Genomic DNA, 108,532 nt, shown 5'->3' on the forward strand with positions numbered 1-108,532 from the left:
GCCGACGAACAGACCCAGCGTATCCGGTGGAATCATCCGTTGTCGAAGGTTCCGCTAACGGCGTGGAAAACGGTTGTTAATACCGAATCGAGGGGCACATCATACCGGGGACTCTTCAGCCGAGCGCGAGAACCACCTCCCATGCGAACGAGTTTCAATATCCCGGACGCGGTCGTCGAAGAGTTCGATCAGGTCTGGCAAGATGAAGGACTCGACAATCGGTCACGAGCGGTTCGTGAAGCCATGCAGGAGTACATCGAGTCCCATTCCCGGCTCGAGGACCTCAGCGAGGACGTTATTGCGCTCGTCGCCTTTGACTACCGCCATCACGAGGTGATCGAGGAACTGCACGGTGTCCAGCACGACTATCAGGACGTGATTCTCAACACGAGTCACACTCATCAGGGAGAGTGGTGTCTCGAGTCTTTGTTCTGTCAGGGGACAGGTGAACGCGTTCGGGAATTGACCTACCGACTTCGTGACTTCGACGGCGTAAACCGAGTGAAAATCATGGTGATTCGAGATAATTGAGCGGGGGATATGCCTGCGAATTCGCTGATTCAGTTCGCTGGTGTTGCCGTGTTTCCGCTCGACTCCGACGGCGTGTTCAGATAGAGATAGAGCAATACGAGGATCAAGACGACTTGGACCGCCTTGTCGACGTAGTCGATCATCCCGTATTCTGACTTGGCCACGATCCAGAGGGGGAATTGCACGGCAGTATACGGAACCCCGATCAGGTAGAGCAGCCGCCGCCGGTAGTCGAGGAGAAAGAGTACAAGTGCACCGGCGTAGCCGACACCAGCGAGTGCAACGGGAATCCGCCCCTCGACGATACCAGCATAGACGTGGAGGACGCCAGTGACGACGACTAACGCAACTGCTAGCCACTGGACCTGAGTGAGCGAACCGATCCGACCTCCCGAGCTATTTTGTCCATTCATCACAATACTATTTCGTTAGCGCTTTTAGATAAGGACTGTTATTATCCAGCTCCAGATTCCATCATACGACGCAATTCAACTCGCGAGCGAGTAGTGGGCAGTTCGGTCAGAGTTTCGACGTGAAAAAATACAGCTCTAATGCTGACCACATCCTCTGTATGCAGCACCTGTTATCTGATAGCTATTGATGGGATCGTTCTGAACTGCTGAATAGACAGCGCGTGTCTTGCACTCACCGCTCTCTGATTACAGTGAATCGAATCGGTCTGTACAGAAGTGCTACTTTTTTTGCTTCGAATCCATCAGGCGCTAATTGATAGCTCCACGATAGATTGGTTCGGTATGCGAGATAGAAGGCACGTATTTGAGACAAGGTCTCAGATGGGTGCTGTCCAAACAACCACTAAACAGCACCCCTAACTGTGCTGTGTGGTGTCTTGATACTGGTAGCTACCGAACCCGAGAACCGGGTAGAAAATGAACGAGAGAAACATAAGTCCGAGGCCGAACAGGACCCCCCTATTGAACTTCTCAGCGATGTTGATGCTGATTTTGGCCAAGGCGAAGAAGTTGATTACGGGAACGAAAAACAGGAGAAACCACCACCATGCGTTTCCGCTTATTCTGTTCAGTACGTATAGGTTGTATATCGGGATGATTCCAGCCCATCCCGGTTCACCGGCCTTCTCAAACGTTTTCCAGAACCCGGCGAAAATCACGATAGTGACGGCCAACACAGCGAGCGGTTCGATGTTGGCGTTACCATTGGTCTGCAACGGAACAATCGCGTTCATCACTGATAGCATCGATTGGAACATTCAGCCCCGGTATTGAAGAGGTCAGGCCGCTGTTTCCGAGGGAGAAACCCTACGAGTGTGTCTATACCAGTGTAGAAAGAGAGACCGACTGTGTGTCCCAATGGCCCTCCAACAGCATAGGTTAGTAGTGTTGACACTCCCGATGGTCGTTCTTGCAGGGTGTTCCGGCGCTCCAACTCAGTACTCACAAGATGCCTCGGGACCGACGCGGGGCAGTACCGTGTCCAGGCAACCATGGTAAATGGCACTGGTACGTTTAATCGCACGTTCCAGATCTCTCCCTCACAGAGCGATGAAGTGGGCGACGACCTCCAACTTGTGGCCTCCTCCGATGGGTTCGACTCCGCCGTTGACCCGGAAGGAGCAATTAGTGATGCGACACCTACCCGTGCTCCTGAAGATCACCCTGAGGGACCCATCTGGACGAGGGTGTTCACGACCCACGTCGCACCAGACAGACCGTACCAAAAAGCCCCAGAACTGTCAGTAGCACCCCGAATCCGGGACCAGAACCTGAACTCGTGACAGTCGCTCCGGTCCGGGGGTCACCTGTCGTCTGTGGGGTACCTTCGGTCTCTACAGCTACCGGTGGTCTGTCTCGATCAGTCGTCTCCGTACTCGACGGGGGTGACGCGGTGCGTGACTGGCTGTCGGCTCGTTCCGTCGTCGGAGCCACGGTGGCGATCGGTGACACCGTTTCACCGGTCTCTGGCGTCGCCGTGTCATCGGTGACCCCGGTCTCGGGAGCGTTCGTTTTCGAGTCTGTCTCGGTGACCGTGACGACCACGGTGTCGGTATCAGTGTTGAAGCTTCCGTCGGTCACCGACAGTTCGACTGTGTACTCGCCGGGGCCGTCGAAGGTCCACGAGACGGTCTCACCAGTCCTGTAGCCGAATTCCCCGGCCAGAGACCACTGGTAGTGATCGATCTCCTCGTCGTCCGAGGAGCCACTGCCGTCGAGGGTAACGGGTTCACCGACGGTTACGGTTCTGTTCGGGCCGGCGTCGGCCGTCGGGGGTGTGGTGTCGGCGTCTCGGCCGCCCCCACTCGGGCGAGTCGCGGGGTCCTCGAGATCGACCGCGTGGCTCCCACTTGGCAGTCCGGTGACCGCGACGGCACCGCTCGCGTCGACGGTGGCGGTGGTCAGTGTGGCTCCCGAATCGGTGTCGATGGCTTCGACAGTCGCTCCCTCGGGGAGCCCCGTTTCCTGTATCGTCAGGCCGACCGTGCTCCCGGCCTCGTACGTGAGGTCGACGCCCTCGTTCGTGGCGTCGAAGTCCACGCTCGCGAAATCGAGCGCGGTCGAGTCGCGCTGGAGCACGACCGGCTGTTTGTCGGCGGGATCGACGGTGATGTCGGTGCTGGCGTCGATAGCCGTGAGGTTCGTGTAGTCACCAGTGCGCTGGTCGACGGTGACTCCGGTGTCACTCGCTGCCGACAGCGTCAGGTCCACGAGATCCAGCGTCTCGCCGTCGTCGAACGGATTGTCGGCGACGTCCGCACCCGTCGTGTCGGTCACCGTCAGCCCGGAATCCGTCTCGTATACCACATCGCCGGTGATCACCGCGTCGTTGCCCGCCGCGGCCGCACTTCCGGTTGCGGATGCAGGCAGGACCGCGACCACCAGCAACAGTGTAACTGCCAGTGCGGCGAGTTTCGGCACGACGGACTCTGTTGGTCGCTGCGCTCGCCCGGTCGCCGTGTCGTTTTCAGTCATCGGCCACTCCTTGCTGGTCTGCCCCATCAACGCCGTGCTGAGCCTCGATACGGTCGAGTCGCGATTCTAGCTCGGCGCTGCGCTCGCGTAGTCGGCCGTTCTCCCCGCGGCGCGGCTCGGTTTCTGCTTCGAGTTCCACACGGCGTTCGCGCCGTTTCTCGATGGCCTCTCGCTGTCGTTCGACCAGCGATTCGAGTCGGTCGAGTCTGTCGTCGATGTCACTCATCGTGACCTCCCCCATTCAGATCCGAACGGGTCGTCCCGACGACCCCCTGTCTTTCCACGGTCGCTGAGTACTCCGCAGCCATCGGTTCACTCCTCCCTCGTGTTCAGTCGGCTTTCGAGTTCCTCGACCCGGTCTCGAAGCCGTTCCTGTTCCTCGGCGAGTTCCTGAATAGCATCGACGGTGACGGGTATCACGCCTGTGTAGTTGACCCCATAATACCCATCCGAGTCCGCAGGTTCGTTGACGGCCTCGGGGATGCCGTCTTCGAGTTCCTGCGCGATGAATCCGAGTTTCGTCTCTGGATCGTCCCGGTCTTTGAGCTCGTAACTGACCGGTCGAATACTCTGTAACCGATCGAGCCCTCCGTCGATCGCTCGTACGTTCTCTTTCAACCGTCCGTCGGATTCTTCATTCAGGCCGCCACTCTGGTAATAAATATTCTCCCAAGCGTTCATACTATCCAGGTCCGACGGGGAACCCAGCGCAGAACTGGTTCCGGTCGGAACGATGTCGCCCCCGGAGAAAATTCCGGATCCGACCTCAAGGTTGGTGTTTTCCAGCACCCACTGTTCTGTATTACTACCGAAGTCCGAGGTGTTGATCTGTTCAATATCGACAGCGCCACTCGCGATTTTACCGGATCCGACGGCACCACTCGCTATCGTCGCGGTTCCGACAGCACCGCTCGCCAACTCATCAGTATCGACAGCACTGCTCGCCAACTCATCAGTATCGACAGCACCGCTCGCGATCTCGCCAGAACCAACGGCATCACTCGCGAGTTGTCCCGTATCGATTCCCCCGTCCTCGACGGCCAACGTTTCTGCATCGATTCCGATACCCGTTCCTCGAAGGTCGGTCAGGGCCGCGCCCCCGGTGAGACCACCGTTCACCTCCTCGGTGAACAACGCCCGAATCGGTCGGTTCTGCGTTCCGACCTGCCCCGTGGGATTCGATGCCGAGGCCGTACTTGCTCCCAGTCCCAGCAGCGCCAGCAGTCCGCCGGCCGTCAGCGCTGACCGACGGCTGACCGGCAGGTCCTCACGAGCCCCAGTCTCGTCGCCGGTCGCCAGTGCATCGAGACGGTCACGCTGGGCCTCGATGAGCTCACGTTGCTCTTCGATCGTCCGCTGCTGTTTTTTCGAGTTGCGATTCGAGTCGGTCGAGTCTGTCGTCGATGTCACTCATGCTGAGATCCTCCGTCTGGAGTGGAACCAGTTGCTTCCCGAGAACCTGCTGCCACGTTCTCCCACCGGCGCCGGGCGGTCGACCCCGTCAGACCGACTTTCTCCCCTCTCATATCCACACGACTGATTGGTCAGGGATCGAACGTCGGCCGTTCCAGCGGCGCCAGTTCAACAGAGTCGCGGAACCGACTAATTGCGACTCTGCCAGCGCGACTCCGAGTCCGTCTCGAAACGTCCCGGACAGCCACCGCTGGATCCCCCTTTGCCAGGTTCCGGCAAACACTCGCGTTCACTCTCGCCTGCTACGTCCTTCTCGGAGGAGGGACAAGGACTCTATCCCTACACTAGTAGGGACTCGACCGCCGCGTCCGTCCGGCCCGCAGTGGAACTTCGCTACTCCCCGTCGAACAGTTCCGAAAGGAGATTGCGCTGGGCAGCCCTGAGTATCTCGTCGTAGGTCGGTCGGGCGATGTCGAGCGTCTCGGCGACCGCGGTCGCGTCGTTAGGTCGCGGTTTCTCGAAGTATCCCGAGCGAAAGGCGACTTCGAGTACCTCCCGCTGGCGGTCCGTCAGCCTCCCGAGCGGCTCGCTGTCGTCGTCGGTGTCAGCCGCTGCTGTCGTGAAATCGGCGATCCCAACGTCGTCGAATCGCTGTGCGAGAGCATCGAGAACCGGATCGAAGGCCTCTCCGTCGGGAAATCGGACTACCACCGTCGAACTCGTCGACTCGATGTGTGCTTGCCTGATCGTCCCGCCGTGGCTCGTGACGACGTTGCAGGGTATCGGCTCCGTAACGACCGCCTGCACCCGCTCATCACCAGCGCGACGCACCTGTTCGATCCCGGTCGTTTCGCTGGCTGCCGACGCGAACGCCGACGGCTTCTCCGGCGACAGATAGCACAGCGCCTCGTCGTCCCCGTGTGGGACGAGGGCCGTCATCGTCACGGGGCCACCGACTTCGTCGACGGCACGCGATAGCGGCGACGCTGCCGAGTCGACCGTAACGGTGAACTGAACCCAGCGTTCGGCTGCCAGCGCTCGCCGACGCTCGTCGTCTCCGATCGCGTGCCCGAGGAGCTCTGCGCATTCCTCGACTAGCTCCCGAACCCGTTCACAGTTATCGACGGACGCGGTCGCCCGTGCGTAGAGTGTCCCACGAGTGATGCCGTCGTACGAGACCGGGACTGAAAGCACCTCGACTTCAGAACTGTCATCACACTGTGGCGACCCGCTCGAACGTGCGAACGTTTCTGCACTGTCTTCGGGTGGTCCCAGAGTGACTTTCGCGGACGCGACGGCGTCAATGGCGGCCAACTCCTCACAGACGGTGGTTGCAAACTCCGAAATCGAGGTCGGACTGGCCAGTGCGTCCTGCAACGCAGTACGGATGTCCCGCTCGTCTATCAGGTCACGTATCTTCCGTTTCCTGTCGGTGATGTCCCGGACAGCCAGCAAGATTCCCCCGATCGACGGATTATCGAGGTAGTTTCGACCCTGGGCTTCCACCCATCGATAACTCCCATCGCTCGCGCGAACGCGGTACGTGACGTCGGTCTCGACGCCGGGGTTTTCGAGCTTCGTCTCGAAGTCGTCCCGGACCTGCTCCGTGTCGGCCTGATGAACGTACTCGAAAGCGTCCGTCCCGAGCAACTCGCCGGGAGTGTACCCCAGCACCCGCTCGACGACCGGTGAGACGTAGTCGATAGTCCCCGACGCAGTGACGACCACCACGTAATCCGGAGCACAGTCCAGAATCCGTCGACACCGCCTTTCTCTACTGGATCTATGTCGCGGCGAACGCATTGAAACAGATCAACAGATGGTGATTCATATTATTTCGTTCTGTCGGACAGTTCGAGTCGACGAATCCACGCTCGATGTCGACCGCACCGATACGCCGCCAGCCGACGGGTCTTAATCTATAGATCGACGAACTCGAAGCCGAAGACAGCGATCACCACGCCCGCTACCGGGCCGTCAGCGACGACGCCGCAGTGTGTGACTTCTGTGCCAGTGCCTTCGGCGGCGAGCGACCGGAGCAAACAGTGTGTCCGTGGGTACGTCGAGTCGCAGTTGGCCCAGTGCCGGTCAGGTGGCCAGTCGACCGTCGACGCCGGTGATCTCGAACTGCGCACCGCCCGAGGACGCACGCTGTTCGGCCTCCGAGCCACCGCTCTCGGTGATCGTCACGTCCCAGCCGTGGGCGTCGACGATCTCCCGGACGATGGCCAGGCCGAGCCCGGTGCCGTCCTCGGCGTCGCTGTATCCGGGCTCGAAGACCTTCTCGCGCTCCCCCGGCGGGATGCCGGGGCCGTCGTCCTCGACGTAGAAGCCGTCGATAGCCGTCGAATCGGTCCCGTCGCCGTCGCTTCTCGACGCCGCTTCGAGCGGACCGACCGTGACAGTGGCCGTCTCGCCGCCGTGTTCCACCGAATTCCTGAAGAGGTTCTCGAAGACGTGGCGGAGGCGTTCCTCGTCGGCTTCGACGACCGCGTCGGCCGTGACAGAGAGCGTCGCGTCGGCCGTGTCGACGGTGGCCCAGCACCGCTCGGCGAGCGACGCGAGGTGAATCGGCTCCGTCTCGGTGACTGCCTCTCCCTCCCGGGCCAGCGTGAGCGTGTCTTCGATGATCTCCTCCATCCGCTCGTGGGCGTCTTCGATCTTGGGGAGATGGCTGTCGTCGTCACAGGTGTCGGCCAGCATATCGGTGTGTAACTCGGCGACGTTCAGCGGGTTCCGGAGGTCGTGGGAGACGATGCTGGCGAACCGATCGAGGCGCTCGTTCTCCCGTTCGAGTTGCTCGTACTGCTCTCGCTGGCGACGTTCCACGTCGAGGCGGTACAGCGCATGGGCCACAGCGTCGCTCAGGTCTTCGAGCACCCTCTCTTCACGATCCGTGAACGCCTCTGGTCGGTCCGAGTAGACGTTGAGGACGCCGTATCGAGTGGCCGCGAGGTGAATCGGGATGGCCGCACTCGATCGGAAGCCGTATTCCAGCGCCGGTTTCCGCCAGGGTTCGTACTCCGGATCGGTCCGGATGTACTGGACCACCTGAATCTCTCCCGTCTCGACCGCGGTCGCCGTCGGTCCCTGCGCGAGGTCGTCGTCCGCCAACGAGATCTCGATCTCGTCGAGGTACGACTCGCTGACGCCGGCCGCGGCGACGGGCCGGATCTCTTCGCCGTGATCGGTGCCGACCCACGCGAAGACGTACGGGTCCGAGGCCGCGAACTCGGTGCAGATCGCGTCGAACAGTTCGTCGCGGCTCTCGGCCTCGACGACGCGCTGGTTGACACGCCGGATCGTGTCTACCACCTGCTCGCTGGTCCGGTGCTGTTCGAGCCATCGCTTGCGCTGCCCGTCGTAGTACCCGATCAGTAACCCGGCGGCGGCCCCACCCGACATCGAGTTGACGACCACGTGTGTCGCGTGGACGACGATCGCCCCGTGCGCCCGTTCGTAGCCGACGAACAGCGCCGCCATCCCTCCCGTCACGACGACGCCGAACACGAGCCAGATCACCATCCGCGGCGCGTACTCGGCCGGAAGCCGGTCGACGTAGAGTAACCACCCCACGACCAGGATCGAGACCGAGAGACCGAACGGGAGCGCAACACCTGTCAGAATCCCGATCACAGGTTCACCACGCAGGTGCCAGACGTTGATCGAACCGAACACCAGCCCGGAGAAAAGAATCGCGAGCGACCAGACCGATCGCGGCGATCCGTCACCCCGGGTGGTCGATGGTACCGAAATAGTTCTCGGTACAAATGACCGGAGCGTGGTCAAAAAAGCAACCGATCCCTCGTCGCCGGTCGCCGGACCAGCGTCGAGGACGCGATCGCAGGGACTCACAGCGCCTATCGAAAATGTTGCCGCATTCTGAGTCGCCGCCGAACCGGGGAGTTCACGTCTCGAAGAGGTCCAGCGCGGCCAGCGGTGCCGTTTCGGCCGCGACGGCGGCTCTCGGATCGGTACCCGTTCTTACTGGCAAGTGCAGGTCCAAGAGGGTGTGTCGATTAGGGCGGACAACCGACGAGTCGGTCTCGCTCGTCAGTCTTCCATGGGTACGAGCAACACGAATCTCGACGTGGCACAGTTCCTCACGAATCTGCGGGACTTCCGGTATCGGGAGGTGATGATGGTCTTCGCGACCGCGATGGTCGTCGCCGGGTCGATCGTCTTCTTCCCGGGGATGGACAACGTCACGAGAGGGATCCAGTCGGACGTGTCGGCTGGCCTGCTCGCCGCGTTCGTCCTCGTCGCGGTCGTCGCGGGCGCGGTCAAGGGGATGATCGGCTTCGGCTACGCACTCATTACGACGCCGATCTTCGCGACGGTCATCGACCCGACGCTGGCGGTCGTCGTCCTCGCGATCCCGCCCTGGATGCTCAATATGTTCCAGATCGGGGAGACGGACACCGGGCTGGAGTTTATCAAGACGGAGTGGGCGCTACTGGCGCTGGCCGTGGTGGGATCGGTCGTCGGCGTGGTCTTTCTCGCCGAGTTCAGCGCTGGCCCCATCGTCCCGTTCCTGATCGGCCTGGTCATCTTCGGGTACGTCGTCTTCCAGGTCGTCCAGAACTTCGTGACCGTCCGGGAAGCCCACCATCCGCTCGCGCTCGGCACAGCCGGGTTTCTGGAAGGGTTCCTGCTGGCAGTGGCCAACCTCGGGCCGCTCCTGCCGGCGTACTTCCACACCTTCGAGCGCGACGTAGAGCGGTACATCGGCGGACTCTCGATGGTACTGGCGACGATCTTCACCGTCCGGATCGTCCAGATGACCCTCTTTACGGACCTCATGACGACCTACCGGCTGTGGCTCGGGTCGGTCATCGCCGTCGTCACCGTCGTCGGCCTGCTCATCGGGACTTACCTCCGGCGACTGGAGATCGACGAGGCGAAGTTCAACTGGTTCGTCGTCGCCCTGCTGTTCGTGATCTCGCTCAACATCTTCCGGAACACGATTCCGGCGCTGTTCCTCTGAGCCCGGCGACTCACTCGTTGCGCGTCGCCAGCCACTCCTCGATGCGCTCGTCCAGCGCACCGACCACATCGTTGAGGTGAGCCGTCCCCCAGGTCGCGACGACCACCGCGCCCACCGAATCGAACACCAGATCCAGCATCGTGTCCTCCAGCCCGTACTGGGTGAGGAAAGTGCCGATTCCGAACACGGCGGTGATCTCGGTGAGCAAAAACTCCAGCACTTCCCACAGGACGCCGAAGGCCAGCACGAAAAGCAGGATGAACACGAACATGAACTTCGGCGGCAGGACGACGCCCTCGGCGTGTTCGTCGAACGAGCGCGCGGTGGCGTAGCCGACGGCGGCCACGACCGAGGCCGACAGACCGTGGGTGAGGTGGTCCCACCACCAGATCGACTGGTAAAAGGAGAGGTCGGACCAGGGCAGGCCGAGCGTCCCCAGCGCGTGCAGGAAGACGGCCGTCGTGATCCACAGCGTCAGCGCCGGATCCATCGGAAGTTCGAAGTCCCGTTCGAGCAGGGGCGGCAACTGGGTGACCGCCAGGGCGATGAGGGTGTTGACGACCACGCCCGGGCCCCCGCGGTAGAGCCCGAGCAACAGGATGCCGACCAGCAGCACTTCCATCGCCCACGAGAGGCGGGCTTGTGTCCGCCTCGAGATGCCCGCGATATCACGCAGTCTCACGACGAATGCACCTCGACGGGGACGCGCTTGTCGGGTCGAATCCGCCGCCGCAGATAGAAGACGTACACCAGACCGGCGGCGACCCCGGCGGTCGTCGAGCCGACGAATTCGAGCATCAGCGCGTGTTCGGAGGCGAGAAAGCCGGTTCCCAGGAGGCCGTCGGCGGTCCAGCGGGCGACCGCCCAGACCCCGGCGGTCGCCAGCGTCGTGACGACGACGAACAGCGCGCCGAACCCCTCGGTCATCTCGACGGCGGTGAACCCGTCGAGGTCGACGGCGACGAGCAGGGAAAGCGCCGCGACCGAGACGTAGCGGGCGGTGTTCTGTGCCTGTCCGGTCAGCAACTCGACCGCGAACAGGTGGCCCAGAACCGGCGCGGTCGCCAGCAGGACGACCTCCCACGGTGGCATCACCCAGACCGAGCGTAACTGCAGGGCCGGCAGCAGCGCGATGACGGCCACTGTGCCCGAAAAGGCCGTCCAGAGCAGGTTCCCCGTCACCGCACTCGCAAGGCTCGCGACCAGTACCAGACCGACGAACGCCCACGCCAACACCGCGTTCCCCCGACGACTCCGGAGAAGTCGGCTCAGTCCCGCCTCGTCCATACCACCGGTGTACGGCGTCCTGGTGTGAAACGTTATCGGCTCAAACCAGGAGGTAGGCGAGCGTGTAGCCCGCGGCAGCCAGTGTCACGGCGGCCAGCCCGGTCGCCAGCGCGGTCGGCCAGTCCGAGAGGGTGGGCCGGTATCGTCGGAACGGGGAACGCCCCATCCGTCCGCGCGCGGCCCCCACGACGCCGACGGAGGCCAGCGGCAGGATCGAGAACACGAACGGGTACGACGTAGAGAGGGTGGGGGCCGGGATCGCCAGTGCCGCCGCGGCGTACCCCGTCCCGAGACCGGCCCGGGGGCTGAGGTAGTCGCGGAACCGCCGATCAGTGAGAGCAAAGAGTGCGTACGCGGCGAGCCAGATGGTCGCCAGCTCGATCGCGAACGCACCCAGCAGGTGCAGCGTCGGGTCGGGGTGGAGCGTCACGCGCTCGGCGAAGACGGTCACGTCGAGCGGGTAGAGCATCGCCGGTGGCTCGCCGGTGAACAGGTCGCCGAACGGGTGGGTTCCGAGTCCGATCAGCGCCGTCGCGCCGACGAGGTGGGCGTCGACGCCGCGTCTGGCCGCGACGACCGCCACCGCGAGGCCGGCGAGACAGAACAGGGCGACGACGACGGCCGCGAGCCCGCCGCTGACGACGGCCGCAACCCCGACGAGCGCGACGAGCAGCCCTCCGCCGGCGGTCACGGCGGCCAGGCGGTAGCGAGCCGGGACCGTCGAGCGGTACCGCACGGCGAGCAGGCCGTACGCGAGCGCCGCGGCCACACCGAGGACGAGCGAGTGGGTCACCGTCCGGTGGACGACGGCGCTGGCGTTCCAGAACGCCTCGGAGGCGTCGAGGAGACCGTTCGCCCCGCCGAGTAAGCCGATGGGAGCGTACAGCATATCTACGTCGGGGACGGTCGCGAACGCGCCGGCGAGGACACCGAGCCACAGCGCACGCTCGCGAGACCACCCGACGGCGTGGCCGCCGAGGGCGACGAGGGCGAACGCGAACAGTCCGTGCCCCAGAAACATCAACCGAGCTTCGTGACGAGCGTATTTAAGCGACACGTGGGACACGCTCACTCGGCGCTCTCTCCCGATCGGTGGGCACCGCCTACTCGATGGTGGGGTACTGACCCATGCCAACAGTTCTCTCACACTACTTTTGGTGGTGTCTCTCACAACGAACAGGTATGGACAGACCGAGGGTTGGGGAACTGTCGCCGCCCGATAGACTGTTGATGGGTCCCGGGCCCAGTGACGTGCATCCCCGCGTATTGCGGTCGATGAGTACGCCGCTCGTGGGCCATCTCGACCCCTCGTTCGTCGAGATCATGGACGACGTGCAGGAGCTGTTGCGGTACGTCTTCCGGACGGACAACCAGTGGACCATCCCGGTGAGCGGGACCGGCTCCGCGTCGATGGAGGCCGCGGTCGCCAACCTCACCGAACCCGGCGACACGGTTCTGGTCCCGGGCAACGGCTACTTCGGCGAGCGGATGGCCGCGATGGTCGAACGCGCCGGCGGCGAGGCCGTCTTCGTCGAGGCTCCGTGGGGCGACCCGCTCGACCCGGCCGCCGTCGAGGCCGCCTTCGACCGCCACCAGCCCGACATCTTCGGGTTCGTCCACGCCGAGACGAGTACCGGCACCCTCCAGCCGAACGTGCCCGAACTGACGAGTATCGCTCACGAGCACGACGCGCTGGTGATCGCCGACACCGTCACCTCGCTGGGCGGCGTCGAGTTGCGCGTCGACGAGTGGGGGATCGACGTGGCCTACTCCGCCGACCAGAAGTGTCTCTCCTGTCCGCCGGGTGCCAGCCCGCTCACGCTCAACGACCGGGCCATGGACAAGGTACTGGCCCGCGAGACGCCGGTGCGGTCGTGGTATCTCGACCTCTCCTTGCTTCAGGAGTACTGGGGCGACGAGCGGGCCTACCACCACACCGCGCCCATCACGAACGTCTACGCGCTCCGGGAGGCGCTCAGACTGGTCGCCGAGGAGGGCATCGAGAACCGCTGGGCGCGCCACCGCCGTGTGGCCGGCGCACTCAAGGCCGGCGTGGATGCGATGGGGCTGGCACTCAACCCCGAGGAGGACTGGTGGCTCCCGAGCCTGAACGCCGTTCGCCTGCCCGCCGGCGTCGACGACGGGACGGTCATCGACGCCCTCCTCGAGGAGTACGGGATCGAGATCGCCGGCGGCCTCGGCGATCTCTCCGGGGAGATCCTCCGCATCGGCTGTATGGGACACAGCGCTCGTCCAGAGAACGTGCTGGCGCTCGTGAGCGCGCTCGGCAACACACTCGAAGCGCTGGACGCGGACGTCGACGCGGATGCGGGCGCGAGCGCCGCCCGCCGCGCGCTCAAGCGCTGACGTTCGCGTCCGGGGCGTGACAGACTTCGTACTCGCCGTTCTCTTCGATCCCGATAACCGCCCACTCGTAGTCGGGGTCACGCCGTTGTAATCGTTCGCGGACTTCCGTCGCTTGCTCCTGCCAGGTGACGAGACACTGGAACTCGCCGGATCCCCGCGGCGTCACCGGCTCGTCGGCCGGTGTCACGTTTACGATCCGCCACTTTCGCTGCGCGCGCAACTCCCGTCCATCGCGTTCGACGACGTATCCAAGGTCGGTGAAAATGGCCTCTGCCTTCTCGGCTAGTGGCGTGGTAACAGTCGCCATCCGACTTGACATACGACTCGCGCTTGCTTAAGTGTATTCAATTGATAGAAAACCGATAGATACTCCCCCGGACCGGCGCCATCGGGGGGTTGCGTGACGCGGGTGTCGGTTCTGACGCGGGGTCACTCGTGGGCAGCGTCCCACTCGTCGGCTTTGCGGATGTTACTGCAGACGTTACACTGGATGCGCCCCATCGCGTCCATCGCGTTGTCGAAGCTCTCGCAGTTCGAACAGAAGTAGCCCCAGCGGTTCTCGCGGTCGGGGTCGGCGTAGACGACGAAGAAGGGACCTTTCGAGCCGCGCTCGGCCTCGTCGCGGGCGACGTACAGCTGTTCTCCGTCCTCGGTCGTCCGGGCTTCCATGCGGTGTACTGGTGGCTCCGCCCCTAAATGCCTCTCTACTCCCGGAGGCCGAAGACGGTCAGGGACGTGCCGACGACGGCGATGAAGAAGGACAGGGGGCTGAGCGGCGAGGCCTGTCCGAAGTAGACGACCAGAAAGACCGCGAAAACCGTCATCTGGATTCCGGCCAGCGCCATGCGGGGGTCGAACGACGACGTGTCCATACGTTCGCTGTGGCAGGGACGGACATAGTGGTTCGGAGGAGATGACCCGAAGGGGATTTGCCGACCGACGGCGTATGCGAGACCGAATGCCGCCCCGCTTGCTCCACTACTCGGACGTGGAGAACGCCTACGACGACCCCAGCCGGATCGGCCGCCTCGCCGGACTCGTCCGGTCGCTGCGGGCCGACGACACGCTGGTCCTCGGGACCGGTGACAACACCGCGCCGGGCGTCCTCTCGATGGTCTCCACGGGCCGCCAGGCGCTGGACTTCTTCGGGGCCGTCGCGCCCGACGCCGACACCTTCGGCAACCACGACTTCGACTACGGACCCGACGCGATCACCGAGATCGTGCGCGAGTCGCCACAGACCTGGGTGAGCGCCAACGTAGAGTGGGCGGACGACGGGCCCGAGGGCGCGGAAAGCGCCGGCGAGCGCTTCGGCCACGAGGCCGGCGTCGTCCCCTCGACGGTCGTCGCGGTCGACGGATCGACCGTCGGCCTGACCGGCGTCACCGAACCGAAGACCGGGTCGATGTGTCCCGGCGCGACTGGACTGACTTTCACCGATCCGGTCGCCGCGGTCCGCCGGGAGACCGCCCGGCTCCGCGAGCGAGAGGTCGACGCCGTGGTCGTTCTCTCGCACCTGGGCAGTGGGGACGACGAACTCGCCCGCGAGACAGACGTGAACGTGATCCTCGGCGGGCACGTTCACTCGAGCCGGAGCGACCGCGTTGCGGACACACTGCTCACTCGGCCCGGTGCAAACGCTCGCGGTCTGCTGGAGATCGACCTCGAACTTGCCCCCTCGACCGACGCCGTGACCGTCCACGAAGTCGGGGACGGGCCGCTGGACGAGTCCGTCGCCGACGCGATGCGAACGCGTCGCTCGGCGGCCGGTCTGGACGCAGTGGTCGGTCACGTCGACGACCCGATCACCCGGGATCGGGCGGTGAAACACACCGGCGAGTGCCGGATCGGCAACTTCATCGCCGACGCCTACCGATGGGCCGCCGACGCGGACGTGGGCCTGCAGAACTCCGGCGGCATCCGGGAGGGTCCACCCCTTGCCGGCGAGGTGACAGTCGCGGATCTCGTGAGTGTGGTCCCGTTCGACGAACCGGTGACCGTCGCCGAACTCACGGGTCGGGAACTCCGCCAGCTCTGTCGGGAGGCCGACGGCGAACACGTGCAGGCGGTGGCCGACCGCTGGCACGCTCACGTCAGCAGCGGTCTCACAATCGAACGGAACGGAAGCGGCGTCGAGGCGGTCCGTCTCGACGGGGCACCACTCTCGGACGACGTGACCTACACCCTTGCGACGACGGACTACCTCTTTCACACCGACCACGAGTTCCCGGTGCTGGACGAGCACCACAGGGTCGAGCGCCTGTCGACCCAGTACGAGGTACTGGCCACGTACGCCCGCGAGCAGGGGATCGACCCGGCCGTCGAGGATCGGATTCGACACGTCAGTGAGTGAGTGTCTCGCTCGGGAACGACCGTCACGACGGGTACCCTTGCAACGGAGAGGGAAAGGTTGACACTCCGGGCGGGCGTCGTCCCCGACGATGACGCAGGTCGTGGTGCCGGTGCGCTATCCACTCACCGAGCACTCCAGAGCCACGCTCAGCCGGGCGATCGAGATCACACGGGAGGAAGCCGCCAGTCTGACTGTTCTCCACGTCAACCTCTATCACAACACCCGGCGGATCTCCCGGAGCGAACTCAAACACGCCGTCGAGAACGCCTTCGACGACCTGCCGGACGTGCGCTACGTGGTGCGGACGGGGATGCTGGTCGAAGAGACGATCCTCGAAGAGGTGGCCGATTCGCGGGCCGACATCGTGGTTATCGGCCGCAAACAGGCCAGTCGCTGGCGGAAAATGATCCGACGCATCACCGACGATCCCGACATCGAGCGGTTCCTCCAGACCGAACTCGACGCGAAGATCGTCACGGTCTAACCGGTCGGCCCGGACCCGCCGGGCTCGTCGGTGTCCGTGCCCTCGCCGTTCCGAACGTCCCCGTCGGGGCTCCGGGGGTGGCCACCGGGCCCCGTCCGTCGGCGTGGCGGACTGACCGACACGTCCATCTGCCCGCTGGTCTCGTCGAAGATAACGTGCTGGTGGGGATAGGCGATCTCCACGTCGGCGTCTTCGAGACGCCGCCACACGTTCGTCTGGACCTTCGATTTGGTCGCCAGCAGTTTGTACGGTTCCGAGAGCCAGTAGCGCAGTCGCAGGTGAACGCCGTGGTCGCCGAACGTCTCGATGTAACACTTCGGCGCGGCCGGGTACCGGGCGCTCCCCACGCGAATGTCCGGCCCGCCCTCGATCACGCGATCGACTTCCTTCGCGGCCCGCTCGATCAGGTCCCGCGCCTCGGGAAGGTCGCTCTCGTAGGTGACGACGACGTCCAGCGTCTGGCGTGTCCGGGGGTCCTCCGCCGAGTAGTTGATCACGTCTCGGGACCGGATCTCGCCGTTTGGCACCACTACGAAGGTGTTGTCGAGCGTCATGATCTTGGTGTACCGGAGCGTGATGTCGTCGACGAATCCCCGCTGTTGGGTGTCGACGATCTCCACCATGTCACCGATTTCGTAGGGCTGGTCGGCGAGCAAGAACATTCCGCTGATGATGCTGCCGACGATGGGGGCCAGGACCACACCGATCGCCGCCGAGAACACGGCCACGGACAGCGTGATGTCGCCGAGGCTCACGCCGTAGATCGGGAGGATGGCCAGGATCGCAAAGAGGAAGATCCCGACGCGAATCGCCCGCAGAATCATCCGCGTGATGCTCGGCCGCCGGAACCGCTGAGAGATGCGGCGGCCGAACACCGCCACGACCAGCCGTGAGGCGGCCCAGGCAAGCCCCAGAATCAGCAGCGTCGCGAAGATGTCGACCGCCCAGGACGGCACCGGAAACGGGAGCCACGACGTGGGGAGCAAATTCTCGACCGACTCGCCCACCGCTGTCGTGGCGTTCGCGGTGGCCTGTCCCGCGTCCGCCCCACCCCCAACGTCCGTCGTTTCCGACCCCGCTGGAGCCGGCGTGGACACCTGGGCCACCGCGTCTCCACCCGCCGCACCAGGATCCGGAGGCCCGCTCATATCACCAAATCCCGTCCCGCTGACTTAAACACCGGGTTGTGGTTGCCACTCGAAAACGTGGAGCAACGATCGACAACGTGGCCGCTGTATGTCACTATTATCCAGTATGCCAACAGGACTTTAGCCGTCGGGCGCGTACTACCGACGATGAGCTCTCCCGACCTTCGTGGGTCGCAGTTACCGGCAGACGGCGGCCGGACGCCCGGTCGCAGAAAGGACGTGTTGTTCTGCTCGAGCTGTGGCCACGAGAGCCTCGTTGGCGGCGACTGGATCGCCACCGACGATTATCTGACACGCACGCGACACCTGCGTTGTCCGGAGTGCTCGACCACCATCACGGACCGCCCGCTTCCGACCGACAGCGCCGCCGGCGAGGCCCCGCGTGCCGACGTGGTGCTGGCCGATCCGTTCAGTCGGACGGCCGAGACCGTCGCTCGCCTCTGGCAACACTCGATGCGACACTGGATGGAGTGGTCTCGCCGCGCCGACGCCTAGAACTCCCGCACGCCCTCGTCGGTGACGACCGTATCGAGGAGTCGCGTCGGCGTCGCGTCGTAGGCCGGGTTCTCGACGGTGAACCCTTCGGCGGGTTCCCGCATCACTTCGCTCGGCGACCGGATCTCGTTCTCGAAGGCGAACCCGCCCTCGATGATCTTCGCGCCGGACCCGACGACGGTCATCGGTACACCCACGTCACCGGCGGCCGCCGCGATGGGGTAGGTGCCGACCCGGTTGTACAGCGTGTCCTCGACGATGCAGGACATCCCGGTGACGACGCGGTCACACTCGGCGAGGAAGTGGCCGGCCGCGCCGTCGACGATCAGGTGCGGTTCGACGCGGTCGACACCCGCGAGGACGCGCGCCGTCTTCCGACCGAGGTACCGCGGTCGGGCTTCCGTGACGTACACGTCGAGGTGCTTGCCCTCCTGTGCGGCGAGTTCGATGGCTTCGAGCACCGTCGAGGAGTAGTCGTGCGTGAGGACGGTCATGCCGTCCTCGAAGACTTCAGCGCCGTTTTTCGCCGCCTCGCTCTTGGCGTTCTCGATGCGGTCGACCACGCGGTCGATGGCGTCGGCGAGGATGTCCTGTGCCTCGGTGACCGAGTCGGTGTCGGCGTCTTTGACTGCCGCCACGATGTCGCGCTGTGCGTTCTGGAGCGAGGCGTGGGACGGGTTGGCTCGCTTGAGCGCGTTCGCGTTGCGCTCCAGGGTCACGACGAACTCCTCGACCGTCGGGTACTCACCCTCGGTCAACTCCCGGAGGGCGGCGGCGGCCTTGACGGCCACGACCGACGAGGAGTGGGTTTGCATCTGCTCGATCTCCTCGACCGTCTCGTCTATCATACTGCATCCGTCGGTGCCTCGGGGCAAGTACCTTTGCCATCGGGCACGTCTTCGCGCCCAGCGCGGCCGTCCGCAACGATCCGGACTCTTTTGCCCGCCCCGTGTCTGGGCGTGACCGATGCCAACTCGACGGAGTGTACTGGTCTCGACCGGTGCGTTGGTGACTGCGGGCTGTTCGTCCCGAAACGACACCGATTCCGACGGGTCCGATTCGAGCGATGGCGAGGCGTTCGACAACACGATCCTCGACGAACGTGGCGGGACGAAACTGCAACCTGGCACTCACGCCGCGTTCGATTTCACCTACGAAGGCACGAAGAGTGTGCAGATCGCCTACGACCTGACGGTCGTCGACGACTGGGACATCGACGTGCTGGTTCTCGACGGCGAAAACTACGACCGATATCCCGACGGCGGCCACCTCTCTTACTCCGCGGAACTGTCGGCGATCGAGACCGACGAGGTCCAAAACGAGGGCTACGTCTCCGCGGGCCGGTACGCGATCGTGTTCGACAACACCGACCGGTTCACCGAACCGACCGACATCCCGGTCCCCATCGAGTTCGACGTGGAAGTCGCGACGAACTGAGTTCGACCGCGAGTCAGCTAAGTTCTCCCAGCCCGTACCCCCGGTATGGTCGAAGTGACGTATCACTGCCCGTACTGTGGGGCGGTGACTGGCGTCGAGCGCGAGGGGTATCTCGACGACGACTGTGTGACCCGGGAACCCCTCGACGGCTGGGAGTACGCAAGTACGACCGACGACGTGGCCGACCGGGAGGCCGCCGACGGCATCGAGTTCGTCTGTCTGGGCGACGCGGGGGACGGCACGGCGGTCGGGCCGGGGGGCCCTGCGAGGACAGCGAGTGGGGGCTCGTCGGACCGCAGGTCCGACGGCGGTGCGAACGATCCCGACCCGGAGAAGGACGGCTGTGGCCGAACCTTCTACCTCAGCTTTCGCAAGTCCGAGGACGGCGAGCGCGTCGAACACCGGACGCCAGATATCGACCGACCGCGGTTCGACTTCCGGCCCTGATCTGCCCGAGTCGACGAACCGATCGCTGATCCGTCGATGCGGAACCACACCGTGTGCTGGCCTGGCTGCCCGGCCGGGCCGCGAGCCGCCGGACTGAAACCCGGTGGCCCAGTACCGTTGGGTATGACCGACGACACCGACGACTGGGCCCAGCAACTCCGGGACAACCGCGAAGAGAAAGACCGCTTTTTCGCCGAACACCGCCAGTCACCGATCCCGCCCGGCGAGCGCGACAGCTTCGACGGCCTCGACTACTTCCCACCCGACCCCGAGTACCGGGTCACGGCGTCCGTCACCGTCCACGACGAACCCGAACCGATCGAGATGGACACGACCGAAGGTCGGACCGTCCGGTACCTGCGGATCGTTACCTTCGAGTTCGAACTCGACGGCGAGTCACACGAACTCCACGGCTACCGACAGGAGAACGACGACGGGAGCATCTTCGTCCCGATCCGCGACAAGACGACCGGACAGGAGACCTACGAGCACGGCCGGTACATGGAACTGGAGCCCGACCGCGAGTTGACCGACGGGGACGAGGTCACGCTCGATTTCAACCTCGCGTACTCTCCGTTTTGCGCGTTCAGCGACACCTTCGACTGCCCGCTACCGCCGGAAGAAAACTGGTTGGAGACGACCGTCGAGGCCGGCGAGCGTACGCCCTGAGCTACTCTTCGACAGTCATCTCCTCCTCTTCGAAGTGATACCGGAAAATCTCCACCCGCTGTGCGGCTTCCCTGATGTGATACTTGGCGCACTCCTCGTCCGCCTCCGAGAGGGCTTCACCCAGTGATTCTTTGATACGTTCGAGTTCCCGCGAGCCTGATACCATCGTGCCATCCGAAATTACTCTCAACTAACACATAACAGCACCGTTTCCTGCAGTTTATTGCATCGACTGTAGCGATCAGCGACGCGTGCGCTCGTTCGATCGAACGGCTCGAACCGGTCGACGTTTCGGTCCGCTTCCACAGTTATCTAAATTTGATTTTGGCGAATCACTGTTTTGCTCCCTAATGGACCGACTAAACCCCTATAATTCGATATAGTTCTCAGATCCGATAATTTACGGATAGGTTGGGCGTGAATTGTTACCATGGATTAATATTCGGGAACCACACAATCCCGACTCGATGGCAACGCCCCTCCGTGTCCTCGCCGTCGACGACGATCCGGACTTCTGTGCGACCCTCTCGGACTCTCTCCAGCGGGAGGGTGACCAGTTCACGGTCGTGACGGCGACGCGTGCGAGTGACGCACTCGATCGACTCGACGACGGGGCGTTCGACTGTGTCGTCAGCGACTACGAGATGCCCGGGATGGACGGGTTGGACTTTCTGGAGGCCGTCCGCGACCGGGACGAACGGTTACCCTTTATCCTGTTGACCGGGTCGGGCTCGGAATCGCTTGCGAGCAGGGCGCTCTCACGGGGGGTGACGGACTATCTGCCGAAATCGGGGTCCCGAGAGCAGTTCGAGATTCTCGCCAACCGCATCGAGACGGCCGTCGACTCCTATCAGACCCGGGAGTTGCTCGAACGCGAGCGCGAGCGATACCGGGCGTTCCTGGAGCAGTCGACCGACCTGATCGCCGTCGTCGACGCGACCGGCGAGTTCCAGTACGTCAGCCAGGCCTGGAACCGACACATGGGGTACGAACCCGCCGCTCTGGAGGGCCGCAACGCCTTCGACCTGATGGACGACGACCACGCCGACGCCGTCTGGAGCGAGTTCGTCGAGGCGGTCACGAACCCCAACCAGGCCCACACGGCCGTGTTCAAGTTCAGACACGCCGACGGCTCCTGGCGCTGGCTCGAAGCCGTCGGGAACAACCAGTTCCACAACCCACGGATCGAGGGGTTCGTCGTCAACGTCCGGGACGTGACTGGCCGGAAAGAGCGAGAGCGCAAACTCGAACAGCAAAACGAGCGCCTCGCACAGTTCGCCAGTGTCGTCTCCCACGACCTCCGGAACCCACTGAACGTACTCTCGGGTCGGCTCGAACTGGCCGCCGAGACCGGCGACGAGGACCACTTCGAGGTGGCACAGGACACGCTGGACCGGATGGAGGCGATGATCGAGGACCTTCTCGGACTCGCACGCGACGGGCAGTTCGTCGAGGAGACCGAACCGGTGGCGCTCCCGGACCTGCTGGCCCGCTGTCGCGAGACCGTCGACGCAGACGGATTCTCGCTGTCCGTCGAGACGGACGCGACGGTCGTCGCCGATCCCAGTCGCCTCCGACGGCTGTTCGAGAACCTCGTCCGAAATTCTGTGGAGCACGGCGATCCGAGCGTGACCGTCAGCGTGGGCTCGTTGCCCGACGGGTTCTACGTCGAAGACGACGGCCCCGGCATTCCCCAGAACGACCACGACCGCGTGTTCGAGATCGGCTACACGACCGCCCCGGAGGGGACCGGTCTCGGCCTGGCCATCGTCGAGAGTATCGCCGAGGCCCACGGCTGGTCGATCCACGTCACGGACGGCGCGTCCGGTGGCACTCGCTTCGAGGTGACCGGCGTCGAAACCGCCCAGTCCCCCGACGTTCGACGCTGTCGGTGACTACCCCTTGATGTTACAGACCGGGTAGGTCCGGGCGACCTTGTCGCCGATGCCCAGCGCGTCCGAGACCCGGACGACCTCGTCTACGTCCTTGTAGACGCCGGGGGCTTCCTCGGCGATGGTTGCACCCGACTGGGCCTTGACGTAGATCTCGTTCTGTTCGCGGAGGTCGTCGCGCACGTCCTCGCCCCAGAACTCGTTTTTGGCCTGCGTGCGGCTCATCAGGCGGCCCGCCCCGTGAGCCGTCGAGCCGAACGTCTCCGCCAGTGACCGCTCGCCGCCCCGGAGGACGTAACTCCCCGCGCCCATGCTTCCGGGGATGATGATGGGCTGGCCCACGTCCTGATAGGCCGCCGGAACCTCGGGCCGACCGGCCGGGAACGCCCGCGTCGCGCCCTTCCGGTGGACGAACAACTCGCGTTCTTCGCCACCGTCCACCGTGTGGACCTCCTTCTTTCCGATGTTGTGGGCCACGTCGTACAGCAGGTCCATCTCCATCTCTCGCCAGTCGCGGTCGAACACGCGCTCGAACACCTGCCGCGTGCGGTGCATGATGAGCTGGCGGTTGACCCACGCGAAGTTGATCGCCGCACACATCGCCTCGTAGTAGTCCTCGGCCAGTTGCGAGCCCGCCGGCGCGGCCGCGAGTTCCTTGTCCGGAAGCTGGTTCAGCAGTCCCTGATGGGCCTGCTCGATGTCGCGCAGGTAGTCCGTACAGATCTGGTGACCCAGCCCGCGCGAGCCACAGTGGATCAGGACGACGATCTGGTCCTCCTGTAGGCCGAAGGCCTCGCCCACGTCCTCGCGGAACACGTCGGTGACCCGCTGGACTTCGAGGAAGTGGTTGCCCGACCCCAGCGACCCGACCTGGTTGGCCCCGCGGTCCTTGGCCTTCTTCGAGACCTTGTCGGCGTTGGCTTCCGATCTGACCCCCTCGTCCTCGCAGTGAGTCAGGTCGTCCTCGACGGCCCACCCCTCTTCGAGCGCCCAGTCCATCCCGCGTTCGAGGATCGCCTCGATGCCGTCGCCGTCGGTCTGGACCACGCCCCCCCCGCCCAGCCCCGACGGGATGTTGCTGAACAGGTTCTCGACGAGTTCCTCCTCACGGCCCTGCAGGTCGTCGTAGGTCAGGTTCGTCCGCATCATCCGGACGCCGCAGTTGGAGACGACGAACTGGTCGGCCAGGAAGTTGTGTGCCTCGTGTTCGACGCCGAGGTCGTAGACTGGTTTTTCGCCGACCTCTGTGATCGATTCGATCTCGGTGGTGATGGTGAGATCGTCGCCGGTATCGACCGACTCACAGAACTCGTCGAAGCCCGGGAAGTCCTTTCCTGGCCTCGGTCGTCCGTCCCGTCCGCTCCAGATACTACGTTCGATGAAGCGGCCGTTTATGTCGAATTTCGATTTGACTTTCTCAACGGATGTACCGCCGTCGGCGAGTGTCTTCGCCTCGTCGGCGATGCGTGCTCGGTGTTCACGTTCGCGCTCTTTCGTTTTCAGGTACTGGATCGCCTTCACCGCCCGTCGTCGCTTCTCGTAGTTGTACGTGTATCCGACTCGTGAGTAAAATCGGATGAGGTTCTTCGAGTCGTTCTTGACACCGAGGCGGAGACGGACAGTGTCGTGGTCCGCATTGGACTCGGTCTCGAACTCTTCGAGTCCGTTCGTCTCGATTCCGAGACGTGAGAGGAACGCACGCAGATCCTCGAAGAACTCGCGTCCGGCCTCGACAGTCTCTGTGGTCCGAGTCTGAGAGACCTTCGGACAGTAGAGGTTCTTGTCGTGTTGGGCGGCCGGGGCGTTCATCTCCGCACCGAAGTACGCACGGAAGTAGAGCGCCTGCTGCCAGTCGGTGAGCCGGTCGAAGTAGTCCGGCGTCGCAAATCCGGCGGAGACTTTCGGCCCGTCGGGAACGCCGAGTTCGATCAGCAGGCGTCGAAACGCTTTCGACGTGGTCTTGAAACTGTACTCGGTCGTCTCGAACTCGTTCCCACCGACATCGTGGTTCCGGTCTCGAGTGTAGATTTTCGACGGCTTGAACCCGACTTTCTCGATGTCTTCGCGGATCCGTTCGAGGTCGTCCGGTTCTCCGTAGAACCACATCTGCCCCTCACCGCCGAGCGAGCCGTCACCAACGTGATAGCCGATGATCTTGAGCAGTCGGTGAAACGTCTCGTCGGTCGATTTCAGGGGTAGCACGTCGCGTTTTTCGAGGACACGCCGGAGTTGCGGGTTTGCGTCGGCGAAGTCATCCTCTGAGAGGACGACGAACTCGTCCGGCGTCTCGTATTCGATGCCCCGGAACGGCTGGACCTCAACCTCGCCACCGACTTCGAGATCGGCCAGATCGACCATCCCGCCAGGCGTCCGGAACGGATGATCGGCCGTCGCTTGGATCTTTTCGCCTGTTGTTGTTTCGACTTCGTAGACCGTTTTCTCTCCCGATTCGGTGAACAACTGGATAGCGGAGTCCGTCAATTCCTCGCCAGCGACCATCGCTCGTTCGGTCTCGAACTTGTCTTCCAGCGATCCAATTTCCGTTCGCCGACCGAACGAGAGTCTAACCTCGGAATCGCCCGGAATACAGTTGATGTCGTAGCCGATCGCGCCGGGCGAGATACAGCCCTCCTCTGCGTCGATGCCGGCGACGCCGCCGACGGGGAAGCCGTAGCCCTGGTGGCCGTCCGGCATACAGATGGCGTGTTTCCGGACGCCGGGGAGATGCGCCGAGTTCTTGAGTTGCTGGAGGGTCTTGTCCTGCTGGATCTCCTCCAGCAAGGCCTCGCTGGCCAGCACGCGAGCGGGAGCGTTCATCCCGCCTTCCTGTGGGATCTCCCAGACGTAGTCCCGTACCTTTTCGAGGGTGATGCCGTCGGCGTCGAAGGTGGTCATACAAGACGGTGCGACGCCGAGGGCGGAATATATTTCGACTGTCCGGCGTCGATCAGTCCTCCGCGACCTTCCGCTCGCCCAACGAGGGGCGGCCGGCTTCCGAGTCGGCATCGGCCAGGGCGCGGTCGAGCGCGAGCGGGCCGCTCCCCATCACGAACACGGCCGAGGCCAGTCCGAACATCGTGATGTGGGCGAGGATCGGGTCGTCAGGGATGCCAAAGAGCGTGAGGGTGAAGACGACGAACGCGGCGGCCGCGACGCCGCGGGTCAACAGGCCGGCGATCAGGAGGACACCGAGGGCGATCTCGGCCAGGCCAGCCCCGAGGACCCACGCGCCCGGATCGACCGGGATCACGGCCGTCAGGTCGTACTTCGCGACGACGCCGAGGGTCCGGCCCGGCTGGAGGAGTTTCTCGACGAGTCCCAGGTAGACGAACACGACGCCGAGGCCGATCCGGATGACCGTCGGCGCGTAGCGCGTGTACGGTTCGATCAGGGCCCGGAACCGCTCGGCGACCCGGTGGACTGGATCGACGCGGCCGTAGTAGGTCCCCGGCGCGCTCGCGATGGCACCGAGCAGATGGTCGGCACTGGGTCGCCCGCCACCGAGGAGGACGACGGCCAGCAGTCCCGGGACGTACTCCATCGCCAGCAGGAGTTCCGGCCAGCGGGCCAGGCCAGCGAGGTAGGCCACGAGCGCGACGGCCGCCACCGCCCGCGTCGCCAGCCCGAACAGCAACAGAAAGCCCAGGCCGAGCAGGAGGAGCCTCGGTTGGCCGTCGACGGCCGGGCTGAAGTAGTACCCCGCAAAGCCCGCACCGACCAGCGGCAGGCCCATGCTGAGCCGGAGCATCCACGGGACCAGGACGTCGTACTCGGCGAGGGTCTCCCGGAGAACGTCCAGATCGGGGATCGTCGGTCGTACCCAGACGTAGCCCAGCAAGCCCACCGCGCCGAGCAGTGCCGTTCCGCCGAACAGGACGGCGTTGGTCGGTTCCGAGAGGACCTGCGCCGCGAACTCGATGGGATCGGTCGGCGTTCCGTCACCATCGGCGACGTACTTGACGTGTGCTCGCGTGGGGCGGCTCCCCAGGACTGCCACACAGAGCGCGCCACAGAACGCGAGTGCGCCTGCGAGCAGCGACGAGCGTGTTCCGGAGGTCACAGCCGAGCTAGTGGACCGAACGGGGTAAACCTCGCCATCCCATCAGACGTCGAAGACGACGTAGGCGCGCCAGCCCTCGTCGGTCGGTTCCAGCGCCATCTCGGAGTAGGTGACGGCCTTCACGTCCCGGGCGTCGACCGCCGACAGCGGGACGCCCCGGGCTGTGGCCTCGCAGAGCCATTCCCCGTCTCCGTCGTCGGCTTCGGAGACCGACGCCTCGTGGTCGACCGGGAGGACGCCGCGCACGTCGCGCTCGTAGATCAGTTCGTCCAGATAGTCGAACAGTAACGCTTCCCGGTTCTCGGCGCGGACGTCGAGGTCGAATCGGTCGCCCTCTCCCGCCGGGACCTCGTCACACATCGCGGCCGTGAGGCCGTCGGCGACGGCCGCGAACACAGCATCGAGGGTCCCGCCGGACGCCTCGACGGCCACGTCGGCCGTGTGCTCCCGAAGCTGGTATCCCATCACTCGCCCTCCGTCGCGGTGCCGACACTATCGGCCACAGCGGCATCCTCGGTCTCGTCGACGGCGACGCCGCTGGTCACGATGGACTGCACGCCTTCCTCGACGCTCATGTCGACGTCACAGACCCGCTCGATCGGGACGTGGATGACGTGCCCGCCCATCACCGGGTTGGGGGCCATCGGCAGGTACAGTGTCGTCATCTCCCCGTTGCCGGTCGCGGTTTCGATGACTTCGGGCGTGTCGGCCGTGACGAACGCCAGTGCATAAGAGTTCTCGTCGGGAAACTCCACGAGTTTCACGTCCTGGAAGCTCTCGGTGTCGCTGTTCATCAGCAGTTCGCTCATCTCGTCGACGCTCCGGTACAGTGATCCCACGCCGGGGATGCGGGAGATGACCTGCGTGACCGACCGATCGATGGTGCCGTTGGCTGGACTCAGTTCGGCGACGAGCCCGACGAACAGGATCGAAACCAGCGCGACCGCCAGCACGAACCCTTCGATAACTAACTCGGGGAGTTGCTCGGTTCCGAACGTCGCGTTGACCACTCCCACGAACGGGTTGACCGTGTTGGTGAGGAAGTTCACCGCGAATCCCAGCACCAGCAGTGTCACGATCAGCGGAATCGTCACAGCGAAGCCGGTGAGGAAGGCGCTCCTGAGACGCTGGCGCGGCGACACCCGCTCGATCCCGTCGACCTCTGGAGACAGCCGCATATCAGGGACGACGACACTGTGCCGAAAAACCGTTGTGGCCTGCGGTCGGCCCCCTCGTCGCACCTCTCTGCCGGTGGAATTATAGTGGTCTACACGCTACACGGGGGTAGTGAGCGCCACAGTCGAGAGTCGGGTCGTGGACGCCGGGGAGGACGCCTACGTAGACGATGCCTGGGCGCTGAAAGAGTCTATCCGCCAGGAGGAGGGCGTCCTCCGCCAGCGTCGCGGCTTCTTCAGGGACGCCTACCGGCGGTCGACGGTCTATCTCTTCCTGGAGAGCGGCCCCGTCGACACCGAACGGTTGGTCGGCTTCGCCGCCGTCCGCCGCGACGGCTACATCCTGTTTCTGGCCGTCGCCGACGGCTACCGCGGCGAAGGCTTCGGCGAACGCCTGATCGCCCGCGTCGCCGACGACCACTCCTCGGTCACCTGTCACGCCCGCACCACCAACGAACCCGCCATTGGCTTCTACCGCCACCTGGGTTTCGAGGTCAAACGCCGCATCGACAACTACTACGAGGACGGCGGCGACGCCTACTACCTCAAACTCGGCACCGGCGGGGGAATCACCGAACGCCTGCAGCAACTGCTCTCCTGATGGGTCCCTGGCAGGGGACGCCGGTTTTGCAAACCCTTTTGCACTGCTCCCCGCAACGGGAGTGATAGCATGGAGGAGCGAACCCGCGCGTATCTCCGGGGCCGGTTCGGCGACTACTACCGCCGGGCCGAGATCACGCCGCCGCCCGACGCCAACGAGCGCGAGTGGGGGTACATCCCCTGGACCTCGGGGCCCGGGACGACGATGGTCCGGCACAAGTCGCTGCTGGACCTGGGCGACATCGAGGGCTTCCTCGAACGCGAGCGCCCGCGCCACGTCTACTTCTCGGCGGGCCGCTACGACGACCCCAGCGCGGGGTCGATGAGCGAGAAGACCTGGCGTTCCTCCGATCTCGTCTTCGACCTGGACGCCGACCACCTCCCCTCGGTGACGCTCGGCGAGGACTCCTACGCCGAGATGCTGGCAAAGTGCAAGGACGCCCTGTTGCGCCTGCTGGACTTTCTGGAGGACGACTTCGGCTTCGGGGACCTGACCGTCGCCTTCTCGGGTGGCCGAGGCTACCACGTTCACGTCCGCGATCCGGGGGTTCGGGACCTCGAACGGGAGGCCCGGCGGGAAGTGGTGGACTACGTGCGCGGGATCGGGATGGAATTCGACGCCCTGATCGACGAGGAAGCGGTCGGCGGCGATGTCGGACGGAAGAGCCCGGCCCACAACGAGTATCTACCGACCGACGGCGGCTGGGGCCGGCGAATCCACGAGCGCCTGCTCGCCGAGTTCGAGGAGATCCGAGAGATGGACGAGGACGCGGCCATCGAGCGCCTCCAGGAGTACGACGGCGTGGGCGAGAAGAAGGCTCGCGCGGCCTGGACGATTGCACAGGAGCGGTTCGTCGAGATCGAGCGGGGGAACCTCTCGGCCCATCCCGTCGTCAAGAACTTCGCCGAGCGGATCGCCGCGTCGGTCGTGGAGGAAGACGACGCACCCATCGACGAACCGGTCACGACGGACACGAACCGGTTGATCCGCCTGCCCGGGACGCTCCACGGCGGGAGCGGACTGGAAGTCAAACGGATCGACCGCGATGCGGTCGCGGAGTTCGATCCGCTGGTCGACGCGGTGCCCGAGACTTTCGTCGGTCACGAGATCACGGTGGAAGTGACAGAGGGCGGGCTGGTCGAGCTCCTGGGCGATAGTTTTACACTCTCGGAGGGAGAGCATTCCGTACCAGAGCACGTCGGCGTGTTCCTCATGGCCCGGGGGCGCGCCGAGAAGGGGCCGGAATAGCATGAACCTCGACGAACTCCAGTCGGTCAGGGACCGCGAGCGCCAGAGCGACAGCCTCCAACAGCTGCGCGATTCCTTCTACGCGGACGCGGGCGAGTTGATCCAGGAGTTGCGCGCGGAGCGGGACCAGGCCGCCCAGCGGGCCGACGACCCCTTCGACGATCCGGAGGTCAACCGGATCACGAACAACATCAACACGGCCGAGCAAACGGTCGAAGCCATCTACGAGCGGCGCGTCGGCAAGCTCGTCAAGATGGCCTCCTTCGCCGCGGCGGATATGCCCACCGAGGACGAGGGGCTGACCGCCGAGGAACGCGAGCTGTTCGAGAGCATGGTCGCGTCTATCGAGAACAACCGCGACCGCGTGTTCGCGATCCTCGACGGCGAGGATCCCGAGGCCGTCGACACGCCGGACGTGACCCACGATGCACCTGTGGATGGCGGCGGGTCACCTGCGCCCGATCCGTCGGGGGCCGACGCGCCCGAGCCTGCCGCGCCGTCCGGGGAATCGGAACAGTCGACGGGCGTCGACGCCGCTGATCTGATGGGGAGTAACGAGGACACGCCGACTGGCGACTCACTGGCCCCCGACGCGTCGGCGGACTCCTCGGACTCGGATCGGCCGGTGCCGCCCCAGGAACCGGCAGCGGCGGGCGACACGGTGGAGCCGGATGGCATCGAGGCCGGATCGACGGAGACCGCCACTCCGGAGCCATCGAGCGTCGCGGGCCCATCGGACGCGGACGGCGCGGCCGACCCGACGCCAGGCGATGCCGCCGACCCGGCGCCCGATCCGCGTTCGGACGGCGGGGCGACAGCTTCGTCGGGTGGCGAGGATACGGGCGTCGACCGTCGAACGGTCCGGATCACGCGTGACGTGGGCGAGATACTTGGAGTCGACGAACGAGCCTACGACCTCGCCAGCGAAGACGTGGTAACGCTCCCGGCCGCCAACGCCGAGCCGCTGGTCGAACGCGACGCCGCGGAACCGCTGGACAGGTGACCGGAGCCGATGGGTCGTATCGACGTGGTGTGGTCGCCGGACGATTGATACCGCTGGAGGCTATCAGTGACGGGCAATGCCCGCCGCCATCGAGACGGAGGCGCTGACGAAGACTTACGGTGACGTGACGGCACTCGCGGGGCTCGACCTCTCGATCCCGCAGGGCACGGTCTACGGATTTCTCGGCCCGAACGGCGCGGGCAAGACCACCACGATGCGGATTCTGACGACGCTGACCGACCCCAGCGGCGGCGACGCCTGGATCGAGGGCGACCACGTCGCCGACCGGGACGCCGTCGTCGAGCACGTTGGCTATCTGCCCGAGCAACCGCCGGTCTACGACGAGTTGACCGCCCGCGAACAGCTCTCCTATCTTGCCGATCTGCGCGACCTCGGCGCGTCCGAGCGCGACCGGATCGACTCGCTTCTGGAACGGTTCGGACTGCTCGCCGATGCCGACGACCCGATCCGGACGTACTCGAAGGGGATGCGCCAGAAGACGGCGCTCGCGGGCACGGTGCTGGGCGACCCCGACGTACTCTTTCTGGACGAACCGACCAGCGGGCTCGATCCGCGGGCCGCCCGAACGGTCAGGGACCTCCTCGCGGAACTGGCCGAGCAGGGGCGGACGGTCTTTCTCTCGACGCACGTCCTCCCGGTCGTCGAGGAACTGGCCGACAGCGTCGGCGTCCTCAACGAGGGCCGACTCGTGGCCGAGGGGTCGCCCACGGAACTGCAACACCGTGCCGAGGCTGGCACCGAGCGGGGACTGGAGGACGCGTTCCTCGATCTGACGGCCGAACTCGGCCACCCCGGCGAGGCCGTGCTGGAGGACTGAGATGGCGGGGCAACTGGCGACCGACCTGCGACACGGGGTCCGGATCGCGACCGTCGAGGTCCGCCGGAGCGTCCGGGCCGTCCTCACCAGCCGCCGGCAACTCATGGGTATCGCACTCCTGCTCGTGTTGTTCTCACCGGTCCTGTTCTCGCTGCTCTCGGGCGGATACGCGCTTGGCCTGCGGTTCCGGGCCGGGACGGACCTGCCCGTCGTCGAACTGCTCCGCCCGCAGGTCGTCGCCTGGATCGGGTCGCTCGCGGTCGTGTTCGGCCTCCGGGCGCTGGAACGGGCCGGCGACGCCGACCACGCCGACCTGCTGTTGACGCTCGTGCGACCCCGGGCGGTCGTCACCGGTCTCGTCCTGGCGGAGTACGCCCGCGTCGTCGTCGTGTTCGGGAGCCCGCTGGTCGCCGCCGTCGCGGCCTTCGCGCTGGGCGCGGGCACGCCCCTCATGATCCCCGCCGCCGCCGTCGGTGTCCTCCCCCTGCTCGCGCTCGGGCTGACCGGCGGGTTCACACTCGGGTATCTCGTTCGCCTGGGGTACCGACGACTGGGCTGGTCGAACCCGTCCGGCGCGTGGACGAGCCTCCTCGTCGCCGGTGCGATCATCGTCGGCGTGAACGTGTTCGCACCGTCGAACCCTGTCAGATTGCTGGAGGCGCTCGCACCGCTCGGAGCCCTCCCGGTCGGCCCGTACGCCGACCTGTTGCTCGTCGCCTCGCCGGTCGCCGTCAGCGTCGGCACGCCGTCGGTGATCGCGGCCGGTATCGTCCTGGCATCGATCCCGCTCCTGCTCGTGGCCACCTGGCACCTGGCACCGGCCGTCTGGTACGCCGATCCGGTCACGGTCGACGGAGCCAGCGTCCGGGCACGCCTCTCCCGCGCGGCGATGCCCGCCGCCCTCGCGCGCCGGCGGGTCACGCGACTCGTCTGGTGGCAGTGGGTTCGGGGTATCAGGGCCCCCGCCCAGTTCGTCCATCTGACCTACTTCCTGTTTATGGCCTTCCCCATCGCGCAACTGGCGATCTCCAACCCACAGTCGTCGATCCTGCCCGTGTTCGTCGCCGTTCTCGGCGCGTTCCTCACCGGCGGGACCTTCGGCCTGAACCCACTCGGTGCCGAGGGGTCGATGCTTCCGGCCGTCCTCACGACGCCCTCGCCCGGACGGACGCTCACCCACGCCCGGATCCTCGCCGGCACGCTCCTGTGGCTCCCGCTCACCCTGCTGGCCGTCGTCCTGACGGGCTGGTACAGCGTCCTCGACCCGGTGAGCCTCGCGTACGTCCTCGCGTACACGGTCGTCCTCGCGGCCTTCAGCAGTCTGCTGGCGCTGGGCCTGGGTGCGTTCGCGCCGCGGTTCGAGGCCGTCCGCGCGTTCGGGGGCGCGGAGGCCCCGACGCCGACGACCGCCGCCCTGCTGGGGCACTCCTTTGTGACGACCGTCGTCGCCGTCGCCGGCATCGCCGCCGTCTTCGTGCCAGTCCTGATCGACGCGCCCCCCTTCGTCGGCGGATCGGCACACTTGCTCCGTGCGGTGGGCTTCCTGGCGTGGGCCACCCTGCTCGCGCTCGTGGCCTCGGGCTGTTACCGCTACGCCGTCGCCCGCCTGGACGGGTACACCTACGAGTGATCGTGTCAGCGGAACGGAATCGTTTTGCCCGATCCGGTGGACTCGCCGGACACGGATGTCCGCCCTCCCTCTCACGCCAGCACGGCGGGACGCGCTCACGTGTGCGTTCGCGCTCGTGCTGTTGGCGGCCCCGCTCTGGAGCCTTCCACTGGGCTTGGGCGAACGGGTCCACGAGTACGAGCGCGCCGCGGTGACGGTCAACGGGAGTACCATCGAGTACGCGACTGAAATCGACGACACGCCGGATCACACGCCGATCAGCGACGAGATCGGTTGTTCCGGGGACTTCGACACCCGTATCTGTGCGTTCGAGTCGCATCTCGCCGCGAACCACTCGATCCCGACCGAGTGGCAGTCGCGTCCGGACTCGTCGAACTACACGTCGCTCCCGGGTCGCCAACGGTATCGGTACGTCAGAGTCGACGGTCGCATCTACGAGGCGACCTACACCACGGGCGACCCGACGGCCTCGGGCGACGAAACGCACAACGGACTCGTGCGAATCTACCTCGCGCAGAAACCCGTCAGTCCCTGGGAGACGCTGGAGGACGTCTCGATCGACGCCGACGATGTTTCGCCGACGGTCCGAACGGCTGCCCGGACTGGCTCGGCCAACCACACCGCGGCAGTCGAGGTCCCCGAGACGCCGGTCCGGATCGACGGCGGCTACTACCGCGTGTACGAATCGAGTGTGCGCGAACGATCAGCACTCGCCGGCTTCTTCCGCGTCCTGTTGTGCATTGTCGCGCCAGCCGTCGGTCTCGGACTGCTCGTTTCGCTCCGTGGACGATTCCGCCTGACACACGTCTCACAGGCCGGCGAGCAAGAAGAGTAGCGGGATCTGATCTCAGTTCGCCGCGACCAGCGGTTCGGCGATCTCGGCGAGTCGATCCTGCCCGAGCGACCCGGCGACGCCGTAGGTCCGGCCGTCGGCCTCCCAGAACAGCACCGTCGTGTCACCGCGCTCGACGACCGTGACGGTCTCGTTCCCGACCGTCAGGGACTCCCCGTCCGTGTCGAACCGGGCGAGCGGGTTCTGCTCGGACTGGACGACCAGGAACTCGGCCGTGCCGTTCCCGTAGACGCCGGTCACGGTCGCGCGGTCGCCCTGCGTGCCGACGACGGCGCTCTGGAGTTCGAAGCCGGCTGGCACCGCGGGCTCGGAGACAGCGAAGTCCACGGCCGCGTCAGCGTCGGCGAGCGTGTCGTAGCTCGTCCGGTCGAACGCGCCGGAGACGACCCGGCGGTCGGATGGCGGTCGGAAGGTACTCTCGTCGATCGCCACGTCGAACCGGAACGACTCGAAGCGCATCGTCGTCGTCGCCGTCCCCTCGGCCCCGGTCACGACGGTTTCGACCTTGTGGAGCCGGTAGTCGTCGGTGTCGACCCAGACCGTGAGGTTCGTGTCTTCGATCTCGTCGAGTTTCTCACTGACGTTCGCGTAGCGCTCGTCGTCGGGCAACTCCGTCGCGCCCGTGTACGCCACGTCGAGGACGTACGTCTCTTCGCCGTCGACGGTGGCCGTGCCGCGGTTGGTCACCGAGGTATTCGCGTCGAGTTTCTCGACGGCCGCGGAGACGTTCAGTGCATCGAGCCGCTCGGACTGGCTGGCGTTGGGCGAGCGGACGACGGGCGGGCCGGTCGGCCCGTCGAGCCACGCCACCGAGCCGTTCGTGGCGACGGTCGTGTTCGCCACGCGGTCGGGTGCGAGTACGTCGATCCGGTAGCCGTCCGGCGCGAGGTACTGGACCTGCGCGCGGGCCGACCGCTCGTATCGGTCGGTCTCGTTCTCGACGGTCACGTCGAGGGTGACGGTGCCGACGAAGCTGTCGGCGTCGGCGTACCGCTCTGCGGTGCGATCGAGGGCGTCCTCGCCGCTGGGCCCGGTCGTCCCGTCGGGTTGGACGGCCATGCCGACGACGACGCCGGCCCCCAGCAGTACCGCGACGATGGCGGCCAGCCGCAGGGACAGTACCCCTCGGTCCGTGTCACTGGTGGGAGGTGTCACTGGCCTGCCTAGGGGCGAGACTTGCTTAACCCTTCGGCTGGTGCGCGTAGCGTTCAATTGTCTGGGGCTCCTGGCTCGGGTAATGACAGGCGACGTGGCCAGCGGCGAGCCGCCGGCGGTCGAGCTCGACGCCGTGTCTCGCACGTACACCCGTGGCGAACCGGTCTACGCCCTCGACGACGTGTCGGTGACGCTCGCCCGGGGCTCCTACACCGCCGTCATGGGGCCCAGCGGGTCGGGCAAGAGCACACTCCTCAATCTGGTCGGCTGTCTCGACACGCCAACCGCTGGGACCGTCAGCGTCGCCGGCGAGGACGTGACGGCGCTATCGAGCCGTCAGCGCGCCCGCGTCCGCGGGGAGGAGGTGGGGTTCGTCTTCCAGACGTTCAACCTCATGCCGCGGCTGACCGCCGAGGAGAACGTCGCGCTCCCGCTGGTCTTTCAGGGTGTCGCGCGCGCCGAGCGCCTGGGGCGAGCCCGCGACCTCCTCGACCGGGTGGGCCTGGGTGATCGGACCGACCACCGCCCGTCGGAACTCAGCGGGGGCCAGCGTCAGCGCGTCGCCATCGCCCGCGCGCTGGTGACTGACCCGGCCATCGTCCTCGCGGACGAACCGACCGGCAACGTCGACACGGAGACCGGTGACCGGATCATGGCCCTGCTCGACGATCTCCACGCGGCCGGCAACACGATCCTGCTGGTCACCCACCAACGAGCCATCGCCGACCGGGCCGAGCGCATCGTACGCCTCCGGGACGGCGAGATCGAAGGTATCGACGCGGTCGACACGGGGGGAGCGGCCCGATGAACCTCGCCGAGAGCCTGCGGCTCGCGGTGCGGTCGATCCGGGGCCACAAACTTCGGGCGGCCCTGACCGCGCTCGGAATCGTCATCGGCATCGCGGCCGTCATCACCTTCGTCACCCTCGGAGCCAGCGTCAAAGCGGAAGTCGTCGGACAGTTCGACGACTCGCCGGCCAACCGCGTGTTCCTGGTCGCCTCGCCCGACGACGACGGCGGTCCCCCGGCCGCGCTCTCCCAACCCGTGTTCACCGAGTACGACGTGGGCCGGATCGAGGACATCGAGGGCGTGGATCGAGTCGTCCCGCGGGGGACCATCGCCACCTCGGCGCTCTCTCACGGGGGTGAGACCGTCGCGAGGGATCAGGTGACTGCGACCACACCTGCGCTGTTCGAGAGTGTCACGTTCCGCGCTGGCGGCCCCTTCGCCGATGCCGAGTCGGGTGACGCCTGCCCAGCCGAGATGGTCGTGACCCCATCGGCGGCCGCACTCTTCCCCGGCAATCTCTCGGTCGGTGATCGGGTGTCGGTCACCCAGCGCGGCAACCGGACGCGCAACGTCACGGTCGTGGGCATCCTCGACGGTGACGCCGGCCTGAACCCGCTGGCTGGCTTCGGCTCCCAGCCCCGGTTTTACCTGCCGAGCTGTGCCTACGACACCGTCGTCACGAGTCCGACCACCGGCACGCGACAGAACGTCTATCCGCAGGTGACCGTCGTCGCCGAGAACCCCGGCGACACCGCAGCCGTTCAGGACCGCGTGCAGGACTACCTCGACGCCGAGTCCGACGCCGCACAGCTAGCCCCCGAGAGTTACGCGGTGAGCGCACAGACGAACGACGACATCGTCCAGCGCATCGAGACCGTCGTCGACCGGCTCACCCAGTTCGTCACCGGGATCGCCGTCATCTCCCTGCTCGTGGGGGCCATCGGCATCGCCAACATCATGCTCGTCTCGGTCCGCGAGCGAACGAAGGAGATCGGGATCATGAAAGCCGTCGGCGCGACCAACCGCGACGTGTTACAGTTGTTCCTCGTCGAGGCCCTGTTGCTGGGCGTCGGCGGCGCACTGCTGGGTGTCCCCGTCGGCGTGGCGGGTGGCTGGATCGCCGTCACATATGCCGAACTCCCCCTGACGCTCCCGCTGGGCTGGGTCGGCGCGGCCATCGGCATCGGGCTCCTCGTGGGCGTCGTCTCCGGGCTCTACCCCGCCTGGAGCGCGGCCCGCGTCGATCCCATCGACGCGCTCCGCTACGAGTGATTGGTCGCGCTCGCTGTTCGAACACCGACACGTTTTCCACGGTGACGGGCGAGACAGGGCTCGTGCCCTCCACAGTCACAGTCGGTCGGACACTCGACGAGCACGGCGAGCCGGTCCCCGACACCGGTATCGAGATCGACCCCGACGGTCCCATCGCCGACCGTCTCGCCGACCGCACCGGCCCCCTGGTATCGAACCCGATCACCGGCGAGTGGGTGACGACGCTCGTCCCGTCCGAGGAGACTGGCGGCGAGTACGCCACCGGCCTCGGCGTCTTTGCCGCCGGGAACGACGGCCCGCCCGAACACTACCACGTCGGCTACGAGGAGTCCTTCGAGGTCCTCCGCGGCGAGTTCCGCTTCGAGGTCGGCGACGAGGTTCGACACGCCACGGCCGGCGACGAGCTCGCGGTCCCGGCCGGCGTCCCCCACAGCTTCCGGAACGTCGGGGACGAACTGGGCGCGACGGTGACGACGACCCGCCCGGCAGGCCAGACACAGGACGTAATCACGACGCTGTACGGCCTTGCCCACGAAGGCGAGCTCGACGAGGACGCCCAGCCCGGGCTCCTGCAGGGGCTGGCGATGACAGCCGCGACGAGCGACGACACCGTGTTTACCTCGCCGCCGCCGTCGGTCACGATCCCCATGGCGAAAGTCCTCGGGCCCGTCGCGAACGCGCTCGGCTACCGGGCGACCTATCCGAAGTACCAGTCCGAGTCGTTCTGGGCGTCCCACGTCGAACAACCGTCGCTGTGAGCTGTCGACTACCGACTCGCGAACTCGGGAAACTCCAGGTCGAGTCGTCCGGAGAGGGTGTAGTCGCTCGCCAGCACGCCCCCGCCGCCGAGTTCGATCTCGGTGTCGATCGAGAGCGTCCCCGTGGCCTCGGGATGGGGCTCGACGAGCAGGGTCAGCGTGCTGATCGTCTCGTCGGCCAGGTCGTCCAGATCCGAGATCTCGATCAACTGGCCCTGTTTCCGATCCGGCGTCGAGAGCGTGAGTTCGGGCGGCGGCGAACTGTCGCCGGACACCGGTGACTCCACGGCCACGGTCGCGGGAGCGTCCCGTGGCGGCATCCACACCCCGAGCGTGATCGCGTCCACGGTGGTTCCATCCCGGTGGTAGATCTCGATTGGGAGGTCGATCATCCCGTCGTCGACGCGTCCGTCCACGCCGAACGTCGCGATTTCCTCGCCGTCGGCGGTGAAACTGAGATGCTTCCGCTGGCTCGACTCCCCCGCGACCGAGGGATTCGAGAGCGGCTCCGCTCTCCCCGGCGCGCTACACCCTGCCGTCGCGATCGCGCAGGCACTCCCCGTGAGCCTGAGAAACGCGCGTCTGTTCACAGCGGCCCATCACGGTCGCGCACAAAACGACCAGCGATATGTCAAGCGGGCGTTTGAGTATCAGGTCTCTGTCCAACAGGTGCGGTTCGGAGTCGCTCAGGAGCGGACGACGGCCGTGCCGCCGACCCGGTCACCGAGCCGTCGCTGGCCGTCCGAGAGGGCGATCGCGACGATCCCGACGAGGTAGAACAGGGGCAACCAGTCGACGAGTCGGAGGACGTTGCGACCGAGGACGGCCCCGAACGACGGCGCGGTCCCGTCGGCGGCGACCACCCGGATGCTCACGAGGTACTTGCCGAGGGTCTTGCCGGTCCGCCACTCGGCGAGGGTGTGGTAGCCGATGGCGAGCGCGAGCCAGAGGCCCAGTCCGATCGCGGCGGGCGTGCCGGTGAGATCCGTCTCGACGCCGCTCGCAGTGGTCACCGTCTGACCGGTGATCGCACCCACGGCGGAGACGGCGATCATGAAGAGCGCGAGCCAGACGATCGAGTCGATAGCCATCGCGACGCCGCGGATACCGACGCCGCACCGGTCCGAGTCGAGTGCTTCCATACCTGACCCGTCGAGCGGGGCGTCCAATAATCCAAAGGTGGTGTTTCTCGCCTGGAAACACCGGCGGGCCGCCGGGTCGGTCAGGGATACTCCCGCCGGGCGATCACGCCGGTCTCGCCGTCGACGGTCGCTGTGACGACCACCTCGTCCCCCTCGGGATCGATGTAGACGTAGAAGTAGAGTCCCTTCTGGGGTGTCGTCGTCGAGCCTTCCCACTCCGATTCGAGCGCCCGCATCGTCACCTTGTCCACCGCCATGTCGGCGGTGAGTCCGACCTTGACCTTGCGGCCGCCGTCGTAGCTGAACTCGACCGCGTCTCCGGGCACGGCCTCGGCGACTACGGGCGGAGGATCGCCCGACGGTACTTCGTTTTCCGGAGGTGTGGGCGTCTTCGGAGGCTGGCTGAAATCGACATCGAACACGTCCCCGGTGTACGACCCGGTCGCGGAGAGTCGTCTCCCACTGCCCGTGAACGACGTGTCGCCGCTCGACGTACCCAGTTCGGACTTGAGACGGTCTCTCCCCGATCCGTCGAGTCCGCCGTCCTGAACGGCCAGTTCCGCAGTGACCTCGTTCTCGTCCGGCGCGAAGTCCACGGTGCCGAGTACGTGATCACGGTCGGTCAGCAAGTCCTTCGCGATCAGGTCGTCCGTGTCACCGAACATATATTCGCCCGGGTCGGCCGTTCCCTTCCACCCGGCAACGAGGTCGCCCCGCCCCCCTTCGTCGACCAGCCACTCGAAGGTCCCGTCCTCGTCGACAGCGAGACTCCCGTCGCCGCGCTGGGCGTCGACGGCCGCTTCCAATTCCTCGCGCGTGTCGGCGACCACGACCGCTGACCCACTGAGGCCTGTGACGCCGTCGAAACCGGGTGTGGTCGGCCTATAGATCGTGAACCCACGATAGTCGCCGCTGGACTCGAACGCGATCTGGCCGATGAGGTCGTCGGTCCCCTCCCGGAGCCTTCTGTTGGCCTCGTCCTCGTCGATCTCGCCGAGGCCCACTGCGACCCCGTCGGCCACGAACAGTTCGTCGACGATACGCGCCGGCTTCTCCCGGTCGACGAGGTAGCCGAGGCCGCCGGCGGCGATCCCGATAGCGGCTCCGGCGATCAGTCGGCCCCCGACCTGGAGCGGCCAGCCGAGCAGAGGATCGTCGATCTCGTCCAGCCCCGAGAAGTTCGGAACGAACTCGGCGGCTTCGCCGCCGTCTCGCGACGGGAGCATGAGTGGGAGCAGTCGGTCGGCTCGCGGGGAGTCCCGCGTGATGCGAAAGTCGAGATACCCGACCAGGAGTCCGTCCCCGCTCGGGGGAATCCAGTCGGTGTAGTTCGGATAGTCTCCGCCGCCGAGGCCGAAACAGCCGCCGAGCGCGGCCGTCGCTGCTGTGGCACCGAGGCCCAGGAACCGGCGACGATCACACGACGATGCGACTGACGGGGCGTCGGAGGGGTGAGTCATGTTGTCGGGAGGGCGCGCAACTGTATCATCATTGGTCAGGAGAGTGTTAAAACGTATCATTCGGGTTCGTGTTCGGCTCCGAGATCTGGGAGGTGGACGGTGACGGTGCTGTCGTCGGACGCACGGTCTCCGAAGGACAGCCGGCCGCCGAGGCGGGTCACACCCCAGGCGACGAGCCAGAGGCCGACGCCCGTGCCGTGCATCCCCGCGGTCTCCTCGCCTTCGAGCAGAACGGCCTGCTCGTGTTCGGGGATTCCGGGGCCGGAATCACGCACGTCGAGCGTGCCGCCCGCCTCGCTCTGCCGGACGGCGACGACTACCGGCTCGTCCCCGTCGATGTGTTCCATCGAGTTCTCGACCAGCTCTTCGAGGACGAGCCGGACGATCTCCGGGTCGGACCGTATCTCGACGGGGTCGGCTGGACTGTCGACGGTGATTCGCTCGCCGTCGGTTCGGTCAGCGACCGTCTCGGCGACTGCGGTCAGATCACACTGCTTCTGGTTCGGCGTCGGATCGGTCAAGAGCCGTTCGGAGCGCTCGATCGCCGACGAGAGGTCGACGAGGCCGTGCGCGAGCGTCTCGATCCGGTCGAAGTACTCCTCCGTCTCGGCGTCGCCGAGTTCCTCCTCCCGGATCGTCTCGGCGAACCCGCGGATCGCGTCGAGGTCGTTGCGCAGGTTGTGGCGCGTGATCCGGTTGAGCACCTGGAGTCGTTGTTCGCGGGTCTTCCGGTCGGTCACGTCACGGAATCGGTATGCGTACCCGAGGACGGACCCGGTACCGTCGCCGATGGCGCTGCGGTCGACGACGAACTCCCGGCGACCGTCGGCGGTCCGGATCGTGAGCGGGGCCGACAGGTCGGTCTCCTCGTCGACGCCCGCGACCGCGTCCAGCGAGCGCTCCCGTAGTCGGGTCCGGTCGATCGCGAACACCTCGGCGGCGGCCTCGTTCAGGTCGAGCAGGCGATTCTCTCGGTCGACCACGGCCACGGGCGAGGCCACCGTGTCCAGCACCGTCTCCCGCGCGAGGTGGCCGGCGGTCGGTCCCGTCTCGAACAGGCCGTCCCCGAGTTCCATCGCCGCGAAGAGGCCGACCACGAGACAGAGTTGCAGGAACGCCGTCCGCAGTGTCGCCCCCGGTGTGAACAACCGACTGAAGCCCACCGTCAGCGGCAGGAACGTGATACCCAGGCCCGCGACGGTGAGGACGCTCGCACGCGGGAGCGACAGATCGTCGTAGGCGATCGCCGACCGGACGATCAGGACGATCCCGAGCAGCCCGAGCGAGAACACCGCGATCTGCAGGATGAAGGTCGTCAGGTACGAGACGCGTCCGACCGTTCCCAGTGGGACCCGCCCGATCTCGTGGAGCCACGTGACGGCCGTGCTACCGATAGCGAGACAGCCGAGCGCGATCAGCCCTGCCCAGCGTCCAGCGGTCAGTACAGGCCCCCGACCGGTGTACTCGAAGACGAACCCGATCCAGAGCACGGACGTGAACGCGTAGCCACCGAGCAGGAGTGCCTCGACGGTTACCGCCGACCCGACCGGCGCGAGCCCGGCCTGCCACAGCGACACTGCGACTGCCAGCCCACTCAGGAGCGAGACCAGTAGCGCGAACGGGATGGCTCCGGGTCTGTCACGGTGCCTGTTCGTCCGGACGACCGTCGCGACGCAGGCGCATCCGACTGCGACAGCGCCCAGCGTCCAGCCGACGGCTACCATCGGTCACCCCCGTCCGATGGCGGGAACTCGACCGTCACTCGCCGTCGGTCCCCGTCCCGCGTCACCGAGACCGTGCCACCGATCTGTTCGACTGCGAGCCGGACGACGGGAATCGTCACGTCGTCGGTCCGGCCGGTCCCCGACCGATCAGTCGATGCTGTCGGCTCGGCGCTGACCCGGATCGTCGGCGGCTCCGCAGTGGCGTCGACCGTCACACGGTCCGTGGCTCGCTCGGCGGTGTCCTCGACGACGAGTTTCACCACGGTCTCGAAGAGCGTGGCGGAGAGATCGGCCGACAGCGATGTCTCCGGAGGGTCGACGACGCGTTCGACGGCGTCACCGTCCGCTCCGTCGGCGGCTTGCTCGACGGCCTCGTGTATCCGAGGTCGCAGGTCCGTTCCGGCGGTGGCCCCCTCGCCGTCGGCGATGGCCTGTTCGATTTCACGGGCGTGCGCGACCAGGGTCGTGAGTTCGGTCGTTCGACTCCAGACGCGGTCGGCCACTGCGGTCTCGTCGGCTGTCGCGGTTCCGTCGGTGACCGCGGCGGCGTCCGCGGCCACGTCGGCCATCCGGTCGTCGACGACGTCCGCGACGAACCGGGAGAGCAGAGTCAGTTGCTCCTCTCTGGTCCGGCGTTCGGTCACGTCGGTACAGAGCAGGACCGTCCCGAACGACCGGTCACGTCGGTCGGTTACCGGCGACCCGGTCACCTCGACGGTCCTGCCGCCGGTCTCGACCCGGATCGGCTCCTGTGAGGCGACCACCTCGTCCGGATCGATCCGCTGATCCAGGACTGCAGTCACCGGGCGGCCGGTGGCCGCCTCGGCGGCGACGCCGAACAGGCGTGTCGCGGCCGGGTTCAGGTCCTGGACGGTCCCCAGCCGGTCGCCGACGACCACGCCGTCGGCCAACTCGTCCACGACGCGGTCGCGGCCAGCGACGCGCGCGGCCGGGAGTGTCTCGAAGATCGGATACCGCCGTACCGGGAGGAGAAAGGCGCCGCCGGCGAGCGCGATCGAGGCGGGGTACAGCACGGGACGGCCGAACACCTGCGCGACGTGGACGCCCGACAGGAGGACGACGACCCCACCCGACAGCAACAGTGGCTCCCGAACGGGGAAGGCGTTCGTGCCGACCGACGCCCACAGTAACAGGAAGACCCCGACCGTCGCCAGGAATCCCACGAGGAGATACCCGACGGTGAGCGCGTCGACGAGTGCGACCGAGGGTCCGGCGGTCGCGGCCCGGACCGAGACGACGATGCTCCCCAGCGAGAGCAGTCCCACACCCGCCGCGACGGCCCGGATCGACCGGCGGTCGCGGCCAGTGTACCGGAAGGCAAACAGCGACCAGAGGCCCCCAGCGACGACGCTGGTCGCAGCACCGAGGACGACCCAGAGCAGGTCGGGCGACTCCCGACCGATCAGGTCGCGGACGACTGCCGCCCCGTTCGGACCGGCCACGAGGAGGTAGAGGAGACTTCCGAGGAGGAGAGCCAGCGCGACGCCCAGAAGCGAGCGCGCGGTCGCCTCGTCGCGTCGCGGCCACAGCGAGGCCGCGAGCGCGCCGGCGACCACGACTGCCAGAATCCCGATCGCGAGGTGACCGACGGGGGCGACACTCATCGTCCTCGCCGCCCCTGTCGCGTCCGTCGAATGCAGTCCCGGTTCCCTGGCAACGTGGTAATCCTCCCGTCGTCAATCGTTCGCCGGCGCACGAGCGGGTACTCGCCCCTGGGCGTGTGTGCCGTCGGTGTCGACGGCCAGCTCGAATCCCTCTTCCCCGAACGTGACGGAAAAAGTATCGATCACCGCGCGGTAGCGCTTGTGGTGGTGGCCGTCGTCGGGATCGATGTGATATTCGGTCTCCACGAGACCCAGTTCGGCCAGTTCGTTGAGGCGACGGAACGCCGTCGCCCGGGAGACGCCGGCCTCGTCCGCGACCGCCCCGCCGCTGCGCGGCCGGTCGAGGATCGCCTCCAGCACCGCCCGAGTGTACTCGTCGCCGAGGAGTTCGAGCAGTTCGTCGGGGGTCGTGCCGACCGTTCCTTTGGTGTTCGCATCGTCGGGTTCCCGGTCGCGCCGTACGCCACCGGTCGTTCCGTATCGCCGCGTGTCTCCGGTCATCGTATATCGACCGAAACACGCCATCGTGCTATGGATCGATGCTAGCTATACAGACGACCGATCCCCGAACTATCTAGTAATACAGACCTGGTCGCCGGCGAGACGAACGACAGGCGTTATCACCGTGACCGAACAATACCGAGACCGAGATGGGTGCCGGGACCGACGAAGCCGACGAGGACCGCCCGCGGGCGCTGGTCGTCGACGACGAGCGAGAGGTGGCCGACGCGTACGCGCTCCGGTTGCGGGGCCTCTGTGAGGTCGAGACGGCCTACGGAGGCGAGGACGCACTGCGAGCCGTCGAGGACCACGAGTTCGACGTGGTGCTTTTGGATCGCCATATGCCGGGGCTGTCCGGCGACGAGGTCCTCGAACGCCTCGACGAGGGTGACTTCGACGGGCGGGTGATCATGGTCACCGCGATCGATCCGGGGTTCGACGTCCTCGATATGCCCTTCGACGACTACCTCTGCAAGCCGGTCGACCGCGAGGACGTGCGGGCGGCAGTCACCCACCAGTGTACGGTGCTGGGCTACGAGGTCCTCGGCGACTACTTCGGCGTCGAGTCCAAGCGGCGGGTCGTCGAGGCCGAACTCTCGACCGAGGAACGGGCGTCCCACGAGGAGTTCGGGGAACTGCAAGCGACCGCCGAGCGGCTGGAGCGGCGCGCCAGACGCCTGCTCGGCGACGCGGCGGACGCGCTCGACGACTTCGATGCCATCGGCCGCGAGAGCGAGTGAGCGACCCCGTCCGGGCCTCGTTTCTCGTCCGGAAACGCCGCCCCCTGTTTATTAGTCTCGCGGCGGCGAGGTGACACCATGGACGTCGACCAGTTCAAATCCGAACACGCACCGACCGAGTCCGAGGAACGGTTCCAGCTCGAGAACAGCTACACGCTCGACGCGGCCGTCGACGGATCGTTGCTGGCCAAGGCCGGCGCGATGATCGCCTACACGGGCGATCTCTCCTTCACTGGCCAGGCCTCGGCCGAGGGCGGCATCACCGGCTTCCTCAAGGAGGCCGCGACCGGCGAGGGGACACCCGTGATGACCGTCGAGGGCCAGGGCCACGTCTACCTGGCCGACCGTGAGAAGAAAGTCCAGATCCTCGAACTCGACGCCGACGAGTCGGTCACGGTCAACGGCGAGGACGTACTGGCGTTCGATCCAGAACTCGACTACGAGATCAGCACCATCGACAGCCTCGCCGGTTCGTTCGCGGGTGGTTTCACGAACGTCTACCTCGAGGGGCCCGGCTACGTGGCGCTGACGACCCACGGCGACCCGCTGGTGATGGAGCCACCGGTCACGACCGACCCGAGCGCGACCGTCGCCTGGAGCGGAACCACGCCCGACGTGTCGGTCAACACCAACCTCTCGGACATGATCGGCCAGGAGTCCGGCGAGCGCTTCCAGATGGAGTTCACCGGTACCGGCGGCTTCGTCGTCGTTCAGCCGTACGAGGAACACGTCTGACAGCTCCGGGGGACACTCCCCGCCAGTCCGCGTTCACCCAGCGTCCCCGTCACCTCTGTATACCTAGCGACACCGACTAAAACGACCCAGCTTGTACACAGCACAACGCCAATGCTCACCGAGACATCGACCGCCGCGTCGTCGTCCGCGACGAGGGACGCGAACGCATGACCGGGGACGGAGCGGACGCGGACCCGATCCGGATCGAGCGGTGGCCCGATCCCGCCTGCCGGTTCGGTTTCGAGGACGGCACGGCGCTCGTCCGCGCCGTGAACGACCCGTTCGAGGCGGTCTTCGGGCCGGCGACGGTCGGCGAACCGGTGGCCACCGCGATGGCCGACCTCGGCGTCACCACCGTGTCGCCCGACGGCTTCGAGGCGGTTCTGTCCGGCGGTGGCTCCGTCCGGGTCCGGACCGACGGGGATGCCGCCGCGACCGGCGGAGCGGAGCGATACCTCGCGCGAACCGTCCCGCCGGAGCCGGACGGCGAGGCCGTTCTCGCGTTCGTTCCGCTCCCCGAGGAGGGAGCCAACGGATCGGTGACCATCGACGTGGACCAAGTGGCGAGCGTGGTCAGCCACGACCTCCGGAACCCGCTCGACGTGGCGACGGCCCGGCTCCGGGCCGGTCGCGAGACGGGTGACGACGGCCACTTCGAGCGGGTCGCCGCCGCCCACGATCGCATGGAACGGATCATCCGGGACGTGCTGACGCTGGCCCGCGGACGGGACGTGGTCGATCCCGACGAGACGGTCGCCCTCGACGCGGTCGCCGAGGCCGCGTGGGAGACCGTCGAGACCGCCGACGCGACGCTCGCCGTCGACGGCCCACTCCCGACGACGACCGCCGACGCCGACCGGGTCGGCCGCCTGTTCGAGAACCTGTTCCGGAATGCGGTCGAACACGGGTCGATGGGTCCCGACATGGGCACCGAACCGACCGATGGCGTCACCGTGACGATCGGGCCTCTCGACGGCGACCGGACCGGCTTCTACGTCGCGGACGACGGCCCCGGGATCCCCGAGGCCGACCGCGAGCGCGTCTTCGAGCCGGGATACAGCACCGACGACCACGGCACTGGGCTGGGGCTGGCCATCGTCGCCCGCATCGCCGCCCTGCACGGCTGGTCGATCGAAGCCGGCGAGTCCGCGTCGGGTGGCGTCCGATTCGAGGTGACCGGGATCGAACCGGACACGCCGTGAGTCTCAAGTATCACTGCCCGGAACCCACGAGGCGAGCGAGATGAACGACCCAGCCCGGAACGCACCGATCGGGATGCTCGACGTCGCGCCCGACGGGACCGTCCGGGATCTGAACCCGGCCGCCCGCGAGTTGCTGGACTTCGGTGGGGCCGACCCGACCGACGAGCCCATCGACGCGGTGTTCCCCCAGTCCGTCGAGGCACGGGTCCCGCGGTTTTTCGAGACCTCGACCGATCGCGAGCGGTCCTTCGACGCGTACTACCCGGATCTCGACCGCTGGCTCGACGTATCGCTGGTTCCCGACGGGAACACTGTCTACCTCTACCTGCGCGACCGGACCGAGGAACGGCGGACGGAACGGCAGTTGGCGGACGCACGCGGGGACGTGGACCGGCTGACGGTCACGAGCGAACTGATCGCGGACGTGCTGGGGGAGCTGGTGGCGGCCTCGACCCGCGCGGAGATCGCGGAGACGATCTGTGCGCAACTGGGCGAGACCGACCTCTACGAGTTCGCCTGGGTCGGGGAGCGCGCGGTCGGGAGCGCCGACCTCGTGATGCGCGCGGCGGCTGGGGCTGACAACCGGACGCTCGACCGCATCGCGGACGAACTCGACGGCGACGGGCGCGTCCCCGAACGGCGCGCCATCGAGAGTGGCGAGCCCGAGACTGTCCAGTCGCTCGGCGAGGCCGACGCCGTTCCCGAACCGATCCGGCGGGCGGCCTTCGCCGACGGCGTCCAGTCGCTGCTCGCGGTCCCACTGACCGACGGCGAGAGCGTCCACGGCGTGGTCGGCGTCTACGCCTCCGACCGGGACGCCTTCTCCGAGCGCGAGCGACGCAACTTCGGTATCGTCGGCGAGATGGCCGGGTTCGCGGTGACCGCCGCCCGAAACCGCTCGCTCTTGTCGGCCGACACCGTCGTCGAACTCACCTTCTCCCTGACCGACGCCGACGCACCGCTGGTCGCGGCCGCCGCCGAGACGGAGACGTCGCTGTCGGTGACGGGGCTGGTTCCCGACGGTGACCGTCTGGTCTGCTATCTCGACGCCGAGGGTGACGCGCCCGGCGCTGTCGAGCGCGCACTCGACGGCGAGACGGTCCTCGGGACCCGGACCGTCGCGGACCACGACGACGGCGGGTCGTTCGAGGTGCTCCTCGACGAGTCGACGCCGCTCGGCCAGCTCGTCGGGCAGGGCGCGACGCTCCGCTCGGCGACTTACGACGCGGGCGAGGGACGGATCGTCGTCGAGTTACCGCCCGAGGCCGAGGTCCGGCGGATCGCGGACGCCTTCTCGCGGGCCCACGACGCGACCGTCGTCGCGAAACGCGAGCGCCGGCGCGAGGCGACGACCGTCGGCGAGTTCCGGGACGCGCTCGGCGACCGACTCACCGACCGCCAGGAGAACGCCCTCCGGACCGCCTTCTTCGCCGACTACTTCGAGTCGCCCCGCGGGAGTACTGCCGAGGAAGTCGCCGAGGCACTGGGGATCACCGGCCCCACACTCCTGCACCACCTCCGGGCCGGTCAGCGAAAGCTCCTCGACGAGTTCTTCGAGACGACCGACTGATTTTCTGACTCCGGTTGTCGAAGCCGGATGGCCCGATGCGGATGGTGTGAACGCGCGATATGACCGATGCGCTCACCGTGCGCGGACCCTGCCCGTTCGCAGGCCTCAGAACGCGACGACGAGGACGACGAAAAACGCCAGCCCGACGAGCAGCGAGACGAGACCGTAACCCGCCCAGATGAGCCGTCTTGTCCGTGTTTGCTCGACGGAGACGAGTCCCAGATCGGCACCCCAGTTCACCGGCGGGCGAAGCTCCTCGTGTGACCCGGTGCGTGCCAGCCAGAGCAAAACCAGCCCGATGAACGATGCAGCGGTGCCGAGTGCTGCCGTAACGAGCCAGCCGGTCGAGACCATGCGGTGACTCGACAGCGCACCGACAAAAACAGAACGCTCCAGACGCCCGGTATACCGAGCACCACCATCCGGCGGCGAAGCGTGCACCGGCATCCGGCGGCGAAGCCGCCGGTTCACGCGACTCGCGCCTTTTTGCCCAAGTTTTTGCGATGGGGGGTCGCCAACGGCGACCCCCGAGGTAAAAAGTGGGGCCCTATTGGAAGGTCCGGCTGACCGTGTCTTCGTCGACGGCGGGTTCGGCCGTGTCGAACTGCTCTTCGATCTCGTCGTAGCGCTCGCGGGTCTCGTCGTCGACGCTGGGGCCGACTTCGTCGAGTGCGTTCTCGAAGTGCTCCATGGTCACGCGGACGTTGCCCACGCTCTCGCCGACTTCCTCGGGCGAGACGCTGTTGATGAACTCCCGGCTGGCGGCCATGGAGGCCTCGCGGGTCAGTGCCTCGATGTCGGCACCGACGTAGCCCTCCGTTTTGCGGGCCAGTTTGTCGAGGTCCACGTCGTCGGCCAGGGGCTTGTTCCGGGTGTGGACTTCGAGGATCTTCCGGCGGCCGTCCTCGTCGGGGACGGGGACGTGGACGTGGCGGTCCAGCCGTCCGGGGCGGAGCAGCGCCGAGTCGATCAGGTCCGGCCGGTTGGAGGTCGCGATGACGACCACGTCCTCCAGGGCCTCGATGCCGTCGAGTTCGGTCAGCAACTGGGAGACGACGCGCTCGCCGACACCGGAGTCGCTGGCGTTGCGGCCGCGTTCGCCCGCGATGGAGTCGATCTCGTCGAAGAAGATCACGGTCGGTGCGTTCGACCGCGCCTTCTCGAAGATCTCGCGGACGCCCTTCTCGGACTCGCCGACGAACTTGTTCAGCAGTTCGGGGCCCTTCACCGAGATGAAGTTCGACTGGGCCTCGTTGGCGACGGCCTTGGCGAGCAGGGTCTTCCCCGTGCCCGGCGGGCCGTACATGAGGACGCCTTTGGCGGCCTGCATATCCATCGTGTCGAACACTTCGGGGTACTCCAGGGGCCACTGGATGGTCTCCCGGAGCCGCTCTTTTGTGTCGCCGAGGCCGCCAACGTCCTCCCACGTGGTGTCGGGGACCTCGACGAACACTTCACGGAGCGCGGAGGGTTCGATCCCCTTCAGCGCGTCTTTGAAGTCGTTCTCGGTGACCTGCAAGCGGTCGAGGACCTCGGCGTCGATCTGATCGGACTCCAGATCGAGTTCCGGACGGATGCGCCGGAGCGCGTTCATCGCGGACTCCTTGGTCAGCGATTCCAGATCCGCGCCGACGAACCCGTGGGTGTTCTCGGCGTACTCGTCGAGGTCGATCCCGTCGGTCAGGGGCATCCCGCGGGTGTGAACCTGCAGGATCTCCTTGCGGCCGTCCTTGTCCGGGACGCCGATCTCGATCTCGCGGTCGAATCGGCCGCCACGGCGCAGGGCGGGATCGATGCTGTCGACCCGGTTGGTCGCCCCGATGACGACCACTTCGTTGCGCTCGTCCAGCCCGTCCATCAGGCTCAGGAGCTGGGCGACGACCCGGCGCTCTACGTCGCCGGAGGTCTCGCCTCGCTTTGGTGCGATGGAGTCGATCTCGTCGATGAAGACGATGGCCGGCGCGTTCTCCTCGGCCTCCTCGAACACCTCGCGCAGTTGCTCCTCACTTTCCCCGTAGTATTTCGACATGATCTCGGGGCCCGAGATGTTGGTGAAGTAGGCGTCGATCTCGTTGGCGACGGCCTTCGCCATCAGGGTCTTCCCGGTCCCCGGCGGGCCGTGGAGGAGGACGCCCTTCGGGGGTTCGATGCCGAGCTGCTGGAACAGCTCGGGGTGGCGCATCGGGAGTTCGATCATCTCCCGGACCTGTTCGAGCTCGTCGTCGAGGCCACCGATGTCCTCGTAGGTGACGTTGGGCGTCTCCTGGCTGGCGGCACCGCCGGCCCCGCCCTCCCCGGCGATCTGCTCTGCGGGCTTCTCGCTCACCTGGATGTCCGTCGAGTCGGTGACGACGACCGTCCCGGACGGTTCGGTTTCGGCGATCTTCAGCGGGATCTTCTGGCCGGACATCGAGGACAGCGGGCCCAGGCCGAGCGAGAACGGGACCGTCTGCCCGGTCGTGACGGCCTGCCCGGAGAGCTTGTTCCGGATGTGGGGGCCGACGTTGCCCCGAACCCGGAGGTTCTGGGGGAGTGCGACCGTGATGGAGGTCGCGGGCTGGACGTCGGCGTCCTCGACTTCGACGGAGTCGTCGATGCCGACGTTGGCCTCCTGGCGGAGCTGGCCGTCGATCCGCACGACGCCCTTGCCCTCGTCCTCGGGGTAGCCGGGCCAGACGCGGGCGACCGCGCGGCCGCCGTTTTGCCCTTCGATGACGATGTAATCGCCGTTCTCGACGCCCATCTCGGACATTGCCGCGCGGTCGATGGCCGCGAGGCCGCGACCAGCGTCTTTCTGCTTCAGGGGCTTGACGGTGAGTCTCATGCGTTCACCTCGACAGTGAGGACGCCGTTTTTCATAAACGCTTGCGCGTCCTCGCCGTTCTCGACGTCGAACTCGTACTGCTCGCCGTCGGCGACGACGATGGCCGTGTCACCGACCAGATCGACGCTGGTGTCCCGACCGACGCCAACGTCCGCGACGAACACGACTGCACCGTCGTCGTACTCCCGACGACCCACGGGGCCTTCCTCCGCTCTGAACTGCTCTTGACCAGTCATACTAACTCTAAGTTAGCTCCTTTAGTATATAAATCTGTTGGCGACAAACCGGCAAAGGGCGTCGGGGTCGGTTCCGAGAGGCTGTTTTGCGGTTCGGGGCAGACGACGAGCCGGTTGTCTCGTCGGGATTTAAACCCCTGTCGGGACAAGGGGTGGTCATGGCGACGGTGACACACGACGGTCGCGAGACGGCGTACTGGGTCGACGAGTCGACGGAGGAACCGGTCGTCCTGTTCGTCCACGGGAGCGGGCAACGCCACGACGTGTGGCGCGAGCAGACAGACAGGGACGGCTACACCGCAGTCACCGTGGACCTCAGCGGACACGGCGAGTCCGAGGACGTGGACACCGAGGCCGGCCCCGACACCATGGCTGTCTACGTCGCGGACGTGGTCGCGGTCGCACGCGAGGTCGACGCCGACGTGATCGCCGGCCACTCGCTGGGTGGTGCGGTCGTCCAGACGCTCGTCCTCGAAGATGCCTACGACCCCGAGGCTGTCGTCCTCGCGGGCACCGGCGCGAAACTCGGCATCGGCGAGGACGTGGGCGCGTTGCTCGGCGACGACGTGGAACCGATCCTCCAGTTCATGCGCAACGCGAACGTCCTCTTCGAGGACACGGACCACCCCGCTGCGGGGCCGACCGACGACCTGATGCGGGAGGTCGGCATCGGGATGCTATCGCGGGACCTCTCGACCTGTGACACCTTCGACGTGCGCGACCGACTGGACGAGATCACCGTCCCCGCGCTCTGTATCGTCGGCGACAACGACTCGCTGACGCCGCCGACGTTCTCGGAGTATCTGGTGGATAATCTCCCGAACGCCGAGTACGCCGAGGTACCCGGCACGAGTCACATGGCGATGCTCGAAAATGCCGAGGCGTTCAACGAGGGACTGGACGCGTTCCTGTCAAATCGGGTCCGTTGAAAACGGCGAATAGTCGCGATCTCGCCCGGCGAAACGGTGGAATTCGGCATACGGGGCCAGTGCCGACCGGTGGCCTGACGACTCGGCCGGAACAAATTTGTTGCTCGCTGGCGGACGCTGTACTAATGCGGCTCGTTGCCCATCGCGGTTTCGACGAGCAATACTCCGCGAACACGGTCGCGGCCGTCGAAGGTGCGATTCAACACGCGGATATGGTCGAACTCGATATTCGCCGGTGTGCGTCGGGTGAACTCGTCGTCGCACACAACGCTCTCGTGGACATCGGCCTCGACGGCGTCGATCAGGTGGACGAGTTGACCGCGTCCGAACTCGCCGCGCTCGACGCCCACAATGGCGAAGGTATCCAGACCCTCGATGCTGTCCTCGACTCCATCCCCGCCGACGTGGGCGTCAATCTCGAACTGAAGGACCCAGCAATCACCGAGCAGGCCCTCTCGATGGCCGAATCGACACCACACGAGGTCGTCATCTCCTCGTTCGACCCCGAGGCACTCCGCGGTGTCCACCCAGGAGGGAGTACGAACGTCGACCTGGCCTACGTCCTCGGGCTGACACCGAACGACGACCTCGCGGTCGCGAGGGACCTCGACTGTACGTTCGTACATCCGAACGCGTGGCTGTGTCTGCTGACCGGCGTCGTCGCCGAGGCCCACGACGCGGGACTGGAGGTCAACGCGTGGACCGTTGACTCCAGCCCCGGTGCCTGGGCGCTTGCACGGCGCGGCGTCGACGGACTCATCGCGAGTTCGCCCCACGTGACGGGCTGGATCGAATGAGGCAGGGACGACACCTGATCGACGCCGCAGGCGGCGCTGGCCGGAGTTCTCCGCAGAAACCTGTATTCAGCACGACTCCAGGGGCCGATCACCACGTGAAATACCGGGACCGATCCGTGATCGGTCTCAGTACACGTCGTCCAGATCTTCCTCGTAGTGGCTGTGTTCCGCGGCCGGGAACTCGCCGGACTCGACGGCTTCCTTGTAGCCCGCGATGGCGTCGCGCATCTCGGAGCGCACGTCACCAAAAGCCTTCGAGAACGGAGCCACGCCCTCGCTCAGTCCGATCACTTCGTCGACGGTGAGGACCTGCCCGTCACACTCCGGGCCCGCGCCGATGCCGATGGTGGGGATGTCGAGAGCCTCGGTGACGGCCGCGCCGACGTTGGCTGGGACGTGTTCGAGGACGAGCGAGAACGCCCCAGCGTCCTCGTGGCGCTCGGCCAGGTCGACGATTCGCCGGGCGGCCTCCTCGTCGGTCCCCTGCCGGAAGAGGCCGGTCTCGTTCTCGCGTTGTGGTGTCAGCCCGAGGTGGGCCTGGACGGGGACGCCGATCTGTGTGAGCCGGCGGGTCAACTCGACGGTGTGGGGACCACACTCGAGTTTCACGGCGTCGGCGTCGGCGTCCTTGCACATTCGGCCGCAGTTCTCGACGGCCTCGGCCTCGTCCGCGCCGAACGAGAGGAACGGCATATCGGCGATCACCATGGCGTCCTCGGTCGCGCGCGCGACGGCGGCGGTCGCGCTCTCGATTTCCTCGACGGTGACCGGGAGCGTCGACTCGTACCCCAGCCGCAGGTTCCCGATGGAGTCGCCCACGAGGATCATGTCGACGTCGGCCGAATCGACCAGTTCGGCCGTCGGGGCGTCGTAGGCGGTCAGCATCGTGATCGGCTCCGCGCCGGCTTTCTCCCGGATGTCCTTCGCTCGCATACCTACGAGTCGGTCGGCCGGGCCACTAAACGTGTCCGATACTGGCAACGCGGGACCGACAGAGGCATATTTGGACCGTCCCCAGCGGGTGGTGTGGCACCTATCGACCGCGAACCGGCCGAGACGACCGATCCCGACGGGGTCGACTACGGCTGGGTGATGCAGGTCACGTTCGTCACGACCATCGTCGTCGGCGCGCCGCTGGTCGCCCTGCTCGCGGTCGTCGTCGAACTCGAGACCTGGGCGGCGCGTGCGAACTTCGCGATCCGCGTCGGTGCTGTCGTCTGGTTCTGTACCGCCGTCGCGGTCTACCTCTACGCGCGCCGCGAGCAAACCTAGCGGTCCATCGGACGTAGCCGACCGATCGCCCGGCAGTCGACCGGGTCCCGTATCGAGATCGGTCCTGGACCAGCCGAACGGATGCCACCGATCAATTCCGCGTCCCTACACGCTGTCGGACGAATCGTCCGTCTCGCGTTCGTGGACCCGGACCGTCGAAATTCGGGTTCCGTCGACGCTCGTCACCTCGACGACGTGCCCGTCGACCTCGATGCTATCCCCGCGTTCCGGAGCCCGGTTGAGTTGTTCGAGTACCAGTCCACCGATGGTTTCGACCTCGTCACTGCTGAACTCTCTCTCGATCACGTCGTTGATTTTCGACAGCGGGACGCCGCCGTCGATGTCGTACCCGTCACCGTCACGGCGGCGAATCGAGGGTTCACGCTCGTCCACGTCGAACTCGTCCCGGAGGTCGCCGACGAGCGCCTCGACCACGTCTTCGACCGTCGCGATTCCCTCGAACGCCCCCCACTCGTCGATGACCGCGACCATCTGCTGGTGATCCTCTCGGAACTGTCGCAGGAGATCGCTCAGGGCCATCGTCTCGGGAGTGATGACGATATCGCGGGCGATGTCGCCGACCGACTTGTCGTCCCCGCCGTCCGCGTCGGCCCGCAGCACGTCCTTGACGTCGACGAATCCGACCACCTGATCGCCGTCGTCGGCATCGAGGACCGGATAGCGCGTATGTCCGGCCTCGAGGACGGTCGACTTGAGCTCGGAGAGCGAAGCATCCGCCGGAACGCTCACCACGTCCGGTCGGGGAACCATGACTTCCCGCACCACGATGTCGTCGAGATCGAAGACCCGCTCGATCATCTGCACTTCCGTCGTGTCGATGTCCCCTTCCTCGCCGGATCGAGTCAGGACCCGAAGGAGCTCCCGCTCGCCGAGCGTCTCGTCGGTCTCGGACGCGGGTGGCACGCCGAGCGCTCGGGTGAACGCGTTGGCGGCCCCGTTGAACACGACGATTCCCGGGTAGAGGATGTAGTAGAAGAACTTCATCGGCGGGGCGAGAAACAGGGAGAGTCGCTCGGTCTGGGAGATCGCGATCGTCTTCGGCGCGAGTTCACCGAAGACGACGTGGAGGAACGTGATGAGCGTGAAGCCGATCGCGAAGGCGACCAGATGGATGAGGTTCGACGGGAGAATCGACGCCAGCACGGGCTCGATGAGCGACGCCACGGCCGGTTCCCCGACCCACCCCAGGCCGAGCGAGGCGATGGTGATGCCGAGTTGCGTCGTCGCGAGATAGTCGTCGAGATTCGTCATCACTTCCTGGAGGGTCCCCGAACCGGTGGCTCCCTCCTCGACGAGCTGTTCGACCGACGTCCCCCGTATCCGGACGAAGGCGAACTCCGCGGCGACGAAGAAGCCGTTGAGTATCACGAGCGCCAGCGCAACGACGACCTGCGCCAGCGAGAGCGCGACGTTTACCATCGGTGGGGCCCGAAGTGGCGGTTGCTCGATTGTCGTGTGTCCATATCACCGCGTCTCGTTCCACCTACTAAAGTTATGTAATGCGACGACGGACCACGCTTCGCCGACCGTCCGCTGGACTCCCGCCGTATCACCCATCCTAATTCCAGCAGCCAGCGACGATGCCTCGATCGGCGGGTGTCGGTTAGCGCTCTAGCTCACGCACGTACACGTAGTCCGTGCCCGCCCGTCGAGCCGTCTCCTCGTCGCGTTCGGAGTCGCCGACGAACAGCGTTCGCTCGGGCGCTGCACCGAGTCCCTCGACGGTCGTCAGTAGCGGTTCCGGATGGGGTTTCTCGGTCGTCACGGAGTCACGGCCGACGATCACGTCGACGGTCCCGTCGAGGCCGTACGTCTCCAGGGCGATTCGGCAGGCCGATTCGGCGTTCAGCGAACAGACGCCGACCGGCTGGTCGGCGGGCACCGTTCGCGCGGTCGGGAGCCGTCGCGACCTGCGCGCCCCTTCACGCTCGAACTCCGCGATGGTCTCGTCGACCAGCCGTCGATAGCCGGCCTCCTCGGACAGTTCGAGCATCGACCAGAGGTCCGCACCGTCCACGTCGACGCCGCGGGGGCGCAGGACCGCGGCGACCGCGTGACGCACTTCCTCCCAGTCCACGTCCAGATGGACCAGCGTCCCGTCGAGATCGTAGACCAGCGCGTCGTACTCCTGTATCACGGCCATCGGTAAGGCAGGCCAGAAAATAGCCCCTTCGGTGCCCCGTCAACACTGTCGCCCCGGTCACCTGTCGGACCCGAATGCTTTCGGTCCGACCCGACGAACCGACGGACCGAACGGGATGAACGAGTCCGACGCACAGGTCCTCCGGATCTTTCTGGTGTGGGAGTTAGGAGCCCTCCTCGTGCTGTTCGGGGTCGTCGCCGGCACGTTCGTCGGGATCGAGACGCCGGCCTCGCCGTACGACCGCTCGCTTCGGCTCGCGGCTGTGGCCTTCTTCGCCGTCGAACTGTTGATCCCGCTGGCGGTGTACCTCGACGCACGCGGTCGCGAGGGCGTCGACGAGATCTGGGTGCACGTCTCGGCGATGCCCATCGTCAATATCTTCGGCCTGCTGGGATACCTGGACGCTCGCAAGCGCGCCGGGGACTAGCGCAACTCGCGGGCGATCACGTCCTTCTGGATCTCGGTGGTCCCCTCGTAGATCGTCGTCACCTTCGCGTCGCGGTAGAACCGCTCCACGTCGAAGTCCGTCGTGTAGCCGTAACCGCCGTGGATCTGGACGGCCTCGTTGGTCACGTCGACGGCCCCCTCGCTGGCGAAGTACTTGGCCATACTCGCCGCGCCGCGAACGTCCTCGCCCGCGTCCGCACGCCGCGCGGCGTCGCGCGTCAACAGCCGACCCGCGCGAACGGTGGTCTGCATCTCCGCGAGTTTGTGCCGGATCGCCTGGAAGTCGCCGATCGGTTGATCGAACTGCTCGCGCTCGTCGGCATACTCGACCGCGGCGTCCAGCGCGGCCTGTGCGAGCCCGACCGACTGCGCGGCGATGCCGATGCGACCACCCGTGAGGATAGACAGCGCGGCCGACAGCCCCCGACCTTCCTCGGTCAGCCGGTACTCGGCCGGGATCCGCGCGCCGTCGAACTCCAGTGTCGTCGTGTCGCTCGCTCGCAGTCCGAGTTTGTCCTCTTTCTTCCCGACTTCCAGGCCGTCGGTGTCTTTCGGCACGAGAAACTGCGTGACACTCGACGGGTCCTCGCGGTCGGTCTTGGCGAACAGGACGACCACGCCCGAGCGCTCGCCGTTGGTGATCCACTGCTTGGTGCCGTCGATCACGTACTCGTCGCCGTCACGGCGCGCCTCGGTCGTCATCTCCGCGGGGTTCGAGCCGGCGTCGGGTTCCGAGAGCGCGAACGCGCCGACGGGCCGCCCCTCGACCATCTCCGGTAACCAGTCTTCGCGCAGGGACTCGCTGCCGAATTTGCGGATGCAGGAGGTCGCCAGACAGTGGACCGAGAGCGCGGTGGCGACCGCCAGCGCGCCGTGGGCGACGGCTTCGTTGACGACGGCGTAGGTCACGCGGTCGGCGTCGTAGCCGCCGAACTCCTCGGGCACTGTGAGCCCCGTCAGGTCGAGGTCGGCCAGCCCGTCCCAGACGTCCTCCGGGAACTCGCCGGTTTCGTCGGCCTCGCGAGCGACCGGTCGGATCTCTTCGGCGGCGAACTCCTGAACCGTGTCACGGATCGCTTCCTGTTCGGGCGAGAGGTGCATGGCGCTATCTGGTGGGCACGGCACAAAAACGAACGGGACACCACCGTGGGTCGGTCAGGCCTCGGCGAGTTCCACGTCGAGGCGGTCTTCGAGCTTGGAGATGACGGAGCCGCCGACGCCGGCCTGGGTGGCACGGCCCTGTTCGACGGCCAGCAGGTCGGCCTGATCGATGCCGAGTTCGTCGGCGAGTTCTTCGAGCTGGAGGCCGGCGTCCTGGCGGGCGGTGGTGAGTCGCTTGCCGTAGTCGGTGACCAGGTAGGGCAACTGGTCGTCCTCGTAGTCGGTGCCTTCTTCCTCCCAGTGGCTCGGGTCGCCTTTGCGTGCGTCGTCGATGCGAGCGGTGTTCTGGGCCGCGCGGCGCTTGCGGTCGCTGTCGCTTCTGCTGTCGTCGTCGGAACTGTCGCTCGTGTCGTCACCGTGCTGTGCGCAGTCCGCGCAGACTTCGAGTTGGGCCCCGGCGACGTTCGCCGTGCGGAGGTCGTCGTCCTCCGCTCCGCAGAGTTCGCAGCTCCCGCCGGCGTTTCCGCCCGCGCCGCCGGTCGAGTATTTGGCCATACGGGCGGTAATAGCTGCCCCGTATTTGAAAGGTCCGTTTCCGACACCGCCCGTGCTCACGCACTGCCCCGACTCGGTGAGCCGACCGGGCCGGCTCGCCGTCGGCAAACGAAAGCCCTTTTATCCGGCCACGGATACCGATGGAGTGCAGACAGACTCACAGTGCGTGGGTAGCCAAGCCAGGCCAACGGCGCAGCGTTGAGGGCGCTGTCCCGTAGGGGTCCGCCGGTTCAAATCCGGTCCCACGCACTCAACTGCGGGCGTTGCCCGCGACCAGAGTGCGGGTGCACTCCCCTTGGGACTGCATCCACGCATCATTCCTTTCGGAACAAATCGGTGAGCGACAGCGACGTACCATTCGTGAGTGTCCGAACCAGGCCAACGGCCCATCGTTGCGGGCGCTGTCCCGTAGGGGTCCGCCGGTGAGCGGTGCGAGGTCGAACACAGTGAGACCTCGGTACGCGAGCGGGGAACGAAGTGACCCGCGAGCATCGGTTTGCCGACCGCGAACGCCGTGACGAGCGAAGCGACGTGACGGAAGTTCAAATTTCGGTCCCGCGCATGAGCGAACGAAGTGAGCGAAGGGCAAGACCGATTTGAACCCTGGAAGTCGCAGCGGCCGAACGCAGTGAGGCCGACCGTCTTCCACCGGTTCAAATCCAGTCCCACGCACTCAACTGCGGGTGTTGCCCGCGACGAGAGTGCGGGTGCACTCCCCTTGGGACTGCATCCACGCATCATTCCTTTCGGAACAAATCGGTGAGCGACAGCGACGAGTCCCTCGAAAAAGCACTTGCCGGGCGCCGACACAGGTTGGCAATGGATCGCCCAACGGCCCTCCTTGCACTCTCAGTTACTGTGCTCCTCCTTTCGGGGTGTACTAGCGCTCCAAGTGGGGACCAACCGCCACGGACGACGGTCGCGCCAGCACAGCTTCCGGACAGTGCGGCGACGGACCGAGCACTGGCTGCGGAGACGGAGTCCGTTTCGAGTCAGTTGTGGAACGCGAGTTGTCTCGACTACTGGGAGATCGGCCAGTTCACAGCCGAAGCGGAGGCGACAGTCACGAACCGAACGAAGCACGGCGTCGTCGTCGACGTTCAGCGGCCCTACTCGTGGGCGAAAGACGGCGGCGTCGCCGATGCGGTCGCGAACGCGCGTTACCTCGTGACCGAAAACGAGACGATTCGCCGCTCCGGGCCGTCGATCGACCCCTGCTAGATTCCCGTCTCGATCGACCGATTCGGCTCGATCGCTGCGGGACGGTAACGGGGGTCTACTCCTCGGCCTCGTCCTCGTCGATGCCCGGGATGTCCGGCACGTCCCGGTCGTCCGACGCGCTCATCTCGGTCACCTTGATCGTTCCCGACACGTCGGAGAAACTCTCTTCGAGGTCGGACATATCGACGCCGACTTGGTCGCGTCGGTCGTCGAGGCGTTGTTTGATCTTCGCGTACTCGTCGCTGGCCTCGAGTTCCGCGCTGGATTTTTCCTTCTCGAGTGTCGCCTTCTTCGAGACCAGCGCGAGGAACCGACGGAAGTCGTCGTCGTAGGTCGCCCGCTCTAACATCTCGCTGACGACCTCGTTGAGTTCCTCGCGTTCGATGGGCTTGACGAGGTACTCGTCGAATCCCATGTCGATGATGTCGAAGTCCGGGTCGACCGCGGTTAGCATGACGACCCGACAGTCGAGCTGGCGGGACTCGATCTCTTCGAGGACGGCGTCGCCGGATACCTCCGGCATCCGCCGGTCGAGCAGCACCACGTCGACGGTCTCGTCGAGTTCCTCGAGCGCCTCTTTCCCGTTGTAGGCGGTCCGGACGTCGTACTCGTCCGACAGAAACGCCGTATACGTGTTCGCGATAGCCCTGTTGTCGTCCACGACGAGGACGACCGGAGATCCCTGACTCATCTGTCAATCACGCCGTACTGGCAGGCACCCAACAACACCACGGATTCGCGAACCATTCTTATTCCTCGTATGACCGCAAGTCAAGAAATAGATTGGGGGAAATACGGGGTCCGAATGAGGTTCCACTCGGTATAGCGGTAATTTTCACTGAATTATCCCTGATGTTTCCGGACCCACGACCGCCAGTGACCGACTGCTGACCGGTGCCGGGACGACCCAGTCTGTTATCAGATTAGATAATCGCACGAGTATCTTTATTACTGGCCTCCCAAGATATACACGTGCTGGCACAGTGGTGATGTACTGACTCACCACCAACCCACCCCACCCACCCCCACACCCACCCTACGTTTACCCCCCTTGTCCCCACCCACCCACCCCACACATCCTCCCTCACTCTTTCAGTACCACCAAGTCGCTACGCTATCGTAGGCGATTGGACCGCCGGTCTTTATCCACCGCGCTCCTAACGGCTGTGTATGGGTACCGAGCAGTTGACACGGCGGCGATTGCTGGCAGCGGCCACCGGCGTCGCCGCCGGTGTTGCTGGTTGTAACACCCCGAGATCGGGGACGTCGGATTCGGGTAACGTCTCGAACCCGAACGCGACGGAGTTGCTCAACTCGTCGCCCGAGTCACAGTCAGTCTACACGGACGTGTACAGACAGACCATCGATTCGGTCGTCCTGATCCGTGTCTACGCGGACTCACGGGGTCGCGTGGGTGAGGGATCCGGATTCGTCTACGACGACGGCCGGTACATCGTCACGAACGAACACGTCGTGACCGACACGAGAGGTGCCATCCTCGAACCAGGAACCATCTTCGACGATATTCGCGTCCAGTTCACCGACGGGCAGTGGCGCACCGCCGGGGTCGTCGGCACCGATGCCTACAGCGACCTCGCCGTCCTCGAGGTACCAGACGTCCCGGACTCGGCGACACCGCTCTCGCTCATCGGCGGCGAAGTCGCCATCGGGCAGCCAGTTATCGCGATTGGAAATCCGCTCGGCTACACCGGATCGATGACCACGGGTGTGGTCAGCGGTGTCGACCGGTCCCTGCCCGCACGCAACAACTTCCGCATCCCGGACGCGATCCAGACGGACGCGCCGGTCAACCCAGGTAACAGCGGCGGACCGCTGGTGACGCTCGACGGCGACGTCGCGGGCGTCATCAACTCCGGCGGCGGCGACAACATCGGCTTCGCCATCTCTGCCGCGCTAACGAACCGTGTCGCCCCGTCACTGATCGAGACCGGCGACTATCAACACTCGTTCATGGGTGTCAGCCTCACCAGCGTCACACCGCTGATCGCCCAGGCCGAAGGGCTCTCCGACGCCGACGGCGTCTACATCGCCGACGTTCGCCCGAACGGGCCCGCCAGCGGCGTCCTCCAGGGATCGACCGAAACCACGACCATCGACGGCGTTGGCGTACCGACCGGCGGCGACGTGGTCGTCGGGATGGGTGGACAAACGATCCGGAGCCAGGAAGAACTCTCGACCTATCTCGCGCTGGTCACCAGTCCGGGTGACACGATCCCCGTCGAAGTCATCCGCGACGGGCGTCGCACCACCGTCCAGCTTACACTCGGTGAGCGTCCCGAACCCTACGCCTGAGTTGCGGCCGGGGTCGATCGCCCGGTGCGAACGGAAACGCACATTCCTGTTCGGGACCTGGGTTCGATCATGGAACTGCGCGCGCGAGACCGTGTCCCCGAGTTGACCGGCCTGTTGACCGTCGTCGCGCTCGCGCTGGTGTTCGGTGCCGTTCTGGGCTGGATCCCCGAGCGAGCGCTCCCCCGGGCCCCGGAGTGGGTCCTCGCCGCCATCCCCCACGTCAACGCCGTCGTGAGCGTCCTCGCCATCGCCATCATCCTCGCCGGCTGGCGTGCGATCCGGAACGGGAACGTCGCCCGCCACCGCACCGCGATGATCGCCGGCCTCGTCCTGTTCGCCACCTTCCTCGCCCTCTATCTCTACCGGGTGAGCCTCGAGGGCCCCTCCGGCTTCCCGGGACCGGCCGCCGTCGAACAGTTCGTCTACTTCCCGATCCTCGGTATCCATATGCTCCTGGCTATCGTCTGTATCCCCTTGCTGTTTTACGTCCTCCTGCTGGCGCTGACCCGGCCCGCTGGCGAACTCTCGGGGACGAACCATCCACGGGTCGGCCGCGTGGCCGCGACGCTATGGCTCGTCTCCTTTGCTCTCGGGACCGTCGTCTACCTGCTGTTGTACGTGCTGTACTAGCTGGAACCACCTCGTCGATCCCGCGAACGGGAACCAACCGGCGATCGACTACTGATCGAGCGGATAGACGAGAATCCCCTGTCCGACGGGATCACGAGGCCGGCCGAGACGGACGGCGACGAGGGCGATACACGGTCGGCCCGCGTCGAATTGTATCACGTTCACCCGCCCAGACTCGAAGCGGACGGTCTCATCGAGTGGCGTCAGGGCACCTCAGAGATCGTCAAGGAACCCCGGTTCGAGGAAGCCCGCCCCATCGTCGAACTCGCGGCCGATCACGCGAGCGACTGACTCGACAGCTCCGCCCCAGCTCACACAGTCGGAGACTCTCCTTGCCGGTCGAGTCTCCCGACTCACGGTTCCCGCTGGTCACCGTTCGTGCAGTCGGCGGCTCTCTCCCGAGGGGTCGAGCCGCCCGTCAATCGTCCGCACTCGCAGCCGTCCCGATGGCGGGTCGGTCGACGTCGCGGTCTTTGGCCTCGCCCTCGATGTCGTAGGGGTACTCCCCCGTGACACAGCCGAGACAGAGATCGGCTTTGGACTTCGAGAGCGCGTCGGCGACCGAGTCGATCGAGAGGTAGGAAAGCGAGTCCGCGCCGATCTCGTCGCGGATGTCCGCGACGGACTGGTCGGCCGCGATCAACTCCTCGCGGGAGGCCATGTCGATCCCCATGTAACACGGGGCGACGATGGGTGGCGCGCCGATCCGGACGTGAACCTCCTCCGCGCCAGCGTCGTACAGCAACTGTACCAGTTGATTCGAGGTCGTCCCCCGGACGATGGAGTCGTCGATCAGTGTCACGGTCTTGCCCTCGACCGTCGACTTGATCGGGTTGAGCTTCAGCCGGACCGCCCGCTCGCGCTCGTCCTGGGTCGGCATGATGAAGGTTCGGCCGACGTAGCGGTTCTTCATCAGCCCCTCCGCGAACTCGACGCCGTCGGCGTCCGCGTCTTCGTTGGCCGCCTCGGCGTAGCCGGAAGCGAAGGCGCGCCCGGAGTCGGGCACCGGCATCACCACGTCGGAGTCGATGCCGCTCTCGTCCCAGAGCGCGCGCCCGAGGTCGCGACGCACCTCGTAGACGAGTTCGTCGTCGATCACCGAGTCCGGTCGCGCGAAGTAGACGTGCTCGAAGAAGCAATGGGCCGTGTTCTCGGGTTCGACGAGCTGGTAGGTGTCGTAGCCCGTCCCGTCGGCGTGGAGGACGACGAGTTCGCCCGGCCGCACGTCCCGGATCAACTCGCCGTCCAGCGTGTCGATGGCCGCCGACTCGGAGGCCAGCACGTAGCCGTCTTCGAGTTCGCCGATACAGAGCGGGCGGTTGCCTTCGGGGTCGCGCACGCCGAGCACGGTGTCGTCGTGCATGATCGTCAGCGAGTACGAGCCGTGGATCCGGCTCATCGTCCGCTTGACCGCGCGAACGAGATCCTCTTCGAGGAGGTTGCGCGCCAGATCGTGCGCGATGACCTCGGTGTCGCCGTCGGAGGTGAAGGCGTGGCCGAGTTCGGCCAGCTGGTCGCCCACCTCGTCGGCGTTGACGAGGTTGCCGTTGTGGCTCAGGCCGAGCGAGCCGCTCTTGAACGAGACGGAGAACGGCTGGGCACAGGAGGCGTTGACACTGCCGGCGGTCGGATACCGGACGTGACCGATCCCCTGTGACCCGTTCAGATCTTCGAGATCACCCTGCTCGAAGGCGTCGCCGACGAGTCCCATCTCGACGTGGGAGTGCTGTTGAAACCCGTCGTGGGTGACGATGCCGGCCGACTCCTGGCCGCGATGCTGGAGGGCGTACAGAGAGTAGTAGAGCGGGCGGGCGGCGTCCCGGTCTTCTAGCGATACGCCGACGACGCCGCACTTCTCGTGCATGGTGGGTGGTGGGGTGTCCGTCCGTTACTCGCCCGACTTCTCCTGCCAGGCGTAGTCGCGGCGCTTGGCGGATTTGCCGAACCCGCAGGACGAACAGACTTTCTTTTTCGTGTGATACGACTTCTCGCCACACCGGCGACACTTCGTGTGTGTCGTGGTGTTTTTCTTCCCCTGACTCGGGGTTCCTGCACCAGTCATGGGTTGATCGAAACCACGTTATCGCCGCGTATAATCGTTGTGTCTTCACCTTCCTCGATGACCAGGTTCATGTGCTGGTCGTAGCCGGTGAGTTCACCCTCGTACATCTCGCCCCCTTTCAGTTGGACCGTTACACTCGAACCGAGTGCCGCTTCGAGGACATCCAGCGGTCGTCCACTCATACCGAAACCGGGTGCAGACGCACGTATAAACGTACCGCTATTCTAACGCCCGGAACACTGATCTGTCGGGCTTTGCAGGATCTCAGGGACCTCTCGCTACGGCTCGACGGAAAACGGCGCGAACTCGTCGGTCCGCTCGACGAGCGCCGCGATCACGTCCACGGCACCGGTCAGGTCCGCCGTATCGATTACCTCGACGGGCGTGTGCATATACCGGGTCGGGATCCCGACGTTCACCGACGGGATGCCCCCGCGCTGGACGAAGATCGAATTCGCGTCGGTCTTGGTCGTGTTGCTCGCCGCCTCCAGCTGGATCGGTACGTCCGCGTCGTCGGCCACTGTCCGCAACGCGTCGACCAGTTTCGGGTGGTCCGGGAGCCCGCGACGGATCGACGGCCCCTCGCCCAGCGCCACGTCCACGTCCCGCTTGGCGGCCAGCCCGGGCGTGTCCGTCGCGTGGGTCACGTCCACCACGACGGCGGCGTCGGGGTCGAGATCGAAGCCGATCATCTGTGCGCCGTTGCCACCGACCTCTTCTTGCACCGTGCTGACGGCCTTCACTGTCGCGTCTACGTCGTTCTCGACGGCGGTCCGGAGGACTTCCGCGGCGCTCCACGTGCCCACGCGGTTGTCCATTGCCCGGCCAGTGAGCCGGGTGCCCTGCAGCTCCTCCACGCCGGAAGCCACGGTCAGGGGATCGCCCACGTCGACGAGGTCGCGTGCTTCCTCCTCGTCCGCGGCTCCGATATCGACGTACTGCTCGGTGATCTCCGCAACCTCGTCGTCGTCGCCATCGCGCAGGTGGATCGCCGTCTGGCCGATCACGCCCGAGACCGACCCGTCGTCGGTGCGGATCGTGACGTGTTGTCCGCGGGAGACGGTCTTGTCCGTCCCGCCGACCCGAGAGAGGTGGAGGAAGCCGTCGTCGTCGATCCGGCGGACGACGAACCCGATCTCGTCGCCGTGCCCCGTCACGACGACGGTCGGGCCGTCGCCGCTTCCCTCGTGGACCGCGACGGCGTTGCCGTAAGCGTCGGTTCGTACCTCGTCGGCCACGTCCGAGCAGTGGTCGATCCAGACCCGCTGGGCCGCGGTCTCGAAGCCGGTCGGTGCGCCGGTTTCCAGCAGCGCCGTGAGGAATTCGCGTCGTCGTCCGTCCATACTGTCCCCTGCACCGGGCCGACCAAGAACCCGGCGACCGACCAGTCCGAGTCTGGCGGGCGGGGTCGGCCTGGGTAGGTTCGCCGCCTCCCCAAACCGTAAGCCCGCTCGCGTGGAACGCTCACTATGGCCGACATCACACTGTTCGAGCTCCACCTCGACGACGCGACGTTCTCCAACTCCGCGCCCTTCGTCGGCGGCGAGGACGACGCCGAGGGGGCCGAGGCCGAGGCGGCCGACGAGTCCGGCAGCGGTGCCGCGGGGAAGCTGTACATCCTGCTGGCGCTGGGTGCCATCGTGGGGCTGGCCTGGCTGGTCTCCCGGAGCGAGGTCGGTGAGGGGATCGAGATCGACGAGGAGATCGAACTGACCAGCTGAGTGGAGAAGAGCTTTTTACCGGTCACCTCTTGACCGGAGTATGGGTCTCTTTCGTAGCGTCCAGGCGGTCACGGGAGCATCGGGGACGGGTCCCGTCGACTGGAACGCGGTCGCCGAGGCGGCCAAAGCGTCGACCGAGCCTGGCTCTATCGCACTCTCGACGGAACAACAGGAGGGGTACGCCGACGACGTACGCGAGGCGCGCGCTCGCATCCGGGAAGTCGCCGCCATCGACTTCGACGTGCCCGACTCCATCGAAATCCAGAACCGCCACCACTGGATCGACGCCAACATCGACACCTTCCAGCGCGTGATGGCACCGCTGGGCGAGCAGGTCGGGCTGATCCCGGGGCTGGCCCGCGTGGTCAACACCGGGACGATGTCCATCGCACTCGGTTTCCTCGGCAACAACGTCCTCGGACAGTACGACCCGCTCTTGCTCGCCGAGAGCGACGCCCACTCGCTGTACTTCGTCCACCCCAACATCAGCAAGGTGGCGACGATGCTCGACGTGTCCGAGCCGCGGTTCCGCCGCTGGATCGCGTTCCACGAGGTCTCCCACGCCGCTGAGTTCGGGGCCGCCCCGTGGCTCGCCGACCAGCTCGAGGCCGACCTCGAACGCGCGGTCGACGCCCTCGGCGAGGGGAGTCTCGACCGGGAGGCGCTGGGGAGTCTCGACACCACCATGACCGCCGTCGAGGGCTACGCGGAACTCGTGATGGATCGCGCCTTCGACGGGGAGTACGCCGACCTCCGACGGAAACTCGACGAACGCCGGCAGGGTCGGGGCCCGGTCTCCCAACTCGTCCGCAGACTGCTGGGGCTGGGCATGAAGCGTCGGCAGTACGAACGTGGCAAGCAGTTCTTCGAGACCGTCGCCGACGAGCGGGGCATCGAGGGCGCGTCTGCGGTCTGGGAGCGACCGGAGAACCTGCCGACCGACACCGAACTCGACGACCCGAACGCCTGGCTCGACCGCGTCCGCTGACTAGCGGTTACGCTGTTCCTGGGGCCGTTCGTCGCGGTCCGCGCTCTCGAACCGCCGCTCCAGGTGCCCATCCGACTCCGACGCCCGCTCCGGCGTCTCCTGATCGCGGAAGCCGTCCGCGCTGGGGATGGCGAACCGCATCAGGAGCACACCGAGCAGGAGGCCACCCGCCACTGCCCCGACCACGACGGTCGGACTCGGATTCCCCTGGAGGGTTATGAGCCCCGACGACACGCCGACGAGGAGGACGAATCCGAGCTGGAGCCGTCGCGTGAAAGCCTCGCGTTCGTCGTTCGACACCGGTCCGACCATCAGACCTCACCCGCCGTGCTGACGTGCATCCCGACGAACTGCCAGTTTGTCTCCGTATCGGCGGGCCCCCCAGCCGCGTCACGGCGTTCGAGCGTCCCGCTCCAGCGCGTGTCGAACTCGTAACGAATCCCCCGCTGGGTGTCGGTCCAGCCCATGTCCACCGTGTCGCTGAACCAGGCGTGGCGCTCCCGCTCGGTCGTTCGGAGGGCGTTGCTCTCGACGGCCCAGTCGACAGTCGTCGCGGTCTGCTCCCGCAATCTCTCCCGGATCGATTCGGTCCCGACCAATCGCTCGGAGATACCGAACTTGACGACCGCATCCTCGCCCGACCGCTCGTCGGCGAAAAATGGGCCCAGCGGCGCACCGGCCCGGAGCGCGTCGTAGTACGACCGGATCGTGTCGGCGGCGTCCATGACAGTGTGGTAGACGTGGGCGGACTTCAGTTGCAGGATTCGGGTTGGCCCCATCCAGAGTCGACACAACACGACATCCCCTCGACTGCCCAGTCTTCGAACACGAGACTCAGCGAGTGAGTCCACTCGGCGTCCCGCGAAACGCAGCCATCCTGCCCGGCAGGGATCTCGCAATTTTCTGCCAGGCGATAGATTTAATTTAATCAAGTTGGTACAACGATTTGTGTACGATCTGACTGGATTCCAGCGCGATCTGCTGTACGTCATCGCCGGGTACGACGAACCGCACGGGCTCGCGATCAAGGACGCCCTCGAAGAGTACTACGAGGGCGAGATCCACCACGGCCGGCTCTACCCGAACCTCGACACCCTCGTCGAGAAGGGTCTCGTCGAGAAAGGGAAGAAAGACCGCCGGACGAACGTCTACAACGTCACCAAACGGGGTCGCCGCGAACTCGAAGCACGTCGGGAGTGGGAGGACCAGTACCTCGAAGAGAGTACGATCCTGGCGTAATCTCACCAGCCAGCGGTACGGACACACTGTCCTGCGTCGCCTGGTCGCGCCAGCGGCCATTGGCTTAATTACCTTCGTTTGCGCGCCGAAATCTTTTATCCGGTCCGGTATCTGGTATCAGTCGGTTTCCAATGGACAGACGGACGTATCTGGGGGCGCTCGGGGGAGCGTCCGTGTTCGGAGCAGGGAGCGGCATCGGCAGCGCGAATGCGACCTGGTGGTTCTCGGACCCTGAGGTCGAGATCGAGAGCGGTACCGTCGAGGGCGACGAGGAGGGCGACGTGAACGCCTTCCGGGGGATTCCCTACGCTCACCAGCCGGTGGGTGAGCGTCGGTTCCGGCCGCCGGAGACGCCCGCGCCGTCGTGGGACGGTACACGCGGTGCCCACGACTACGGGCCGCGCGCACCGCAACCGATTCTCGCGACGGGGTTTCTCGGCCTCGACGTGGGCAAGTTCGTCGGGAGCGAGGACGGCTGTCTCAACCTCAACGTCTGGGCTCCAGCGGACGCAGACCCCGGCGAGAAGCCCGTGATGTACTGGATCCACGGCGGCGCGTACAACTTCGGGAGCAACCGGTTCCCCGGCGGGGCGCTCGCCGAAGCCGGCGACGTGGTCGTCGTCGCCGTCAACTATCGCCTCAACGCGCTGGGCTTTTTCGCCCACCCCGAGGTGACGGCGGCGTCCCCGTCGGCCCCGACCAACTTCGGCTACCTCGACATCCGCGCCGGCCTGGAGTGGGTCCAGCGGAACGTCGCGGCTTTCGGTGGCGACCCGGACAACGTGACCATCTTCGGCGAGTCCGCGGGTGGCCACGCCGTCCTGACGCTACTGACCGACCCCGAAGCGAAGGGGCTGTTCCACCGCGCGATCAGCCAGAGCGGTCCGATCAACGACCCGCTCTATCCGCTGGCGGAGCTGGAGGACCGCGGGACCGAGGCGGCCCGTGAACTCGACTGCGCGAGCGGTGACACGCTCGCCTGTCTCCGGGACGCGAAGCCGGCGGAACTGGCCGAGGCCTACGGGGTTGCGGGCGCGCTCGCGAGCGAGGCCACCGACGGGGGGACGCCCCGGGTGGAACTACCGGGACTGATCTTCGGCGTCGACGGCGAAGTCGTCCGGGCCCACCCCGCGACGCTGATCGAGGACGGCGAGTTCCACGACGTGCCGGTCCTGCTGGGCGGTAACGCCGAGGAGTACCAGTTCTTCCTCGAATTCGCCGACGATACCGTGCCGGAATCGGAGGCGGCCTACCGCGACCGCCTACAGCGCGTGTATGGGGACTTCGGTGACCGAGTCGTCGACGCCTACCCGGTGAGCGACTACGACTCCATCGAGGCGGCGTACATCGACGTGAACACGGACGACTTCTTCCTGTGTTCGGACGTGGCGGTCACCGACGCCATCACCCGACAGGGCGGGACCGCCTACCGCTACCTGTTCGACGACACGCCGACCATCCCGGTGACCCTGCTCTCCGATGACCCCGGTGCGTACCACACCGCCGAACTCGCCTACGTCTTCGGCGAGACGGTCACCCAGCAGGGGCTCCCGACGGGGATCATAGGCCCGGGCGACTGGGTGCTCCGGGACCGGATGCAGGGCTACTGGACGAACTTCGCGGCCAGCGGCGACCCCAACGGCGACGGCCTGCCGGAGTGGCGCGAGGCCACCCGGAACCAGCGCCGGGTCCGCCTCCAGGAGGACTCGGTGACCGTCGAGACGGGGACCAGCGACGGCTGTGCGGTGATGCAGGATATTTACAGCTACCTCCGCTCGACCGGCCGCTGACTACTCGAACCCGCGGCTGACGGTGTCCTCGACCAGGTCGTCCAGTTCCGCGTCGAGCAGTTCCTCGGCCTCCTCGAAGGTGGACGAGAGGTCGTCGAGTTCGTCGGGTCGGTCGTCGAACTCGATGTCCGCGGGCCCGAAGGCGGGGCTGTCCAGCGTCTCCATCACGTCGTCGAACAGCGCGTCCGGCGTCGTCGGGGCGTCGGCGTGGGCCTTGAGGACCTCCTCCATTTCGCTGGCCGTGTCCTCGGCGTCGTCTTCCTCGATGGGTTGCTGGACGCCGAACCGGCCAGAATCCTCGCTGGGGAACAGGTCGTCGAGGTCCTCGTCGATGCGCCGGGCGACCCGTGTGCCGACGCCCTGGACCTCGAAGGGGTTTTTCGCGTACGTCTTGAGCTGGTAGACGGCGGCGTCAGGGTGTCCGACGTACAGGTCCTCGCCGATACCGCTCGTGCGGTCGCCACCCACGGCCCGCCAGCCACCGGGGTCCGCGTCGCTCTCCACGACGTCTTCGAGGATGTCCTGCCAGTCTCTGACGCGCATAGCTATCCCGCGAATAGGATTCCGACGCCGAAGAACGTGTCGATAGCGGGCGAATCGTGGCCCTCGACGGCCCGGAACGTGACTCCCAGATCCGCCCGGGACGGACCGTCTCACCGTCGATGCCCCTTCGAAGCGGCGGAGCGCTTCCGACTGGAAGTCGCGACTACAGGAACCGAATACGCTCGCTTCTAGGTGGCGACTTTCGTCTCCAGATCCGGACCGACGAACAGGTCGGTCACCCGCTGGGTCGCGGCCGTCGTCTCCGCGGTGTTTTCGAGCAGCACCGTCTCGCTGGGGAACAGCCGCTCGCCCAGTTCCAGTCCGTACTCGTGGGCCGTCGACCCCGTCACCGTCAGGTACACGCCCAGGCCAGCCTCCGCGATAGCCGCCTCCTCGACGGCCCTCTCTTCGGGATAGGTGAACTCCACGTTCTCGATGGCGTCGGTCCCCAGAACGGCCTCGACGAGGCGCTCGTATCGGGGCGAGATACACATCTTTCCTTCGTAGGCACCCACGAACGACCGGTCGAGATCAGCGTCGAGTTGTCGGCGGGTCTCCGGTGTCGCGAGCAGGGTGTGCCAGACGGTGTCGCCGAGCCCGGAGACGATCCGAACGTCGGTGTCGTGGGGGTCGATCCGGTCGTTGACTTCGTCAAGCCCCGTCAGGGGTTCGGGATCGAGGCTGACCACCTCTTCGAGGACGAGGTCAGCGCTGTCGAACCCGAGCGCGAACTCGTGGGTTCGGAGCGCGCGGAACGGTTCCTCGCGGCCGACGAGCTGGAGATCGTACCCGTCGAGATCGAGGGTGAGGCTGTCGAAGACGATCCGACGGGGCATTCCGGCACGGTCGTCGCGCAGGAGTGTGTACTCCGGGGCCGTCGGGTCGTCGGTGTCCGAGTAGGCCGCCAGTCGGTCGTACACGTCCCGCTCGGCGGTCTGGTTGTCCTTGGTGATCGCTTTCTCGTACTGGAGCGTCGAGATGACGTCGTCGGCGAGGTCGGTCGTGCCCGTCCGGGCCGCGAGCCGTTCGAGGACGGCCTCCAGCGGCCGTCCCTTGCGTGGGACGGCAACGCGGACAGTAGTCATTATCGAACAGGTCGCGAGCCGAGAGTAAAACGCGTCCGGTTTCTAGTCGTCGGCTGCGCCCAGCACGTTGCTGAGCTGTTCGCGCCACTCTTTGAGTTCCACGATGTCTGCCTCGATGTCGTCGACGCGGTCGTCGACCTCGTCGATGTCGTCCAGTTCGTCCTCGAGATCGTCGATGGAGCCCTGGATGGCGTCGATATCGTCGTCGACGTCTTTCACGTCGCCTTTCAGTGACTGGAGATCACCCTGGATGCCCTCGACGCTGTCTTCGAGCGAGGCGACCTGCTGGCTGTTGTCCTCGATGTCGTCTTCCAGCCCCCCGAGCTGGTCTTCGAGGGTCGCCACGTCGTCCTGCAGGCCCTCGATGAGATCCTGTCCGGTCCCGTTCTCTTCGAGGAACTCCTCGAGCGCGTCGACGTACGCGTCGAGTTCCGTCACGTCACTCTGGAGTTTCTCGATGCGAGCCTCGACGGCACCGCCGGTCCCGCCGCCGCTCTCGATTTCGAGTTCGGAACGGAGGACTTCGAGATCGTCGTCGTCGACCTCGCCTTCCTCGATTTCCGTGGCGAGCGCCGACGCCACGCTCTCGACGTCAAGTGAACCACCGGTGTCGGACTCGACCTCTGTGGCCTCCTCGGCGTCTTCAGTTTCCGCCTCGGTGTCGGCTTCCTGTTCTTCGGCCTCCGTCTCGTCTACCTCCTCGGCCTCGTCCTCGTCGTCGGTGTCTTCGGCTTCCGTCTCGTCTTCCTCCTCGGTCTCGTCCTCGTCGTCGCCCTCGTCGACGAGATCGACCGCCTCGGGATCAGCCTCGGCCTCCTCCGCGTTGGGATCGGTGAGGTCCAGCGTGCCGATGTCCTCGTCCTCCTCTTCGTCGTCGAGGCCAGGGACCGAGTCCGCGTTCCCGGAGATCACGTCACGCACGACATCGCTGCCGCTTCCCCCGACGACACCGTCTTCGTCCTCCAGTGGCGGGTCGACCTCGGCAATCTCGGGTTCGGTGAGGAACTGTTCGACGTTGTCCGTCCCCGTGGCCCGGATGCCGTAGACCGTCGTGTACTGCTCTTCGGCTTCGATCTCTCGCTCGAAGGTGATCTCGTCGTCTTCGATCGTCCAGTACTCACTCCCGTACTCCGGATGGAACCCCAGGTCCTCCACAGCGACGTTTTCGGGCACGTCGTCGACGAGTCTGACCGTCACCGCTTCGGTCCTGTCCGAGTTGATCCGAAACGCAATCGCGGGGACAGGAAACGCGTCGGCCTCGAACGTCTTGATCACGGTAACCCCGTTCGAGGTGACGGTCACCTCCTCGTAATTTTGCGATTCGCTCATGCTTACACTTCGAGTAACCAACGGTATTAAAGCTACGTACCGTTTCTCCCCGCGTGGTAGGGACTCACAACCGCGTTCCGCCGTCGCCCGTCGCCCCGCAGTAACGACCGGTTACAGGTCCGTTCGGTCGCCGATCTCTGTGATTTCGAGCCGGCGGGGGAACTCGTGGCTTCGGACGTGGTCGTGCAGTGCCGTCGGGTCCGCAGTCAGTCCCTTCCACATATCCCAGTGGGTCGGGCAGAGCCGGTCTAACTGGAGCTGGCGGGCGGCCTCGCTGATCTCGTTCTCGTCGCTGTACCACTTCGTGTACTTCGGCTCTCGGGTCTCCTTGTCGGGAATCTGGCCGTCCGACCCGAACGCGAGGACGCCGAGGTCGATGTCGTAGGTCTCGCCGATGGCCTCGAAGGACTCGCCGGGCCGGGCGTCGCCGCCGTGGAAGAAGGTCCCGGCGTCGTGTTCGAAGACGTAGGACACGGGGTGAGTGGCGTCGGGGTCGTTTGCCGGTTCGACGTGTACGCGGAGGCTCCCGATCTCGAAGGTGTCGCCGTCGCTCACCTCGTGAAACTGTGTGTCGTCGACGGCCCACTCGTCGGTCCAGCCCTCCGACTCGGCGACGGCCAGCGAGTCGTCGGGCCCCACGTAGTCGGCCCCGGTTTCGGCGAGGATCGGTGCCTGACTCGGGCCGTGCACGTGGTCGGAGTGTTCGTGCGTGGCGAGGACGGCGTCGGCCTCACGCACGTCGGTCGGGTCGAACGGCACCGGGATCATTCGAACTGTCCGGGGCGGATCGCCCGTGCCGAGATACGGGTCGATAAAGAGCGTGGTCCCGTCGTCGGCCTTCAGGACGAAGCCGTTACAGCCGAGATACCAGATCGCCAGTCCGTCGGGATCCGCGTCGGCGACGGCCGCGGGCAACCAGTCGCCCCAGTCGCTGTGAACCATGACCGTGGATCCGCCGGGCCGCCCAAAGAGAATTTCGACACGGGCGACGCTCGGCGCCCTGGCGTCGGCGAGAAAACGAACGGCGTCGTGAGCCTCAGTCTTCGCAACAGCCGCCGGCCTTCTGGCCGAAGTCGATCCGGAGGGGGTCCGAGATGGTCTCGTTGATCTCCTGGAGGTGGAGTTCGAGTTCGTTCTGTGCCTGCAGGAACTCGGCCATCACGGGGATGTCGTGGAGCGCTTCCTGTTTGGACTGCAGTTCGCGGAGGTCTTCCTGGGTCGCATCACCGGTCTGGCGGGCGAGCATGAACTCCTCGCGGAACTGCTCGAACTCCTGAATTTTCTCCTGAGCGTCCTCGTCGTTCTCGACGGCCTCTTTGGCCTCCTCGAATCGCTGGTAGGCCGGGAGATCGGCGATCGCCTCGCCGAGGTCGCGGCTGAGCTGGTCGACTGTCGACTGGGCGGACTCGCCGGATTCCGTTTCGATGCTCATCGCCGTGGCCTATGTCCTTCAGCGGTTTCAACCTGCCGAACCGTTCGGACCAGCGGCTTGCGGAGGTGCCTGTGGGACACGACGGTACCAGCACACCCGTCGGTGTCTCTAGTATCAGTATCGATATTTTGAAAGTTACTGCTTTAGTCCGGTAACGAAATCGTTGCGAAAGAGGGTATCTCTATGGCTACTGTCGTCTCTTCGCGCGCCGTCGTTGGCATTTTATTGTTGATTCTGGGACTCACCTACGTCGCGACCGGGAGTGCAGTCGCCAGCCCCGTCGACGGCGGGTCGAACGTGACCACCGTGGCCGGACCGACGGTCACGACGACCACCGAGCGAGTGGGCGGGTCCGGGATACTTCGATACGAACTGACGCTCACGGGTTTGTCCGAGTACGAGCGTGTCAAACTCGTCGTCGGGCGTGACTCGACGGTCGTCGCGGCCGACGGGATGACGACCACTCAGCGTGACGGTCGGACCTGGTTGCAGGTGGCCGGCGATGGTGACGATGCGAGCGTTCGCATCCGGACGACGACCGCGGCGGCCGAAGGGCCCAGCGATGGGGGCGAGTACTTCGCGACCGAGTCGTGGCTGCTGGGTCGAGTGCCGCTGGTCGAACTCCGCTGGACCGCGCCCGGAGAGGGCGTCGAGCGCCGTCGGCTGTTCGACGACCTTCGGGGTACCTCCGAGGATGAGACGGCCGGAGACCGGTACGCGCTGGTCGGTGCCCAGCGTCGCACGACCGTCGCCGCGGTCGACGGGACCATCCGGATCGTCAGCCCCGCCGGAACGGAGTTCGGGCCGGGCGAGGACGCCCTCGCTTCGGCCCTCGGTGACGCCGCCGACCGACTGGACGTAGGTGACCGCGGCGACGAGGTGGTGCTGTTCGCGCTGGGGAGTCCGGCCAGGCGTGGCGGCGAGTCGTTCCCGGTCCACGACGAGGGGTGGGTCAACGCCGACGCGCGGCTCGACGACCCCAACAGCGTCTGGCTCCACGAGTACGTCCACACGCGTCAGGACTTCCGGCTTGCCGCGGATATGCGGTGGTTCCGGGAAGCCAGCGCCGAGTACTACGCCGCACGGCTGGCCTACGAACAGGACCGGATCGACAGGGCCGCGATGGAAGCCCACATCGACGGGGCCCCGACGACGGCCGCGCTGACCAAACCAGGCTCCTGGGACGACCCGACGGTCCCGTACACGAAGGGCGCGCGCGTTCTCGCACTGGTCGATCGAAAGGTCAGGCTCTCGACCGACGGCGCGCGCTCGCTGGAGGACGTGTTCCGGCGGTTGAACGAACATGACGGGGCAGTTACATACGCGGATTTCAAAGACGCCGTCGCCGCCGTCGCCGACCACCGGATGGACGGCTGGCTCGACCGCTACGTCGACGGGACCGCACCGGTTTCGAGTTTCTATCCGGGCGGTCCCAAACGGCAAGGGGTGCTCGCGCCACTCGTGCAGGCGGTCGACGAAATGGGTACAGGCGCGGTGTTTCTCGTGGTGTCGGTTTTCCTGAGCGGAATCTGCTCGGTGCCGCTGTATCGGTACCTCGACCGGATCGAACGGGACGGCCGGGACGAGCGACCGGGGCGGCCGGTTTGAATCCTGGCTAGCGACCACGGGGTCCGAAAGCGTCGGCGTTTTACGCGCCCGGCAGTTACGGAGGTGCAATGAGCCAGGATTCGTCGGAGAGCTACTCCGAGGGGGATCTCCGGGGGACAGGAATGTCCCTGAAACACGACCGTGAGTGGGACTACGAACTCGACCGGATCACCGAGGCCGTCGCCGAGCGCGACGCCGAGACCGTCGGGTTGCAGTTCCCCGAGGGGCTGAAGCGGCGCGCCAGCGCCGTCACCGACGACCTCCGGGCGGAACTCCCCGAGGACGTGACCGTCATGACCTCGGGCCAGCCCTGCTACGGGGCCTGCGATCTGGACACCTACATGATGCGCCGGACGGACGTGTTCGTCCACTTCGGCCACAGCCCGATGAAGGAGTCCGAGAAGATCATCTACGTGCCACTCTTCTCGAACGTCGAGGTCACGCCGATCATGGCCGAGTCGCTGGACGAACTGGCCGATCCGGACGAGGACCCCGACGTGGGCCTGGTGACGACGGCCCAGCACATGAACAAGTTCGAGGAGATGCGCGAGTGGCTCGAAGACCGCGACTACGAGGTCCACACCCGCCGCGGGGACGACCGCCTGACCCACGAGGGCCAGGTGCTGGGCTGTAACTACGCCAGCGCGGACGTGGACGCCGACCAGATCCTCTACGTCGGCGGCGGGAAGTTCCACCCGCTCGGGCTGGCGATGGAACACCCCGACAAACACGTCGTCATCGCGGACCCGGTCAACAACGCCATCACCGTCGCCGATCCCGAGAAGTTCCTGAAACAACGTTACGCCGCGGTCCACAAGGCGATGGACGCCGAGGAGTGGGGCGTCATCTTCTGCACCAAGATCGGCCAGGGTCGCTGGGACCAGGCCGAGGAGATCGTCGAGGAGAACGACAACGCCTACCTCATCACGATGGACGAGGTGACGCCCGACCGGCTGACGAACTTCGGGTTCGACGCCTACGTCAACACTGGCTGTCCGCGGATCACGACCGACGACGGCCCGCAGTTCAAGAAGCCGATGCTCACGCCCGGCGAGTACGAGATCGCCATCGGCGAAAAACCGCTCGACGAACTCTCCTTCGACACCTTCCACGGGACCTGGTGAGGTGCGCACGGTCGACGAGGCATTCGGTACCGATACTGCAACAACCCGACCGCCACGGATCACCGTCGTGTGTCGAAACTGCAAGCATTCGACAGGGAGGCAGTGACCGACCCGCAGAATGTCATTCAACCCCCTGGGTTCTGTTTTCGAACGTGTCACGCTCGCCACTCGTCACGGTCGGAATCGTCGTGTCCGTCGCCTTCGGCGTTGCGGTGGTCCTGACGGCCGGGACCGCCCTCGTGGCCGCGGCCGGTCACATCGCCGGCGACATCGCTCTCGATTCCGGTCCGCCAGCCGACCCGTCAGATGACTTCGCCGACACCGGGAACACGTCCGTGCCCGGGCTCTCCGCCAACGGAACCGCCAACATCTCCACGGTCCTCGAATCACATCGCAGTGCCCTCTCGAACCGCGGCTACGTCGCGGTGACAAACGCGACCCAGCGGGCGGACGGGTCGGTAGTGTCTGCACGAAACCGGACGTTCCGGGCGACACCGAATGGGTCACACTTCCTCGTCGTCGAGCGGGGGACCGACGATCAGGGGGCGACCAGCGGGGCGACCGTCTGGGCCAACGATAGCTACCGGTTCACCCGGCAGGCGACCGCCGAGACCGAACAGTACGCTGTCACCGGGCGTGTCCCGGGCACGCCGATCCCGCCGACGACGGAGTCGTTCGCCGCGGCTTTCAGTCGCGCCGACGGCGAGTTCGTGGTCACGGACTCGGAGACGGTCGACGGCCACCGGGTCGTCACCTTCGCGGCACCGCTCGAACGATCCGCCGACCGGAACGGGAATCCGGGGACGTTGACTCTCCTGGTCGACGACCAGGGTGTCGTCTGGAACGCGACCGCGACCCGACCCACCGCCGACGGGACCGAGCGGGTGACCTACCGGCTCGTCGACCTCGGCGTCGAGAGCGTGCCCGAGCCCGACTGGCTGTCGGAAGCCCGGGACGAAGCGACGACACCCGGGCCAGGGCCCGGCGGCCCGTAGCGCTGCCCGCTCAGAACGCGTCGTCGAGGTCGGCGGCGACACTCTCGATGGCCTCGTCGGCGGCATCGACGACGCCAACCATGCTGGCGAAGCCGTGGATCATGTCCTCGTAGTGGTCGTGGGTCACGTCGACGCCCTCGGCTTCGAGGCGGTCGGCGTAGACGCGCCCCTCGTCCCGGAGCGGATCGAACTCGGCGGTGAGGACCGTCGCGGACGGGACGCCCGAGAGGTCGTCGGCGAGCAGCGGCGCGAAGTACTCGTTGCGCAGGTGGATCTCGTCTTGCACGTACTGCTCGACGAACCACTCCATGCTCTCGGTTTCGAGGAAGTAGCCCTCGGCGTTCTCCGCGTAGGAGTCGAAGTCCGCGTCGAGGACGGGTGAGCTCACGGCCGGGTAGATCAGCACCTGGTGGGCGAGGTCGGGGCCGCCCCGGTCCTGAACCGCGAGCGTGGTCGCGGCCGAGAGGTTCGCGCCGGCGGAGTCGCCGCCGACCGCGATCCGGTCGGTGTCCACGTCGATGTGGTCGCCGTGTTCGGCCACCCACTCGACGGCCGCGTAGGCGTCCTCGACGGCCGCGGGGAAGGGATTCTCGGGTGCGAGCCGGTAATCGATCGACAGCACCGCGCAGTCGGCGGCGTTGGTGAGCGACCGGCACAGGGCGTCGTGTGTCTCCAGGCTCCCGATGACGAACCCGCCGCCGTGGAAGTACACGAGTACGGGATGAGGGCCGTCGCCGTCGGGCTGGTAGAGGCGGACCGGGAGCGCCCCGCCAGGCCCCTGAATCTCGAAGTTCTCGACGTTGGCCACGTCCTCCCCGTCACCCCGCATGGCGGCCATCGCTTCCAGTTGATTGCGAGCCTCCCCGACCGACACCGCGTACGTCGGCGGCACCGGCTGGTCCTCGATCATCTGCAACACGGCCTGTACCTGCGGATGTGGTTGGTCTGCCATACCGTGCCCACGGAACGCGACACTGTTAATCCTATCCCACGATGAACTTACGACGTAAACCTAGACGGTGGCTCCGTCCGCCACTGTTTCTACACGGACCGAATAGGAATTATTACCACTCATACACCAAACTTTTTCAATGAATACAGCGTATCTCAGAGTAGCGATGAGCACAGGTGTCCGCCGGGCTGGCTGTCGGGGTGAGCCGGTATGAGTACGAAAAGCGGGCTCGCACAGCGGTTGGCGATCGTCGCCGGGTTCGAGAACCCGTCGGCGTCGCTGGAGCAGTATCGGACGCCGCCGGAGTTGGCGGCCCATCTGGTTCACAGGGCCGACCTGCAGGGCGACATCGAGGACCGGACCGTCGTCGACCTCGGGTGTGGGACCGGGATGCTGGCGCTGGGGGCCGCACTAAGGGGGCCGACGCGAGTCGTCGGGATCGACGTGGACCCTGCACCGCTCGCGACGGCGACGGAGAACGAGCGGAAAGTCGCCTCCGCGTCGGCCGTCGACTGGCTCCGGGCGGACGCCACGCGGGCCCCGCTCTGCCCCGACGGACCGACGACGGTCGTGATGAACCCGCCGTTCGGCGCACAGGCCGGCAACGAACACGCCGACCGCGCCTTCCTCGAAACGGCCGCTGACATCGCCGACGTGTCCTACTCGATCCACAACGAGAACAGCGACGCGTTCGTCGAGGCCTTCGCCGCGGACGAGGGCGGCGAGGTCACCCACGCGTTCCGGGCCACCTTCGAGTTGCCCAACCAGTTCGATCACCACACCGAAGACGCCCGCACCATCGACGCGGAAGTGTTCCGTATCGAGTGGCGCTAGCCCCGGCCCGCGATCCGGACTCGCGTGTCGTTCGTGAACGCGAACAGGCTTCCGGACGCCGTCCGGTTGAACCGCAATCCGCCCGCGGAGACGTTCGTTCCCACGCTCGGTACCCGTGTCTCGCCGAGGGTCTCGTTGCTGGTGACGACCGCGAGTTCGAACTGTCGGTCGGCAGGTGCGAGGACGATCCGCCGACCCGCGATCCGTGGCTCTACCGTCGAGGGGTTCGAGGTGAACGCCAGGCGGCGCGTGTCATCGTGGGAGAGCGAGACCGTGTAGACCGAATCGTTACCGACCGGATTCCAGGCTGTGCGGTTCGCCACGACCCGCTCGTACCGGCCGGGGCTCCCGAGAACCATCGTCACTGAACCTCTGGCCGCGAGTTCGCGCTTGCCGACGGTCGTGTAGAATATCTCGCGGGACTCGCTCGTGACGACGACGCCGCTCGTGTTGATCCGACCGCCATCGCCGAAGGGCCCGACGGCGAACGAGGAGGCGTACTCGTCGGTGATCCCCTCGGCGTACGTGACCTCGTACCCGTCGACGCTGATCTCGCCGTCGACGCCGTCGTCGAGGACGAACAACCCAGTCCAGACGGCCGTCAGGGAGAACGCGACGACGATGGCCCCGAGGACGATCCCGGCGAGTTCCCTGGTTCGCAGGTCCGCGGTGATCGACCGCTCGGTCAGCGGGAGGGCGATGCTCGACAGCAACATTCGGTCCCCGTATTCGCCGATGCCGCTCGCCACCAGCGCGGCGAGCAGGAAGATCACGGCGACCCCGACGGCCCGATAGAGGACGAAACGACCGCCCGCGACTGGCGTGTACAGCTGCCAGAGCCCCTGTAAAACGGCGAATATCAGGACCGCCAGCCACAGACGGGCCGGGCTGGGCAACCGATCCCGGCGTACAGCCAGATATCCACCGAGCGCGATCCCGACGAGAAAGCCGTAGAGATGTCCCTGGATCGCGATGTTGGCCCAGCCCGGCGTGACGAACACTTCCCGGGCCTGTGAGACGGTGAACGGGTCGGTCGCTGCCCGAACCGCGAGGTCGACGATTCGCGCGCCGAGAAAGACGAGGATCGACGTGATCGGGTACGAGACGAGCGCGAACCCGGCGATGGCGAACACGACACCGGAGAAGCCGATCGTCGGGCCGAAGGAGAACACGCCCGAGATCAGTCCGACCGCGATGGCGGTCGCCGGGACCGCGAGGATACGGACGAACGGATTGTCCCGGAGTCTCGCGAACGATTGACTGCCCCGTTGCCGGGGGAAGTGTCCCCACGCGTACTCGGCCACGGGCATGAACGTCAGCGTCCCGACCAGATTCGAGGAGACGTGGTCGAGCCCGGAGTGAGCGAACGGCGACGTGACGATCCCGAGCGGGTAGAAGTACGACCAGCTGACGAAGGGGATCATCAGCGGCTTCCGCGGGTGTTCGTACCCGGCCTGGACGACGAGATAGAACGCGGCCACGGCGGCGACCGTCAGCAGCGTGCCCCACGGGATACCGAGGACGAACCGCCGCCGGAGCGTGTGCGCCCAGCGCCCCTGCGGGCGCTCGAACCGGAGTGTGATACCCAGCGAGACCAGCACGGACACCAGTACCACGGCGGCCCAGAGCCACCACGGAATCGACCGCAACAACCCGATCTGTAACACGCCGGCTCCCATACCCGGTGGCTCGGCCGCGGCTCCATTCAACCTACCGGACCCGTCAGAATCGCGGCAGGTTCGTCAACTCGCCCTCGGGGACGTTCTCGTCCTCGAAGGCCTCGCGCGCGATCGATCGCTTGTGGACCTCGTCGGCCCCGTCGATGATGCGGAACGCTCGCACCGACTCGTAGAAGTCCGCCAGCGGGAGGTGTCGGGAGATACCGGCGCCGCCACAGGCCTGCAGCGCCAGGTCGATGGTCTCCTGGACGACGTTTGCGGTGTAGTACTTGCTCATGGCGACCTCGATGCGTGCCTGCTCGCCGCGGGCGATCTTCTCGGCGGCGTGGCGCACCATCGTCCGCGCCGCGTGGAGCTGGGTCTCCTGCTCGGCGATGGCGAATCGCTGGGCCTGCTTCTCACTCAACTGGTCGCCGAACGCTGCCCGCTCCTGCATATACTCCTTGGCGATGCCCAGCGCTCGCTCGGCCATACCCGAAAAGCGCATACAGTGGGTCAGCCGGGCCGGCCCCAGTCGTTCCTGGGAGATGGCGAAGCCCTCGTTCTCCGGGCCGAGCAGGTTCTCTTCCGGGACGCGCACGTCGTCGTAGCGGATCTCGGCGTGGCTCTCGTGGACCACGGACGGCCCGAGGTGGGGCGTCGGCTCGACGATCTCGACCCCGTCGGCGTCGACGGGAACGAGGATGATCGACGTGCCCGAGTAGGGATGGGCGTCCATGTCGGTCCGAGCCATCACGAGCAAGAGATCGGCCTCGTCGCCCTGTGTCGTCCACCACTTGTGGCCGTTGATGACCCACTCGTCGCCGTCTTTCTCGGCCGTGGTCTGCATCATCTTCGGGTCCGAACCCGCGCCCTGCATCGGCTCGGTCATCGAGAAACCCGAATTGATCTCGCCGGCGACGAGCGGCTTCAGCCACTCTTCTTGCTGTTCGTCGCTCCCGAACATCTCCAGGGTGTGCATATTCCCCTCGTCGGGCGCGTCGACGCGCATCGCGGCCTGTCCGAGCAGGCTCTTGCCCGCCTCCTCGAACAGTGGCAACACGTCCCGGAAGTCGTACCCGCCGCCGCCGAACTCCTCGTCGATCTGGGGACAGTAGATCCCTCGCTCCTGAGCGATCTCGCGCAGGTCCTCGATCTCCGCGTGGGGCACCGGCCCGTCGCCGAGGTACTCGCGCTCGACCGGAATCACCTCGTTCTGGACGAACTCGTGGGCTTTCTCCCGCAACTCGGCGGCCGTGTCGGAATCCTCGTATTCGACTACCATACCACACCTTACGAACACAACATTGTAAAACATCCCCCACCCGTGACAGCACGACGCACGGACGCCCACCCCGAATACTCCTCTCGCTGGCGGTAGGTCCGCCCGGCAACCCCCACTTATTCATACGTGGACCGCAATCGGGCTAACAATGTTAGCAGACACTGGTATCGCGTCCGGGGTGACAGTCCTGTGACCGACGACAGCGAGGCGTACTTCGACCGCATCGTCGACGAGGAAAAACTGGCCGACTACCTCGAAGGCGAACTCGGCCCCGTCGAGGAGTACGACGTGGCCCACCACCAGGAGGGCCACTCCAACGAGACGCTGTTCGTCACCTGGGGCGAGCAGGAACTGGTCATCCGGCGGCCGCCGCCGGGCGAGACCGCCGACAAGGCCCACGACGTGCTCCGCGAGTACAAAGTGGTCGACGCGTTGCAAGACACCGACGTTCGCGTGCCGAGGACGGTCGCGGCGACCGACGACCACGACATCATCGGGTCGGACTTCTACGTGATGGAGCGCGAGGAGGGGACCGTCCTGCGATCCGAGGAGCCCGAGCGGTTCCGGAACCCCGAGGCGCGCCGGCAGATCGGCGCGGAACTGGTCGACCGACTGGCCGAGATCCACGCGGTCGATTACGAAGCTGTGGGCCTCGCCGAGTTCGGCTACCCCGAAGGGTTCGCCCAGCGACAGGTGAAACGCTGGAGCGAGCAGTTCGAGTGGGCTTTCCAGGTCACGACCGAGGAACGGGAGGTCCCGGTCGTCCACGACGTGATGGAGTGGCTGAAGGACAACGCCCCCGAGGACCACCCGGAGACGCTCGTCCACGGCGACTACAAGCTCGACAACGTGATGTACGCGCCCGCGGCCGACCCCGAGATCGCGAGCATCTTCGACTGGGAGATGTCCACGCTGGGCGACCCACTCACCGATCTGGGGTGGATGCTGTCGTACTGGTGGGACGCGAAAGACCCCGACCCGCCCGAGTCGACGGACACCCTGTCGACGACGTTCATGGCGAATCCGGACTACATGACCCGGCAGGAACTGGTCGAACGCTACGAGGACGCGACCGGCTTCGAGTTCGAACACGAGCGATTCTACCGGGCGCTTGCGGTCTACAAGCTCGCCGCGCTGGGCGAGATGTTCTTCCGACGGTTCCTGGAGGGCAACAGCGACGACCCGATGTACCCGAAGATGCGCGAGGGCGTCCCCGCGCTGGCCGACCGCGCCCAGCGGATCATCGACGGCGAGGAACCGCTGTAGTCACGGCCGCCCGTTCTCCCGACCCTCACTCCAGCGCGAGGAGCGCGTACTCATCGGACTCGACTTCCGCCACGACGTACAGCGTCCCGTCGTCGATGACCGGCCCGGGACCGACGCGACCGGCGAACTCCCGCTCGAACCTGAGCGCCGGCCCGCCGTCGGGGCTGTCGCCGGGCGTCGGGTCGAACGCGCGGAGTCGGTCGCCGCCGACGAACACGGTATCCCGGCCGAACGCCGGCGCGGTGTGTCGCCAGTCGCCGATCTCGGCTTCCCAGTGGCGGTCGCCCGATGCCGCGTCGACGGCGTGGAGGCGGTTGCCGCCGGCCGCCAGGACCAGATCGTCGACGACGGCGAGTCCGCGCTCCGCCCAGCCGGTGTCGGCTTCCCACTGGACGTCGTTCCCGTCGTTCTGTTCGCCAAACAGCGCGTAGGTCCTCCCGTCCCGACAGGGGACGTAGATCGAGTCGGTCCCTGCGCTCGGCGGCGCAGTATGCGGGGCCGGTAACTGCCACCGCCACCCGCCGACGCCCTCGTCGTCGAAGAGATAGACCATCCCGGCCTCCGTCGCGACCACGCTCCAGTAGCCCTCGAAGAACGCCGCGTGGTCGAGGACCTGCCCGAACACGTCGCGGTGCCACTGCACGTCGCCGGACGCGGGGTCGAGCGAGAGAACGCGCTCGCCGGCCCCACAGACGAGCGCGTCCCCGGCGTAGGTCGCTGGTTGTGTCACTCGGCCCGACGTGTCCGGCCGGTGTTCCCAGAGCCGATCCCCCGTCTCGGCATCGAGCGCGCGGACCGCATCCCCCGTCGTGACGTAGGCCACGCCTTCCCGGACCAGCGGCACGGCGTCGACCTCAGGAGCGGTCCACAGCGTCGTCCCGTCCGTCGCGTCCAGTACGCGCAACTCGGCGGGATCGAGCAGGAACACGCGACCGCCGGCGACGACCGGTGCGCGGTACGCGGTCTGTGCCACCGACACCCGCCAGCGCTCGGACACGCCGTCGACCGGCGCGTCCCCGTCCCCGACTTCACGGGTATTCGCGGCGTTACACCCGAAGCTCGACCACTCACCGTTCGCTCCGGCGATGTGATCGTCGGGGTCGGGCATCTCGGCCACACCCGATTCCGGCGGTTCGTCGGGGTCCGGTGAACCGAGGATCGTCGAGCAACCCGCGACCGAAGCGGCACCGGCCACGGAACTGGACAGGAGGGCACGACGTGTCGTGTCCATCGTATCGAGTGGTCGAAACGCGAGTGACAAAAAGTCACTGTGCCGACGGGAGTGTCGTGGCCGCTCAGTCCGGTCGTTCGATCCGGAACCGGTCGTCGGTACTCGCGTAGTAGTTGCCCGCCAGCCGACCGACCGCGTCGATCTTGCGCACGTCGACTTTCCCGTCGGTGGTCACCGCGTCGTCCACGTGGACCAGGACGATCTCACCGAGGATCATCGTCCCGACACCCACGTCGACCACGTCGTACAGTTCACACTCGAAGGCGACGTCGGCCTCGGCCACCCGCGGCGGTGTGACCTTCTCGCTCTCGACGCGCTCCAGGCCGGTGTGATCGAACTCGCTTTCCTCGGGGGGCAGCATCGCGCTGGTCTCGTTCATCGACTCGGTCAGCGGTCGGGTGACGACGTTGTGGACGAACTCGCCGGTGTCGACGACGTTGCGGGCGGAGTCTTTCAGTTCGTCGGGGCCCTTGTCGGCGGGCGAGAACATCACCACCGGCGGGTCGACGCTGACGACGTTGAAGTAGCTGTACGGGGCGAGGTTGTCGACGCCGTCCTCGCTCGTCGTCGAGATCCAGCCGATGGGCCGGGGAACGACTGCGCCCGTCATCGTGCGATACAGCGACCGGTCGTGCGTGTCGGGATCGATCTGCATGATCGGGTGGGTGGAACGTGCGAGTGAAGGGGGCGACCCCCTCTAAACCTGCCTGTTCAGAACAGTCCGACGCCGACGGCGTAGGGCCACTCGACGCCGCCCAGCGCGAGGAAGACGAGCGCGCCGCCCAGCATGGCGGTGTTTTTGAGGAAGCTGTTCATCTCGCTCTGTTTCTCCTCGCCGCTGGCGGCCCAGAAGTCGTGCATCACGGGCGTCGTGACCAGCAAGAACAGCGCGATGGCCCCCGCCCCGAGGACAGGATAGACCCCGAGAGCGACGGCGAGCCCGCCGGAAAGCAACATCCCGGCGGTGATCGGTACCAACAGTCCGGCCGCGGGGACGCCCTTCGCATCGGCGTAGGGCACCATCGCGTCGAGGTTCAGGAGCTGGTTCAGCCCCGTAAACGCCAGGATCGCACCGAACAGGACGCGCCCGAGCAGGAACGCGACGCCGGCACCCCCGGTATCGAACACCATCAGATCAGCACCTCCGCAGCCGCAGGCAGTTCCGTTTCGATATCCAGTTTCACGATGATATCTGCTTTCATCACGATATCTGGTTACAATGCGAACCTATATATTCGTTCCCGGACACGAGGGATAGTAGGTGACATCGATGACAGCCGAAGACAATCCCGGCGCCTGCCCGATCGTGCGGTCGATCGAGCAGATCGGGTCACAGTGGCGGCTGGTGGTCCTGCACGACCTCCGGGAGGAGGAAAAGCGGTTCAACGAACTCAAGCGGTCGACCGGCGCGAGTTCGCGGACGCTCTCGCGGGTGCTGGACGACCTGCAGGAGATGGGCTTTGTCTCCCGGCGGCTCGAAGAGGACGCGCCGGTCGCGACCTATTACACGCTGACCGACAAGGGTGCATCGCTGTGTCCCGTCTTCGACGAGATCGAGACCTGGGCCGACGAGTGGCTCGCGCCCGAAGTCGAGGGCGAGGCCGAACCGGCGACCGCGGACTAACTCCGCCAAGAATGAGCGAGAATCCGAGCGACGACCGCGACATCGAGATGGTCGTGGCGTACATCCGACCGAGCCGACTCGACGCGGTCAAGGAGGCTCTCGCCGAGGCCGGCGCGCCCTCGCTGACGGTCTCGAACGTGCGTGGGCGCGGGAGCCAGCCCGCAAAGACGGGGCAGTGGCGCGGCGAAGAGTACGTCGTCGACCTCCACGAGAAGGTCAAGATCGAATGCGTCGTCGCGGACGTGCCGGGTTCGACGGTCGCCGAGGCGATCCGTGACGCGGCCTACACCGGCGAGGCGGGCGACGGGAAGGTGTTCGTCCTCGACGTGGCCGAGGCCTACCGGATCCGGACGGGCGAGCGCGGCCCCGACGCGGTCTGAGCGGCCGGCAGCCAGTCACTCGTAGTTCTCGGGGTAGGCCTCAGCCAGCAGGTCCGGGCGGTCGGTGAGGCGCTCGCGGATCGGGGCGATGACCTCGTCGATGTAGCCGGCGGCGGCGTTCTTGAGGTCCGCCGGGTGGAGGTCACCCTCGACGTAGGTCGCTTCGAGCGCGTCGTAGTCCTCGAAGACGAGGTCGCCGCCGTACTCGTCGGGGCGTTCGACGACGAACTCCTCGCCACGCTGTTCGAGGATCGGGAAGACGAGGAAGCGAACGTACTCCAGCACGCCGTTGTCCTCGACGTCGCCCTGCGGACAGTACGCGCCGTTGATCTTCTCTTCGACCTGTTCGGGGTCGTCGGTGAGGTTGATCTTCGAGCCGGCTTCCGACGCGCTCATCTTCCCGCCGGAGAGGCCCGACAGGAGCGGGGCGAACAGACAGACGGGGGCCTCGCCGCCGTGGTCGGGGAGGATCTCGCGGCCGAGCATATAGATGCCGCGCTGGTCGATCCCGCCGTAGGCGATGTCGGCGTCGAGTGCCTTCACGTCGAGGTTCTGCATGAGCGAGTAGATGAGGCCCCCGAGGTTCGGGCTCTCGCTCTCGCGGACGACCTCGCTACCGGCCCGTTGCGCGCGGGAAACGGTCGTCTCCGCGGCCATGCGGTACATCTCGATGGTGTACTCCTCGTCGAGTTGGAAGTCGGTGCCCCGAACGAAGTCGATAGACTCGGGGTCGCCGCCGGCCGAGTCGAGCATCGCGCGGATCGACTCCTCGTAGTACTCGCTGCGGGCGTCGAGCAGGTCCCACGGGCTCTTCTCGCTGTCGAGGTGGGCGTGCAGGTCGGCGATCAGGACGGTGACGTCGACGCCGGCCCGCTGGAAGTCCGCGAGTTTGCGGATCGTGGTGAAGTGGCCGATGTGCATCTCGCCGGTGGGGGCGTAGCCGATGTACGCCGTCGGCTCCCCGTCGAGCAGTTCCTCCAGTTCGTCCTCGGTGACGACCTCCTCCGTGTAGCGCGTCAGGAGGTCCAGCCGGTCGGCCGTGTTCATACCTCCGAGTCCCGGTGCCGGCGATTAAAACCTTGTCAGTCGCGCCGCGCACGCGAGGGTTTCATACGCAGGGCGTCCGTAGACGGCCCTATGTACACGGGGAAGACGGAGAAACCCTGTTGCCTGTGTGGGAACCCCGACACCGAGTCGCGGCTGGACCTGCCGCCCCGCGCCGTCCAGCAACTGGACAACAGCGGTCCCATCGCCTGGCAGGACATCGTCGGCGAGGTCTCGATCTACTTCTGTGAGAGCGACTGGGAGACGGTGGTCGACCTCGTCCTCGACGCCGGTATGAGCCCGCTCTCGCGGTGCAACGCCGCCCGTGCGGACTTCGACCTCCGCGAGGACTTCGAGGCGCTGCTCAACGACGTGCGCGACGAACCGGATCAGCGACCGCTGGAGCGGGAGATGCGCGAGGAGAGTCGCCGCGTGATCGAGGAGTACGAGGAGGACGACCACGTCGACGTGCGCGATCTCGTCGAGGCCCGCGTCGTCACCTGGGCGCTCGAAGACCTCTCGGCCGAGGGGGACGCAGCGGCCGCAGACGACTGAGCGGGTGCAATCGAAGTATCTAAGTGGTTTTGTCAACGCAGGGGAATAGATCGTTCGCCCTGGCGGTCCAGCTCCACGATGCTCTCGAACCAGACGAGCCGAGTGTCACTCGGTCTGGCCGCGGTACTCGTACTGCTCGCAGCCCAGCCGGCCGTCGCGGGGGCGGAGCCGACGGCGACCCCGAGCGACAGCGACAGTGAACCGACCGGCGCGGGTGCGTTCGGCTTCATCCTCGTACTGTTCGGTCTCCCGGGGACCGTCCGTCCGTACGGCACGGCCCGGTTCAGTGAACGACTCGACGCCATCGGAAGCGACAGGCGTCTCGAAGAAGTCGAACCCAGCGACTGGATGGTCCTGCTCACAAGGATCGTCAGCGTCGCGATGGTGCTTTTCGGCGGGTTCCTGATCCTCCTCGCGGCTCTCGGGTAGACGCCGTTCCCGCCCCAGCCGCCGCTCAGTGCGCGTGGTCGTGATCGTGGTCGTGCTCCGGCGTCGAGCGCTCGATGGAGAGGCCGCGCCGGTGGACGACTCCCTGCATATCGGCGGCTTCGGCGGCGAACTCCCGGAGGGCCTCGCCGGTCTCCGACTCGTCGTCCAGCACGACGGGCTTGCCGTCGTCGCCGCCCTCTCGGACGCGGGGATCGAGCGGGATCGATCCCAGGAAGGGCATCTCGGACTCGTCGGCGAACTCGCGGCCGCCGCCCTCGCCGAAGATGTGGTGTTCCGACCCGCAGTCGGGACACTGGAAGGAGGCCATGTTCTCGACGATGCCGAGCACGGGCGTGTCGTGTTTGCCGAACATCTCCAGACCCTTGCGTGCGTCGTCGACGGCGACTTCCTGGGGGGTGGTGACGATCACCGCGCCCGTGACGGGCACCGTTTGAAGCATCGACAGCTGGGTGTCGCCGGTTCCGGGGGGCAGGTCGATCACCATGTAATCGAGCGCGCCCCACTCCACGTCCTCCCAGAGCTGGGTGAGGACCTTGTGGACCATCGGTCCCCGCCAGATGACGGGGTCGTCCTCGCCGACGAGGAAGTCCATGCTCATCAGCTTCATCCCGAACTTCTCGACCGGGACGAGCTTCTCGTCTTTGGTGGCTTTGGGGCGTTCCTCGGCGGCGACCATCCGCGGGACGTTCGGGCCGTACACGTCGGCGTCGAACAGGCCGACACGAGCACCCATCTGGGAGAGGCCGGCCGCGAGGTTGACGGCGACGGTACTCTTGCCGACCCCGCCCTTGCCCGAGGCGACCGCGATGATGTTCTCGACGTTGGGCAGGATCTGTTCGGCGGGGTCGACGCCGCTGTCCACGTCCGCGGAGAGATCGATGTCGAGACCGCTGCCGGCGAGTTCCTCGCGCACGTCGTTGGCGATAGCCGTCTCTGTCGGGGAGTAGGGTGCGCCGAGCGCCAGCGAGATGTGAACCGTGTCGCCGTCGACGGTGATGTCGTTGACCAGCTCGAGTGAGACGATGTCGTCGCCCAGATCGGGGTCGGTCACGTTCCGGAGCCGGTCCCGAACGTCGCTTTCGTTCATACCACGAGGAGGGGTCGGCGCGGCGATAAGGATTGTGAACTCGTGCATCTGCACCGACCACGACGTAACTGTTTAGGGTTACACTAGCCCGGTTTTCGTCAGCGGATTTAAGCACGCGGCAGTCCGATCAGTGGATATGTTGGTCGACCAGTTCGGGCGGGAAGTGTCGGGGGTCCGTGTCTCGCTGACGGACCGGTGTAACTTCGACTGCGTCTACTGCCACAACGAGGGACTGGGCGACACGCGCGGGCCGATGGACGCCCGGGACGACGAGATGAGTACCGACGACGTGGTCCGCTTTCTGGAGGTCGCCCGGGAGTTCGACGTGGAGGCTGTGAAGTTCACCGGTGGCGAGCCGATGCTTCGAGAAGATCTGGAGGAGATCGTTCGGCGCACGCCCGACGGGATGGAGACTTCGCTGACGACCAACGGCACCTACCTCCCCGACCGCGCCCCCGATCTGGTCGACGCCGGCCTCGACCGGGTGAACGTCTCCCAGGACGCCCTCGACCAGGAGGCGTTCGCTCAGGTCACCCAGAGCGGCGAGTACGAGGCGGTCATCGAGGGCGTCGAGGCGGCACTCGACGCTGGTCTCCAGCCCGTGAAACTGAACATGGTCGTCTTCGAGCAAACGGCGGGGTACGTCCCCGAGATGGTCGATCACGTCGCGGAAAACGACGGCCTCCAGCTCCAGCTCATCGAGTATATGCCCGAACTCGCCGGCCGGCCGGAGTGGGCCGTCGACATCCAGCGCGTCCACGACTGGCTGGAAGAACAGGCCGACCACGTCGAACAGCGGGATATGCACGACCGGCGGCGCTACTGGGTGGGCGGGCGTCCCGCGAGTGCGTCGAGCGGGGCCTCGTCGGACGCCGACAGTGAGTCGGACGACGACGCGGGCGGCATGGTCGAGATCGTCGATCCCGTCGGGAACGCGGACTTCTGTGCGAACTGCCATCGCGTGCGCGTCACGCACGAAAGATACCTGAAAGGCTGTCTCAACCGGAACGACGACCTGCGGTCGATGGGCGAGATGAGCAAAGTCGAGATCAGAGAGGCGTTCCGCGAGACGGTCCACGAGCGGGTGCCCTACTACGGGGAGTACATGATCAAAGACGACGATGGCGAGTGGACGATCAACGAGGAGTACATCGGCGTCTAGGCGGGCACCGCCGGAGCCTATCGAATGCCGACGGCGTCTCGTTCTCGCGGTCGCTGATCGACGTACAGCATCCCGAGCGTGACCACGAACAGCCACTTGCACACCTCGTAGACGACGCGCCGCGCGAACGCGAAGTCGAGCATCGGCGCGCTCCCGGCCCAGATCCACCGCAGGACGGTGAACAGGCCGACCATCCCCGCGAGGATCGAACCCGCGACCAGCCCGGTCGCGAGCAACGTACCGACCACGGTCCAGCGGGCGCGCCTGACTGCCTGCCAGCCGAGACTGCCCGCGAACGTGGGGCGGGCGCGGTCGATCACTGCGGCGGGGACGATCAGCGTCGAGGACACCAGCAGGTAGAGCACCAGTGGATAGAGCGGGACCAGGTACAGCTCGAGCATCCCAGTGGTCGGGATACCCGGGGCGAAAATCGCCACGTCACCGCCCAACAGCGCCAGCAGTACGAGCGAGGCGAGCGTGATCGGCAACAGGGGCACGGCGACCACGGCCGACCCGACGACGGTCCCCTGCACGAACGAAATCGGCGACTGTGGATCGACGCCGGTCCAGTCGGCCACGGCCAGGTAGGTCACCGCCAGGACCGGGCAGGCGACCACGAACTTGGCCACGAGCAGTTCCAGCGGCGTGAGATAGGTGGGCGCGACCGACGCGAGCACGCCGACGGCCAGATACAGCGCCGCGAGCGACGGCAGGTCACGGAGGAACTTGCCCGACCGCACCTGGAGCGAGAGCGTGTGTCGGGCCGACGTGGGCAACGAGGAGAGGGCGGTCTGGAGCCAGTCACGCCCTCGCTCCGATCGGGGTCTCGTCATCGACACCGGACGGCGAGTACGGTCGCCGGCGCTATCGGTCGCCCCTGTCGAGCCCCCTTCATCGCCCGATCCTTTCAGTCGACCGTACAAAATACCTCTCCCTCAAAAGACAGGATGTTCGGGAAGGGGGTCCATCGGCACGCCGTCGGGGCCAGCGGTCGGGACGGTTCCGTTGCGTTTAAATAGGCCCTGGCAATACGAGCAAGTACAGATCGTGTAGGGGCGTCGGGCCCCGAGTCCGACTGAGACGCGGTGTCTCGCGGGCGGAGATACAACAGACAAGCGGGTCGTGGTAGCCAAGTCTGGCCCAAGGCGCAGGGTTGCTAACTCTGTGGCGTCAAGCCTCCGGGGTTCGAATCCCCGCCACGACGCTCACCGACAACGGTTACACATGAGTGCAGAAGACCCACCCGAGGACGAGGACGCGGAAGAAGAGGAGGACATCCGCTACTTCGTCCGTATCGGACAGACAGACCTCGACGGGACGAAGTCCGTCGAGAAAGCACTGACAGACATGAACGGTATCGGACACCGGGCCGCCCGGATCATCACCGACAAGACGGACATCGACCGTCGGGACACCTTCGGCAAGCTCGAGGACGAGGAGATCGAGGAGATCGTCGATCTCGTGGAGAGCTTCGCCGAGGAGGTTCCCGAGTGGATGACCAACCACCAGTCGGACTTCTTCTCGGGGGAGACGACCCACGAGATCGGCAACGACCTCGGCATGACCCGCCGGCAGGACATCAACCGGATGAAGATGATCGACTCCTACCGCGGGGTTCGCCACAAGCGCGGGCAGAAGGTCCGTGGCCAGCGCACGAAGTCCACCGGTCGTACCGAGGGGACTATCGGCGTCAACGTCGAGGCGATCAAGGAAGAACAGGCCGAGGAGGCCGCCGAAGAGGGCGGTGAGGAATAATGCCACTCGGAACCAAGACCAAACTCTACGAGACGCCGAACCACCCCTTCCAGGGTGAACGTATCGCCGACGAGCACGACCTCGTCGCTCGCTACGGACTCAAGAACAAAGAGGAACTCTGGCGCGCCCAGTCGGAACTGCGATCCTACCGGCGCGAGGCCCGGCAGCTGCTCGGTGCCACCCAGGGTGACGCCGAAGCCGCCGAGAGCCAGGAGTTCCTGGCCCGGCTGAAGAAGCTCGGCATCCTCAACGAGGAGGACAGCCTCGACGACATCCTGTCGCTGGACGTGACCGACGTGCTGGAGCGTCGGCTCCAGACCGTCGTCTACCGCAAGGGCCTGGCCAACACGGCCAAGCAGGCCCGCCAGTTCATCGTTCACGGACACGTCACGGTCGAAGGGAGCCGCGTCACCGAGCCCTCGCGGAAGGTCGCCGTCGCGGAAGGCGACGCCGTCGAGTTCGACAGTACGAGTCCGCTGACGGACGAACTCCACCCCGAACGCGCGGAGGAACAGTAAACCATGGCTGAGGAAGGACCTGACGACATCTGGGGCATCGCCCACGTGTACGCATCGTTCAACAACACGATCATCACGATCACCGACCAGACTGGCGCGGAGACGCTCGCGAAGTCTTCGGGCGGGACGGTCGTCAAGCAGAACCGCGACGAAGCGTCGCCGTACGCGGCAATGCAGATGGCCGAGACAGTCGCGGAGAAAGCCCTCGCGCAGGGCGTCGAGGGCGTCCACGTTCGCGTGCGCGGTCCCGGTGGGAACCAGCAGACAAACCCCGGTCCGGGCGCGCAGGCGACGATCCGCGCGCTGGCACGAGCCGGCCTGGAGATCGGTCGTATCGAGGACGTGACACCCACCCCACACGACGGGACACGCGCACCGAAGAACAGCGGGTTCTAACACATGGCACCGGACTACGACGTGGAGTTCATCGACCGGGGCGACCGCGACCGCGAAGCACGATTCCTCGTGCGCGACGTGAGTCCCGCGTTCGCGAACGGGATCCGGCGGGCGATGATCGCCGACGTGCCGACCCTCTCGATCGACGAGGTGCGAGTCATCGAGAACTCGTCGGTCATGTTCGACGAGCAGATCGCGCTCCGGCTCGGGCTGGTCCCGCTGACCACGCCCGAGGACTACGAGATCGGAGAGACGGTAACGCTCGCGCTGGACGTCGAGGGACCGGGGACCGCCTACTCGGGCGACCTGGTCTGTGATGACGACCGCGTCGAGCCGGCCGACAAGAACGTCCCGATCATCGACCTCAAGGACCCGGAAGGGTCCGAGACCCCCCAGCGGCTTGAAGTCGAGGCCGACGCGGTCTACGACGTGGGTCGGGAACACGCCAAACATCAGGGCGGCGTGGCGGTCGGCTACCGTCACCTCCAGACCGTCGACGTCGTCGGCGACGCCGACGAGTACGGCGACGACGACCCCCACATCCTGCGTGGGGTCATCGAGGAGGACGGCGAGTTGGTCCCGACCGAGGAGTTCGACCACGACCTGACCCAGCGGTATCCGGGGAAGGAGGTCGAGGTATCGGACGTGCCCAACGCCTTCGTGTTCCACGTCGAGACCGACGGTTCGATGTCGGTCGACGACCTGGTGACGGGCGCGGTGGACACGATCCACGACCGGGCCGACGAACTGAAAGACGCAGTACAGCTATAATGATCGACACTGCCCCTGCACACCGACATGACGCCCCCCGTCCCCTGAAGAGCGGCCGGGCCGACCGGTGGACAATCGAAAGCGGTTTGAAGGGGCAGTTGGAACTGACATATGCGCGCAGGGATAGCCAAGTCAGGCCAACGGCGCAGCGTTCAGGGCGCTGTCCCGTAGGGGTCCGCAGGTTCAAATCCTGCTCCCTGCATTGTTCGGCTCGTCACAACCGACGAGCCGTGAAAGCGAGCAGTCAGCACTTTGCTTCGGAGGTAGGACATGAGTAAGACGAACCCGAGACTCAGTAGTCTCATCGCCGACCTGAAGTCGACCGCCCGGAACTCGGGCGGCGAGGTCTGGGGCGACGTTGCCGACCGGCTGGAGAAGCCGCGAAGCACGCACGCCGAAGTCAACCTGGGCCGCATCGAGCGGTACGCCCAGGAAGACGAGACAGTGATCGTGCCCGGGAAGGTCCTGGGCAGTGGCGTCCTGCAGAAGGATGTCACGGTCGCCGCCGTTGACTTTTCCGGCACGGCCGAGACCAAGATCGACCAGGTAGGCGAGAGCATCACGCTAGAACAGGCACTCGAACGCAACCCCGACGGCGGCAACGTACGGGTGATTCGATGAGTATCGCAGAATTCGACGCGGATGTCGTCGTCGAGGCACGTGACTGTATCCTCGGTCGGGTCGCCAGCGAGGTGGCCCAGCGCGCGCTCGACGGTGAGCGCGTGGCCGTGATCAACGCCGAGCAGGCGGTCATCACCGGCAACGCCGAGGACACGATGGAGACGTACCGGACGCGGCGCGATATGGGCTCGGACCGGGGGCCGTACTACCCGAAACAGCCCGACCGCATCTTCAAGCGCGCGATCCGCGGGATGCTCCCGTACAAGAAAAGTCGCGGGCGCGAGGCCTTCGAGAACGTCCGTGTCTACATCGGCAACCCCCACGACGAGGACGCCGAAGTCGTCGAGGGGACGTCGCTGGATCGGCTCTCGAACATCAACTTCGTCCAGCTGGGCGAGGTTAGCGAAGAACTCGGAGCGAACGTCACATGGTAACTAACACGTCAGGCAAGAAGAAGACGGCCATCGCACGCGCGACGGTCACCGACGGCGAGGGTCGGGTTCGGGTGAACTCCCAGCCCGTCGAACTCGTCGAGCCGGAGCTGTCGCAGCTGAAGATGCTGGAACCGTTCCGTATCGCCGACGACGACCTGCGCGAGGAAGTCGACATCGACGTGCAGGTCGAGGGCGGCGGCGTGTCTGGACAGGCCGACGCCGTCCGGACTGCCATCGCGCGCGGGCTGGTCCAGTTCCACAACGACGCGGAACTGCGGGACGCCTACATGGAATTCGACCGGTCGCTGCTGGTCAACGACGTGCGCCAGACCGAACCCAAGAAGTGGGGCGGCCCGGGCGCACGGGCGCGCTACCAGAAGTCCTACCGCTGAGGTGATTCAAGTATGATGGTACCGGTCCGGTGTTTCACCTGTGGTAACGTCGTCGGCGAGCACTGGGAGGAGTTCAAGGCCCGCACCAGAGAGGGCGACGAGGACCCGGAGAAGGTCCTCGACGAACTCGGTGTGGAGCGACACTGCTGTCGCCGGATGCTCGTCTCGCACAAGGACCTCGTCGACATCGTGGCACCGTATCAGTGACACATGGCAGGACAGGACAACAGATACGAGAAGGCACGCATCATCGGCGCGCGAGCGCTGCAGGTGGCCTACGGCGCACCGGTGCTCATCGACACCGAACAGACCCAGCCGATCCTCATCGCGGCCGAGGAGTACGACGCTGAGGTCCTGCCGTTCACCGTCAGGCGGGGTGAACAGTGACGCTGATCGCCGACGTGTCTCTCCGGCGGATCCTCGACTCCCGCGGCAACGGGACGGTCGAGGCGGAGGTGACCACGGACAACGGCGGATTCGGTCGTGCGGCCGCCCCGAGCGGCGCGTCCACGGGCGAGTACGAGGCTATCGAACTGGAGCCCAGCGAGGCCATCGCGAAGGCCCGCGAACTGGCGGTGCCGCGACTCGTCGGCGAGGTCTTCGCCGGCGACCAGCGCGGCGTCGATCAGGCGCTGCACGGTGCCGACAGCACGGACGACTTCTCGAAGATCGGGGCCAACAGCGCGGTCGCGATCAGTATGGCCGCGGCCAAGGCCGGTGCAGACACGCAGGGAATCCCCCTCTATCAGCACCTCGGCGGTGCGTTCCGGGGGCGGAACTTCCCGGTGCCCCTGGGTAACGTCGTCGGCGGCGGTGAACACGCCGCGGACGCGACCCACATTCAGGAGTTCCTGGCCGCACCCGTCGGCGCGCCGAGCGTCGCGGACGCGGTGTTCGCCAATGCGGCGGTTCACCAGGAGGTCCACGACATCCTGACCGAGCGCGGGATCGCGGCCGGCAAGGGGGACGAAGGCGCGTGGGCACCCTCCGTCGACGACGCCGAGGCGTTCGATATCGTCGCCGAGGCAACCGAGCGAGTCGAAGACGAGTTCGGCTTCGAGGTCCGGATGGGGCTGGACGTGGCCGGTGCCGAGCTGTACGACAACGAGGACGGCGTCTACAGCTACGGCGACCGGACCCGCGATACGGCCGAACAGATCGACTACATCGCGGATCTCGTCGACGAGTACGACCTCGTCTACGTCGAGGACCCGCTCGACGAGAACGACTACGAGGCATTTGCCGACCTGACGAATCAGGTGGGCGAGGAGACGCTGATCTGTGGCGACGACCTGTTCGTGACGAACACGGACCGGCTCGCCGAGGGGATCGAGCAGGGTGCGGCCAACAGCATCCTGATCAAGCCCAACCAGATCGGCACGTTGACCGACGCCTTCGACGCCATCGAACTGGCTGTCGAGAACGGGTACGCGCCGGTCGTCTCCCACCGAAGCGGAGAGACCGAAGACGCGACGATTGCACACCTCGCCGTGGCGACCGACGCGCCGTTCATCAAGACGGGCGCGGTCGGCGGCGAGCGCACAGCGAAGCTGAACGAACTGATCAGAATCGAGGACAACGCATGAGTGGAAACGACGAAGAGGGTCTCGACGCCGCCGAGTCGGAGGTCGACCCGGAGCCGACCGGCGAGTCCGGTGCGGAGCCGGAGCCCGATCCCGACACGGACGTCGCCGAGGCCGACGACGAGGAACAGACCCCCGACGCCGAGTCGGGTGAACCCGAGGAGGCGGCCGAAGAGGCCGCCGAAGAAGAGGAAGAGGAGCCGCGACTGGACGAGGACGTCATGCCCGACGACGAGGCGGACCTCCTCATTCCGGTCGAAGACTACCTCGCGGCAGGTGTCCACATCGGGACCCAGCAGAAGACCCAGGACATGGAGCGGTTCATCCACCGCGTCCGGACCGACGGGCTGTACGTGCTGGACGTCTCGATGACCGACCAGCGGATCCGCACCGCCGCCGACTTCCTGGGCGATTACGACCCCGAGCAGATCCTCGTGGCGTCCTCGCGCCAGTACGGTCGCTTCCCGGCCGAACAGTTCGCGGACGCCATCGGCGCTCGCGCACGCACCGGTCGGTTCATCCCCGGGACGCTCACGAACCCCGACTACGAGGGCTACATCGAGCCCGACGTCGTGGTCGTGACCGACCCCATCGGTGACTCGCAAGCTGTGAAGGAGGCCATCACCGTGGGCATCCCGGTCATCGCGATGTGTGACTCCAACAACCAGACGAGCAACGTCGACCTCGTGGTCCCGACGAACAACAAGGGTCGCAAGGCCCTGTCGGTCGTCTACTGGCTGCTGGCCAACGAGACGCTCGACCGCCGCGGTGCCGAACCCGCCTACGCGCTCGAGGACTTCGAGAGCGAACTGTAGATTTCCGCCGCCACTGCTTCGCCTTTTTCGATGTCGTTGGCTCCGTAGCGATAGCGTCGGCTCCGTGGACTGCGCCGTGTCCTTCGGTGCAGGGAATCGGACAGCGGCCACGGGGCCGAACCGGGGCACCGGGGCGCGACGATATGTGACTCCCTCAAGAGCTTAGTTGCTCCCGGTCGAGGCCGGGCGTATGGCCGACGATTCCACGATGAACGCCCTGATCGGCGGTGTCGTGACGATAGTGCTCTCCTTTACCGGCTTCTCGCCAGTCCTCGGCGGGGCGGTCGCCGGGTACCTGAATCAGCGCGACGGCGTGCGCGTGGGCGTACTGGCGGGACTGGTGGCGCTGGTGCCGATGGTGCTCGGGATGTTCTTCCTCGGTGGATTCGTGGGGCTGTTCGCGATGTTTGGGGGTCGCGGTGGGATGATGGCTGGCGGTGTGGGGCTGTTCTTTCTCCTGTTCGGCTTCGTCTTCTTCGCCGTCTTCGTCGTCGGGCTGTCGGCGCTGGGCGGGTACATCGGGGAGTACCTGTACGCGGAGGACGTCGTCTGACCCCGGTCGTTCGGCTCCGTCGAAACCCTCCACGACTGATGCTAGGCGTAGTGACTGGAGGGCGTGAGTTCGATACCGCTGGCCGCGCTCGTGGGCTATTTGCCACTACAGGTAGCGAGTATGCCCCCAGCGGCGGGGTCGACAGTATCAGTTTGCGACCTCGAGGAAGTCCTTCGGTGTGGTGCCAACACGGATGACGATGGGGTCGTACTCCTCGTTGGTATTGAACACGACACCGATCCTCTCTGCATCCGTGTCGTCGATAGACACTGTCTTGCTTGCCTGCGAACTGCCCGCTATCTCCGTGTTCACGAGTTCGACGCTGACCACATACTCACCGGTGGCGCCCAACACGCCACCGCTATTCTGATCCTGCTCGTGCTCCAGGTCGAACGTCTTCTCGAGTGCGGTGTCTCCGGTGGGATCGACGACCTCGATCGATCCCTCGACCCGCCGGTCCGCCATGTTGAACACGTTTACCTCTTCGAGAGCCACGTCACTCGTGAATCCTCTGATAGCAGAACACCCAGCTACCGAGGTCAGAAGGGCTGTTCCGCTCGTCACGAGAACTTGCCGTCGGGTCGTCGACACTCCGTTCGTGTGGGTTCGCGTCCTCATGAGTACACTATATCCTGTTTTCGGGGTCCTAATATACGAGCACGCGTGGAGTGTCTCACGTCGAGAAACACGTCGCGTGGTTCTCCGGGTAGCCTGCGGCGGGTGGCACAGCCGTATGCGGGGGTGGTGTCGTGTTCTGTATCCGGGACTGAACTGTGGCAGACGCGCACTGTCTGCAGCACGGCCGCTGACACCTCTCACCGACTACGGAGTTCGACGAACCCGGTAGTTCCATTACCACGGGGGGAAACGGACGGATATGGTCGTTTCAAGCGCACCGGGGAAGGTCTATCTCTTCGGGGAGCACGCGGTGGTGTACGGAGAGCCGGCGGTGCCCTGTGCGATCGAACGACGGGCGACGGTCACGGTCGAAGAACGCGACGACGAGGCCTTGCGCGTCCACTCGACGGACCTCACGCTCGACGGGTTTACCGTCGAGTACGGGGGGCAGGCCGACGACCACGCCGACGTAGACGTTCCGGAGCGGCTGGTCGAGGCGGCCGTGGGCTACGTCGACTCCGCGGCCGCGCAGGCCCGTGACGCGGCCGACCGCCCCGACGCCGGCTTCGACATCACCATCGAGAGCGAGATCCCGCTCGGGGCAGGACTGGGTTCCTCGGCGGCGGTCGTCGTGGCGGGCATCGACGCGGCGACGCGGGAACTCGGCGTCGAGCTCTCGTCGCGGGAGATCGCCCAGCGCGCCTACGAGGTCGAGTACGAAGTGCAGGACGGACAGGCCTCGCGGGCGGATACGTTCTGTTCGGCGGTCGGCGGCGCGGTCCGGGTGGAAGGCGACGACTGCCAGCCGATTCCGGACGTGCCCACGCTCCCGTTCGTCATCGGCTACGACGGCGGGGCCGGGGACACGGGGGAACTCGTCGCGGGCGTGCGCCGGCTCAAGGAGGAGTATCCGTTCGCGGCCGACACTGTCGAGACGATCGGCGATCTCGTTCGGCAGGGCGAGCGAGCGCTCGAAGCGGGCGATCTGGACGAACTTGGCCGGCTGATGAACTTCAACCACGGATTGCTGGAGGCGCTCGGCGTCTCGTCGCGGTCGCTCGACGAGATGGTGTGGGCGGCCCGGGAGTCAGACGCGCTGGGGGCGAAACTGACCGGCGCGGGCGGCGGCGGCTGTGTCGTCGTGCTGGACGAGACCGAGGAGGCGCGGACCGCGCTGTCCTACACCCCCGGATGCGAAGAGACCTTTCGGGCGGAACTGGACACCGACGGTGTGCGGGTGGAAGGGCGATGACTGTCGTCGTCAAACTCGGCGGGAGCGTCGTCACCGAGAAAGACGAGCCCGAGACGCTGGACGAGACGGCCATCGAGCGGGCGGCGCAGGCAGTCGCCGCAGCCGACGCGGAGGTCGTCGTCGTCCACGGCGGCGGCAGTTTCGGCCACCACTACGCGACCCGCCACGGCGTCTCCCGGGCGGAGGGGACGACGGACGCGACGGCCGTACGGGAGATTCACGGGGCGATGCAGCGACTGAACGACGCGATGGTCGACGCGCTCGCCGATGCGGGCGTCCCGGCGGTACCCGTCCATCCGCTGTCGGCCGGCGCGCGGGACGGCGATGGCGAACTCACCCTCCCGACAGACCAGGTAGAAACGATGCTCGACGAGGGCTTCGTCCCGGTGTTGCACGGGGACGTGATCGCCCACGCAGGGGCGGGCGCGACCATCGTCAGTGGGGACGAACTCGTCGTGGCGCTGGCGACGGGCCTCGACGCCGACAGGGTCGGCCTTTGCTCGGCGGTCCCGGGCGTCCTCGACGCCGACGATGCGGTGATCGACCGGATCGATGCGTTCGAGGACGTGGCCGCGGTGCTCGGCGGGAGCGAGGCCGCCGACGTGACCGGCGGGATGGCCGCGAAGGTCCGAACCTTGCTGGATCTTGGCACCCCCGCCTCGATCTTCGCGCTTTCCGACCTCGACGCGTTCTTCGCGGGCGAACGGCCGGGGACCCTGGTCGCGGGTGCCGGCCGGAACGAATCGTAGCGACGGGATACTCTCCATCGTGACAAGGTACGAACACTTGCCTGGGCGGAAACCCGGTCACGGCGCGGTCTCGCGTCGTCCGAAACGTGGCGTACTCTTATTGGGGATTGTTACCAATAACAGCGACATGACAACTGTGAGAATCGTAGACGGGGCCAGATACGGCTTCAAGATGGTCGGTCTCGTCTTCGGACTGCTGGTGGTCAGCGGCGTCCTGTTCACGCTCGGCGGCCTGCTGGCCACAGGCGGCGAGCTGACCGTACAGGGGTCGCTCCTGGCGTCCGGTCGACCAGCGATGCTGGCCGCCGGCGGATTCTTCGGACTCGCCGGTGTCGTGGTATTCTACGCTGGCACCGTCGGGCTCGTCCACAAGCTGATCGCGGACAGCGTCACCGCCGGCGTCGAGAACGCGGACCAGACGGCCGGGAGGCAAGCACCGGCCGAGGACGCAACGAGCGACGGAACGACGACCAGCGAATCCGAGTCCGAGACGGAGACGGTCTTCGACCGCGAGAACCGGCCGGACACGGATCCGATCGCGGCCGATTCGCCGTCGGGGACCGAACCCGACGCCGAGGCGTCCGAGCCGGCGACCGAAACGACGGAGCCAGCGACCGAAACGACGGAGCCGGCGACCGAAACGGTCGAACCGGAATCGGTGGACCTGGTCGACGAACCGACGAAAAAGCCCGGCCAGGCCTCCCCGTCGACCGAGCCGGTAGCGGACGCCGCGGCTGATCGTGTGGCCGATCCAGGGTCGGAGCCGGATCGGGCCGAGACCGATGCGGACGTGGACATGGACAGTGGCGCGCCACAGGACGGCAGTGCTGAAGCCGAACCGATCGAAGACGCGCCGGATATCGGTACCGAGCCGGAGGCAGTCGACGACACGACAGACGACAGTGCAGACGTGATCGATCCAGTCGCCGAATCCGAAGAGGGGGACGATGCCGACCCGATCGAATCGGCCCCGGAGACCGGGGCGACGGCTGACGACGGGTTCACCGGGGACGAGTCGTCCACCGAGGACGACGAGCGGCCGACGCCCGAAGACATCGACCGAGCGCTCACCGAGGCGACCGAGAGCGGCTTGGGCGAGGAACCGACCGACGCGGAGTCGGGCGTGGTCGACGACGCGGCCTCGGACGAGGCCGAAGCGGTGTCACCGGCCGACGACGAGCGCGACACCGACGAAGTGAGTCCCGACGACGTGTTCACCGAACCCGAGGGCGAATCCGCCGCTGATGGCGACGAGGAGTCCTCTGAGGTGGCGAAAGCCGACGTGATCGACCGTGCGTTCGAGCAGGAAGAAGAGGAGGATCTCGACGACGACGCACACACGATCATCGACGACGCCATCGAAGAGGGTGAGGTCGAGGACACCACTGACGAACCGGGCGACTGGGAACCGCTCGACGAGAGCGATCTGAAAGACTAGAGGCCCAGCAGTTCTTTGGCGACGATGTTGCGCTGGATCGCGCTGGCACCTTCACCGATCTGGTAGAGTTTGGCGTGGCGGTACTGGCGTTCGACCGGGTAGTCCCGGGTGTAGCCGTTCCCACCGTGAAGTTGCATGGCGTCGCTGGCGACTTCCTCGGCGACCTCCGAGGCGTAGAGTTTCGCCATGCTGGCGAGTTTGGTCGGTTTCTCGTCGCGGTCGATGCGGGCGGCGGCGTCGTAGGTGAGCCGGCGGGCGTTCTCGACTTTCACCGCCATGTCAGCGAGCGTGTGCTGGACCGCCTGGAACTCCTTGAGCTTCCGGTCGAACTGCGTGCGCTCGTCGACGTACTCGACGGCTTCGTCGAGACAGCGCTGGGCGATCCCCAGCGCCTGGGCGGCGATGCCGACCCGCTCTTCCTCGAAGAACTCCATGAGCTGGTAGAACCCGGCGTCCTCGTAGCCCACGAGGTTCTCCTCGGGGACTCTGACCCCGTCGTACCGCAACTGGGCGGTGTCCGAGGCGTTCCAGCCCATCTTGTGGATGTCCGACTCGACCTCGAAGCCGTCGCGGTCGGTCTCGACGATGATGGCGGAGATGCCGGCGTGACCCTCGACACCGGTCCGACACATCGTGAGGACGTAATCCGCGATGGAGCCGTGTGTGATGAACGTCTTCACGCCGTCGATGACGTACTCGTCGCCGTCCTTTTCGGCGGTCGTCTCGATGCTCGCGGCGTCGCTCCCGTGGTCTGGTTCGGTGTTGCCCAGCGCGCCGATCAGTTCACCCGAGGTGATCCCTTCGAGGATCCACTCTTTCTGGGCTTCGGTGCCGTACTCCGCGATCATCCGGGTGCCGAACTCGGTGCCGATGGCGGCGAGCATCCCAGCGTCCGCGCGGGCGATCTCCTCCGCGAAGATCGAGGCCTCGACCTGCCCCATCCCCGCGCCGCCGTACTCCTCGGGGATCGAGACGCCGATCAATCCGGCGTCGACGGCTGTCTGCCAGACTTCCTCGGGCCACTCGCCGCTCTCCTCGTGTTTACGGGCGACCGGCTCGACCTCGTTCTCGGCGAACTCGCGTGCTGTCTGCTGGACGGCCCGTTGTTCCTCCGTCAGGGAGAAATCGATCATAGGCCAGCGACGGCGAGTAGTGTGTTAACTGTTTCCGAACGACAAGAACCGGCCACCTGTTTATCGTTTCCTGTTCTATGGAAACGTATCACAAGAAATTAGAAACGCATTTACCGTGGCTGTCCGGGAGTGTAGGGGATGACAGGGTTCGATCCGACGCCGCCGAGTACGGACGTGTTCGCCGAGGACGTGTTAGCGGGCGAGAGCGCGCTGATCACCGGTGGTGGGACGGGCATCGGGGAGGAGATTGCACTGGCGATGGCTGACCACGGCGCGGACGTGGCCGTCGCGAGCCGGAACATGGACCACCTTGCGCCGGTAGCTGACGCGATCGAGGAGAAGGGGCAGGACGCCTGTGCGACGACCGTCGACGTGCGCGACGAGGACGAGGTGGACGCGATGACCGAGACGGTGATCGACGAGTTAGGGGAGATCACGATCCTCGTGAACAACGCGGGAGCGAACTTCATCACCCCGACCGAGGAACTGTCCGCCAACGGCTGGCGGTCGGTCGTCGGAACCATTCTCGATGGGACGGCCTACTGTTCGTTCTCGGTCGGTGAACACATGATCGAGAACGGCGGCGGGTCGATCATCTCGATGGGGGCGACCAACTCCGAGTTCGGCGCGCCCTACCACGCTCACTCTGGGGCCGGAAAAGCAGGCGTTCACAACCTGATGCAGTCACTGGCGAGTGAGTGGGCCAAGTTCGGCATCCGCGCAAACACGGTCGCGCCGGGCATCATCGAGACCGAGGGCATCGCGGGCGCGGTCGGCGGGTCTCTGCCCGAGCAACTGCTGGACGATCTGGCCGCGGACCGATTTGGCGACCCGGCGGACTGCGTTCCGCTCGTCCTGTTTCTGGCGAGTCCGGCCGCGAACTACGTCACCGGGAGTTACTACGTGGTCGACGGCGGCCATCTGCTCCACCAGTCGCCGATGGGGTGAGGCGGCCGCGCGTTGAGGACCTGGGGGGTGTTCAAACCCAACAGTTTTAAAAGCGGGCGTCGAAGGGCTGGATAACCGAGCGCACGGCCGCCCGGACTCGGACGCGGCGGCCGGCAACACATCGAGCGGTTCGATGTGTCCGGAACGGGTCGGCTCCCGTCCGCCGTCGCACGTCACGGGCCGTTTTCGGCCCGGTGGCGCACGGAATACGGCGACGGATGGGGAGTCGCCAGCCGTCGGACCAGAATCGCCTGTTTGCCGGTCACCGCGAGTCGTCCGTCTCCGCGGGGCCCGTCTCGGCGACACAACCATGGAAATCGAAATTGCGACAATCGGCGGTTACGAGGAAGTCGGCCGGCAGATGACTGCGGTGCGAGCGGGCGACGATGTCGTCATCTTCGACATGGGTCTGAACCTCTCGAAGGTCCTGATCCACGACAACGTCGAAACCGAGCGGATGCACAGTCTCGACCTGATCGACATGGGCGCGATCCCGGACGACCGGATCATGTCCGACCTCGAGGGAGACGTGAAGGCCATCGTGCCGACCCACGGCCACCTCGACCACATCGGTGCCATCTCGAAGCTGGCCCACCGATACGACGCGCCCATCGTCGCCTCGCCCTTTACCATCGAACTCGTCAAACAGCAGATCAAAGGCGAGGAGAAGTTCGGCGTCGAGAACGACCTCCAGAAGATGGAGGCCGGCGAGACGATGCAGATCGGCGAGCGCAACGAACTCGAGTTCGTTAACGTCACCCACTCGATTATCGACGCGATCAATCCCGTGCTCCACACGCCCGAAGGCTCGATCGTCTACGGGCTTGACAAACGGATGGACCACACGCCGGTCATCGGCGACCCCATCGACATGAAGCGGTTCCGGGAGATCGCCCGCGAGGACGGCGGCGTCCTCTGTTACATCGAGGACTGTACCAACGCCGGCCGGAAAGGCCGAACCCCCTCCGAGTCCGTGGCCCGTCGCCACCTGAAGGACGTGATGTACAGCATCGAGGACTACGACGGCGGGATCGTCGCGACTACCTTCTCCTCGCACATCGCCCGCGTGAGTTCGCTCGTCGAGTTCGCCGAGGACATCGGCCGCCAGCCGGTGCTGCTCGGTCGGTCGATGGAGAAGTACTCCGGCACCGCCGAACGGCTTGACTTCGTCGACTTCCCGGACGACCTCGGGATGTACGGCCACCGCAAGTCCGTCGACCGCACGTTCAAGCGAATCATGAACGAGGGCAAGGAGAACTTCCTGCCCATCGTCACGGGTCACCAGGGCGAGCCGCGCGCGATGCTCACCCGGATGGGCCGTGGCGAGACGCCCTACGAACTGGACGACGGCGACAAGGTGCTGTTCTCGGCGCGGGTCATCCCGGAGCCGACCAACGAGGGCCAGCGCTACCAGAGCGAGAAACTGCTGGGTATGCAGGGCGCGCGTATCTACGACGACATCCACGTCTCGGGCCACCTCCGCGAGGAGGGCCACTACGAGATGATCGACACGCTCCAGCCCCAGCACATCATCCCGGCCCACCAGGACATGAAAGGGTTCGCGCCGTACGTCGACCTCGCGGAGAACATGGGGTACAACCTCGGGCGTGACCTGCACGTCACGCGGAACGGGAATCTGATCACGCTCGTCGACGAATGACGACCCCACGCGCGGATCAGGCGGCCGTCGAGGAGGCGATCATCACGCGTCGGGACCTCGTCAACGAGGCGATCCCCGACCAGCTTCCGATCATTCGCCCCGAGCGCCTCTACGAGGCGTCCCGGTACCTGCTGGACGCGGGCGGCAAGCGCCTGCGCCCGACGATCCTCCTCCTGGCCGCGGAGGCCATCGCCGACGCCGACCCGCTCGGCGAGGACTACCACGCCTTCCCCGCACCGGATGGCCCCGTCGACGTGATGTCGGCGGCGGTCAGCATCGAGATCATCCAATCGTTCACCCTCATCCACGACGACATCATGGACGACGACGATATGCGTCGTGGCGTGCCGGCCGTCCACCGCGAGTACGACCTCGAAACCGCGATCCTCGCGGGCGACACGCTCTACTCGAAGGCCTTCGAGGT

122 protein-coding genes, 3 tRNA genes and 2 pseudogenes (2 of these 127 running past the window's edge) are annotated in these 108,532 nt (G+C 66.2%); 66 read left to right on the plus strand and 61 right to left on the minus strand.

Annotated features, from left to right (window positions below):
• Window positions 1–36: the beginning of a sulfite exporter TauE/SafE family protein gene (locus tag BMX17_RS07510; RefSeq protein ID WP_092658869.1), read on the minus strand. It extends 849 nt beyond the left edge of the window; the window shows 36 of its 885 coding nt (coding positions 1–36); the start codon lies at window positions 34–36; its stop codon lies beyond the left edge, outside the window.
• Window positions 37–141: 105 nt separating this feature from the next.
• Here BMX17_RS07510 and BMX17_RS07515 point away from each other — a divergent pair, with 105 nt between their 5' ends.
• Window positions 142–531, plus strand: coding sequence for a CopG family ribbon-helix-helix protein (locus BMX17_RS07515; protein WP_092658870.1), 390 nt, complete (start codon window positions 142–144; stop codon window positions 529–531).
• 29 nt (window positions 532–560) lie between these two features.
• Here the strand turns inward: BMX17_RS07515 and BMX17_RS07520 are convergent, their stop codons facing one another.
• The 8 genes from BMX17_RS07520 to BMX17_RS07550 form a co-directional block, all read right to left on the minus strand.
• A complete protein-coding gene (locus tag BMX17_RS07520; RefSeq protein WP_092658871.1) occupies window positions 561–944 on the minus strand; it encodes a DUF7475 family protein in 384 nt (127 codons plus the stop codon).
• A gap of 416 nt (window positions 945–1,360) precedes the next feature.
• Window positions 1,361–1,750, minus strand: coding sequence for a DUF5684 domain-containing protein (locus BMX17_RS07525; protein WP_092658872.1), 390 nt, complete (start codon window positions 1,748–1,750; stop codon window positions 1,361–1,363).
• 445 nt (window positions 1,751–2,195) lie between these two features.
• Complete coding sequence (locus tag BMX17_RS07530) at window positions 2,196–3,479, minus strand: PKD domain-containing protein (protein ID WP_092658873.1); 1,284 nt, start codon at window positions 3,477–3,479, stop codon at window positions 2,196–2,198.
• Window positions 3,472–3,705, minus strand: coding sequence for a hypothetical protein (locus BMX17_RS07535; RefSeq protein WP_139203443.1), 234 nt, complete (start codon window positions 3,703–3,705; stop codon window positions 3,472–3,474). The genes BMX17_RS07530 and BMX17_RS07535 overlap by 8 nt, the downstream gene beginning before the upstream one ends.
• Window positions 3,706–3,791: 86 nt before the next feature.
• Window positions 3,792–4,889, minus strand: a complete 1,098-nt coding sequence (locus BMX17_RS07540) for a tail fiber domain-containing protein (RefSeq protein ID WP_092658875.1) — start codon at window positions 4,887–4,889, stop codon at window positions 3,792–3,794.
• A 396-nt stretch (window positions 4,890–5,285) separates the two neighbouring features.
• Entirely contained in the window at window positions 5,286–6,695 is a 1,410-nt protein-coding gene (locus tag BMX17_RS07545; protein ID WP_092658876.1) for a PAS domain S-box protein, read from the minus strand.
• Window positions 6,696–6,811: 116 nt separating this feature from the next.
• A complete protein-coding gene (locus BMX17_RS27270; protein ID WP_280141366.1) occupies window positions 6,812–6,934 on the minus strand; it encodes a hypothetical protein in 123 nt (40 codons plus the stop codon).
• A 46-nt stretch (window positions 6,935–6,980) separates the two neighbouring features.
• Window positions 6,981–8,528, minus strand: a complete 1,548-nt coding sequence (locus BMX17_RS07550; RefSeq protein ID WP_139203444.1) for an ATP-binding protein — start codon at window positions 8,526–8,528, stop codon at window positions 6,981–6,983.
• Between the two features lie 427 nt (window positions 8,529–8,955).
• On the opposite strand from BMX17_RS07550, the gene BMX17_RS07555 reads away from it, so the two are divergent.
• Entirely contained in the window at window positions 8,956–9,879 is a 924-nt protein-coding gene (locus BMX17_RS07555; protein WP_092658878.1) for a TSUP family transporter, read from the plus strand.
• A gap of 10 nt (window positions 9,880–9,889) precedes the next feature.
• Here BMX17_RS07555 and BMX17_RS07560 read toward each other — a convergent pair whose 3' ends face one another.
• Genes BMX17_RS07560 through BMX17_RS07570 form a run of 3 tightly spaced genes read right to left on the minus strand, consistent with a single transcriptional unit; the run spans window position 9,890 to window position 12,187 of the window.
• A complete protein-coding gene (locus BMX17_RS07560; protein ID WP_092658879.1) occupies window positions 9,890–10,561 on the minus strand; it encodes a DUF2238 domain-containing protein in 672 nt (223 codons plus the stop codon).
• Window positions 10,558–11,166, minus strand: coding sequence for a hypothetical protein (locus BMX17_RS07565; protein ID WP_092658880.1), 609 nt, complete (start codon window positions 11,164–11,166; stop codon window positions 10,558–10,560). Before BMX17_RS07565 ends, BMX17_RS07560 begins: the two co-directional genes overlap by 4 nt.
• 40 nt (window positions 11,167–11,206) lie before the next feature.
• Entirely contained in the window at window positions 11,207–12,187 is a 981-nt protein-coding gene (locus BMX17_RS07570; RefSeq protein WP_092658881.1) for a metal-dependent hydrolase, read from the minus strand.
• Window positions 12,188–12,348: 161 nt separating this feature from the next.
• On the opposite strand from BMX17_RS07570, the gene BMX17_RS07575 reads away from it, so the two are divergent.
• Window positions 12,349–13,533 (plus strand): pyridoxal-phosphate-dependent aminotransferase family protein, encoded by a 1,185-nt coding sequence (locus tag BMX17_RS07575; RefSeq protein ID WP_092658882.1) that lies wholly within the window; start codon window positions 12,349–12,351, stop codon window positions 13,531–13,533.
• On the opposite strand, the gene BMX17_RS07580 is transcribed toward BMX17_RS07575, so the two are convergent.
• The 3 genes from BMX17_RS07580 to BMX17_RS25995 all read right to left on the minus strand — a co-directional run bounded on the left by BMX17_RS07580 (window position 13,523) and on the right by BMX17_RS25995 (window position 14,405).
• Complete coding sequence (locus BMX17_RS07580) at window positions 13,523–13,840, minus strand: DUF7116 family protein (RefSeq protein ID WP_092658883.1); 318 nt, start codon at window positions 13,838–13,840, stop codon at window positions 13,523–13,525. The two genes, BMX17_RS07575 and BMX17_RS07580, sit on opposite strands and share 11 nt — an antisense overlap.
• A 122-nt stretch (window positions 13,841–13,962) precedes the next feature.
• On the minus strand, window positions 13,963–14,202 hold the full coding sequence (locus tag BMX17_RS07585) for a DUF5816 domain-containing protein (protein WP_092658884.1): 240 nt from the start codon (window positions 14,200–14,202) through the stop codon (window positions 13,963–13,965).
• 35 nt (window positions 14,203–14,237) lie between these two features.
• Complete coding sequence (locus tag BMX17_RS25995; protein WP_170845358.1) at window positions 14,238–14,405, minus strand: hypothetical protein; 168 nt, start codon at window positions 14,403–14,405, stop codon at window positions 14,238–14,240.
• Window positions 14,406–14,491: 86 nt separating this feature from the next.
• On the opposite strand from BMX17_RS25995, the gene BMX17_RS07590 reads away from it, so the two are divergent.
• Together BMX17_RS07590 and BMX17_RS07595 are read left to right on the plus strand one after the other, a co-directional pair.
• Window positions 14,492–15,886, plus strand: coding sequence for a bifunctional metallophosphatase/5'-nucleotidase (locus BMX17_RS07590; protein WP_092658885.1), 1,395 nt, complete (start codon window positions 14,492–14,494; stop codon window positions 15,884–15,886).
• 88 nt (window positions 15,887–15,974) lie between these two features.
• Window positions 15,975–16,370, plus strand: coding sequence for a universal stress protein (locus BMX17_RS07595; protein ID WP_092658886.1), 396 nt, complete (start codon window positions 15,975–15,977; stop codon window positions 16,368–16,370).
• Here the strand turns inward: BMX17_RS07595 and BMX17_RS07600 are convergent.
• Window positions 16,367–17,518 carry a mechanosensitive ion channel family protein gene (locus BMX17_RS07600; protein WP_092658887.1) on the minus strand — a complete coding sequence of 384 codons (1,152 nt, stop codon included), beginning with the start codon at window positions 17,516–17,518 and terminating at the stop codon, window positions 16,367–16,369. The two genes, BMX17_RS07595 and BMX17_RS07600, sit on opposite strands and share 4 nt — an antisense overlap.
• A gap of 147 nt (window positions 17,519–17,665) precedes the next feature.
• Between BMX17_RS07600 and BMX17_RS07605 the strand changes: the two genes are divergently transcribed.
• On the plus strand, window positions 17,666–18,013 hold the full coding sequence (locus tag BMX17_RS07605) for a DUF8106 domain-containing protein (protein ID WP_092658888.1): 348 nt from the start codon (window positions 17,666–17,668) through the stop codon (window positions 18,011–18,013).
• Here BMX17_RS07605 and BMX17_RS07610 read toward each other — a convergent pair.
• Entirely contained in the window at window positions 18,010–18,861 is an 852-nt protein-coding gene (locus tag BMX17_RS07610) for an eIF2B alpha/beta/delta subunit family protein (RefSeq protein WP_092658889.1), read from the minus strand. The two genes, BMX17_RS07605 and BMX17_RS07610, sit on opposite strands and share 4 nt — an antisense overlap.
• A 118-nt stretch (window positions 18,862–18,979) precedes the next feature.
• On the opposite strand from BMX17_RS07610, the gene BMX17_RS07615 reads away from it, so the two are divergent.
• The 3 genes from BMX17_RS07615 (at window position 18,980) to BMX17_RS07625 (ending at window position 20,566) form a co-directional block, all read left to right on the plus strand.
• Window positions 18,980–19,450: a hypothetical protein gene (locus tag BMX17_RS07615; RefSeq protein WP_092658890.1), complete on the plus strand. Its 471-nt coding sequence runs from the start codon at window positions 18,980–18,982 to the stop codon at window positions 19,448–19,450.
• Window positions 19,451–19,495: 45 nt separating this feature from the next.
• A complete protein-coding gene (locus tag BMX17_RS07620; RefSeq protein WP_092658891.1) occupies window positions 19,496–19,897 on the plus strand; it encodes a DUF7969 family protein in 402 nt (133 codons plus the stop codon).
• A 123-nt stretch (window positions 19,898–20,020) separates the two neighbouring features.
• Complete coding sequence (locus BMX17_RS07625) at window positions 20,021–20,566, plus strand: DUF1684 domain-containing protein (protein WP_092658892.1); 546 nt, start codon at window positions 20,021–20,023, stop codon at window positions 20,564–20,566.
• 1 nt (window position 20,567) lies between these two features.
• On the opposite strand, the gene BMX17_RS26000 is transcribed toward BMX17_RS07625, so the two are convergent.
• On the minus strand, window positions 20,568–20,732 hold the full coding sequence (locus BMX17_RS26000) for a hypothetical protein (protein ID WP_170845359.1): 165 nt from the start codon (window positions 20,730–20,732) through the stop codon (window positions 20,568–20,570).
• A 301-nt stretch (window positions 20,733–21,033) separates the two neighbouring features.
• On the opposite strand from BMX17_RS26000, the gene BMX17_RS07630 reads away from it, so the two are divergent.
• Window positions 21,034–22,461, plus strand: a complete 1,428-nt coding sequence (locus tag BMX17_RS07630) for a sensor histidine kinase (protein WP_092658893.1) — start codon at window positions 21,034–21,036, stop codon at window positions 22,459–22,461.
• Here BMX17_RS07630 and BMX17_RS07635 read toward each other — a convergent pair whose 3' ends face one another.
• The 5 genes and pseudogenes from BMX17_RS07635 to BMX17_RS07650 form a co-directional block, all read right to left on the minus strand.
• Complete coding sequence (locus BMX17_RS07635; RefSeq protein ID WP_342027690.1) at window positions 22,462–25,065, minus strand: RtcB family protein; 2,604 nt, start codon at window positions 25,063–25,065, stop codon at window positions 22,462–22,464. It abuts the gene before it with no gap.
• Window positions 25,045–25,353: pseudogene (locus tag BMX17_RS27445) on the minus strand (RtcB family protein); the annotation flags it as partial. The gene BMX17_RS07635 and the pseudogene BMX17_RS27445, both read right to left, overlap by 21 nt.
• Before the next feature lie 52 nt (window positions 25,354–25,405).
• The gene (locus BMX17_RS07640) at window positions 25,406–26,518 is read right to left on the minus strand and encodes a DoxX family protein (protein ID WP_244514951.1); all 1,113 of its coding nucleotides are present in this window, start codon (window positions 26,516–26,518) and stop codon (window positions 25,406–25,408) included.
• Between the two features lie 42 nt (window positions 26,519–26,560).
• The gene (locus BMX17_RS07645) at window positions 26,561–26,983 is read right to left on the minus strand and encodes an archease (protein ID WP_092658895.1); all 423 of its coding nucleotides are present in this window, start codon (window positions 26,981–26,983) and stop codon (window positions 26,561–26,563) included.
• On the minus strand, window positions 26,983–27,696 hold the full coding sequence (locus tag BMX17_RS07650) for a DUF502 domain-containing protein (RefSeq protein WP_092658896.1): 714 nt from the start codon (window positions 27,694–27,696) through the stop codon (window positions 26,983–26,985). The genes BMX17_RS07645 and BMX17_RS07650 overlap by 1 nt, the downstream gene beginning before the upstream one ends.
• A 109-nt stretch (window positions 27,697–27,805) precedes the next feature.
• On the opposite strand from BMX17_RS07650, the gene BMX17_RS07655 reads away from it, so the two are divergent.
• The 6 genes from BMX17_RS07655 (at window position 27,806) to BMX17_RS07680 (ending at window position 33,848) form a co-directional block, all read left to right on the plus strand.
• Window positions 27,806–28,294: a GNAT family N-acetyltransferase gene (locus BMX17_RS07655; protein ID WP_092658897.1), complete on the plus strand. Its 489-nt coding sequence runs from the start codon at window positions 27,806–27,808 to the stop codon at window positions 28,292–28,294.
• Between the two features lie 69 nt (window positions 28,295–28,363).
• A complete protein-coding gene (priS, locus tag BMX17_RS07660) occupies window positions 28,364–29,542 on the plus strand; it encodes a DNA primase small subunit PriS (protein WP_092658898.1) in 1,179 nt (392 codons plus the stop codon).
• Window position 29,543: 1 nt separating this feature from the next.
• A complete protein-coding gene (locus BMX17_RS07665) occupies window positions 29,544–30,545 on the plus strand; it encodes a DNA replication complex subunit Gins51 (RefSeq protein ID WP_092658899.1) in 1,002 nt (333 codons plus the stop codon).
• Between the two features lie 76 nt (window positions 30,546–30,621).
• A complete protein-coding gene (locus BMX17_RS07670; RefSeq protein WP_092658900.1) occupies window positions 30,622–31,383 on the plus strand; it encodes an ABC transporter ATP-binding protein in 762 nt (253 codons plus the stop codon).
• Between the two features lies 1 nt (window position 31,384).
• Window positions 31,385–33,013, plus strand: a complete 1,629-nt coding sequence (locus BMX17_RS07675; protein ID WP_092658901.1) for a hypothetical protein — start codon at window positions 31,385–31,387, stop codon at window positions 33,011–33,013.
• 55 nt (window positions 33,014–33,068) lie between these two features.
• Complete coding sequence (locus BMX17_RS07680) at window positions 33,069–33,848, plus strand: DUF8127 domain-containing protein (protein ID WP_092658902.1); 780 nt, start codon at window positions 33,069–33,071, stop codon at window positions 33,846–33,848.
• A gap of 12 nt (window positions 33,849–33,860) precedes the next feature.
• Here the strand turns inward: BMX17_RS07680 and BMX17_RS07685 are convergent, their stop codons facing one another.
• Entirely contained in the window at window positions 33,861–35,021 is a 1,161-nt protein-coding gene (locus BMX17_RS07685; protein ID WP_092658903.1) for an outer membrane lipoprotein-sorting protein, read from the minus strand.
• Window positions 35,022–35,103: 82 nt separating this feature from the next.
• On the opposite strand from BMX17_RS07685, the gene BMX17_RS07690 reads away from it, so the two are divergent.
• From BMX17_RS07690 to BMX17_RS07700, 3 genes are all read left to right on the plus strand, one after another.
• Window positions 35,104–35,829 carry an ABC transporter ATP-binding protein gene (locus BMX17_RS07690; RefSeq protein ID WP_092658904.1) on the plus strand — a complete coding sequence of 242 codons (726 nt, stop codon included), beginning with the start codon at window positions 35,104–35,106 and terminating at the stop codon, window positions 35,827–35,829.
• Window positions 35,826–37,082 carry an ABC transporter permease gene (locus BMX17_RS07695; RefSeq protein WP_092658905.1) on the plus strand — a complete coding sequence of 419 codons (1,257 nt, stop codon included), beginning with the start codon at window positions 35,826–35,828 and terminating at the stop codon, window positions 37,080–37,082. Before BMX17_RS07690 ends, BMX17_RS07695 begins: the two co-directional genes overlap by 4 nt.
• 62 nt (window positions 37,083–37,144) lie before the next feature.
• Window positions 37,145–37,840 carry a cupin domain-containing protein gene (locus tag BMX17_RS07700; RefSeq protein WP_092658995.1) on the plus strand — a complete coding sequence of 232 codons (696 nt, stop codon included), beginning with the start codon at window positions 37,145–37,147 and terminating at the stop codon, window positions 37,838–37,840.
• Window positions 37,841–37,848: 8 nt separating this feature from the next.
• On the opposite strand, the gene BMX17_RS26645 is transcribed toward BMX17_RS07700, so the two are convergent.
• From BMX17_RS26645 to BMX17_RS07730, 6 genes are all read right to left on the minus strand, one after another.
• Window positions 37,849–38,430 carry a DUF8121 family protein gene (locus tag BMX17_RS26645; RefSeq protein WP_211611302.1) on the minus strand — a complete coding sequence of 194 codons (582 nt, stop codon included), beginning with the start codon at window positions 38,428–38,430 and terminating at the stop codon, window positions 37,849–37,851.
• Between the two features lie 96 nt (window positions 38,431–38,526).
• Window positions 38,527–38,982 (minus strand): RDD family protein, encoded by a 456-nt coding sequence (locus tag BMX17_RS07710; RefSeq protein ID WP_092658906.1) that lies wholly within the window; start codon window positions 38,980–38,982, stop codon window positions 38,527–38,529.
• Between the two features lie 80 nt (window positions 38,983–39,062).
• Window positions 39,063–40,442, minus strand: coding sequence for a hypothetical protein (locus tag BMX17_RS07715; RefSeq protein ID WP_092658907.1), 1,380 nt, complete (start codon window positions 40,440–40,442; stop codon window positions 39,063–39,065).
• 56 nt (window positions 40,443–40,498) lie between these two features.
• Window positions 40,499–42,166, minus strand: a complete 1,668-nt coding sequence (locus BMX17_RS07720) for a sensor histidine kinase (protein ID WP_092658908.1) — start codon at window positions 42,164–42,166, stop codon at window positions 40,499–40,501.
• Window positions 42,160–43,791 (minus strand): PAS domain S-box protein, encoded by a 1,632-nt coding sequence (locus BMX17_RS07725; RefSeq protein WP_092658909.1) that lies wholly within the window; start codon window positions 43,789–43,791, stop codon window positions 42,160–42,162. The genes BMX17_RS07720 and BMX17_RS07725 overlap by 7 nt, the downstream gene beginning before the upstream one ends.
• Window positions 43,792–43,863: 72 nt before the next feature.
• The gene (locus BMX17_RS07730) at window positions 43,864–44,292 is read right to left on the minus strand and encodes an ArsR/SmtB family transcription factor (RefSeq protein WP_092658910.1); all 429 of its coding nucleotides are present in this window, start codon (window positions 44,290–44,292) and stop codon (window positions 43,864–43,866) included.
• A 149-nt stretch (window positions 44,293–44,441) separates the two neighbouring features.
• Here BMX17_RS07730 and BMX17_RS07735 point away from each other — a divergent pair, with 149 nt between their 5' ends.
• From BMX17_RS07735 to BMX17_RS07750, 4 genes are all read left to right on the plus strand, one after another.
• On the plus strand, window positions 44,442–45,032 hold the full coding sequence (locus BMX17_RS07735; RefSeq protein WP_092658911.1) for a response regulator: 591 nt from the start codon (window positions 44,442–44,444) through the stop codon (window positions 45,030–45,032).
• A 78-nt stretch (window positions 45,033–45,110) separates the two neighbouring features.
• Complete coding sequence (locus BMX17_RS07740; protein WP_092658912.1) at window positions 45,111–45,767, plus strand: AIM24 family protein; 657 nt, start codon at window positions 45,111–45,113, stop codon at window positions 45,765–45,767.
• A 167-nt stretch (window positions 45,768–45,934) separates the two neighbouring features.
• Window positions 45,935–46,969, plus strand: a complete 1,035-nt coding sequence (locus tag BMX17_RS07745; protein WP_092658913.1) for a sensor histidine kinase — start codon at window positions 45,935–45,937, stop codon at window positions 46,967–46,969.
• A gap of 40 nt (window positions 46,970–47,009) precedes the next feature.
• Window positions 47,010–48,539: a bacterio-opsin activator domain-containing protein gene (locus BMX17_RS07750; protein ID WP_092658914.1), complete on the plus strand. Its 1,530-nt coding sequence runs from the start codon at window positions 47,010–47,012 to the stop codon at window positions 48,537–48,539.
• A 105-nt stretch (window positions 48,540–48,644) separates the two neighbouring features.
• On the opposite strand, the gene BMX17_RS07755 is transcribed toward BMX17_RS07750, so the two are convergent.
• From BMX17_RS07755 to BMX17_RS07765, 3 genes are all read right to left on the minus strand, one after another.
• Window positions 48,645–48,893, minus strand: coding sequence for a hypothetical protein (locus BMX17_RS07755; RefSeq protein ID WP_092658915.1), 249 nt, complete (start codon window positions 48,891–48,893; stop codon window positions 48,645–48,647).
• A gap of 193 nt (window positions 48,894–49,086) precedes the next feature.
• Window positions 49,087–51,363: a CDC48 family AAA ATPase gene (locus BMX17_RS07760; protein ID WP_092658916.1), complete on the minus strand. Its 2,277-nt coding sequence runs from the start codon at window positions 51,361–51,363 to the stop codon at window positions 49,087–49,089.
• Window positions 51,360–51,599 (minus strand): DUF7127 family protein, encoded by a 240-nt coding sequence (locus BMX17_RS07765; protein WP_092658917.1) that lies wholly within the window; start codon window positions 51,597–51,599, stop codon window positions 51,360–51,362. Before BMX17_RS07765 ends, BMX17_RS07760 begins: the two co-directional genes overlap by 4 nt.
• 158 nt (window positions 51,600–51,757) lie before the next feature.
• On the opposite strand from BMX17_RS07765, the gene BMX17_RS07770 reads away from it, so the two are divergent.
• Both BMX17_RS07770 and BMX17_RS07775 read left to right on the plus strand, forming a co-directional pair.
• Window positions 51,758–52,528, plus strand: a complete 771-nt coding sequence (locus BMX17_RS07770; RefSeq protein ID WP_092658918.1) for an alpha/beta fold hydrolase — start codon at window positions 51,758–51,760, stop codon at window positions 52,526–52,528.
• A gap of 125 nt (window positions 52,529–52,653) precedes the next feature.
• The gene (locus BMX17_RS07775) at window positions 52,654–53,325 is read left to right on the plus strand and encodes a glycerophosphodiester phosphodiesterase (RefSeq protein WP_092658919.1); all 672 of its coding nucleotides are present in this window, start codon (window positions 52,654–52,656) and stop codon (window positions 53,323–53,325) included.
• Between the two features lie 126 nt (window positions 53,326–53,451).
• On the opposite strand, the gene panB is transcribed toward BMX17_RS07775, so the two are convergent.
• Complete coding sequence (panB, locus tag BMX17_RS07780; protein WP_092658920.1) at window positions 53,452–54,258, minus strand: 3-methyl-2-oxobutanoate hydroxymethyltransferase; 807 nt, start codon at window positions 54,256–54,258, stop codon at window positions 53,452–53,454.
• Window positions 54,259–54,417: 159 nt separating this feature from the next.
• On the opposite strand from panB, the gene BMX17_RS07785 reads away from it, so the two are divergent.
• Window positions 54,418–54,597, plus strand: coding sequence for a DUF5822 domain-containing protein (locus tag BMX17_RS07785; protein ID WP_092658997.1), 180 nt, complete (start codon window positions 54,418–54,420; stop codon window positions 54,595–54,597).
• 105 nt (window positions 54,598–54,702) lie between these two features.
• Here BMX17_RS07785 and BMX17_RS07790 read toward each other — a convergent pair whose 3' ends face one another.
• Window positions 54,703–56,037, minus strand: a complete 1,335-nt coding sequence (locus BMX17_RS07790; RefSeq protein WP_092658921.1) for a hemolysin family protein — start codon at window positions 56,035–56,037, stop codon at window positions 54,703–54,705.
• A gap of 184 nt (window positions 56,038–56,221) precedes the next feature.
• The gene (locus BMX17_RS07795) at window positions 56,222–56,761 is read right to left on the minus strand and encodes an HAD family hydrolase (RefSeq protein WP_092658922.1); all 540 of its coding nucleotides are present in this window, start codon (window positions 56,759–56,761) and stop codon (window positions 56,222–56,224) included.
• A gap of 115 nt (window positions 56,762–56,876) precedes the next feature.
• Between BMX17_RS07795 and BMX17_RS07800 the strand changes: the two genes are divergently transcribed.
• Complete coding sequence (locus tag BMX17_RS07800) at window positions 56,877–57,188, plus strand: hypothetical protein (protein ID WP_092658923.1); 312 nt, start codon at window positions 56,877–56,879, stop codon at window positions 57,186–57,188.
• Here the strand turns inward: BMX17_RS07800 and BMX17_RS07805 are convergent.
• Together BMX17_RS07805 and BMX17_RS07810 are read right to left on the minus strand one after the other, a co-directional pair.
• Window positions 57,185–58,309 carry an acyl-CoA dehydrogenase family protein gene (locus BMX17_RS07805; RefSeq protein ID WP_092658924.1) on the minus strand — a complete coding sequence of 375 codons (1,125 nt, stop codon included), beginning with the start codon at window positions 58,307–58,309 and terminating at the stop codon, window positions 57,185–57,187. The genes BMX17_RS07800 and BMX17_RS07805 overlap by 4 nt on opposite strands.
• Window positions 58,310–58,363: 54 nt before the next feature.
• Window positions 58,364–58,864 carry a helix-turn-helix domain-containing protein gene (locus BMX17_RS07810; RefSeq protein ID WP_092658925.1) on the minus strand — a complete coding sequence of 167 codons (501 nt, stop codon included), beginning with the start codon at window positions 58,862–58,864 and terminating at the stop codon, window positions 58,364–58,366.
• Window positions 58,865–59,028: 164 nt separating this feature from the next.
• On the opposite strand from BMX17_RS07810, the gene BMX17_RS07815 reads away from it, so the two are divergent.
• Window positions 59,029–59,113: transfer RNA gene (locus BMX17_RS07815), tRNA-Leu, on the plus strand.
• 570 nt (window positions 59,114–59,683) lie between these two features.
• Complete coding sequence (locus tag BMX17_RS25055; protein ID WP_139203445.1) at window positions 59,684–60,085, plus strand: hypothetical protein; 402 nt, start codon at window positions 59,684–59,686, stop codon at window positions 60,083–60,085.
• 55 nt (window positions 60,086–60,140) lie between these two features.
• Here BMX17_RS25055 and BMX17_RS07825 read toward each other — a convergent pair whose 3' ends face one another.
• Window positions 60,141–60,776, minus strand: a complete 636-nt coding sequence (locus BMX17_RS07825) for a response regulator (protein WP_092658927.1) — start codon at window positions 60,774–60,776, stop codon at window positions 60,141–60,143.
• A gap of 479 nt (window positions 60,777–61,255) precedes the next feature.
• Here BMX17_RS07825 and BMX17_RS07830 point away from each other — a divergent pair, with 479 nt between their 5' ends.
• The 3 genes from BMX17_RS07830 (at window position 61,256) to BMX17_RS26005 (ending at window position 63,319) form a co-directional block, all read left to right on the plus strand.
• The gene (locus BMX17_RS07830) at window positions 61,256–62,398 is read left to right on the plus strand and encodes a S1C family serine protease (RefSeq protein WP_092658928.1); all 1,143 of its coding nucleotides are present in this window, start codon (window positions 61,256–61,258) and stop codon (window positions 62,396–62,398) included.
• Between the two features lie 69 nt (window positions 62,399–62,467).
• On the plus strand, window positions 62,468–63,028 hold the full coding sequence (locus tag BMX17_RS07835; RefSeq protein ID WP_092658929.1) for a DUF420 domain-containing protein: 561 nt from the start codon (window positions 62,468–62,470) through the stop codon (window positions 63,026–63,028).
• Between the two features lie 150 nt (window positions 63,029–63,178).
• On the plus strand, window positions 63,179–63,319 hold the full coding sequence (locus BMX17_RS26005; protein WP_170845360.1) for a hypothetical protein: 141 nt from the start codon (window positions 63,179–63,181) through the stop codon (window positions 63,317–63,319).
• Window positions 63,320–63,446: 127 nt separating this feature from the next.
• On the opposite strand, the gene purF is transcribed toward BMX17_RS26005, so the two are convergent.
• The 4 genes from purF to BMX17_RS07855 form a co-directional block, all read right to left on the minus strand.
• Complete coding sequence (gene purF / locus BMX17_RS07840; RefSeq protein WP_092658930.1) at window positions 63,447–64,892, minus strand: amidophosphoribosyltransferase; 1,446 nt, start codon at window positions 64,890–64,892, stop codon at window positions 63,447–63,449.
• A gap of 24 nt (window positions 64,893–64,916) precedes the next feature.
• Entirely contained in the window at window positions 64,917–65,090 is a 174-nt protein-coding gene (locus BMX17_RS07845; RefSeq protein ID WP_077204960.1) for a 50S ribosomal protein L37e, read from the minus strand.
• Window positions 65,087–65,272: an LSM domain-containing protein gene (locus BMX17_RS07850; protein WP_077204959.1), complete on the minus strand. Its 186-nt coding sequence runs from the start codon at window positions 65,270–65,272 to the stop codon at window positions 65,087–65,089. The genes BMX17_RS07845 and BMX17_RS07850 overlap by 4 nt, the downstream gene beginning before the upstream one ends.
• Before the next feature lie 96 nt (window positions 65,273–65,368).
• Window positions 65,369–66,433 carry a M20/M25/M40 family metallo-hydrolase gene (locus BMX17_RS07855; protein ID WP_092658931.1) on the minus strand — a complete coding sequence of 355 codons (1,065 nt, stop codon included), beginning with the start codon at window positions 66,431–66,433 and terminating at the stop codon, window positions 65,369–65,371.
• A gap of 126 nt (window positions 66,434–66,559) precedes the next feature.
• Between BMX17_RS07855 and BMX17_RS07860 the strand changes: the two genes are divergently transcribed.
• Entirely contained in the window at window positions 66,560–66,811 is a 252-nt protein-coding gene (locus tag BMX17_RS07860) for a hypothetical protein (protein WP_092658932.1), read from the plus strand.
• Window positions 66,812–66,851: 40 nt separating this feature from the next.
• The gene (locus BMX17_RS07865; RefSeq protein WP_092658933.1) at window positions 66,852–67,799 is read left to right on the plus strand and encodes a zinc-dependent metalloprotease; all 948 of its coding nucleotides are present in this window, start codon (window positions 66,852–66,854) and stop codon (window positions 67,797–67,799) included.
• Here BMX17_RS07865 and BMX17_RS26010 read toward each other — a convergent pair whose 3' ends face one another.
• Together BMX17_RS26010 and BMX17_RS07875 are read right to left on the minus strand one after the other, a co-directional pair.
• Window positions 67,800–68,111, minus strand: a complete 312-nt coding sequence (locus tag BMX17_RS26010; RefSeq protein ID WP_170845350.1) for a hypothetical protein — start codon at window positions 68,109–68,111, stop codon at window positions 67,800–67,802.
• On the minus strand, window positions 68,111–68,524 hold the full coding sequence (locus tag BMX17_RS07875) for a hypothetical protein (protein ID WP_092658934.1): 414 nt from the start codon (window positions 68,522–68,524) through the stop codon (window positions 68,111–68,113). Before BMX17_RS07875 ends, BMX17_RS26010 begins: the two co-directional genes overlap by 1 nt.
• Window positions 68,525–68,747: 223 nt before the next feature.
• On the opposite strand from BMX17_RS07875, the gene BMX17_RS07880 reads away from it, so the two are divergent.
• A complete protein-coding gene (locus tag BMX17_RS07880; RefSeq protein WP_092658935.1) occupies window positions 68,748–69,038 on the plus strand; it encodes a PadR family transcriptional regulator in 291 nt (96 codons plus the stop codon).
• A 131-nt stretch (window positions 69,039–69,169) separates the two neighbouring features.
• Window positions 69,170–70,828 (plus strand): carboxylesterase/lipase family protein, encoded by a 1,659-nt coding sequence (locus BMX17_RS07885; RefSeq protein WP_092658936.1) that lies wholly within the window; start codon window positions 69,170–69,172, stop codon window positions 70,826–70,828.
• Here the strand turns inward: BMX17_RS07885 and BMX17_RS07890 are convergent, their stop codons facing one another.
• The 5 genes from BMX17_RS07890 to BMX17_RS07910 form a co-directional block, all read right to left on the minus strand.
• The gene (locus BMX17_RS07890; RefSeq protein ID WP_092658937.1) at window positions 70,829–71,371 is read right to left on the minus strand and encodes a hypothetical protein; all 543 of its coding nucleotides are present in this window, start codon (window positions 71,369–71,371) and stop codon (window positions 70,829–70,831) included.
• 188 nt (window positions 71,372–71,559) lie between these two features.
• Window positions 71,560–72,456 carry a phosphoribosyltransferase HisG-related protein gene (locus tag BMX17_RS07895; protein ID WP_092658938.1) on the minus strand — a complete coding sequence of 299 codons (897 nt, stop codon included), beginning with the start codon at window positions 72,454–72,456 and terminating at the stop codon, window positions 71,560–71,562.
• A gap of 42 nt (window positions 72,457–72,498) precedes the next feature.
• A complete protein-coding gene (locus BMX17_RS07900) occupies window positions 72,499–73,785 on the minus strand; it encodes a hypothetical protein (protein ID WP_092658939.1) in 1,287 nt (428 codons plus the stop codon).
• A 111-nt stretch (window positions 73,786–73,896) separates the two neighbouring features.
• Window positions 73,897–74,727: an MBL fold metallo-hydrolase gene (locus BMX17_RS07905; protein ID WP_092658940.1), complete on the minus strand. Its 831-nt coding sequence runs from the start codon at window positions 74,725–74,727 to the stop codon at window positions 73,897–73,899.
• Window positions 74,728–74,821: 94 nt separating this feature from the next.
• On the minus strand, window positions 74,822–75,217 hold the full coding sequence (locus BMX17_RS07910; protein ID WP_092658941.1) for a YlbF/YmcA family competence regulator: 396 nt from the start codon (window positions 75,215–75,217) through the stop codon (window positions 74,822–74,824).
• A gap of 183 nt (window positions 75,218–75,400) precedes the next feature.
• Here BMX17_RS07910 and BMX17_RS07915 point away from each other — a divergent pair, with 183 nt between their 5' ends.
• From BMX17_RS07915 to BMX17_RS07925, 3 genes are all read left to right on the plus strand, one after another.
• On the plus strand, window positions 75,401–76,825 hold the full coding sequence (locus tag BMX17_RS07915; RefSeq protein ID WP_211611304.1) for a hypothetical protein: 1,425 nt from the start codon (window positions 75,401–75,403) through the stop codon (window positions 76,823–76,825).
• A gap of 68 nt (window positions 76,826–76,893) precedes the next feature.
• Complete coding sequence (gene dph2, locus BMX17_RS07920) at window positions 76,894–77,949, plus strand: diphthamide biosynthesis enzyme Dph2 (protein WP_092658943.1); 1,056 nt, start codon at window positions 76,894–76,896, stop codon at window positions 77,947–77,949.
• A gap of 152 nt (window positions 77,950–78,101) precedes the next feature.
• Window positions 78,102–78,944, plus strand: a complete 843-nt coding sequence (locus BMX17_RS07925) for a hypothetical protein (protein WP_092658944.1) — start codon at window positions 78,102–78,104, stop codon at window positions 78,942–78,944.
• 10 nt (window positions 78,945–78,954) lie between these two features.
• Here BMX17_RS07925 and BMX17_RS07930 read toward each other — a convergent pair whose 3' ends face one another.
• Window positions 78,955–79,896, minus strand: coding sequence for an alpha/beta hydrolase (locus tag BMX17_RS07930; RefSeq protein WP_092658945.1), 942 nt, complete (start codon window positions 79,894–79,896; stop codon window positions 78,955–78,957).
• 210 nt (window positions 79,897–80,106) lie between these two features.
• On the opposite strand from BMX17_RS07930, the gene BMX17_RS07935 reads away from it, so the two are divergent.
• Window positions 80,107–80,730: an METTL5 family protein gene (locus tag BMX17_RS07935; RefSeq protein ID WP_092658946.1), complete on the plus strand. Its 624-nt coding sequence runs from the start codon at window positions 80,107–80,109 to the stop codon at window positions 80,728–80,730.
• Here the strand turns inward: BMX17_RS07935 and BMX17_RS07940 are convergent.
• Both BMX17_RS07940 and BMX17_RS07945 read right to left on the minus strand, forming a co-directional pair.
• Complete coding sequence (locus BMX17_RS07940) at window positions 80,727–82,409, minus strand: rhomboid family intramembrane serine protease (RefSeq protein ID WP_092658947.1); 1,683 nt, start codon at window positions 82,407–82,409, stop codon at window positions 80,727–80,729. The two genes, BMX17_RS07935 and BMX17_RS07940, sit on opposite strands and share 4 nt — an antisense overlap.
• A 43-nt stretch (window positions 82,410–82,452) precedes the next feature.
• Entirely contained in the window at window positions 82,453–83,673 is a 1,221-nt protein-coding gene (locus tag BMX17_RS07945; protein ID WP_092658948.1) for an acyl-CoA dehydrogenase family protein, read from the minus strand.
• Window positions 83,674–83,862: 189 nt separating this feature from the next.
• Between BMX17_RS07945 and BMX17_RS07950 the strand changes: the two genes are divergently transcribed.
• Complete coding sequence (locus BMX17_RS07950) at window positions 83,863–84,939, plus strand: phosphotransferase family protein (protein WP_092658949.1); 1,077 nt, start codon at window positions 83,863–83,865, stop codon at window positions 84,937–84,939.
• 25 nt (window positions 84,940–84,964) lie between these two features.
• Here BMX17_RS07950 and BMX17_RS07955 read toward each other — a convergent pair whose 3' ends face one another.
• The 3 genes from BMX17_RS07955 to BMX17_RS07965 form a co-directional block, all read right to left on the minus strand.
• The gene (locus BMX17_RS07955) at window positions 84,965–86,170 is read right to left on the minus strand and encodes an outer membrane protein assembly factor BamB family protein (protein ID WP_092658950.1); all 1,206 of its coding nucleotides are present in this window, start codon (window positions 86,168–86,170) and stop codon (window positions 84,965–84,967) included.
• Window positions 86,171–86,234: 64 nt separating this feature from the next.
• Window positions 86,235–86,825, minus strand: coding sequence for a flavin reductase family protein (locus BMX17_RS07960; protein WP_170845361.1), 591 nt, complete (start codon window positions 86,823–86,825; stop codon window positions 86,235–86,237).
• A gap of 56 nt (window positions 86,826–86,881) precedes the next feature.
• A complete protein-coding gene (locus BMX17_RS07965; RefSeq protein WP_092658952.1) occupies window positions 86,882–87,301 on the minus strand; it encodes a DoxX family protein in 420 nt (139 codons plus the stop codon).
• A 139-nt stretch (window positions 87,302–87,440) separates the two neighbouring features.
• On the opposite strand from BMX17_RS07965, the gene BMX17_RS07970 reads away from it, so the two are divergent.
• Together BMX17_RS07970 and BMX17_RS07975 are read left to right on the plus strand one after the other, a co-directional pair.
• Complete coding sequence (locus tag BMX17_RS07970; protein WP_092658953.1) at window positions 87,441–87,794, plus strand: winged helix-turn-helix transcriptional regulator; 354 nt, start codon at window positions 87,441–87,443, stop codon at window positions 87,792–87,794.
• An 11-nt stretch (window positions 87,795–87,805) separates the two neighbouring features.
• Window positions 87,806–88,174 (plus strand): P-II family nitrogen regulator, encoded by a 369-nt coding sequence (locus BMX17_RS07975; RefSeq protein ID WP_092658954.1) that lies wholly within the window; start codon window positions 87,806–87,808, stop codon window positions 88,172–88,174.
• A 15-nt stretch (window positions 88,175–88,189) separates the two neighbouring features.
• On the opposite strand, the gene BMX17_RS07980 is transcribed toward BMX17_RS07975, so the two are convergent.
• Window positions 88,190–89,221 (minus strand): tyrosine--tRNA ligase, encoded by a 1,032-nt coding sequence (locus BMX17_RS07980; RefSeq protein ID WP_092658955.1) that lies wholly within the window; start codon window positions 89,219–89,221, stop codon window positions 88,190–88,192.
• 90 nt (window positions 89,222–89,311) lie between these two features.
• Here BMX17_RS07980 and BMX17_RS07985 point away from each other — a divergent pair, with 90 nt between their 5' ends.
• The gene (locus BMX17_RS07985; protein WP_092658956.1) at window positions 89,312–89,773 is read left to right on the plus strand and encodes a DUF7960 family protein; all 462 of its coding nucleotides are present in this window, start codon (window positions 89,312–89,314) and stop codon (window positions 89,771–89,773) included.
• Between the two features lie 102 nt (window positions 89,774–89,875).
• Window positions 89,876–90,202, plus strand: a complete 327-nt coding sequence (locus tag BMX17_RS26900; protein WP_244514952.1) for a DUF6199 family natural product biosynthesis protein — start codon at window positions 89,876–89,878, stop codon at window positions 90,200–90,202.
• A 25-nt stretch (window positions 90,203–90,227) separates the two neighbouring features.
• Here the strand turns inward: BMX17_RS26900 and BMX17_RS07995 are convergent, their stop codons facing one another.
• Window positions 90,228–91,310, minus strand: a complete 1,083-nt coding sequence (locus BMX17_RS07995; protein WP_092658957.1) for an Mrp/NBP35 family ATP-binding protein — start codon at window positions 91,308–91,310, stop codon at window positions 90,228–90,230.
• Between the two features lie 136 nt (window positions 91,311–91,446).
• Here BMX17_RS07995 and moaA point away from each other — a divergent pair, with 136 nt between their 5' ends.
• The gene (gene moaA, locus BMX17_RS08000) at window positions 91,447–92,472 is read left to right on the plus strand and encodes a GTP 3',8-cyclase MoaA (protein WP_092658958.1); all 1,026 of its coding nucleotides are present in this window, start codon (window positions 91,447–91,449) and stop codon (window positions 92,470–92,472) included.
• Window positions 92,473–92,489: 17 nt separating this feature from the next.
• Here moaA and BMX17_RS08005 read toward each other — a convergent pair whose 3' ends face one another.
• Window positions 92,490–93,305, minus strand: a complete 816-nt coding sequence (locus tag BMX17_RS08005) for a hypothetical protein (protein ID WP_092658959.1) — start codon at window positions 93,303–93,305, stop codon at window positions 92,490–92,492.
• 286 nt (window positions 93,306–93,591) lie between these two features.
• Between BMX17_RS08005 and BMX17_RS08010 the strand changes: the two genes are divergently transcribed.
• The 14 genes from BMX17_RS08010 to BMX17_RS08075 all read left to right on the plus strand — a co-directional run bounded on the left by BMX17_RS08010 (window position 93,592) and on the right by BMX17_RS08075 (window position 100,310).
• A tRNA-Ser gene (locus BMX17_RS08010) sits at window positions 93,592–93,676 on the plus strand.
• Between the two features lie 20 nt (window positions 93,677–93,696).
• Window positions 93,697–94,227: a 30S ribosomal protein S13 gene (locus tag BMX17_RS08015; protein WP_092658960.1), complete on the plus strand. Its 531-nt coding sequence runs from the start codon at window positions 93,697–93,699 to the stop codon at window positions 94,225–94,227.
• A complete protein-coding gene (locus BMX17_RS08020; RefSeq protein ID WP_092658961.1) occupies window positions 94,227–94,745 on the plus strand; it encodes a 30S ribosomal protein S4 in 519 nt (172 codons plus the stop codon). The genes BMX17_RS08015 and BMX17_RS08020 overlap by 1 nt, the downstream gene beginning before the upstream one ends.
• 3 nt (window positions 94,746–94,748) lie before the next feature.
• Window positions 94,749–95,141: a 30S ribosomal protein S11 gene (locus BMX17_RS08025; protein ID WP_092658962.1), complete on the plus strand. Its 393-nt coding sequence runs from the start codon at window positions 94,749–94,751 to the stop codon at window positions 95,139–95,141.
• A 3-nt stretch (window positions 95,142–95,144) separates the two neighbouring features.
• Window positions 95,145–95,912, plus strand: a complete 768-nt coding sequence (locus BMX17_RS08030; protein WP_092658963.1) for a DNA-directed RNA polymerase subunit D — start codon at window positions 95,145–95,147, stop codon at window positions 95,910–95,912.
• Window positions 95,913–96,029: 117 nt separating this feature from the next.
• Window positions 96,030–96,114 (plus strand) — tRNA-Leu (locus tag BMX17_RS08035).
• A 68-nt stretch (window positions 96,115–96,182) separates the two neighbouring features.
• Entirely contained in the window at window positions 96,183–96,533 is a 351-nt protein-coding gene (locus BMX17_RS08040) for a 50S ribosomal protein L18e (protein ID WP_092658964.1), read from the plus strand.
• A complete protein-coding gene (locus BMX17_RS08045; RefSeq protein WP_092658965.1) occupies window positions 96,530–96,967 on the plus strand; it encodes a 50S ribosomal protein L13 in 438 nt (145 codons plus the stop codon). The genes BMX17_RS08040 and BMX17_RS08045 overlap by 4 nt, the downstream gene beginning before the upstream one ends.
• On the plus strand, window positions 96,961–97,359 hold the full coding sequence (locus BMX17_RS08050) for a 30S ribosomal protein S9 (RefSeq protein ID WP_092658966.1): 399 nt from the start codon (window positions 96,961–96,963) through the stop codon (window positions 97,357–97,359). Before BMX17_RS08045 ends, BMX17_RS08050 begins: the two co-directional genes overlap by 7 nt.
• A 12-nt stretch (window positions 97,360–97,371) precedes the next feature.
• Window positions 97,372–97,566, plus strand: coding sequence for a DNA-directed RNA polymerase subunit N (locus BMX17_RS08055; protein WP_092658967.1), 195 nt, complete (start codon window positions 97,372–97,374; stop codon window positions 97,564–97,566).
• Window positions 97,567–97,569: 3 nt separating this feature from the next.
• Window positions 97,570–97,746: a DNA-directed RNA polymerase subunit K gene (locus BMX17_RS08060; protein ID WP_092658968.1), complete on the plus strand. Its 177-nt coding sequence runs from the start codon at window positions 97,570–97,572 to the stop codon at window positions 97,744–97,746.
• Window positions 97,743–98,945, plus strand: coding sequence for a phosphopyruvate hydratase (gene eno, locus BMX17_RS08065; protein WP_092658969.1), 1,203 nt, complete (start codon window positions 97,743–97,745; stop codon window positions 98,943–98,945). The genes BMX17_RS08060 and eno overlap by 4 nt, the downstream gene beginning before the upstream one ends.
• Entirely contained in the window at window positions 98,942–99,757 is an 816-nt protein-coding gene (gene rpsB, locus BMX17_RS08070) for a 30S ribosomal protein S2 (protein WP_092658970.1), read from the plus strand. Before eno ends, rpsB begins: the two co-directional genes overlap by 4 nt.
• 190 nt (window positions 99,758–99,947) lie before the next feature.
• Window positions 99,948–100,310, plus strand: coding sequence for a DUF5518 domain-containing protein (locus tag BMX17_RS08075; RefSeq protein WP_092658971.1), 363 nt, complete (start codon window positions 99,948–99,950; stop codon window positions 100,308–100,310).
• Window positions 100,311–100,457: 147 nt separating this feature from the next.
• Here BMX17_RS08075 and BMX17_RS08080 read toward each other — a convergent pair whose 3' ends face one another.
• Complete coding sequence (locus BMX17_RS08080) at window positions 100,458–100,805, minus strand: hypothetical protein (RefSeq protein WP_211611305.1); 348 nt, start codon at window positions 100,803–100,805, stop codon at window positions 100,458–100,460.
• Window positions 100,806–101,184: 379 nt separating this feature from the next.
• Here BMX17_RS08080 and mvk point away from each other — a divergent pair.
• The 3 genes and pseudogenes from mvk to BMX17_RS26015 all read left to right on the plus strand — a co-directional run.
• Window positions 101,185–102,180: pseudogene (gene mvk, locus BMX17_RS08085) on the plus strand (mevalonate kinase); the annotation flags it as partial.
• The gene (locus tag BMX17_RS08090) at window positions 102,177–102,929 is read left to right on the plus strand and encodes an isopentenyl phosphate kinase (RefSeq protein WP_092658974.1); all 753 of its coding nucleotides are present in this window, start codon (window positions 102,177–102,179) and stop codon (window positions 102,927–102,929) included. The pseudogene mvk and the gene BMX17_RS08090, both read left to right, overlap by 4 nt.
• 127 nt (window positions 102,930–103,056) lie before the next feature.
• Window positions 103,057–104,367 carry a midas domain-containing protein gene (locus BMX17_RS26015; protein WP_170845362.1) on the plus strand — a complete coding sequence of 437 codons (1,311 nt, stop codon included), beginning with the start codon at window positions 103,057–103,059 and terminating at the stop codon, window positions 104,365–104,367.
• Here the strand turns inward: BMX17_RS26015 and BMX17_RS08100 are convergent.
• Complete coding sequence (locus BMX17_RS08100) at window positions 104,364–105,497, minus strand: acyl-CoA dehydrogenase family protein (protein WP_092658999.1); 1,134 nt, start codon at window positions 105,495–105,497, stop codon at window positions 104,364–104,366. The genes BMX17_RS26015 and BMX17_RS08100 overlap by 4 nt on opposite strands.
• A gap of 141 nt (window positions 105,498–105,638) precedes the next feature.
• On the opposite strand from BMX17_RS08100, the gene BMX17_RS08105 reads away from it, so the two are divergent.
• From BMX17_RS08105 to idsA3, 3 genes are all read left to right on the plus strand, one after another.
• Window positions 105,639–106,448, plus strand: a complete 810-nt coding sequence (locus BMX17_RS08105) for an SDR family oxidoreductase (RefSeq protein WP_092658976.1) — start codon at window positions 105,639–105,641, stop codon at window positions 106,446–106,448.
• A 310-nt stretch (window positions 106,449–106,758) separates the two neighbouring features.
• Window positions 106,759–108,108, plus strand: coding sequence for a ribonuclease J (locus tag BMX17_RS08110; RefSeq protein ID WP_092658977.1), 1,350 nt, complete (start codon window positions 106,759–106,761; stop codon window positions 108,106–108,108).
• A protein-coding gene (gene idsA3, locus BMX17_RS08115) for a geranylfarnesyl diphosphate synthase (protein ID WP_092658978.1) crosses the window boundary here: on the plus strand, window positions 108,105–108,532 show its 5' portion. Its footprint extends 616 nt past the window's final position; 428 of the gene's 1,044 nt are visible here — the first part of the coding sequence; it begins with the start codon at window positions 108,105–108,107; its stop codon lies off the right edge, out of view. Before BMX17_RS08110 ends, idsA3 begins: the two co-directional genes overlap by 4 nt.

It is taken from the genome of Halorientalis persicus (genome assembly GCF_900110215.1).
In the GTDB taxonomy this organism is placed as follows: domain Archaea; phylum Halobacteriota; class Halobacteria; order Halobacteriales; family Haloarculaceae; genus Halorientalis; species Halorientalis persica.

What these genes read in the sequence shown, in the direction of transcription:
- BMX17_RS07515 (WP_092658870.1), top strand. Translation starts at nt 142, where the DNA reads ATGCGAACGAGTTTCAATATCCCGGACGCGGTCGTCGAAGAGTTCGAT.
- BMX17_RS07520 (WP_092658871.1), bottom strand. Translation starts at nt 944, where the DNA reads ATGAATGGACAAAATAGCTCGGGAGGTCGGATCGGTTCGCTCACTCAG.
- BMX17_RS07525 (WP_092658872.1), bottom strand. Translation starts at nt 1,750, where the DNA reads ATGCTATCAGTGATGAACGCGATTGTTCCGTTGCAGACCAATGGTAAC.
- BMX17_RS07530 (WP_092658873.1), bottom strand. Translation starts at nt 3,479, where the DNA reads ATGACTGAAAACGACACGGCGACCGGGCGAGCGCAGCGACCAACAGAG.
- BMX17_RS07535 (WP_139203443.1), bottom strand. Translation starts at nt 3,705, where the DNA reads ATGAGTGACATCGACGACAGACTCGACCGACTCGAATCGCTGGTCGAA.
- BMX17_RS07545 (WP_092658876.1), bottom strand. Translation starts at nt 6,695, where the DNA reads ATGCGTTCGCCGCGACATAGATCCAGTAGAGAAAGGCGGTGTCGACGG.
- BMX17_RS07555 (WP_092658878.1), top strand. Translation starts at nt 8,956, where the DNA reads ATGGGTACGAGCAACACGAATCTCGACGTGGCACAGTTCCTCACGAAT.
- BMX17_RS07565 (WP_092658880.1), bottom strand. Translation starts at nt 11,166, where the DNA reads ATGGACGAGGCGGGACTGAGCCGACTTCTCCGGAGTCGTCGGGGGAAC.
- BMX17_RS07570 (WP_092658881.1), bottom strand. Translation starts at nt 12,187, where the DNA reads ATGTTTCTGGGGCACGGACTGTTCGCGTTCGCCCTCGTCGCCCTCGGC.
- BMX17_RS07575 (WP_092658882.1), top strand. Translation starts at nt 12,349, where the DNA reads ATGGACAGACCGAGGGTTGGGGAACTGTCGCCGCCCGATAGACTGTTG.
- BMX17_RS07580 (WP_092658883.1), bottom strand. Translation starts at nt 13,840, where the DNA reads ATGGCGACTGTTACCACGCCACTAGCCGAGAAGGCAGAGGCCATTTTC.
- BMX17_RS07585 (WP_092658884.1), bottom strand. Translation starts at nt 14,202, where the DNA reads ATGGAAGCCCGGACGACCGAGGACGGAGAACAGCTGTACGTCGCCCGC.
- BMX17_RS25995 (WP_170845358.1), bottom strand. Translation starts at nt 14,405, where the DNA reads ATGGACACGTCGTCGTTCGACCCCCGCATGGCGCTGGCCGGAATCCAG.
- BMX17_RS07590 (WP_092658885.1), top strand. Translation starts at nt 14,492, where the DNA reads ATGCCGCCCCGCTTGCTCCACTACTCGGACGTGGAGAACGCCTACGAC.
- BMX17_RS07595 (WP_092658886.1), top strand. Translation starts at nt 15,975, where the DNA reads ATGACGCAGGTCGTGGTGCCGGTGCGCTATCCACTCACCGAGCACTCC.
- BMX17_RS07600 (WP_092658887.1), bottom strand. Translation starts at nt 17,518, where the DNA reads ATGAGCGGGCCTCCGGATCCTGGTGCGGCGGGTGGAGACGCGGTGGCC.
- BMX17_RS07605 (WP_092658888.1), top strand. Translation starts at nt 17,666, where the DNA reads ATGAGCTCTCCCGACCTTCGTGGGTCGCAGTTACCGGCAGACGGCGGC.
- BMX17_RS07610 (WP_092658889.1), bottom strand. Translation starts at nt 18,861, where the DNA reads ATGATAGACGAGACGGTCGAGGAGATCGAGCAGATGCAAACCCACTCC.
- BMX17_RS07615 (WP_092658890.1), top strand. Translation starts at nt 18,980, where the DNA reads ATGCCAACTCGACGGAGTGTACTGGTCTCGACCGGTGCGTTGGTGACT.
- BMX17_RS07620 (WP_092658891.1), top strand. Translation starts at nt 19,496, where the DNA reads ATGGTCGAAGTGACGTATCACTGCCCGTACTGTGGGGCGGTGACTGGC.
- BMX17_RS07625 (WP_092658892.1), top strand. Translation starts at nt 20,021, where the DNA reads ATGACCGACGACACCGACGACTGGGCCCAGCAACTCCGGGACAACCGC.
- BMX17_RS26000 (WP_170845359.1), bottom strand. Translation starts at nt 20,732, where the DNA reads ATGGTATCAGGCTCGCGGGAACTCGAACGTATCAAAGAATCACTGGGT.
- BMX17_RS07630 (WP_092658893.1), top strand. Translation starts at nt 21,034, where the DNA reads ATGGCAACGCCCCTCCGTGTCCTCGCCGTCGACGACGATCCGGACTTC.
- BMX17_RS07645 (WP_092658895.1), bottom strand. Translation starts at nt 26,983, where the DNA reads ATGGGATACCAGCTTCGGGAGCACACGGCCGACGTGGCCGTCGAGGCG.
- BMX17_RS07650 (WP_092658896.1), bottom strand. Translation starts at nt 27,696, where the DNA reads ATGCGGCTGTCTCCAGAGGTCGACGGGATCGAGCGGGTGTCGCCGCGC.
- priS (WP_092658898.1), top strand. Translation starts at nt 28,364, where the DNA reads ATGGAGGAGCGAACCCGCGCGTATCTCCGGGGCCGGTTCGGCGACTAC.
- BMX17_RS07665 (WP_092658899.1), top strand. Translation starts at nt 29,544, where the DNA reads ATGAACCTCGACGAACTCCAGTCGGTCAGGGACCGCGAGCGCCAGAGC.
- BMX17_RS07670 (WP_092658900.1), top strand. Translation starts at nt 30,622, where the DNA reads ATGCCCGCCGCCATCGAGACGGAGGCGCTGACGAAGACTTACGGTGAC.
- BMX17_RS07675 (WP_092658901.1), top strand. Translation starts at nt 31,385, where the DNA reads ATGGCGGGGCAACTGGCGACCGACCTGCGACACGGGGTCCGGATCGCG.
- BMX17_RS07680 (WP_092658902.1), top strand. Translation starts at nt 33,069, where the DNA reads ATGTCCGCCCTCCCTCTCACGCCAGCACGGCGGGACGCGCTCACGTGT.
- BMX17_RS07690 (WP_092658904.1), top strand. Translation starts at nt 35,104, where the DNA reads ATGACAGGCGACGTGGCCAGCGGCGAGCCGCCGGCGGTCGAGCTCGAC.
- BMX17_RS07695 (WP_092658905.1), top strand. Translation starts at nt 35,826, where the DNA reads ATGAACCTCGCCGAGAGCCTGCGGCTCGCGGTGCGGTCGATCCGGGGC.
- BMX17_RS07710 (WP_092658906.1), bottom strand. Translation starts at nt 38,982, where the DNA reads ATGGAAGCACTCGACTCGGACCGGTGCGGCGTCGGTATCCGCGGCGTC.
- BMX17_RS07715 (WP_092658907.1), bottom strand. Translation starts at nt 40,442, where the DNA reads ATGACTCACCCCTCCGACGCCCCGTCAGTCGCATCGTCGTGTGATCGT.
- BMX17_RS07720 (WP_092658908.1), bottom strand. Translation starts at nt 42,166, where the DNA reads ATGGTAGCCGTCGGCTGGACGCTGGGCGCTGTCGCAGTCGGATGCGCC.
- BMX17_RS07725 (WP_092658909.1), bottom strand. Translation starts at nt 43,791, where the DNA reads ATGAGTGTCGCCCCCGTCGGTCACCTCGCGATCGGGATTCTGGCAGTC.
- BMX17_RS07730 (WP_092658910.1), bottom strand. Translation starts at nt 44,292, where the DNA reads ATGACCGGAGACACGCGGCGATACGGAACGACCGGTGGCGTACGGCGC.
- BMX17_RS07735 (WP_092658911.1), top strand. Translation starts at nt 44,442, where the DNA reads ATGGGTGCCGGGACCGACGAAGCCGACGAGGACCGCCCGCGGGCGCTG.
- BMX17_RS07740 (WP_092658912.1), top strand. Translation starts at nt 45,111, where the DNA reads ATGGACGTCGACCAGTTCAAATCCGAACACGCACCGACCGAGTCCGAG.
- BMX17_RS07745 (WP_092658913.1), top strand. Translation starts at nt 45,935, where the DNA reads ATGACCGGGGACGGAGCGGACGCGGACCCGATCCGGATCGAGCGGTGG.
- BMX17_RS07750 (WP_092658914.1), top strand. Translation starts at nt 47,010, where the DNA reads ATGAACGACCCAGCCCGGAACGCACCGATCGGGATGCTCGACGTCGCG.
- BMX17_RS07755 (WP_092658915.1), bottom strand. Translation starts at nt 48,893, where the DNA reads ATGGTCTCGACCGGCTGGCTCGTTACGGCAGCACTCGGCACCGCTGCA.
- BMX17_RS07760 (WP_092658916.1), bottom strand. Translation starts at nt 51,363, where the DNA reads ATGAGACTCACCGTCAAGCCCCTGAAGCAGAAAGACGCTGGTCGCGGC.
- BMX17_RS07765 (WP_092658917.1), bottom strand. Translation starts at nt 51,599, where the DNA reads ATGACTGGTCAAGAGCAGTTCAGAGCGGAGGAAGGCCCCGTGGGTCGT.
- BMX17_RS07770 (WP_092658918.1), top strand. Translation starts at nt 51,758, where the DNA reads ATGGCGACGGTGACACACGACGGTCGCGAGACGGCGTACTGGGTCGAC.
- BMX17_RS07775 (WP_092658919.1), top strand. Translation starts at nt 52,654, where the DNA reads ATGCGGCTCGTTGCCCATCGCGGTTTCGACGAGCAATACTCCGCGAAC.
- panB (WP_092658920.1), bottom strand. Translation starts at nt 54,258, where the DNA reads ATGCGAGCGAAGGACATCCGGGAGAAAGCCGGCGCGGAGCCGATCACG.
- BMX17_RS07785 (WP_092658997.1), top strand. Translation starts at nt 54,418, where the DNA reads ATGCAGGTCACGTTCGTCACGACCATCGTCGTCGGCGCGCCGCTGGTC.
- BMX17_RS07790 (WP_092658921.1), bottom strand. Translation starts at nt 56,037, where the DNA reads ATGGTAAACGTCGCGCTCTCGCTGGCGCAGGTCGTCGTTGCGCTGGCG.
- BMX17_RS07795 (WP_092658922.1), bottom strand. Translation starts at nt 56,761, where the DNA reads ATGGCCGTGATACAGGAGTACGACGCGCTGGTCTACGATCTCGACGGG.
- BMX17_RS07800 (WP_092658923.1), top strand. Translation starts at nt 56,877, where the DNA reads ATGAACGAGTCCGACGCACAGGTCCTCCGGATCTTTCTGGTGTGGGAG.
- BMX17_RS07805 (WP_092658924.1), bottom strand. Translation starts at nt 58,309, where the DNA reads ATGCACCTCTCGCCCGAACAGGAAGCGATCCGTGACACGGTTCAGGAG.
- BMX17_RS07810 (WP_092658925.1), bottom strand. Translation starts at nt 58,864, where the DNA reads ATGGCCAAATACTCGACCGGCGGCGCGGGCGGAAACGCCGGCGGGAGC.
- BMX17_RS25055 (WP_139203445.1), top strand. Translation starts at nt 59,684, where the DNA reads ATGGATCGCCCAACGGCCCTCCTTGCACTCTCAGTTACTGTGCTCCTC.
- BMX17_RS07825 (WP_092658927.1), bottom strand. Translation starts at nt 60,776, where the DNA reads ATGAGTCAGGGATCTCCGGTCGTCCTCGTCGTGGACGACAACAGGGCT.
- BMX17_RS07830 (WP_092658928.1), top strand. Translation starts at nt 61,256, where the DNA reads ATGGGTACCGAGCAGTTGACACGGCGGCGATTGCTGGCAGCGGCCACC.
- BMX17_RS07835 (WP_092658929.1), top strand. Translation starts at nt 62,468, where the DNA reads ATGGAACTGCGCGCGCGAGACCGTGTCCCCGAGTTGACCGGCCTGTTG.
- purF (WP_092658930.1), bottom strand. Translation starts at nt 64,892, where the DNA reads ATGCACGAGAAGTGCGGCGTCGTCGGCGTATCGCTAGAAGACCGGGAC.
- BMX17_RS07845 (WP_077204960.1), bottom strand. Translation starts at nt 65,090, where the DNA reads ATGACTGGTGCAGGAACCCCGAGTCAGGGGAAGAAAAACACCACGACA.
- BMX17_RS07850 (WP_077204959.1), bottom strand. Translation starts at nt 65,272, where the DNA reads ATGAGTGGACGACCGCTGGATGTCCTCGAAGCGGCACTCGGTTCGAGT.
- BMX17_RS07855 (WP_092658931.1), bottom strand. Translation starts at nt 66,433, where the DNA reads ATGGACGGACGACGACGCGAATTCCTCACGGCGCTGCTGGAAACCGGC.
- BMX17_RS07860 (WP_092658932.1), top strand. Translation starts at nt 66,560, where the DNA reads ATGGCCGACATCACACTGTTCGAGCTCCACCTCGACGACGCGACGTTC.
- BMX17_RS07865 (WP_092658933.1), top strand. Translation starts at nt 66,852, where the DNA reads ATGGGTCTCTTTCGTAGCGTCCAGGCGGTCACGGGAGCATCGGGGACG.
- BMX17_RS26010 (WP_170845350.1), bottom strand. Translation starts at nt 68,111, where the DNA reads ATGGTCGGACCGGTGTCGAACGACGAACGCGAGGCTTTCACGCGACGG.
- BMX17_RS07875 (WP_092658934.1), bottom strand. Translation starts at nt 68,524, where the DNA reads ATGGACGCCGCCGACACGATCCGGTCGTACTACGACGCGCTCCGGGCC.
- BMX17_RS07885 (WP_092658936.1), top strand. Translation starts at nt 69,170, where the DNA reads ATGGACAGACGGACGTATCTGGGGGCGCTCGGGGGAGCGTCCGTGTTC.
- BMX17_RS07890 (WP_092658937.1), bottom strand. Translation starts at nt 71,371, where the DNA reads ATGCGCGTCAGAGACTGGCAGGACATCCTCGAAGACGTCGTGGAGAGC.
- BMX17_RS07895 (WP_092658938.1), bottom strand. Translation starts at nt 72,456, where the DNA reads ATGACTACTGTCCGCGTTGCCGTCCCACGCAAGGGACGGCCGCTGGAG.
- BMX17_RS07900 (WP_092658939.1), bottom strand. Translation starts at nt 73,785, where the DNA reads ATGAGCGAATCGCAAAATTACGAGGAGGTGACCGTCACCTCGAACGGG.
- BMX17_RS07905 (WP_092658940.1), bottom strand. Translation starts at nt 74,727, where the DNA reads ATGGTTCACAGCGACTGGGGCGACTGGTTGCCCGCGGCCGTCGCCGAC.
- BMX17_RS07910 (WP_092658941.1), bottom strand. Translation starts at nt 75,217, where the DNA reads ATGAGCATCGAAACGGAATCCGGCGAGTCCGCCCAGTCGACAGTCGAC.
- BMX17_RS07915 (WP_211611304.1), top strand. Translation starts at nt 75,401, where the DNA reads ATGGCTACTGTCGTCTCTTCGCGCGCCGTCGTTGGCATTTTATTGTTG.
- dph2 (WP_092658943.1), top strand. Translation starts at nt 76,894, where the DNA reads ATGAGCCAGGATTCGTCGGAGAGCTACTCCGAGGGGGATCTCCGGGGG.
- BMX17_RS07930 (WP_092658945.1), bottom strand. Translation starts at nt 79,896, where the DNA reads ATGGCAGACCAACCACATCCGCAGGTACAGGCCGTGTTGCAGATGATC.
- BMX17_RS07935 (WP_092658946.1), top strand. Translation starts at nt 80,107, where the DNA reads ATGAGTACGAAAAGCGGGCTCGCACAGCGGTTGGCGATCGTCGCCGGG.
- BMX17_RS07940 (WP_092658947.1), bottom strand. Translation starts at nt 82,409, where the DNA reads ATGGGAGCCGGCGTGTTACAGATCGGGTTGTTGCGGTCGATTCCGTGG.
- BMX17_RS07945 (WP_092658948.1), bottom strand. Translation starts at nt 83,673, where the DNA reads ATGGTAGTCGAATACGAGGATTCCGACACGGCCGCCGAGTTGCGGGAG.
- BMX17_RS07955 (WP_092658950.1), bottom strand. Translation starts at nt 86,170, where the DNA reads ATGGACACGACACGTCGTGCCCTCCTGTCCAGTTCCGTGGCCGGTGCC.
- BMX17_RS07960 (WP_170845361.1), bottom strand. Translation starts at nt 86,825, where the DNA reads ATGCAGATCGATCCCGACACGCACGACCGGTCGCTGTATCGCACGATG.
- BMX17_RS07965 (WP_092658952.1), bottom strand. Translation starts at nt 87,301, where the DNA reads ATGGTGTTCGATACCGGGGGTGCCGGCGTCGCGTTCCTGCTCGGGCGC.
- BMX17_RS07970 (WP_092658953.1), top strand. Translation starts at nt 87,441, where the DNA reads ATGACAGCCGAAGACAATCCCGGCGCCTGCCCGATCGTGCGGTCGATC.
- BMX17_RS07975 (WP_092658954.1), top strand. Translation starts at nt 87,806, where the DNA reads ATGAGCGAGAATCCGAGCGACGACCGCGACATCGAGATGGTCGTGGCG.
- BMX17_RS07980 (WP_092658955.1), bottom strand. Translation starts at nt 89,221, where the DNA reads ATGAACACGGCCGACCGGCTGGACCTCCTGACGCGCTACACGGAGGAG.
- BMX17_RS07985 (WP_092658956.1), top strand. Translation starts at nt 89,312, where the DNA reads ATGTACACGGGGAAGACGGAGAAACCCTGTTGCCTGTGTGGGAACCCC.
- BMX17_RS07995 (WP_092658957.1), bottom strand. Translation starts at nt 91,310, where the DNA reads ATGAACGAAAGCGACGTTCGGGACCGGCTCCGGAACGTGACCGACCCC.
- moaA (WP_092658958.1), top strand. Translation starts at nt 91,447, where the DNA reads ATGTTGGTCGACCAGTTCGGGCGGGAAGTGTCGGGGGTCCGTGTCTCG.
- BMX17_RS08005 (WP_092658959.1), bottom strand. Translation starts at nt 93,305, where the DNA reads ATGACGAGACCCCGATCGGAGCGAGGGCGTGACTGGCTCCAGACCGCC.
- BMX17_RS08015 (WP_092658960.1), top strand. Translation starts at nt 93,697, where the DNA reads ATGAGTGCAGAAGACCCACCCGAGGACGAGGACGCGGAAGAAGAGGAG.
- BMX17_RS08020 (WP_092658961.1), top strand. Translation starts at nt 94,227, where the DNA reads ATGCCACTCGGAACCAAGACCAAACTCTACGAGACGCCGAACCACCCC.
- BMX17_RS08025 (WP_092658962.1), top strand. Translation starts at nt 94,749, where the DNA reads ATGGCTGAGGAAGGACCTGACGACATCTGGGGCATCGCCCACGTGTAC.
- BMX17_RS08030 (WP_092658963.1), top strand. Translation starts at nt 95,145, where the DNA reads ATGGCACCGGACTACGACGTGGAGTTCATCGACCGGGGCGACCGCGAC.
- BMX17_RS08040 (WP_092658964.1), top strand. Translation starts at nt 96,183, where the DNA reads ATGAGTAAGACGAACCCGAGACTCAGTAGTCTCATCGCCGACCTGAAG.
- BMX17_RS08045 (WP_092658965.1), top strand. Translation starts at nt 96,530, where the DNA reads ATGAGTATCGCAGAATTCGACGCGGATGTCGTCGTCGAGGCACGTGAC.
- BMX17_RS08050 (WP_092658966.1), top strand. Translation starts at nt 96,961, where the DNA reads ATGGTAACTAACACGTCAGGCAAGAAGAAGACGGCCATCGCACGCGCG.
- BMX17_RS08055 (WP_092658967.1), top strand. Translation starts at nt 97,372, where the DNA reads ATGATGGTACCGGTCCGGTGTTTCACCTGTGGTAACGTCGTCGGCGAG.
- BMX17_RS08060 (WP_092658968.1), top strand. Translation starts at nt 97,570, where the DNA reads ATGGCAGGACAGGACAACAGATACGAGAAGGCACGCATCATCGGCGCG.
- rpsB (WP_092658970.1), top strand. Translation starts at nt 98,942, where the DNA reads ATGAGTGGAAACGACGAAGAGGGTCTCGACGCCGCCGAGTCGGAGGTC.
- BMX17_RS08075 (WP_092658971.1), top strand. Translation starts at nt 99,948, where the DNA reads ATGGCCGACGATTCCACGATGAACGCCCTGATCGGCGGTGTCGTGACG.
- BMX17_RS08090 (WP_092658974.1), top strand. Translation starts at nt 102,177, where the DNA reads ATGACTGTCGTCGTCAAACTCGGCGGGAGCGTCGTCACCGAGAAAGAC.
- BMX17_RS26015 (WP_170845362.1), top strand. Translation starts at nt 103,057, where the DNA reads ATGACAACTGTGAGAATCGTAGACGGGGCCAGATACGGCTTCAAGATG.
- BMX17_RS08105 (WP_092658976.1), top strand. Translation starts at nt 105,639, where the DNA reads ATGACAGGGTTCGATCCGACGCCGCCGAGTACGGACGTGTTCGCCGAG.
- BMX17_RS08110 (WP_092658977.1), top strand. Translation starts at nt 106,759, where the DNA reads ATGGAAATCGAAATTGCGACAATCGGCGGTTACGAGGAAGTCGGCCGG.